Origin of the sequence: Brevundimonas sp. DC300-4 (assembly GCF_049897365.1) — a bacterium.
Taxonomy (GTDB): domain Bacteria; phylum Pseudomonadota; class Alphaproteobacteria; order Caulobacterales; family Caulobacteraceae; genus Brevundimonas.
The window spans coordinates 1-111579 of record NZ_JAFCWC010000008.1 but is presented as its reverse complement, the minus strand read 5'-3'; the positions used below and the strand labels follow the sequence as shown (position 1 = coordinate 111579).

Below are 111579 nucleotides of genomic sequence, written 5' to 3'. Positions count from 1 at the left end.
GGCGTCTATGTCGATCGCCTGTTCGTCGGCACGTTCGAAAAGCGCATCGAACAGCGCACCATCCGCCAGCATGCGGACGCCTGACATGACCGCCCAACGCGCCGACCGCGGCGCGGCCTATATGGCGACCCTCGATCCGGGCCTCGAGGGCGCCCTGCGCAAGGGCATGGCCCCGATCGCTCCAGACTTCGCCGACATGATGGTGGAGTTCGGCTATGGCGAGATGATGAGCCGCCCCGGCCTCGATCCGAAGAGCCGCCAGATGGTCACGCTTGGCGCCCTGGCCGCGCTCGGCCACCCCGTCGATCAGCTGAAGGGCCACATCAACGGCGCACTCTCGGTCGGCGTGACGCCGCAGGAGATCGTCGAGGCCCTGATGCAGGTCGCGATCTACGCCGGCTTCCCCTCGGCCACCAACGCCCTTCGCGTCGCCAAACGCGTCTTCGCCGACCGGGGCGTCAGCCCCCTGCCCCAAACCCTTTCCGGAGACTCCTGACATGCCCCGCACCCGCGAACAGCTCGCCGAACGCGCCGCCCAGGAACTGCAGGACGGTTTCTATGTGAACCTGGGGATCGGCATCCCGACCCTGGTCGCCAACTACATTCCGGCCGGCATGGAGGTCACCCTCCAGTCCGAGAACGGCATGCTCGGCATGGGGCCCTTCCCCTATGACGAGGACGTCGACGCCGACCTGATCAACGCGGGCAAGCAGACGATCACCGAGATCCGCGAGAGCGCCTATTTCTCCTCGGCCGACAGCTTCGCCATGATCCGTGGCGGCCACATCAACCTGTCCATCCTGGGCGCCATGGAGGTGGCCGAGAACGGCGACATCGCCAACTGGATGATCCCGGGCAAGCTGGTGAAGGGCATGGGCGGCGCCATGGACCTGGTCGCGGGCGTGAAGCGCGTCGTGGTCGTCATGGAACACGCCAACAAGCACGGCCAGTCCAAGGTTCTGAAGGCCTGCTCCCTGCCGCTGACCGGCACAGGGGTGGTCAGCCGCATTATCACTGACCTCGCTGTCTTCGACGTGAAGCCGGACGGCGCGGGCCTCGAACTGATCGAACTGGCCAACGGCGTGACCCTCGAGGAAGTCGCCGCCAGGACCGAGGCGACCTACACGGTTTCCCAATCCCTGAAAGCTGCGGCATAGTTACTCCGCGATCGGCACGAAGAGGCCGCGACGGAGGGTGATATGGATATTGCGGGGTCGATCAGTCCGCCGGGCGGCGCGCCAAGGCCGGATCCCGAACGCGTGGCCACGCTGCGCTACACCATCGTCGACGAGCCCGAGACCTGCGCCGCCTTCGGCGAGAACGCCCGCGCCGCGCTCGCCTCGCTGAACGACCGCGCCCTGGCCGAAACACGCAGCGGCGACCTCGGCGAATGCCTGCTTCTGCTGGATCAGGTCCGCGGCCATGTCGCCGGCCTCGATCCCGCCCGTCTGGAGCCGCGCAGCGGCCTCGCAGGACTGTTCGACAGTCGAGGCAAGCGGTTGAAGGTCTTCCGCGCCGCCTGGGACTCCGCCGCCACCGCCGTGGCCCGGTCCGCCTCCGACCTCGGCGACCGCGCCGGCGCCCTGGCTCGCAAGAGCACGGCGCTGGAGACCCTGTGGTCCGAAACCCGAGACGCCATCGCCGAACTGGACGCCCATATCGCCGCCGCGCGAATCTGGCTGGACAACGAGACTCCGGCGCCCGCCACCGTTGAATCCGCGGCGCCCTTTGCCGAGATCGAGACGTCCCAACCGACGGAAGAGGTCCACGAACAGGTCGAGGCCCAGGCCGACGACGGAACTCCCGCCTCGCCTGTCGAGGACAGGGGCGAACCGGGGCCGGTCGAGACTGTCGACGACCGCGTCGAAATCGCGCCGACCGGGGAAGCGCGAGCGACGGACCCGATTCTTCCGCCGGACGCCGAAGACGCACCCGTCGCCGAAGGCCTCATCGCCGCCGTCGAACCCCTGGAAGACGCACCATCCAAGGCCGGGGTCGTCGCGGAAGCGTCCGCCGAACCTGAGGTGATGATTGCACCGGAGGCGTCTGCGGCCCCCGAAGCCGAGCGACAGACCGAACCCGCCCCGCCGCCCGCGCCCATCGCCTCACTGCCTCATCCGCTGGAAACCAGGCTCGTCGCGCTGGAGGCCATACGCGCCACGGCGATCGATCGCCTGCCTCTGCTGCGCGCGGCCCAGAATGCCGACTGCCGCGCCCCGGCGATGCTCAAACAGGTCTGCGACGGCGTCGAAGCCTGGCGCGCCGACTGGCAAGATGCCCTGGGCCTCGCGGGCAAACGGCCGAAAAAGGTCCGCCCCGACCGCGTGCGGCTGTCGAACGCCTCGTCCGCCCTGACCGGGAGCATCACCGCCGCAGCCCATGAACTCACGGCCGCGCAGGGCCGCCGCGCCGAGCTCGACGCCCGCACGGCGCCCGCCCCGGGCGCCGCACTGGCAGCCTAGTCCGTCGTCGCGTTCGCGTCGGTCCACGCCACGATCTGCGTGTTCACATCCCGCGTCGCCAGGTCATAGGCCTCTACGATGGCCGAGACCCGGTTCTCGCCGGCCGGCTGGCTGACCGTGAAGGTCTGTTCCGACACCACGGTCCGCTCCGGGAAGCGCAGCAGCCGCGCCCGCACCGTGATCATCACCGTCGGCGTCGCCCCGGCGTAGTCATAGCGGGTCTCGAACGCGCGAACGTCGACGTCCAGCAGACGCGTCGTCGGCGTCAGCTCACGCCGGCCGATCAGACGGACCGTCCGCGCCTGGGAACCGAAGCTGGTCTCCAGCGCATCGCTATACAGCATCAGGGCCGGCGAGACCCAGCGTGCGCCGGCGATATAGGCCGCTTCGGATCCGGTGACGCCCAGCAGTCGGTCGCCCTGCGAGGCCTGCGGCATGTCGAGCGCGCGCAGCTTGATCTGCACCGGCGAGGCGACCGGCGTCGCGACCGGGCCCGCCGCGTCACCGAAGCGATACAGCTGCACCGGGTCCGGCGACGACAGAAGCGCGCATCCGGACAGGGAGACGGCGGCGATGGCCGCAAGGGCGAGGGTGCGGATCATGGCTGGACCTCCAGTTCCTGGGACGGCGGCCGTCCGATGAAGTCACGCGGGCTGGAGCGCACGTCGTCCACCAGTCCCTGCAGGGATTCCGTCGCCTCCTGCAGCCCCTGGATCGCCTCCAGCAGCTGCGGTACGCCGGTCGTGGCGAACTCGCCGGCCGGACCCTCGATGGCGTTGGCCGTGCGGTTGATCGAGGCGATGGCCTCGCGCGCATCACCCGTCGCCTGGTTGATGTTCCGGACAGCTTCCGCGCCGTCTTCGTTGACCAGGCGCCGCGCGTCGACGCCCAGGGCGCGGTATTCGGCTATGGCGCCATTGGCGTTCTCCAGCGCCTTCTCAAGGTCCTCGAACATGCCCTTGCGCGCTTCCAGCTCGGTCGACAGCGCCTCGACGTTCTTCAGACTGGTCGAGAAGCTGCGGATATTGTCGTCCGACAGCACCCGGTTGATGCGGTTCAGCGCGTCCACGGTCTGGGCCAGAACAGTGCCGGAGCCCGACAGCAGTTCGGCGATCGGCGACGGCTGCGACTGGATCACCGGCACGACATTGGCCGGATACTGGGTCTTCAACAGGGCGCTGCCGTCCGTACCGGCGGTGATCTGGATATAGTTCAGGCCGGTGATGCCCTGCGGCTCCAGCTGGGCCCGCGAGGTCACCCGCACCGGCGTCGTGCCGTTAAGCCTGACCCGCGCGATGACCTGGTCGCCCTTGTCGGGATCCAGGTTCAGGTCGGTGACCTCCCCGACCCGGATGCCGTTGAAGTGCACCTCGCCGCCCTCCGACAGCCCGCGCACCGGCCCGTAGAAGACGATGTCATAAATATCGTAGTCGTCGTTGAACTGCAGCCGGGCCAGCCAGATGGCGAACACCGCCAGCGCCGCCAGCAGGGCGACGGTGGCTATGCCCACGGCGGCGTAGTGTGCGTCTCGTTCCATCGTCTGTCCCTACGCCGCCTTGGTCGCCGCGCGTCCGCGCGGCCCCAGGAAATATTCCTTGATCCACGGGTGGTCGGATTTCTCCAGCTCCTGCACCGTGGCCTTCTCGATCACCTGTTTATCAGCCAGCACCGCGACCTTGTCGCAGATGGCGTACAGACTATCCAAATCGTGCGTGATCATGAAAACAGTCAGACCCAGATCGTCGGACAACTTGCGGATCAGTTCGTCAAACGCCGCCGCCCCGATCGGATCCAGTCCCGCTGTCGGCTCGTCGAGGAAGATCAATTCGGGATCCATAGACAGGGCGCGGGCCAGACCCACGCGCTTGCGCATTCCGCCCGACAGTTCGGCGGGCTTCTGGTGGTGGCTCTCGGGTTTGAGACCGACCATGGCGATCTTCATCTCGGCCAGTTCGCGAATGGTGTCCTTGGGCAGTTTGGTGTGCTCGACCATCGGCGAGGCGACGTTCTCAAGCACGGTCAGCGAAGAGAACAACGCGCCTTGCTGGAACAGGACGCCGGTGCGTCGCTCGACGTCGGCGCGTTCCGCATCGGTCGCGCCACCGACATCATGGCCGAAAATCTTGATAGAGCCGCCCTCCGGCTCTTTCAGTCCGATGATGGAGTTCAGCAGCACCGTCTTGCCTGTGCCCGACCCGCCGACGACGCCCAGAACCTCGCCGCGCACGACGTCCAGATCGAGGTCGTGGTGAATCACCTGATCGCCGAACTGGCTCAGCAAACCGCGCACTTCGATCAGGGTCTCCGGCGTCTTGACGCCTGACGCGTCGTTTGCCGCGCCTGTTGTCGTCCGGGCCGCCTTCACAGGTTCAGCTCCAGGAAGATCAGGGCGAACACGGCGTCCAGTGCGATGATGGCGAAGATCGCCTGCACAACCGCCGCCGTGACGCGCCGTCCCAGGCTTTCCACGTCCCCGGCGACGGCCATGCCCTGACGGCAACCGATGGCCGCGATGACAACGGCGAAGACGGGGGCCTTGACCAGCCCGACCATCAGGTGCGTCCCCATGTCCGGGTCTTCGCTGACGCGCTGGATGAAGAAGGCGGGGCCGTAGTCAAGCTGACTCCAGACCACCAGCATGCCCCCCAGGAAGCCCGAGACCATCCCGATGAAGGTCAGCAAGGGAACCATGACGAGCATGGCGGCCAGGCGAGGGATGACCAGGGCCTGGAACGGGTTGACCCCCATCACCTGCATCGCGTCCACCTCCTGGCTCATCCGCATCGAGCCGATCTCGGCCGCGAAGGACGAGGAAGAGCGCCCCGCCAGCAGGATGGCGGTGATGAGGACGCCAAGTTCCCGCAGCACGGCTACGGCGACCAGCTGCACGGTAAACACGCCCGCCCCGAACTGGGTCAGCAGATCGGCTCCGAGGAAGGCGATCACCGCCCCGATGAAGAAGTTGGTCACGGCGATGATCGGCAGAGCGTCAAGGCCCGAGCGCTCCGCCTGGCTCACCCAGGCGGGCCAGCGGATGGCGCCTGGATGCCGCAAGGCGAAGCCCGTCGCCCCCATCAATCGACCCAGGAAGGCCATCGACAGCAGAATTTCGGCCGCAGCGTCGTGCACGCCATGGCCGATCTTGGAGAAGATGCGCACCAGGGGCGCCTGTCGTTTCGGGGGTTCGGCGCTCTGCCGCTCCAGGGTCTCGACCATCGCATAGATGCGGCCGGCCTCTGGGCGCGTGTCGAAAGCGTTGGCGGGCATGGCGAAATTCGACGCCTGCACCAGGGCCAGGGCGCCGGCCGTGTCGAACCGGCCCAGTTCGCTCAGATCGACGTGTTCGATGCTGTAGCCGCGCAGACTTTCCCCGAGGCGGATCGCGGCCTGGTTGAGCCCCATGGTCGTCCAGTCGCCCGTGAGCTTCAGCACGGTCGCGTCGCCCCTGGCGTCCTCGATGTGGAAATCGGCCGTCCTCATACGCCCACCCTTAGACGAGACCGAGCGAATCGCCCATGCCCGAAAGCCGTGTCGAAACCGTATGAAAGACGGGCCGTCTTCCTTGGGCAACAGCCGTTACGCGAAGGCTACAGAAGATCGCGCACCGCCTTGAGATCACGCACGAACAGAGCCCGCTCGCGCCCCTTGGACTCCGCTTCGGGAAGGCGCAGCAGGTAGGAGGGATGGACCGTGATCATCGCCGTCGATCCATCGGACAGGGATAGCCGCTGGCCCCGCTCCCGGGTCACCGCGACGGGCCGACCCAGCACGCCAAGCGCCGCCGTACCGCCCAGCGCCAGGGTCACCTTCGGCCGCACCAGCCGCCGCTCCTGATTCAGCCACCAACGACAGGCGGAGACCTCGCTGGTTGTCGGCGTCCTGTGCAGCCGCCGCTTTCCGCGCGGCTCGTGCTTGAAGTGTTTCACCGCGTTGGTGACATAGACCTCCGCCCGGTCGATCCCCGCCTCCTCCAGCGCCGCATTCAGCACGTCACCCGCCGGCCCTGCGAAAGGCCGCCCGACCAGGTCCTCCTGATCGCCCGGTTGCTCGCCCACGATCATCAACCGCGCCTTCTTCGGTCCCTCGCCGCACACGCCTTGCGTCGCATCACTATAGAGGGGGCATCGGCGGCAGGCCTGCACGCCGTGCCGCAGCTCTTCCAGATCGGACGCGACGAAACCCTCCTCATACGATCCATCGCGCACGGATCGGGCGATGGCTTTGGCGAGGCGTGCGTTGGGCTCGGTGTGCGGACTGGCGACCATGACTTCGGTTCGAGCGTGTGACGCGGCGACCAGTTCCGCGATCAGCGATGCCTCCGGCAGGTTCTTCCAGTACCGTTTGGGCATCTCGCCCTGCATCGTCCGGACCTTCAGCCGGGCCGGATTGAAGGTCGAGACGTAGTAGGTCTTCCAGAACTCCTCGATCTCGTCCTCCTGCGGCGCGTCGGCCGCATTCGCAGGCGGCCCGAAGGACAATTCACCCCCGCTGATCTCCGCGGACGCGGGGACCCAGAAACAGGATCCGTCCGGCGTCAGGATCGACCATCGCATCGTCGTGAACCGCCGCACGAAGAAGCCCGAAGTCTTTTCCAGCACCCGATGCGCCGGCTCGAACCAGGCGACGAACACTTCTCCTGCGTCGTCCTCGACCGATCGAAACCGGACAAAGGCCTTCATCTTGTGCGATGCCCTGGAAACGTTCTTCGCCCGCTCCATCGCGTCTGCGACATCGCGATCCGACACGACCTTCATCAGATCCGGCTCGTCCCTGAGCCGCCACAGCAACCGGTACAGCAGATCGAACCGGTCGGTGGACCGGTGCAGGATCACCTCCTGCGCCACGTCCACGAAGGCTTTGGGCACGGTGAACGGCCCTTCAATCCGTGCATCGCCCTTCCCTTCCAGTGCACCTCGGCGAAGGTCGGGGTCCAGATCATAGACGTCGCTCGTTCCCGCTCGGCTCAGGGTCCTTGCGTCAGGCGAAATTCCCGTGTGGGCAACGGGATCCCGGCCTTCGCCGGGATGCGCGGCGATGACAGTATCAAACAGCGAGCCTGTCCCTTCCGCCCCCGCCACTACGAACCGCACAGCCGCCGGCTCCGCCCCGGCCAGCCGGAACGCCCGTGCAGCCTTCCGCCACCCGTCGAAATCCGTCTCGTGCGCGAGTTCAGCGATCGGCATCAGAACAGGCTCAACTGCTCGGCCTTCGGCCCCCCGACCAGCCGTTGCCGCAGATCGACCGCATCCGTAAGCCCGCCCGGGGTCCAGTCCAGCGCCGTGATAAACGGCCGCACCTTGTCGATACCCCGGCACAGCCGCGCGATGTCCTCCAGCCTCAGCGTGCGATAGCGGCGCACCGAGATCATCCGGTCGACCGACTTCACCCCCAGCCCCGGCACCCGCAGCAGCATCTCGCGGGGCGCGGTGTTCACATCGACCGGAAACTGCGCCCTCTGGTTCAGCGCCCAGGCCAGCTTCGGATCGATCGCCAGATCCAGCATCCCGTCCGTGGACGCCTCGCCGATCTCGGGCGCCGAGAAGCCGTAGAACCGCATCAGCCAATCCGCCTGATACAGCCGGTGCTCCCGCATCAGCGGCGGCTTCGACAGCGGCAGGGCCGAGCTCGAATCCGGGATCGGGGAGAAGGCCGAGTAATAGACTCGTTTCAGACCGTAGCCGCCGTAGAGCGACGCCGACCGGTCGAGAATTTCCGTGTCCGGCGCCCCGTCCGCCCCTACGATCAGCTGGGTCGACTGCCCCGCCGGCGCGAATTTCGGCGGCCTCGTGCGGTCCTTCTTCTGCGGTCGGGCGGCCTCGACCTTGAGCCGGACGTTGGCCATGGCCTGTTTGATGACGCTGACGTCCTTCTGGGGCGCGAACCGGCCCATGGCCTCGTCGCGCGGCAGTTCGATGTTGGCCGACAACCGGTCTGCATAGAGACCGGCCTCCTCGACCAACTTGGGATCCGCCTCGGGGATCAGCTTCAGATGGATATAGCCGCGGAAGTCGTGCTCCTCGCGGAGCTTCTTGGCGACCAACACCAGCTGTTCCATCGTGTAGTCGCCGGACTGGATAATGCCGGACGACAGGAACAGGCCCTCGATATAATTCCGGCGGTAGAAGTTGAGCGTCAGCTCGACCACCTCATCGACGCTGAACCGCGCCCGCTGGACGTTCGAGGAGACGCGGTTGATGCAGTAGACGCAGTCGTAGATGCAGAAGTTGGTCAGCAGGATCTTGAGCAGGGAAACGCAACGCCCGTCCGGCGTATAGGCGTGGCAGATCCCCATGCCCTCGGTCGAGCCGATGCCCTTGCCGCCCCGGCTGTCGCGCTTCGACGTGCCCGACGACGAACATGAGGCGTCGTATTTGGCCGCGTCGGCCAGCACCGACAACTTCTTCCTGAGATCCAGCTGCGCCATCGTTCATGGTATGTTCCTTTTCAGGAACGACGTCCAGCGTGACCGTTCTTCTGTCCGGAAGGAGGCTTATCTCAGGTAATTCAACAGCGAGACTTCGCTGAGTTGTGCCACGACCTGAGCCGACGCCTGCACGGCGATCTGCGACAGCTGCAACTCCGTCACGGCCTTCAGCGGATCGACGTCGGTACGGCTCGACACCAGCTTCTCCAGCGACAACTGCTGCGCCTCGTGGCTGGTAGTGATCTGTTCCATGCGCTTCTGCAGCGAACCGTTGCGCGCCCCGGTGTCGATAGTCGCGGTCGAGGCCGCGTCCAGCCGTTTCATTTGTGCGGTCAGGAAGGTCTTCTGCGCATCGGTCGGCTTGCCGGTCAGCGGCCCGGTGGCCGGGTTGTCATTGTAGGCCTTGATGTCACGGAAGATCTCGAAGATGTGGCTCTGGGTGACGCCGTCGGCCTCGATGAATTTGAAGCCATCGGCGAGGTAGCCTGTCTCGACCGAGGTGTTCTCGGCGATCCGCGACACCGCCTTGATCTGGTCGTTGGCGAGGGTCGCGGCCACGCTCGGCGCGGCTGCCAGTTCGCTCAGAGTCGCCACCGTCACGGGCTGGTTGGTGGTATTGGCCCCGGCGAACAGATAGCCGCCCTGATGGCGATAGTTCAGGCCGTTGGACACCGACTGGAACTGGCCCTCCAGGCCCAGCATCAATGTCGCCGACGAGTCCGAAGCCAGGACGCTGGCGATCGCCTCGCGCGCGGAGCCCAGAGCATCGGCGATCTGGTTGAGCGCCAGGTCCTGGGCGTCCAGCCGCGCCGTCACAGCCTCACCCGTGTTGAGGAAACCCTGCACGCGGGACTCCGCGCCCTTCAGCGCCGTCAGCGTCTCCGAACTGCGGCCGTAGCCGGTCAGGTCAGTCGCATTCTTGCGGGTCGAGACCCGCTCTCCAGCGTCGGTCTGGGCCTGCTGCGCCTGCATCAGGTTCAGCAGCGCCGACTGATAGTTTCCGGTTGTCGAAACGCGGCTCATCAGATCATCCCCAGCAGAGTATCGTACATTTCACTGGCCGCCTGAATCAACCGGGCGGAGGCGTTGAAGGCCTGCTGATAGGTGGTCATCAGCACCAGCTCTTCATCCAGGTTCACGCCTTCATAGTTGGCCTGGCGCGCATCGGCCTCGGTGGCCAAGGCCTGGGCGCTCGCCTGTCGTGTCTTGGCCGCCTGGGCCCGCCCGCCGATCTCGCCGGACAATTCTGACGCATAGCGCGACACGGACAGGTTGCCGCCGGGACTGTCCCCGGCCGCCGAGAACCTCGCCGTCCTCTGGCCCGCATCGGCCAGCGTCAGCGCGCCGCGTCCATCACCGGAGCTCAGCGCCGCCGTCCCGACCGACGCGGCCAGGTTCAGTTGGGCCAGCGCCAGTTTCGACGGGCTCTGCTGGATGTCGGTGCGCACCTTGAATCCGTCCGCGCGCGACGCCCGCACCCCGCCGCCCAGGCCGAACAGCTCGGTGGCCGAAACGCCCGAGGGGATCTGGACCGTGGTGTCTTCCAGCACGCTCATGCGCGGCGCCGGATCGCCCAGCGGCGTGAACTTCATCTCGCCGTTCGCATCCAGCGCAAAGCTGCCGTAGCGGCCGACGCCGGTCACGGTGCTGTTCAGGGCGGTCAGCATGTCGCCCACCGTCCCGCCGGCCGGGATCGCCACCTGGATGTCGCGGATCCTGGCCCCGCTCTGGCCGGTAAAGCGGAAGCTCAACGTCTCGCCGGCGGTGAACCCGTGCGCCGACGTGGCGGTCATGCCCAGGTCATACAGCGGGGGCCGCTCGCTGGAGATCAGGTCGTTCATCCCGAAATAGTGGGAGAAGCCGCGCCCGGCCTTGGCGCCGGGTGTCGCCGTGCTGTCGGCGATGGCGACGCCGTTCGATCCCGTCGCGGCGATGCTCAGGCTGCCCCCGACGAAGCTGGCCGTCGCCGCGCCGCCCAGGGCGGTGTTCACGTCGGTCAGGAAGTTCGCCATCGGCGTGACTGCCCCGCCGTTGATGCTGACTCCGGTTCCCGAGAAGACCAGATCGACGCGGGTAGTGATCGCACCGGTCGTGGGGTTCACCACCGCGATCGTCGTCCCGCCGGTGAAGCCGGTCAGGGCGGTGGTCAGGTCCTGTCCCACGTTCTTCCCGGTCAGGGTCGTGGGCGGCGGCACCGCGGAGTTGGCGTTGTGCGCCCGGTTCAGTTCATCGACGACGTGGGTGACCAGTTCGGCCAGCCGCTCCGCCGCCTGCGGCGCGTCGACGTCGCGTAGTTCCAGCAATCCCTTGATCTCGCCGCTCTTCAGCCCGTCGGCGAAGGCGCGCTTGGTCCCGCCCGGCTCGGTGACCCAGATCTCGTTGAAGCCGGTCTCGGCGTTGACCGTGCCCGCGCGATTGTACTGCAGCGTCGCCGCGCCCGCTCCGGCCAGCAGGATGCCGGCGCCTGTCCGGATCGACACCCCGCCGACCGATCGCTGCGACACCTGCACGTCCATCAGACTGGACAGCTCATCGACCAGCCGGGCCTGCTGAGTCTGCGCCCCCGAGGCGTCGCCGTTCAGCACCGTGGCCTTGGCGATATCGACGTTCAGCGTCTCGATCTGCTGGAGCAGGCTGTTGGCCTTCTCGATGGCGCTCTGGATCCGGCCGTCCGCGTCCTCGCGCACGGCCTGTATCTGGCCGGAGATACGGCCAGCCTCGTCGAGGATCGCCTGGGTCCTGAACAGGGCGTCCTGACGGCGGGGGCCCGACACGGCATCCTCGCCGGCCACGGCGAAGGCCGCGAAGATGTCGTCGATCTGGGAGAAGAAGCCCGTATCCCCGCCCGGGTCGCCGAACAGCGACTGGATACGGTCGTACAGTTCGTAACGCACGCCCTGGCGGCTGGCCTCGGCCCCTGCGCTGAGCGACGCGGCCTGCAGGAACCGGTCGGTGGCAATGCGCACGCGCGCCACCTCGACGCCGGAGCCGACGCCCTGGGTCGTCAGCGACACCTGGTCAGCGATCTTGCGGACATATCCGGGCGTGTTGACGTTGGAGACGTTGTCCGAGACCACGCGCAACTGCGTCTGGGCCGTCTGCAGCCCCGAGTTGGCGATGTTCAGGATGGTGCTCAGGCTCATCCGATTAACCCTTCGCCCGGCAAGCCCTGCCCGGCAGGCTGCGCGTCTTGCCCAGCCGTGCGCGTATACGGCGAGAGCAACACCTTGTTTTTCTTGAACATCACTGAACGCGACTGGACCATGGTGATTCAGATCGCAAACGGCGGGCCACACACGGAACAGGGTGGCGCTCACCCGGAAAGGTCTTGGAAGGGCGCCGGGCAAAAAGCGACGTCTGCGCGGCAAAAAAGGTCGCTGACGCCCACCACATCAGCCGGGCCGCCCGCAGCAATTATCGATTAAAAACAGTTGGATGATATCGAACGCGACGCTTGGCCCGACCCTTGCGACGGCCCATCCGAATGTTCCGGCGCAGCAGGCGCCCTTGTCCTCCAGTCGTGAATTGCCTGCCGCCGCATGTCCGCGCCCAGCCTCGCCATTCCTGCCGCGCCCGCCGTGGGCCACGCCGCTCCAAAGCGCGGCGCAGCGACGCCTGACGCCGACTTCGCGGCCATCCTGGACGAGTCCGCCCCGCCAGAGGCGCCCGCCAGAACACCCGCCGCCACCGGGTGGAAGCGCGATGCGGAAGCTGCCCCCGCCGAAGATGCGTTTGTCGAGGTCGCTCCGGAAACCTTGGCCGATGCCGCTCCCGTCAAGAACGATCTCATCGTCGCCGCCTCCGTCCCCCTGATCGTCGCCGCAGTCCCGGTCATCGTCGAGGCCGCCACGATGGAAGCCGCCCCGACCGCTGTTGCCCCTGCGGCGGAGGCGCCCGCGCCATCCGACGATCTCGTCCTTCCTCCGCCCATGGCGACGGGCCAGCCCGACGCAGCGGTCGCAACGGCGCCGATGGCCGACGACAACGCCCCTGCCCCGGTGCCTGCGCCCGCGCCCGCGCCCGCGCCGACAGATCAGACCCGCTCAGGGACCGAAACGGCGCCCGCCGTCAAAGCCGAGGCTCCCAGCCCCGCGCCTGCTTCAGTGCCGGCGCCGGCGCCGGCCGACATGCCCGATCTCGCGGCTCTCCAGGCGGAACAGACCAAGGGTTCGGCCCAGAACCCTTCAGCCGCCCCGGTGGCGAAGTCGGCCGCCGCTCCCGTCGCAGCTACTGTGGCGGCGCCGCGCCCGGCGAAACCCGCCGCCGACGTTGCGGTCTCCGCCGAAGCCGCTCCCGCGGACGCCGCCGAGGACGCCGCCGCCCTGGCCGCGCCGCTCGAGGCTCCGGCCGCCCCGGTCGACGCGCCTCGCACCCGCGACGTGATTGATCGGGTCCAGGCGACCCGCCCTGAGGGTCGGAGCGGCGCTTTCGCCGATCCTGATGTGTCGCCCCAGGCGGACGGCCCCGACGCCGCGAGCCCCAAGGCTTCGACCCCGACCGCCTCGGCCCGTCTCGACCCTGCTGTTGCCGCCCCCCCCGCCTCTCTCGTCCTGACCGGCGCCGATGAGGGAGTCTCGGCCCCGCTCGCCGCGGCCGCCCAGCCGACGGAAGCCCGCCCCGCCCAAACCGTCGTGTCCCTGGCCCTCTCCACCCTTTCCCGCGCCACCATCGAAACCACGGCCCAGATCGCCGCCCAGATCGTGCGCAAGCTGGAAGGCCGCTCGACCCGTTTCGAAATGGCCCTGACGCCGGAGGGTCTCGGCCAGGTCGACGTCAGCCTCGACATCGATGCGGACGGCAAACTCATCGCCCGGATGGCCTTCGACAATCCGTTGGCCGCCACCGAGCTGCGCGGCCGGGCCGATGAGCTGCGTCGCCAGCTCCAGGACGCGGGCTTCACCGTCGCTGACGACGCCCTGTCCTTCGCCGAGCGCGACGCCTCCGCCGGCCAGCAGGGCGGCTCGGCCTTCGACCGCCGGCCCGATCCCCGCAACGCCCGCGCCTTCGGCGCCGCCTCGCGGCTGGAGGCGGACGCCGACCGCCTGCTGACGCCGGGCCGCTGGATCCCTCTCACCCTGACGCCCGACCGCGTCGATATGAAGGTCTGACCCCATGGTCGACGCAATCACCGCCAACGAGGCCGTCAGCCGCACCGGAACCAGCCGCGCCAGCCTGGTCTCGAACTTCGAGACCTTCCTGCAGCTGCTGACCGCCCAGCTGAAGAACCAGGACCCGCTTTCGCCGCTCGATTCCAACGAGTTCACCGCCCAGCTGACCCAGATGACCGGTGTCGAGCAGCAACTGCTCACCAACGACCTGCTGACCAGCCTCCTGGACGCCCAGCAGGGCGGCGGCCTGGGCACAGCCTCCAACTACATCGGCAAGGACGCCACGGCGGCCTGGGGCGTCACCAAGCTGGACGAAGGCTCGGCCAACTGGTCCTACGAACTCGGCGCCGCGGCCTCCGAAGCCACGCTCCAGGTGCTGGACTCGAGCGGCAAGGTCGTCTGGACCGGCCCCGCCCCGGATCGCACCACCGGGACCCACGATTTCGTCTGGAACGGCAAGACCACCGCCGGCGGTCAACTGCCCGACGGCGGCGTTTATTCGCTGAAGGTCACTGCCAAGAACGGGACGAACACCATCGAGTCCCAGGTCCTGACCCGCGGCCGCGTCACCGGCGTCGAGATGTATGACGGCGTCCCCTACCTGACCATCGGCAACTCGATCGTGCCTGTCTCGAGCGTCTTCGGACTGCAGGACCACGTCGCCGCCGCCGAAGCCTCTGCCGCCAGCGCCGACGACGACGAGAAAAGCCTCGCCGCCCGCATCGCCGATGCCCTGAACCCCCTCAAGTTGCTTTCCTAAGGAGCCCACGTCGTGAGCATCAACTCAGCCCTTCTGGCCGGCGTGTCCGGTCTGACCGCCAACTCCGCCGCCCTCGCCGCCATCTCGCAGAACATCGCGAACGTGAACACCGTCGGCTACAAGCGGACCAGCGTCGACTTCTCGACCGTCGTCAACGCCCAGAACCAGGGCGCAGGCTACTCTGCAGGCGGCATCCTGGGCACGACCCGCAACTACATCTCCCAGGCCGGTCAGCTTCAGCGCACGACCTCCTCGACCGATCTCGGCATCGCCGGCCAGGGCTTCTTCGTAGCGACGGAGAAGGCCGAGGGCCTGGACGCCGGCGACGCCCGCCTGTTCACCCGCGCGGGCGCGTTCCGGGTCGACGAGTTCGGTTATCTGAAGAACACCGCCGGCCTCTACCTCCAGGGCTGGCCGGTGGACTCCGAGGGCGGCATCGCCCGCGACCCGTCGGACCTGAACAAGCTGAAGTCGATCAACGTCGGCTCGGTCGGCGGCACGGCCGAGGCCACGACCCGCGCCCAGCTCAATGCCAACCTGCAGTCCAGCCAGGCCGTGTCACCTGACATCGCCACCTACAACCTGGCGACCAACTCGATGTCCATGTACGATGCAGAGGCCGGCACGGGCTTCAAGCCCGACTTCCAGATCACGATCCCCGCTTCGGATTCCAAGGGCGGCCAGCGCTCGATCGCCTACTCCTTCATCAAGACCGCCAACCCGAACGAATGGCGCGCGGAAGTCCATGTCATCCCGGCCAGCGACGTCGAGAACGGCTCCACGCCATCCAACGGCATCCTGAAGGCCGGGCTGGTCTTGTTCACCCAGGACGGCCGCCTCGACGTCGACGGCATGAAGGCGGCGGAAATCGCGACGCCAGGCACCATGCTGTTCGCCGATCCGTCCGTCGCCTCCATCACCCTCGGCGCCTCCGACCCTGCGACGGTAGGCACCGCCGTTGCGCCCCAGTGGCGCGACTCCCTCGGCATCGACGACCAGACCATCACCTTCGATCTCTCCGCCTCGGCGGGCGGCCTGACCCAGTACGACTCGGATTCGATCGTCCAGGCCGTGACCACCAACGGCACGGCCTTCGGCAACCTGTCGAACATCGAGATCGACGACGAAGGCTATATCACCGCCATCTTCGACAACGGCGTCACCCGCCGTGTCGCCCAGGTCGCCCTGGCCACCTTCACCAGCGCCGACAGCCTGGCCGTCGCCAACGCCAATGCCTACCGGGTCAGCCAGGGCTCCGGCACCTACAACCTCAAGGCCCCCGGCACCGGCGGCGCAGGTCTGATCGGAGCCTCCCAGCTGGAAGCGTCCACGGTCGATCTGTCACTGGAGTTTACCGGCCTGATCACCACCCAGCGCGCCTACTCCGCCTCGTCCAAGATCATCACCACCGCAGATGAGATGTTGGCCGAACTTATCAGCATCAAACGCTGATCTTCAGGTAACGCGGCGTTCAGCTAGATGAAGATTTACTCAACAAGCGGCCGAAACGGCGTTCCGGGAGAGGATGGATTTTATCCATTCCTTCACCACGACGCTAAACGCGGCCTTAGCGGCGCCTCGCTATCTTCACGATCAATTGGTGGTGGTGAATGAGGCAAAAGCCCATGTTGCAAGAGCGACGCGTGAACAAGCAAGGCGAGCAGTATGTCGTCGGTCCGACGGGCACCCCCCTGACGATGCGTGACCTGCCGCCCGAGAATACCGACCGCTGGGTCATCCGTCGCAAGGCGGAAGTCGTGGCGGCCGTGCGCGGCGGGCTGCTCAGCCTGGACGACGCGCTTCTCCGCTATCGTCTGACGGCCGAGGAGTTCCTCGCCTGGCAAAAGGCGATCGACAAATGGGGTATGCAGGGCCTGCGCACGACGCGGATCCAGAACTACCGCTCCTGAAGGTTTCCTCCCGAGACGACGACAACGGCCGCGCCCGGCGACGGGGGCGGCCGTTGCCGTTTGGGGGATCGGCCTCGAAATCGTCCCCCATCCTGTCTATATGCGCGCTATGACTTTGGCTGAGCCAATCTGCGCGATCCCCGACATCGCCCCCCTTTCGTCTCCGGCCGAGCTGGACGCGGCGGTCGAGAGCGCACGGCTGGCCGTCGGCCTGCCGGTCGGCTCACGCATTGTGGCGGCCATGTCCGGAGGCGTGGACTCTACCGTCGTCGCGGCATTGCTGCACAAGGCCGGCTATGACGTCGTCGGCGTCACCCTCCAACTCTACGACCACGGCGCGGCGCTGAAGAAGAAGGGCGCCTGCTGCGCGGGTCAGGACATCCACGACGCCCGTCTGGCCGCCGAGATGCTGGGCATTCCCCACTATGTCCTCGACTACGAGAGCCGCTTCCGCGACGCCGTCATCGACCAGTTCGCCGACGACTATCTGCAGGGCCGCACGCCGGTCCCCTGCATCCGCTGCAATCAGACGGTCAAGTTCCGCGACCTGCTCGACGTCGCCCGCGACCTCGGCGCCGCCGCCATGGCGACCGGCCACTATGTCGGGCGAGCCGTCGCCGCCGATGGCCAGACCCAGATGCGCAAGGCCATCGACCCCTCGCGCGACCAGTCCTATTTCCTGTTCGCCACCACGCGCGACCAGCTCGACTATCTGCGCTTCCCGCTCGCCGGTCTGGAAAAGCCCGCCGTGCGCGGCGTCGCCCAGTCGCTGGGCCTCAAGATCGCCTCCAAGCCCGACAGCCAGGACATCTGTTTCGTCCCGTCCGGCGACTATCGCACCCTGATCGACCGCCTGCGCCCCCAAGGGCGCGAGGCCGGAGAGATCGTGCACATGGACGGCCGCGTTCTTGGAAATCACGCGGGCATCACCGACTACACCATCGGCCAGCGCCGCGGCCTGAACGTCGCCGTGGGCGAGCCCCTGTTCGTGACGAAGCTGGACCCCGAGAACCGCCGCGTCATCGTCGGCCCGCGCGAGGCCCTGCTGACCGCCTCCCTGACGCTCGACGAGACCAACTGGCTGGGCGACCACGCCTCGATCGAAGCGGCAGCCGAAGCCCATGCGCCGGTCCTCGCCCGTGTCCGCTCGACCCGCCCGCCCTCGCCCGCCCGCCTGACGCTTCGGGACGGGGCGATCTCGATCGTCTTCGAGACCGGCGAAGAAGGCGTCGCCCCCGGCCAGGCCTGCGCCCTCTACGACCCCGCCGACCCGGACCGCCTGCTGGGCGGAGGCTTCATCGCCAGCACCACGGCCTGTGGTGTCTGACGAACTCCACACTCGAGCGGGCCTGCCCGAGCCGTACCGCTACCTCCTCGCCGACCTCCCCCGCGACCGCTGGCACGGCCATGAGGTCGCGGCCATGGCCCGGTTCTGGCTGCAGATGCACTCCGGCTTCCGCCGCGAGGCCGCGGCTATGGACGCCCTGACCGGCCAGTGGCGCTCGGGCGCTCTCGCCCTGCCCGACCTGCACCGCCGGCTGATCCCGACCCTGCAGTCGTTCCTCCAGCACCTCGACGGCCACCACAACATCGAGACCCACCACTATTTCCCGACCATGCGTCAGGTGGAGCCCCGCATCGGCGCCGGCATCGACCTGCTGGACCGCGACCACGACGTCATCCACGGCCATCTGGAGACCCTGTTCCAGACCGGCCTCGCCTTTCATCAAGGCGTCAGCGGCCATGCGCCCACGGCAAGCGACGCCGCCTCCCGCCTCGCCGACGCCCTCGACAAGGCCGGTCCGTCGCTGTCCCGCCACCTCGAGGACGAGGAGGACATCGTCATCCCCCTGATCACCCGCCACGCGGATCACTTCAAAGGCTGAAGCCTAGGTCGGCGACATCGGCCCGCGCATGGCCCGCCCGCCGTCGTGCGACCGTTCCGCCAGCACATAGCCATGCTCGGCCATCATGGCCGGCTGGTCCGCCACCTTCGTCGTCATGAAGGCCATGGCCACATCGTTCAGCCGGGCCAGCGGCGTGTCCCGCTCGACCCGTCCCAGCCAGCCCGCCAGCTTCGGCCAGCGCCCGGCATCGACCTCGAGCCCGACCACCCGCGCGTTCAGGAAGGCCGGCGCCAGGCTGAAGTCCGCCAGTCCGGCCGTCGCGCCGAACAGAAAGCCGGTCCCGGGCGTCACGCTCTCCAGATAATCGAACGTCTCCGGGATCTCGACCGTCTTCGCCTTCTCGACCGCATCCCGATCGATCTCTTCCTTCAGGATGCGCGGCTTGATCGCCAGCTGGAAGAACAGCTTCCAGCCCAGCACGTCGAACAGCCGGGTGTCGGCGTATTCCTCGATCCAGCGCGCCCTCGCCCGGTCCTTCGGATCGGTCGGCAGCACCGACGGCGTGGGCCGGGTGTCCTCGATATACTGGGCGATGATACTGCTGTCGCACAGCGTCAGATCGCCCTCGATCCACACCGGGATGCGCCGCAAGGGGCTGATCTTCGAGAAGCGCTCGTCGCCCCGGAACGGGGTGATCGGATCGATGGCGACCTCGATCCCCTTCACCGCGCAGATCGCCAGGATCTTGCGCACATAGGGCGAGACCGGATTGCCGATCAGGGTGACCGCCGGCTGGCTCACGCCGCCTCTTCCGCCGCCGTATCCCTGGGCATGACCTCCCCGACCGTCGGACAATTCTCGACGCGGGTCAGCTTGATGTCGCGCCGGTTCACCAGCTCGCCGCAGCAGCTGCAGGCCAGGCGGGGCTGCAGGGAGTGGCCACAGGTCGCGTGGATCATGTCGAACCCCGCAGTCTCCTCGCCATAGACATGCTTTGCCCCCCAGCCGTGCAGGGTGACCAGCACGTCGGACAGATCCTTGCCCTTGGCGGTCAGGACGTACTCGTTCCTCGGCGGCCGCTCCGAATACAGCCGCGGCTCGAGCACCCCGTGCTGCACCAGCGTCTTCAGCCGCGCTGCCAGGACGTTGCGGGCCACGCCCAGCCGCTCCTGCCACTGTTCGAACCGTTTCACGCCCTGAAACGCGTCGCGGATGACCAGCAGCGTCCACGGATCGCCGATGACTTCGAGCGTCGCGGCGATCGAGCAGCTCTGGCGAGAATAGTCGGCTGTGCGTCCCATGACACGAAGGTGACGTCGCGTCAGCGGTTTGGCAAGAGGGTTGCCAAAAGGAACGCAGTAAGTCAGTCTTGTTTGGCTACGGACGCGGCGAGCAGGCCTCGCGGCATTCCTGCATTCCTGAACTGTGCGGGCGGCGACCTGTTTGCCGCCCGCCTTCTTTTCACCGTGGACCCCGGCCTTCGCCGGGGTGCACGGAGGGAGATGGAAAGACCGACGATGCCTGAACAGACGATCACGGAAGCCCTGACCCTCGCGCCCGGCGACGACGGCGCGCTCAGCGCCGACCTCCACGGCGACTTTTCCAACGGCCGGCTCAATGCCCCGCCGGAGACCGGCTTCCCGTTCGGCGGCCTGATCGCGGCCTTGTGCGCCTCCGCAATGCAGCAGGGCCTCGGCATCACCGCCCCCCTGCGCAGCCTGTCGGTCCAGTACATGACCCCGGCCCGGTTCGGTCAGCCGATCCACTTCACGCCCCGGCTGCTGCGCGGCGGCCGCAGCGCCGCCTTCGCCCAGGTCGACGTCACCCAGAGGGACAGGGAGGGCCAGGACCGCCTGACCAACCACGCCAGCGCCACCTTCGGCGACGACGTCCCCGGTGCGGCCCTGACACCGCTGGCCGCCCTGCCTCCGCTGGGCGCGCTCCAGACTGGCCGCGACCTCGAAGGCCCGATGGCCCGGCGCTTCTCCCAGCACGTCGACTATCGCTTCGAGACCGGCCCCCACATCCTCCAGCCGGTCCCCGGCCGCCCCGTCATCGAGCGCTGCTGGATGAAGATCCGCGACGGCGGCCCGCTCGACGTCATCGGCCTCTGCTACCTGCTGGACGCGCTGTATCCGCCGGTCTGGACCGCCATCGACAAGCCGCTGGGCATGGCCACGGTCGACCTCCGCTACGATATCCTCACCGACCCGACGCCCGGGCACTGCCCCGACGGCTGGGCCTTCTTCGAGTTCCGCATGCTCGACTTCGGCTCCGGCTGGACCGTCGACGAAGCCACCGTCTGGGCCGCCGACGGCACGCCCCTGGCGCTGGCGCGACAACGCAGGAAGCTGGCGCCGGTCCGGCCTCCACGCCCCTGACCCTCTCCCTCCGGGAGAGGGAGAACACTCATACCCATCAACGGATCCCCGGAATCCGCCCTTCAAATCAAGGCCCGGCTCTGTTTAAAGCCTTTATCGCAGGCGCCCCTCAAAACCGTGCGACACTGCCACCGATCTTTGACATCGCCACTCGCACACCGCCCCCGATGTAGACTCTGTCGACTCTATCGACTCCATTTTTGGAGTCGCACGACCCGACCGCTTCGGACGCTTCGGACGCTTCGGACGGTGTTTTGCAGTCCGCCCCGCCGTCTTCCCAAGGCCACACCCCCGCTCTAAGACGCGCCTCCCCTTACCGAGACCCGCCCTTGCCCTTCCCGTTCGAGATTTCCGCCACCGAAGGCCGCGCCCGCACCGGCGTCCTGAAGACCCCGCGCGGCGACATCCGCACCCCCGCCTTCATGCCGGTCGGCACCGCCGCCACGGTCAAGGCGATGACCGTCGAACAGGTCAAGGCGACCGGCGCCGACATCATCCTGGGCAACACCTACCACCTGATGCTGCGCCCCGGCCCCGAGCGGATGGAGCGGCTCGGGGGCCTCCACAAATTCATGGGCTGGGACAAGCCGATCCTGACCGACTCTGGCGGCTTCCAGGTCATGTCCCTGGCCGGCATCTCGAAGGTCAAGGAAGAGGCCGTCACCTTCGCCAGCCACATCGACGGCTCCAAACACATCCTGTCGCCCGAACGCTCGATCGAGATTCAGGCCGACCGCATCGGCGCCGATATCTCGATGCAGCTCGACCAGTGCGTCGCCTGGCCGGCCGAGAAGCCCGCCGCAAAAGCCGCCATGGAACTCAGCATCCGCTGGGGCGCCCGCTCGAAGGCCGCCTTCGGCACGCGCGAGACCCAGGCCCTGTTCGGCATCCAGCAGGGTTCCACCTTCGAGGACCTGCGCCGCCAGTCGTCGGACCAGCTCCGGGAGATCGGCTTCGACGGCTACGCCATCGGCGGCCTCGCGGTCGGCGAAGGCCACACGGCCATGTGCGAGGTCCTCGACTACGCGCCCGACATGCTGCCCGCCGACCGACCCCGCTATCTGATGGGCGTCGGCAAGCCGATCGACCTGGTCGAGGCTGTGTATCGCGGCGTCGATATGTTCGACTGCGTCCTGCCCACACGCGCCGGCCGCCACGGCCAGGCCTGGACCTGGGACGGCCCCATGAACCTCAAGAACGCCCGCTTCGCCGAGGACCAGGATCCGCTCGACCCGACCATCGACGGCCCGTCCTCGCAGTATTCGAAGGCTTATTTGCACCACCTGATCCGGGCCGACGAAATCCTCGGCAAGATCCTGCTCTCCTGGCACAACATCGCCTTCTTCCAGGCCCTGACCGCCTCCATGCGCGACGCCATCCAGCACGGCCGCTTCGAACAGTTCCGCCGCGACTTCCACACCCGCCACACGTCGAACTGACATGCGGATCGAGAAGTCAGGCTTCCACGCCTACAGCACCTACCTTGAGGAACCGCCCCGCCCGGACGGCAACGAGACCGCGCTGCATCGGCACGTCATCATCATTGGCGGCGACAAATATTCGTTCTTCGCCCACTGGTCCGGCAAGTTCGCTCACAAGGGCGAGCGCATCTCCTTCGACTGGGACTGGGACCGCACCGGCGAGTTCCGCAACATCGACAAGCCGTCGTTCGAAGCCTTCTCGAAGGATGGCGCGGTCCAGATCAGAGGAGATCGTACCGACAAGCGCCGGCCCGGCCGCTAGCTACCGTTGCGACCGCCCCGTCGGCCGGAACCAGGCGGGCGAAGCCGGCGGCGAACAGTCAGCCCGCATGCCCAGCCCTTTCAGGAAGGCCCGCCTCAGCCGCCCGGCCTCGACCGCGTCCTGAACCATCTTCGACCGCGCCTGGGCCCCCGTCAGCTGCCGCACCCAGCTGCGGTACGGAATGAAGTCCGTCGTCGCGTCCCGGATCGCGTCCAACATTGCCTCGGCGAGCGCGTCCTGGGTCCGTTCATTCAGGGTCGGACTGTCGGGCGCCGCCGGCTCGTCCCGATCGGGGCCCAAAGCCTCGTCCAGCCTCGCCACCTCGGCGCCGATGGTTGTGCACTGGTTCAGATTGCGCCGGTCATACGGATTGGCCTGGGCCTGCAGCAGCGCGGTCGGGATCTGGTCCCGACGAACGTTCAGGTCGACCAGCGGCGACGTCACCGCATCGCCGAAACCGGCCCCCACCTGCCGCGCGGTCGAACAGCCGCCCAGCAGGGCCAGAACCGAAATAGAGAGGAGGACGCGACGCAACGGCACCAAAACCTAGCCCGCGTTCAACGGCCGGATCGACTCGGCCGTGAACGGCTGGATCTCGCTGCCGAAATTGACCCACAGTACGGTCGTCGGATCGCCGTCCTCCACATAGAAGACGCGATCGCCCGACATCTGCTCGCCCAGATCCCCGCAGGGCGGATCCATCGGCTCGCTGTTGCCGTCGCCGGAGGAGAAGGCCTCCCACCGGGCCATGATCGGCTCGGGCGGAACGAGGTGGTAGATACCCTCGGCCACGCCGTCATAGGTCGGGCGCGCCAGCACGCACTGGGCCGTGTGCGGCCCCGGCGACTTGGTCCGGATCTCGGCCAGGACGGCGTCGATCGGCGCGTCGGCGGCCTTCTTGAACACGATAATCGTCGGGCTGCGCGCAGTCTGGCCGTCATAGGTCCCCTCCAACGCGAAGCCCGGCAGGCTGGCGTCATGAACCATGTGCGTATTGCCGGCCTGCGGACAGGCATAGCTCCAGACCGACAGCCCGGAGCCCTGGGTCTCGCCCCAGGTGCAGTTGACGAAGGTCTCCTGCATCATCTGACTGGGCTGCGGCGCAGCGGTCTGGGCAGGAGCCCGAACGGCGTCGGCCTTGCCTTCGGTCTGGTTGCAGGCCGTCAGCCCGATAAGCGCGACCGAAGCCGCCATGATCCCGATGTTCCGCATGTCCGTCCTCCCCGAATGGTGCCGCACCATACCGGCGACCCGCACGAAGTCCACGCGGCCGGCCGGTCGATCATGAAAGCAAGGAGAACACTTGTGGCTCAAGCAGCAAGCGACCGCATCGCCAGCGGGAGCCACCAACAAAAGATAAGATGGTACGCCCTCTCGGGCTCGAACCGAGGACCCTCTGATTAAAAGTCAGATGCTCTAACCAACTGAGCTAAGGGCGCGCACCGAAATCCGAAACGGCTTGGTCGTTTCGCGGTTGCGCCTTCTGGTTCATCGAACCCGCCGGGTCAAGGCCTCACCTCGACCAAACTGACGACCGCAGCTAGCAAGGCCTCCATGAAACCTCTTTCCGGCGTACGCATCATCGAGTTCGACGGCTTGGGTCCCGTGACCTTCGCCGGCATGGTCCTGGCCGATATGGGGGCCGATGTGCTGCGCCTCAGCCGCGCTGACGGGGCCGGCGTCTTCGGCGATGTCGGAAACGCCGTCATGCACCGGGCAAGGACCGCCGTGCCCGTCGACCTCAAGTCGCCCACCGACCGCGACCGCGTCCTCGACCTGATCGCGAGCGCCGACGCCGTGATCGAGGGCTTCCGCCCCGGCGTGCTGGAACGACTCGGTCTTGGGCCGGAGGACTGCGCCGCCCGCAATCCGAAGCTCGTCTTCGGCAGGGTCACGGGCTGGGGCCAGACGGGTCCGCTAGCCCAGACCGTCGGCCACGACATCAACTACATCGGTCTGACCGGCGCGCTGCACGCCATGGGCGAGGCGGGTCGCCCGCCCGTCCCGCCGCTGAACCTCGTCGGCGACTACGGCGGCGGCGCCATGCTGCTTGTGACAGGCGTGCTCGCCGCCATCATCGAGGCGCGGACCACCGGCAAGGGCCGCGTCGTCGACGCCGCCATGACCGACGGCACGGCTCTGCTGTCCGCCCTGTTCTTCGCCATGACAGCGAGCGGCCACTGGTCCGGCGAGCGCGGCGCCAATCTGCTGGACGGCGCCGCGCCCTTCTATCGCTGCTACGCCTGCGCCGACGGCAGGTTCGTCGCGGTTGGAGCGCTGGAGCCTCGCTTCTACGCCGCCTTGCTCGCCGGACTGGATCTCGAGGCCGCCGATGCGCCTCAGTTCCCGGTCAGCGGCTGGCCGTCGCTGGAAGCCAGGTTCACGGAACTGTTCGCGGACCGGACCCGCGACGAGTGGGCCGCCCATTTCGAGGGAACCGAAGCCTGCGTCACGCCAGTGCTGACCTTCGCAGAGGCCGCCGACCATCCGCACAATCACGCTCGAGAAACCCTCGCCGGCTCTCCGCTCCAGCCCTCGCCGGCCCCCCGTTTCGATGGCCGGGTGGCGCCGATTGAGCCGTCGGCATCGCTTTCCTTGACTGAAGCCCTCTCTCGCTGGGCCTAGGCGACCTGTGCGTTCGTTTCTTCAACCGACCCGGCGCAGGCCTCCGCCAGGGTCGCGGCCAGCAGTACCGGATCGATCGGCTTGGTCAGGAAGGCATAGACCCCCGTCGCGTCCCAGGCGGTGCGATGATCGTCCATGGCGTTGGCGGTCAGGGCGATCAGCGGCGTGCTGCGGTTCAGCCCCCCGGCCCGAATCTGGGCCGTGGCCTCCAGGCCGTCCATGACCGGCATCTGCATGTCCATCAGGATGGCATCAAACCGCTGGGTCTTCGCGGCCTCCACCGCCTCGGCCCCGTTCTCGACCAGCAGGATGGTGCAACCGTGCGGCTCCAGCAGCAGGGACAGGATACGCCGGTTCACTGCGTGATCGTCGGCGGCAAGGATGACCTTGCCCTGCAACCCCGCCTGTTCGGCCACCCGACGGCGCGCCTCGGTCGCCGGCTTGGCCACAGCCTCCATCGGCAGGCTCAGTACGAAGGTCGAGCCCTCGCCTTCGACGCTCTCGGCGGCAAGGCTCCCGCCCATGATCTCGGCCAGCCGGCGGCTGATCGCCAGTCCGAGGCCGGTGCCGCCGTATTTGCGCGTCGTGCCCGCGTCGACCTGCTCGAAACTATCGAAGATGCGCGCCAGGCGGTCCGCCGGAATACCGACGCCGGTATCGGTCACCGCAATGATCAGATGATTGTCCTTCGCCCGCCAGTCGACCGCGACGGTGATCGCGCCGTCGTCCGTGAACTTCACCGCGTTGGACAGAAGGTTGAACAGCATCTGCTGCAGGCGCAGCGGATCGGTCCGGACACAGTCGGGCACATCAGGCTCGATCTCGATCTTCAGCCGCACTCCGTTGGCCTCGGCCTTGGGGCCCCAGAGCCGGCCCAGCGAGCCCAGCTTCTCGCGCAGGTCCATCACCGAGGATTCGAGCGTCATCTTGCCCGCCTCAATTTTGGACAGGTCGAGCACGTCATTCAACAGGCCGACCAGCACGTCGCCGGCGTCCAGCAGCATCGACACATGCTCACGCTGTTCCCGGTCCAGCCGCGTCCGGCGCAGCAGATTGGCGGCCGAGATGACCGCGTTCATGGGGGTACGAATCTCATGGCTGATGACGGCCAGGAAGTCGGACTTGGCGGCGCTGGCGACCTCGGCCTTCTGGCGTTCCAGCCGCGCCTCCGCGTTCGCGGTCTGCAGGGCCGTCGTGGTCATCGAGCTCTGCCGCACGGCGACAACAAGATGCATCATGTACAGAACGCCGCCCAAGGCGATCAGCATCTCCTGCGGCTTGCCGTCGACGATGGCGCCGACGATGGGCATGCCGAGAAAATAGAGGCTGTGCGGGATGACCGCCGCGAACAGCAGCGGCCGCACGTGATGCATATGCAGGCTGACGTGCAGCAGGCCCCCGGCCACCTGAACAATGGCGAACAGTCGTCCCGCATCGCCGCCAGCAACCCACAGATACGCCGCGATGCCGGAATAGACGATCACATTGACGGAGGCGGTGGCGCAAAGCGCGATCTTGTAACCAGACGAGGGCACGATCTCCGGCCGTTTGCGCAGCGGCCGGAATACGGCCCAGTCGAGCCATTGCGTCGCCACCACCGCCCCGAACCACACGGCCGGCCAGAAGGTATGGGTCATGAACCACGTGGTTACGGCGATGAACGCCGCCAGACCGATCCGCGTCCTCAGTTCGCGGAACCGCACCTGGGCGATCATGGCATAGCCGTTCGCCGTCATTCTTGAACCCTCTCCCGTTCGGTAGAGTGTCGCGGCAATAGAAGAATGATTGGTTGCCAGAACACCGTTGATCCAGCGTGACCGGCAACGTGGGACGAGTTATGGAACAGGGCTGTTCACGGCGCGTTCCGACGCCGCACTCCGGGGGAGATTTGAAATGAAGCGTTTGATGTTGCTCGTGGCTCTCGGGGCCGCCGGTCTGGCCGTCGCTGGCTGCGAAGACCCCGCGTCCCAGCAGGCCGAGACCGCTCCGCCGCCCATTGAAGCGCCCCTCGCGCCGTCGGCGACCGACCAGGGCGTCCCTGCTGCGGACACCACCGCGCCCACAGACGCTCCACCCACAAACTCGACCCTGCCGCCCGAGCAGCGCTCTTCGGAAGAGACGGTTCAGCCCGAGAGCGAAACCCTGTTCTATTGATCGGCCGCAAGGTCATCCCGATTCGCTGATTGAGGGGGGCCTCAGGCGAGCCTGGTCCAGTTCGGACCATGTCGCCGATCAGGGTAGTATATTGACGTCGAGGTCCTCTCCCTTCCGCAGCATCACCTCCGCGTTCCTCGCGGCGGCCTTCGGCTTGGGCGCCATAGGCGTCGCGAATACCGCCTCGGCCGATCCACGCGCCCAGATCCGCGGCGACCTCGACGCCGAGTTGCGCACGGCCATGACCCGCGCGATCGGCGAGGCCGACGGTCCTCCCACCAACGGTTTCGACGCCCGAAGGCGTGCTCGCGCCGCGATGGCCTCAGTTGAGGCTCTGCTGCGATCCGAAGGCTACTACCAGCCCACGCTGGCGGACATCGTCGAGGGAGAGGACAATCCGATCGCGATCGTCGAGATCACGCCGGGCCCGCGTTTCGTCCTCGCCGCCCCGACCATTCAGTGGATCACGCCCGAGCCTGCGCCCGAGGTCATACGCACGGCCCAGGCCGAGATCGCGCTCGAGCCCGGAGATCCGGGTCGCGCTGCTGACATCATCGCCGGCGAAGGCCGGATCATCGCCAGGCTGGCGCGCGAAGGCTATCCCGATGCCGTGACACAACCGCGTCGCGTCGTCGTCGATCACGCCGCCCTCACCGTCGCACCGACCTTCAACATCAACTCCGGCCCCCTGGTTCGCCTCGACGGCGTGCGGGTGGAGACGCGCGGCCCGACAAATCCCGCCTGGGTCATGGGCCTCGCGCCGTGGAACGAGGATCAGCGTTACGACCCCGAATTGGTGGCGGAACTGGAGCGGCGGCTGCTGGAGACCGGCGTCTACGACGGAGTCGCGGTGGCCCTGACACCGGCAGACCAAACCAACCCGGCGGGCAACCGGCCCATCGTCGTCACACTCACCGACCGGCCGCGCCGCATCCTGGAGGCCGGCGCGACCTTCTCGACCGCCGACGGTTCAGGTGTGAACGGACTCTGGACCTGGTACAATCGCTTCGGCCGCGCCGACACCCTGCGGTTCGAAGCGCGTCTCGCCACGATCGACAGCCGCATCGGCGCCGACCTCAGCCTGCCCCACTGGCGCACGCCGGGCGAAACCCTGGCCCTATCCGCCGCCATAGTGAACGAGGACACCGACGCCTATCGCCGGACCGCCGCCGTCGTGTCCGCCGACCTTCGCCAGCGCATCGGCAAGATCTCGTACTACAGCTACGGCGTCGGTCTGGACGCCGGTCGATACAACGAGAACCGCTTCGATCCGATCACCCGGGCGCCCGTCAGCTTCGACCGTGATCTGGCAATCCTGACCGCCAGGGGCAGCGCCTATATCGATCAATCGAACGACCCGCTGAACCCCACCACCGGCTGGCGCATGACGCTGAATGTCCAGCCGACGGCGGTGGCGGGTGAGGACACCGTCCTGTTCCTGCGCACCGAGGCCCAGACCACCGCCTACATGCCGGTCCAGGACAACGGCCGCACCGTCCTGGCCGGCCGCTTGCGACTGGGTTCGATCCTCGGCGGCGATGAACTCAGCGTCCCGTCGGACCGGCTGTTCTATTCCGGCGGCGGGGGATCGGTGCGCGGCTACGGATACCAGGGCGTCGGACCGCGCCTGCCCGACAACACGCCGCGCGGGGGTCTTTCGCTGTTCGAGGTTTCGGCCGAGGTCCGGCACGACGTGGGCAAGGGTTTCGGCGTCGTCGGCTTCGTGGATGCCGGGGCGATCGGCTTTGCCGAGACGCCAGACTTCTCCGACCTGCGCTACGCCGTGGGCATCGGCGCCCGCTACAACCTGTCCTTCGGCCCGATCCGCGCCGACATCGCCTTCCCGCTCGACAAACGCGAGGGAGACGCAGGCTTCCAGGTCTACGTCAGTATCGGCCAGGCATTTTGACCGAGCTCGTTCCCGACACGCCCGAAGCGCCGGAAACGCCGGCCAAGGCCGAAAAGCGCCGTCGTACCCGGATTCAGGCCATCGCCTTTTTCGGCGGCTTCGCGCTCATGGGCCTGCTGGCCCTGACCCTGATCCTGGCCTTCGGCGGCCGGATGTATCTGGTCTCCGGCCCGGGGCGCGATCTGGTCACCAGCTTCGTCGCCGGCAAGAAGATCAGCCGCTACGGCCGCATCAATGTCGAGGGTCTCCAGGGCGATCTGTTCGACGATTTCACCCTCGCCCGCGTCACCATCACTGATGAAAAGGGCGTCTGGCTGGAGGCGCGCGACGTCCGCGTGGACTGGAGCTATTGGCCCTTGGTCACCCGGCGGTTCCACGCCTCGGACATCACCGCCCGGTCGATCCGTCTGATCCGCCGGCCGGAGCTCGATCCGCCGGACGGCAAGCCGCCCCGGCCCATGCCGATCAGCATCGACATCGACCGGTTCACGGCCGACGTCGAACTCCTTGAAGGCTTCTCCCAGGAGTATGGTCGCTGGCGCCTGACCGGCGACGCCCGCGTCCCGCGCACGGGTGACAAGACGGCGACCGTCAGCGCCTACAGCCTGAACCGGCCGGGCGACTTCCTGCGTGTTGCAGCCACCGTCGGCGCCAGGCCCGAGAATCTGCGCCTGAACCTTCGCGCCAGCGAAGCGCAAGGTGGTCCGCTGGCCGGATCGCTGGGCTATTCGCCCGACCAGCCCTTTTTCGCCTCGGCCCTCGTCAACGGCGACATCGTCAACGCCACGGTACGCACCGGCGACTTCACACCGCTGACCATTCGGGGACGCTATGGCCCCGAGGGCTCGCGCATCTCGGGGTATTTCGATTTCAGCGGGTCCGATCTGCTAGCGCCCTTCGTCGAACGCATCGGTCGCACCGCCCGCTTCGGCTTCGCCGCCATCCCCGACGCGACCCGGGAGAACGTCCAGGGCATGGCCTGGCGCCTGACCTCCGAAAACCTGCAGTCCAGCGCCCAGGGCATGATCCATCTCGACGGCCGCAGCGCGCCGGATGGCGTGGCCCTGACGGTCTCGACCGGGTCGGTCACCCGGCTCGTCGGCACGACCAGCGGCGGGGCGGCGACCTGGTCCGGCGTCTTCACCGGGGACGCCGAGCGCTGGGTGCTGAACGGCGACGTCCGCCTGGCGAATGCCTCTCTGGCCAGCTATGCGGCGCAGGCCATTGCGGGCCCGCTCGACATCTCTGCGGATAACGGCCGCATCGGCCTGACGGGCGATCTCGCCGTGGCCGGGGGACGCAGCGAGGGTATCGTCGGCGCGCTTCTGGGGGCCGCGCCTCGCCTGTCCTTCGAGGCCTCGCGCCTCGCCGACGGGGCCATCCTGCTTCAGAAGGTCGACGTGCGCGGTCAGGCCCTGACCGTGACCGGCTCGGGCGGGCGCGGCCTGACGGGCGGCCTTGGCTTCCAAGGCCGGGCCGATGTCACCGATGTCAGCCGCATCCGAACCGGAGCGCGCGGAACCTTCGGCGGGCCGATCCAGGCAACCTCGGCCCGCAGCGGCGCGCCATGGGTCCTGACCTTTGACGGTCGCGGCGGCCGTCTCGCCACCGGCATGGCCGAACTGGATCGACTGCTCGGCGCGACGCCGCGTCTGCAACTCGCCGGGAGCCTCGACGACGGCCGTATCGCCGTCGAACGGGGCCTCCTGACCGGCGCTGCCGGCACGGCCTCGGCGCGCGGTCTGATCGAGCCCCAGGGCCGTCTGCGTCTGGCCCTGAACTGGAACGCCCGCGGCCCCTTCGGTGTCGGCCCCCTCGCTATCGACGGAGCCATGACCGGCGCCGGCGCCTTGACCGGCACCCTGGCGCAGCCGCGCGTGGACCTGACCGCCGCCTTCGGCAGTATCGCGGCCGGCCCGCTGACCCTGACCCACGCCGACCTGATCCTGAGTTTCCGCAAGGGCGCGGACGCTTCCGACGGCAATATCATCATGACGGCGGGATCGAACTACGGCCCCGCCCGGGCGGCCGGGAACTTCTTCCTCGGCGGAAATCGCATCCGCCTGACCGAGGTCGACCTGAATGCCGGAGGGATAACCGCCCAGGGGTCTGTCGCCCTCGCCAACAATACGCCGTCCAGCGCCGACCTGACTTTTACAGCTCGTCCCGGAGCCTTCCTGGCCTCCGGGAGGGCGGACGGTCGCATCCGTCTGAGCGAAGGCGCAGGCGGGGAAACCGCTATCCTCGACGTCGCCGGCTCCAATGTCCGTCTGGCCGGTTCGACCTATGTCATCCGCACGTTCGAGCTGGACGGCCGCGGCACGCTCGAACGCCTGCCCTTCACCCTGAAGGCCGATGTCGGCGGCGATACGCCCGTCTCCTTTGACGGCACGGGCGTCTATTCGCGGCGGGGCGAGGCCCAGAGCATCACCCTGAGCGGCGGTGGCAAGGTTCGCGAAATCGCCTTCTCCACCCGGAGCCCCGCCGTCATCGCCCTGGCCGGTGACGGTCGTGTCGCCCGTCTCGATCTGTCGGTGGGCGGCGGCGTCCTGATGGGCGAAATCCGCCAGGACTCGGACGCCGTCGTCATCCAGGCGGATCTGACCAGCGTCGAGCTGGGTTCCATCGCGCCCGATCTGCGAGGCCGCGTTACGGGCCGTGTTTCCCTGCGCGGCGCCGGCGACGACCTGTCGGGATCCGCCAACGTCAACCTGGCCCAGCTCCGCAGCGTCGATGCGCCCCGGGGCCTGTCGGTCGACGGCTCGATCAATGCGACCCTGGTCAACGACGCGCTCAGAATCCAGGCCAGTGCAGCCGGGACCGACGCCGTGCGCGCCACCGCAGACATCACCCTGCCGGTCGAGGCGTCGGCCGCGCCGTTGCGCCTGGCCATCGTCCGCACCCGTTCGATGTCGGGCGAGGTCGAGGTCCACGGTCAGATCCAGCCGATCTGGGACGTGTTCTTCGGCGGCGAACGCACCCTGGCCGGTCAGGTCGACGGCAACGCGACCCTGGGCGGCACCCTGGCGGCGCCCCTGATCAACGGGCGGCTGAACCTGCGGGACGGCCGCTTCCGCGACAACGGCGTGGGCCTGACGCTGGACGACGTCACCCTGGCCAGCCGGTTCGACGATGCGACAGCCCTGATCCAGACCTTCACCGCCACCGACGGCTCGGGCGGCACGGTGTCTGGCGGCGGCCGGATCGGTTTGCGCGAGGGTTCGGGTTCGAACTTCGAACTGGCGCTGACCCGTTTCCGCATCATCGACAACGATATCGCCGAGGCCCGCGCCTCGGGTCCTCTGACCGTGGTCCGCGCCGCCGACGGCAACATCCAGCTGGCGGGCGCGATCGGCATCGACGAGGCCCGGATCGAGGCCAATCCGCCGGGCTCCAACGGCATCGTCGGCATGGACGTCGTCGAGATCAACCGCCCCGGCGGCGATCCCGTAGAGACCGACGACGACGGTCCCAGCCGGGGTCCCCAGATCGGCCTCGACATCCGGTTGCGTTCGCGCGGCGACGTCCAGGTCGCGGGCAGGGGGTTGAACGTCCTGCTCAATGTCGACGCCCGTGTACGGGGCACGGTGGCCCAGCCTGTTCTGAGCGGCAACGCCACCATCGTGCGCGGCGACTACGAGTTCGCGGGCAAGCGATTCGTCTTCGACGATCGGGGCTCCATCGCCCTGTCCACCGACCCGGCCCGCATCCGGCTGAACCTGTCGGCGGTGCGTGAGGATCCCGCACTGACCGCGACCATCCGCGTCACCGGGACGGCGGCGCGACCGGAGATCCTGCTGACTTCCACACCGGCTCTGCCCCAGGACGAGATCCTGTCCCAGGTGCTGTTCGGACGTTCGGCGTCGCAGCTGTCGCCGTTCGAGGCGGCCCAGCTGGCGGCGGGGGTGGCCTCGCTGGCAGGTGGCGGCGGCTTCGATGTGATCGGAAACCTGCGCGAACTGGCCGGGCTGGACCGGCTGTCGTTCGGCGGCGAGGCCTCGGCCCTGACCGTCGCGGGCGGCCGCTACATCACCGACAACGTCTATCTGGAAATCATCGGCGGCGGCGAAGGCGGGGCGGCGGTCAATGTCGAATGGCAGGTGCGCAGAAACATCGCCATCAGCTCCCAGTTCGGCGGACAGGGCGACGCGACCCTGTCCATCCGCTGGCGACGCCAGTCCCGCGTCCCCGGAACCGGAGCGCAGGACCGACGGCCCAACAGTTCAGCGGACCCGGATTAGCGCGACTGCTCCATCTGGATCCGGTCCAGCTGCTTGATGCCCTTCAGGCCCGTGACGTGCAGGATGAACTGGACGACCATGACGACGACCGACAAGGCGATCTGCCACATCGGGGTAGCGGGCACGTTCGGCATGGAGGCGGACAACAGGGGCGCCGCGAGGCTCATGGCGATGCCCAGGGCGATCAGGACCATGAACAGGACGGCGATGAATTTGCCCGGATTGCGCCACTGAACGACGCCGAGGATCAGCTGGATCACAATCATTCCGCCAGCCATCCAGAGCCCGGCCTGAAGCGACGCATCGGCCATCGCCGCAGCAGCGGGATCGCCCTGTGACGCGGTCGCGAGCGCATCGCTCATCGCCGCCGGATTGGCCAGCGTCCAGGCCAGGCTGATCACGCCGACCACGACGCCGATGAAGATCGAGATCGCACTGGCCTTGGCCCCGCGTTCGGCATCGGCCTCGGTCGTCATCGGGCTCGAGGGATTCATCGCCTTTAGCCAGTTGCTCATGTGTCTTTCCTCCAAAATGACAAGCACGTTTTACATGATGGCCGCAGAGGGCGCAATATTGTTCGGCCTTCTCCCTCCCCCTCGGGGGAGGGAGAAGGCTGGACGTGAGTCATCGTTCTTCCGCTGTGAACGGGTCGGGGAAGTCGACGGAGCCCGGGCGGTCGCCCGGAACCGATATGGCCCCCTGCTTTCGCGTTACGGGGACCGGATGAGAATTTTCGGCTCGCGCCGGGGCTCCGTCGCGACCGGTTCACGCGAGCGGCCGGTGACGGGCTTCGTGCAGCCTGCCGGGGTAGTGTCTGTTCGACCCCCGGACCTTTGCGCCGCTTAAACCCAGTCCGACCTAAGCCCACGACGGGCGGAGGGTGTCAGGTCCCTCCGGGCTCCACGGTTTGTCACCCCGCAGACAGTCCTGCATCCGCGCCGGTTCGTGCCTCCACGGATCCAGGTCGTCGCCGGATCAGGGTCCTCGGCCGCGCGCAGCGATGCAGTTTCCCGCTCGATCGCGCCCCCTCGCACGTCCGGCTCCTGGGCCCAGGACGCCTTCCCCTCGCGACGGGACGGGAGAAGTGTACGCCCGGTTCGGAGGGCGCCTGCGATAAAGGCTCTAAAAAGTTCCGGCCATTGAAATCGTTGGGCGATTCCGGGCGTCCGTTGATGGGTATGGGGCCCTTCCGCCGGAGAGAGGGAAGTGAGCGCCTTCACCTTTCTGTCCGCCCCGTCTAAAGACCCACCATGCGGATTCTCCCACAGGATCAGGCCGCCCTCGACCTGGTCGGGCGGGGCGAGGCCGATCTGATCGATCGCGCGGTTCGATGGGCGAACGTCAACTCCGGCAGCGATCACGCCGAGGGGCTGAACGTCACCCTGGCCCTGCTGGAAACCGAGACGGCCCGCCTGCCCGCCGAAATCGCGCGCATCGCGACCCAGGGCTTCTCCACCATCGGCGACGACGGGTCCGTGCGGCCTCAGTCCCGTGCCGATGCGTTGAAACTCACCGCGCGGCCCGAGGCGCCGATCCAGGTCGTCCTGACCGGCCACTACGACACCGTCTATCCGGCCGACAGCGCCTTCCAGAGCGTCATCACACGTCCTGACGGCGCCCTGAACGGTCCCGGGATCGCCGACATGAAGGGTGGCATCTCCGTCATGCTGGGCGCGCTGGCGGCGTTCGAGACCCATCCGGAGCGGGATCGCGTCGGCTGGACCGTCCTGCTGTCCCCCGACGAGGAGATCGGCTCCCCCGCATCGGCGCCGCTGCTGGCCGAGCTCGGCGCGCGCGGGCACGTCGGCATGACCTATGAGCCGGCGCTGGCCGACGGGACCCTGGCGGGGGCGCGCAAGGGCAGCGGCAACTTCCACCTGATCGTCACCGGCAAGGCGGCCCATGCCGGACGCGCCTTCCATGAGGGCGCCAATGCGGTGGCCGGCGCCGCGGTGATCGCTGCGGCCCTGCATGGGCTGAACGGACGACGTGAAGGGGTGACGGTCAATGTGGCGCGCATCTCCGGCGGCGGGGCGCTGAACGTCGTGGCCGACAACGCCGTGGTGCGGTTCAACGTCCGGGTTCCTGATGCGCAGGCCGCCGCCTGGGTCACGGACGCGATCGGGGAGATCGTTGAGACGCCGCCGTTCGAGGGGCTGATGCTGGATCTGCACGGCGGGATGACGCGGGCGCCCAAGCCGATGGATACAGCCCAGACCGCCCTGTTCGAGGCGGTGCGCGAGACTGGCGCCCTGCTGGGTCAGGCCATCGCCTGGTCGCCGTCGGGCGGGGTATGCGAGGGCAACAACCTGCATGCGGCCGGCCTGCCCAATATCGACACGCTCGGGGTGCGCGGCGGGCTGATCCATTCGTCCGAAGAGTTCGCCTGGCCCGATAGTTTCGTCGAGCGGGCCCGGCTGTCGACCCTGATGCTGTGCAAGATCGCCTCGGGCGAGATCGACGCGGTGAAGCTCAAGGCGCTGCGTCTGGAGACGATGTGATGAGGCCATTCGCACTCAATCCTCCCCCGTCGGGGGAGGGGAACCGCGTCTTCGCGGTGGAGGGGGCAAACCCCGGACACCGAGCTCGCTGTGAGCCCCCTCCCCCCCAGCGCAAGCGCGCTGCGGTCCCCCTCCGCCGTCGTGGGAGGATTTAAGATGCTCGTTGTCCGCCCCGCCGGTCCCGGCGACCTTGATCATCTGCTGGAGCTCGCCATCCTGTCCGGGCCCGGCTTCACCAGCCTGCCCGAGGACCCGGACCAGTTGTCGGACCGGCTGGACGTCAGCCGCGACAGTTTCACCGGCGCCATTCCCGTGCCGGACCGCTGGTTCACCCTGATGATGGAGGAGACCGACACCGGCGACGTCGACGGCATCGCCAGCGTCAAGGCGACCGTGGGCATGAAGCGGCCCTTCTTCTCGTTCCGCATCGCCAACAACCCGGTCCAGTCGCCGTCGCTGGGCATCCGGATGGATCACCAGACCCTGACCCTGGTCAACGAGTGCTCGGGCTGGACCGAGGTCGGGTCGCTGTTCCTGAAGGCGGATCGGCGCAAGGGCGGCGCGGGGCGATTGCTGAGCCAGTCGCGCTACATGCTGATCGGGGCGCAGCCGGAGCTGTTCGCCGAGACGGTGCTGGCCGAACTGCGCGGGGTGTTCACGCCGGACGGCGCCTGTCCGTTCTGGGACCATGTGGCGCACAAATTCTTCCCCATGCCGTTCGACCAGGCGGACATGATGACCGGGTCAACGGACAAACAGTTCATCCTCGACCTCGCGCCGCGCCATCCGATCTATATCGACCTGCTGCCCGAGCCGGCGCGGGCCGTCATCGGCAAGGTGCATCCGCAAGGGGTGGCGGCCATGGCCCTGCTGGAGAGCGAAGGGTTCCGGCCGAACGGGCTGGTGGACATCTTCGACGCCGGGCCGACGGTGACCTGTCCGCGCGACCATATTCGAACAGTGAGGGATGCGCGGCGGCTGTCGGTCGTGGTGTCGGAGGAGTTCGACGCCGAGCTGCCGGCCCTGGTCTCGACGGACAGCGTGGAGGCCTTCCGGGCCGTGCGGGCCCGCGCGGCGATCGAGGGCGAGACGGTACGGGTGACGGCCGAGACCGCAGGCGCGCTGAGGGTGCGGGCGGGTGACATCGTGCGAGTGAAATCATGACCCCTCTCCTCCCGTGCATCCCCGCGAAGGCGGGGACCCAGGAATTTGGGCGCTCTGACCTCGCCGGGACCCGCGGACCGAAATCCGAGGCGCCGTGCCTCACAAAAGAACTGGGTCCCCGCCTTCGCGGGGATGATCGGATTTAAAAGATGAGCGACGGCAAACTCTATCTGAACGGCGCCTGGACCGAGGGCGCGGGCGACGGCTTCGCCTCCTTCGATCCGGCGAAGGAGGCGCGGGTCTGGCGCGGGAACGAGGCATCGGGGGCGCAGGTCGGGGCCGCCGTCGAGGCGGCGCGCGCGGCCTTCCCGGACTGGGCCGATCGGCCGCGCGACGAGCGGATCGCCGCGATGAAACGCTATCAGGCGGCGTTAAAGGCGCGGGCGCCGGGCTTAGCCGAGGCCATCAGCCGCGAGACGGGCAAGGCGCTGTGGGAGACGACGGCCGAGCTGGGGTCGATGGCGGGCAAGGTGGATCTCTCGATCCGCGCCTATGACGAGCGGACCGGCGAGCGGACATCCGAGACGGCGTTCGGGGCGGCGACGCTGAGGCATCGGCCACACGGGGTGGCGGCGGTTTTAGGGCCGTTCAACTTCCCCGGCCACCTGCCGAACGGCCATATCGTGCCGGCGCTGCTGGCCGGCGACACAGTGGTGTTCAAGCCGTCGGAGGAGACGCCGCACACGGGCCAGCTGATGGCCGAATGCCTGGAAGAGGCAGACCTGCCGAAGGGGGTGTTCAACCTGGTGCAGGGCGGGCGCGAGGTCGGATCGGCCTTGCTGGACCAGCCGATCGACGCGCTGATGTTCACCGGCTCGGGCGCGGCGGGCGCGCATTTCCGGCGCAAGTTCGCCGACGATCCGCATGTGATCCTGGCGCTGGAACTGGGCGGCAACAACCCGCTGGTGGTCTGGGATGCGGCGGACGCGGAGGCCGTGGCCGGCGTCGTGGTGCAGTCGGCCTTCGTGACGACGGGACAGCGGTGTTCCTGCGCGCGGCGGCTGATCGTGCCGGAGGGGCCGGCAGGAGACGCCATCATCGAGGCGGTAAACGCCCTGGTCGAACGGCTGATCTTCGCGCCATGGGACTCGACGCCGGAACCCTATGCCGGACCGCTGATCTCGCAGCGCGCGGCCGAACAGGCCCTGGCGGCGCTGCAGCAACGCATCGACTCCGGCGCCCGCGTGATCCGCGCGTCCGGCCCGGTCGACAACCTGCCCGGCGCCTTCGTCCGGCCCGCGATCATCGATGTCACCGGCGTCGACGTCCCGGACGAGGAGATGTTCGCCCCCTTCTTGTCCATCACCCGCGTGGCCTCGTTCGAGGACGCCATCGCCGCCGCCAATGCGACCCGTTACGGACTGTCGGCGGGTCTGGTGTCGGACGATCCGGCCCACTGGGACCGGTTCATCCGGCGCATCCGGGCGGGGGTCGTCAACTTCAACCGGCCAACGACGGGCGCGGCGGGCGACATGCCCTTCGGTGGTCTGGGCGCGAGCGGCAACCACCGGCCGAGTGCGTATTATGCGGCCGACTACTGCGCCTATCCGGTCGCCAGCTTCGAGGCCGGAGCGGTGAAGAACATCGAGGGCGAGATCCGGGGACTGCGATGACCACCGCCGTCGAAGCCAATGCCGACGGTCTGATCGGGCCGACACACTCCTATGCCGGTCTCAGCCCCGGCAACCTCGCTTCGAGTCTGAACGGGGGCCAGGGGTCGAACCCGCGCGCCGCCGTCCTGCAGGGGCTTGAGAAGATGAAACGGCTCGCCGACCTCGGCCTGCCGCAGTTCGTGCTGCCGCCGCATGAGCGGCCGGACATTCCGTTCCTGCGGTCTCTCGGTTTCAGCGGGTCGGACGCGAGGGTGCTGGAGCAGGCCTGGAAGGAGGCGCCGACGTTCGCCGCCGCCGCCTGTTCGGCCTCGCCGATGTGGGCCGCCAACGCCGCGACGGTGACGCCCAGCGCGGACTCTGCCGACGGGCGGGTGCATTTCACGCCGGCCAATCTGCACACCAACCTGCACCGCTCGCTGGAGCATGCCCAGACGAAACGGGCGTTGGAGGCCCTGTTCCCCGACCCTGCCCGTTTCGCCGTCCACGACGCCCTGCACCCCGTCGCCCATCTCGCGGACGAGGGCGCGGCCAACCATGTCCGCCTGTGCGCCGGGCACGGGGAGCCGGGGGTCAACCTGCTGGTCTGGGGGCGGGACGCCTTCGCGCACTGGGACGGGCCCTGGCCTGCTCGCCAGACGCGGCAGGCGTCCGAAGCCATCACCCGTCGGCATGGCGCGCACGGCGTGGTCCTGGCCCAGCAGTCGCGGGCGGCCATCGCGGGCGGGACCTTCCACAATGACGTCGTCTGCGTCGGGGCGCTGGAGACGCTGTTCCATCACGAGCTGGCGTTCGAGGACACGGCAGGAACCCACGCCGCCGTCCGCGCGGCGGCGACCGGGTTCGATCCGATCTTCGTGGAGGTATCCTCGGCCGACCTGCCGCTGGCTGACGCTATCTCGAGCTATCTGTTCAACTCGATGCTGGTCTCGCTGCCGGGCGAGAGCCGGCTGACGCTGATCTGTCCGACGGAGACGCGGGACAACCCGCGCGCCCATGCGGTGGCGCAGGGGCTGGTGGCGTCGAACGGTCCGATCGGGCGGGTCGAGTATGTCGATGTGCGCCAATCGATGCGGAACGGCGGCGGCCCCGCGTGCCTGCGCCTCCGCGTCGTGTTGACCGAGGCCGAGATTGACGCCGTCCATGGTCCGATGCGGATGAACGACGACCTGTTCGGCGTTCTGACAGGCTGGGCGACGCGTCACTATCGCGACCGGCTGGCGCCCGCCGATCTGGCCGATCCGGCGCTGCTCACCGAGACGCGTGAAGCGCTCGACAGTCTAACGGCGATCCTCGATTTTGGAGACGCCTTCTACGCGTTCCAGCGGACCTGACCGATGTCGGAGTCGAGCCACCGGATCGCCACCGAGGCCGATATCCCGGCCCTGGTCGGCCTGATGGACCTCGCCATCTCGGGACCGCTGGCCGCCTTCCTGACGGCCGATCAGATCGCGGCCAGCCGGGTGCTGATGGGGCTGGACAGCCAGATCATCGCGGACCGGACCTATTTCATCGTCGAGGTCGACGGCGTGCCGGCCGGCTGCGGCGGCTGGAGCCGAAGGATCACCACCTATGGCGGAGACCATACGCCGGGGCGGGTTCCCGCGCCGCTGACGACCGGCGTCGACGCGGCCCGGGTCCGGGCCATGTACACCCACCCCGACTTCCTGCGCCGGGGCATCGGACGGATGATCCTGGACCTGTGCGAGGCGGCGGCGCGGGCCGAGGGCTACGACCGGGTCGAGCTGGTGGCGACGATGGGCGGGGAGCCGCTGTATCTGTCCGCAGGCTATCGCGAGATCGAGCGGTTCGAGGATGATCGCGGCGGGGCGCCCGTGCCGCTGGTCAGGATGGGCAAATCCCTGAAGGATGGCGCCGCCGACTTCGAGGGAAAATGATCTTGCGCCAATTCGCCTTCGCCTGCGCAATCCTGAGCCTGGTCATCCTCGCGGTGGCCGCGATCTCGGCCGGGTTCGCCTATCCGGGCTACGACCATCTGCGCCAGTACATCAGCGAACTGGGCGCGACCGGCGCGAGTACGGGGCCAGGCGTCAGCTATGCCTTCATCGCCTCAGGCGTCCTTCTGGCCGCCTTCTGGCTGATGTGCATTCCGCTTTTTCCACGTAGCCCGCTGGCTATGATCGGCTTCGGCCTGAGCGCGCTGAACGGTCTCGGCCTGATGTTCGGCGGAGTTTTTCCCTGCGATTTCCAATGCTCGCTGGCGAGCCCGAGCCCGGCCGCCGTCCTGCATGAGGTGCTGGGAGGCATCGGCTATCTGTGCGGTCTGGCTGGACTGGGCCTGGTCGGGCTGGCGGCGAAGTCCTGGCCCCGAGGGCGCGACCTGTTCCATCTCGCCATCGTCTGCGGGGCGCCCGCCGCCGGCGCCATCTGGCTGATCCACCCCGGATTCGAATTCTTCGGCGGAGCCCAGCGGGTTCTCGAGATCGCGCTTGCCGCCTGGACGGTCGGCGTCGCCCTGGCCGTCCGTCGGCCCATGGAAACAGTCGCATGATGCAGGTTCATATGACGTCCGCCCGCCGCCTGAGAAACATCGTGGGCGGCTCGGCCGGCAATCTGGTCGAATGGTTCGACTGGTTCGCCTACGCGGCCTTCACCGTCTATTTCGCCCCGGTCTTCTTCCCGAAGGGCGAGCCGACCGCCCAGTTGCTAAGCACCGCCGCCATCTTCGCCGTCGGCTTCCTGATGCGCCCCGTGGGGGCCTGGGTCATGGGCGTCTATGCCGATCGCAAGGGACGCAAGGCCGGCCTGACCCTGTCGGTCAGCCTGATGTGCGCGGGCTCGCTGCTGATCGCCTGCACCCCCGGCTATGCCACCATCGGTCTGGCCGCCCCTGCCCTGCTGCTGTTCGCCCGCATGATGCAGGGCCTCAGCGTCGGCGGCGAATACGGCTCCAGCGCCACCTATCTGTCCGAGATGGCCACGGCGAAGCATCGCGGCTTCTGGTCCAGCTTCCAGTATGTGACCCTGATCTCCGGCCAGCTGCTGGCCCTGATGCTGCTGATCCTGCTGCAGCGGACCCTGGGCGAAGCGGCCCTGTCGGACTGGGCCTGGCGCATCCCCTTCTTCGTCGGGGCGGGGCTGGCGGTCGTGGTCTTCTGGCTGCGTCGGGGCCTGGACGAGACCCGCGCCTTCGAGGATCCGGTGACCCGCGCCGCGCCCAAATCCAGCGCGCTGGAGCTGGTGCTGCGCCATCCGAAGGAGGCGCTGATCGTCATCGGCCTGACCGCCGGGGGGACCCTCGCCTTCTATACCTACACCACCTATCTGCAGAAATTCCTGACCAACACCTCAGGCTTCTCCAAGGCCCAGGCGACCGAGATCAGCGCTGCGGCACTGTTCCTGTTCATGCTGCTGCAGCCCGCCGTCGGGGCCCTGTCAGACCGGATTGGCAGGAAGCCCGTCATGATCACCTTCGGCATACTGGGGGTGTTCTGCACCGTGCCGATCATGAGCGCCCTGGCGGTCACGACCAACGCCCTCACCGCCTTCGCCCTGTCCCTGTCGGCGCTAGTGATCGTGTCTGGCTATACCGCCATCAATGCCGTGGTGAAGGCCGAGCTGTTCCCCGCCCACATCCGCGCGCTGGGCGTCGCCCTGCCCTACGCCCTCGCCAATACCGTGTTCGGCGGCACGGCCGAGTACGGCGCCCTGTGGTTCAAGCTGGACGGCCGCGAGAGCCTGTATTTCTGGTACGTCACCGGGATGATCGGCGTGTCTCTGATCACCTATGTCCTGATGCGCGACACGAAGGCGAAGAGTTTGATCGTGGAGGGCTGAGCCCTCCCCGCTGGGGCAACGGGCGACGGAGCGCGGGCCTCCAGGTCCGCTCTTTGCCGGCGTTGAAGAGCGGACCTGGAGGCCCGCGCACCAAGACGGCGTGTCAGGCGGCTGGAGGCGCCACGACAGCGGACGCAGCAGCGGCAGGCGGAGGGGTCGCCTCCTCGCCCTCGGCCAGATAGACCACGCGGCACTCGCCATCGATGGTGGTGTAGCGCCCGTTGGCGGCGTCGACGAAGGCGATGCGGCCGCCGTCGTTATACTCGACCTTGCCGGTCGATCGGCCGGAGAAGGTCTCTGTCCCATAGGTCCAGCAGGTGATGTCGGCGGCCTGGTCGCTCCAGGTCGCGGCGTTGCGGGCGCGTCTGGATTCGGTGCAGGCAGTGGCCGCGACGGCGAGACCGGCGATGAGAAGGATGGTCGTCGTGCGCATCATGCCGCGAATCTCCCGCCCTTGTGGGCATAGGCTTGGGTGCCACGGGTGATCACCCGATCATAGGGCTGGATCGCCTCGATGCCGATCTCGGACGCGCCCTTCAGACGATCATAGATGGGGCCGAAATCCTCCAGCGTCGCGTCGTTCAGGGCCTCGATCGAGGGGATGACGAAATAGACCTGCTGGAAATCGTCGATGCGGTAGTCGGTCCGCATAATCCGCTCCAGATCGAAGGCGATGCGGTTCGGCGACGGATCCTCGAGCGCGAAGACGCTTTCGGAGGCCGACGAGACGATGCCGGCGCCGTAGATGCGCAGGCCCTGCCCCTCGTCCATCAGGCCGAACTCGACCGTGTACCAGTAGAGGCGGGCGAGGTTCTTGAGCATACCCAGCGACTGGGCCCGCTGGCCGCCCTTGCCGTAGGCCTGCATGTAGTCGGCGAAATCCGGGTCGGTCAGCATCGGGACGTGGCCAAATACGTCGTGGAAGATGTCCGGTTCCTGGAGATAGTCCAACTGGTCGGGTTTGCGGATGAACTGGCCCGACGGGAAGCGGCGGTTGGCCAGGTGGTCGAAGAAGACCTCGTCGGGCACCAGGCCGGGCACGCAGACGACCGTCCAGCCGGTCAGAGCCTTCAACTTTGGATTCATCAGGGCGAAGTCGGGAATGCCGCCGGTGTTCAGGTCCAGCGCTGTCAGCCCCTTCAGGAAGACCTCCGAGGCGCGGCCCGGCAGAATCTTCATCTGGCGGGCATACAGGGTGTCCCAGGTGTGATGCTCGACCTGGGTATAGGCGCGCCAGTTCTGGGAGATCGTCCAGTCCGCCGCCGCGCCTTCGGGCGGAGTTTGAAAGACATGTTCGAAATCAGCCATCACGCGCTCCTTGAACCGGCAGTCTAGAACTCCGGCGACCAAGAGCCAACGGCCGGATCCGCCCGATCAATGAATCGGCTGAGCCCGCGGGGCGATGCGACCGCTGTCGTCCATCGTGAACCAGTGGGCCTGATCCGCGGCAGACAGGGGCGTCACGTCGGGATCATGCTCAAGCACGTTCTCGGCGGCATAGACCAGGAAGCCGGAATCCATACCCATGGCCAGAATGCGATAGAAGGGCTGATCGCGCTGGTCCGGGCCGGGTTCGCCGGCCGGTCCCGCATAGACAGCGTCAACGTCGACGACCACGCCGCGAAACGATTCCTCGCGGTGACGCACGATCTGGCCGAGGCCGAATTTGGCGGTGAGGGATTGGGTCATCCTGCACGGATACGACCCCGAGCCTGAGCGGGATGCCGGTCGTCCTGTTCATCTTGCTGTCAGATAGGCTTGGCGCGGACCGTTCGGCGCGGCTAGGTTCACCGGGACGGGCGCCCGGTTCGGCTGCGCCTACATGAAAGTTCGGCCCATGCCGGAACCCAACGGCGCGCCGCGAAGGCGCGACGAGCGGTCCCGGGTCCAAGGGGCGTCCATGCGAGATTCGTCGGGTCGCGACGGTCCCGTGTTCGGCGCCCTCGATCTGGGGACCAACAATTGTCGCCTGCTGATCGCGCGTCCGGCGCGGGCGGGCTTCCGCGTGGTCGACAGTTTCAGCCGTATCGTGAGGCTGGGCGAAGGTCTGTCGCGCACCGGCCGGCTCGACGAGGCGGCGATGGACCGTGCCTATGACGCCCTGGCCCTGTGCGCCGAGCGGGTTGTTCGACGCGGTGTGGACTCCGCCCGGCTCAACGCTGTCGCCACCCAGGCCTGTCGGCAGGCCGAGAACGGCCAGGAGTTCATTGATCGCGTCCGTCGCGGCACCGGGCTGAAACTCCGCATCATCGATCCCGTCGAAGAGGCCCGCCTGTCGGTCGAGGGGTGCATCAATCTGTTCGATCCCAAGGCCGAGGCGGTGCTGGTGATCGATGTCGGCGGGGGCTCGACGGAACTCTCCTGGCTGAGGAAGTCAGGCGCGGAGATGAAGACCGTGGCCTGGATGTCGGCGCCGCTGGGGGTCGTGACCCTCGCCGAGCGGCACCCGGAACCGGCCGGAGCGGGTGCGGCCTGGTACGAGGCCATGGTCGGAGACATGAGCGCGGCGCTGTCCGCCGGATCGTTCGACGACGCCGAGTTCCGCAGGCTGTTCGCCACCGGTCAGGGGCATCTGGTCGGGACATCGGGGGCGATCACCAGCCTGGCGGGGATTCATCTGAACCTGCGGCGTTATCAGCGGGACCGGGTCGACGGGCTGTGGATGACGCGGGCCGAGTGCGATGCCGCGGCAGAGAAACTGAAGGCCCTGGGGCCGAAGGGTCGGGCGGCCGAGGCCTGCATCGGGCCGGACCGCGCCGATCTGGTGCTGGCAGGGGCCGCGATCCTGGATGCGGTGCAGCGCGCCTGGCCCAGCGAGCGGGTCAGGGTCGCGGACCGGGGGCTGCGCGAGGGCATGCTGCTGCAGCAGATGCGCGAGGCCCGCAAACCCCAGCGCCGACGTCGCGGCCGGGGGCGAGGCGGTCAGACCGCTGGAGCGGCCGCGCCCGAGACCTGAACCGGCAGGACAATGTCGCAGATCGAGAAGTCCGCGCCTCGCGCCGTCCGCACCCCGTCGGCCAAAGTCCGGAAGGCGGCCGAGGCCGTGTCCAGCACCTGAACCACCGGCCGGTCCGCCTCGGGCAGGTCCGAGGCGATGCGCACGCGGATCATCCGGTCGGGATCGGCGGTGACCGCGCCGTTGTCGCCGTCGCCGACCTTGATGGCCCGAACCACGTCGAGGCCCGACACCACCGTCCCCCAGACCGTGTAACGCTTGTCCAGCGCCGGATAGGGCTGGCGCATCAGGAAGAACTGGCTGTTGGCGCTGTCGATGGCATCATCGCGCGCCATGCCCGCGACACCCGGGCAATAGGCGCCCCAGGCATGGACCTTGCCGTCGGCGGTCGTGGCCATCAGGGAGGTCGGCTGTGTCTGGATCGGCAGGCTGTGCAGGAAGCCCAGCATGGCGCCGGCCGGTGAGGCGACCGGGGTGAACGGCGCCTCCGGACCCCGGCGGAAGGTGAACTCGGCCTTGATGTCCGGGTAGGGACTCTGGCCCTCGCCATTGCCCAGCGGGTCGCCCGTCTGGGCCATGAAGCCGTCGATGACGCGATGGAAGGTGATGCCATCGAAGAAGGCGCGGCGGGTCAGGAGCCGCATCCGCTCGACATGCAGGGGCGCGGCCTCGGGCGCGAGTTCGACCAGGATCCGGCCCCGGTTGGTGTCGATGATCATCAGGTTGTCGGCCGGGACGGTGCGCCAGTCGGCGGCCCCGGGGGCGGCCGGAGCCGGAGGCGGGGGCGTCACAGCCTCCTGCGCCCGGGCGACGGGCGCGCCCGCCAGAACAAGACCGATCGCCAGAGCCGCCAACCGCATCGTCATTCCCCTGAAACCTCCGCCACAGGCTGCACGTCGCAGACCGTGAACTGTGAACCACGCGCGGCGCGAACCTCGGCCACATGCGCCTGGAAGGCCGCCGACCGGGCGTCGAGCACGCGCACGACCGGACGCTCGCCTTCGGGCAGGGCGGCGGCGGTCCGCACATGGGTCATCGTGTCCGGATTGTCGGTCACGGCGCCGTCGGCGCTCTCCGGACCGGCCTTCAGAGCGCTGACGACCTCAAGCCCCGACACGATGCGCCCGAATGCGGTGTAGTTTCCGTTCAGGACCGGGTTGGTCGCCATCATCAGATAGAACTGGCTGTTGGCGCTGTCGGGCGCGCCGGAGCGGGCCATGCCGGCGACGCCGGTGCAGAACAGGCCGCCCGCGTCGACCTTGAAGTCCGCCGTCACCATCATCTGGGCGTCAGGCTGGGTCACCACCGGCAAGGAGCCGACCAGGCCGACGATGCCGGTCGGAGCGCCGCCCTCGATCGGGGCGAACCGGGCGTCGCGGCCACGGCGGAAGGTGAACTCTGCGGCGATGTCGGGCAATTCCGAGCCGCCGGCTCCGGTTCCCAGCGGGTCACCCGTCTGGGCCATGAAACCGGTGATGACGCGGTGGAACTTCAGGCCGTCGTAGAAGCCCTGGTCCGCCAGGGTGCGGATGCGCTTGGCGTGCCGCGGCGTGGCGCGCGGCTCCAGCTCGACCAGGATTCGACCCTTCGAGGTATCGATGACGAGCAGGTTCTCAGGCGCGATGGTGCGCCAGTCGCTTGCCGCAGGGACCGGGGCGGCAGTCGCGGGTGCGGTCTGAGACGTGGCTGCGGCGGGTGCGAGGACCGACAGGGCGGCGGCGAGGACGAAAGGCGTGATCTTCAAGGCGTTATCCTGAGCGATTCTAGCGTTTGACGCGGTCGCGCACGGCGGCGGCGACGGCGGGGCTGACGAAGCTGTCGATGTTTCCGTCCAGCCGGGCGATTTCCTTAACCAGTCGGGAGGCGATGGCTTGGTGGCGAGGATCGGCCATCAGGAACACGGTCTCGATGTCGTCATTGAGGCGCTGATTCATGGCCGTCATCTGGAACTCGTACTCGAAGTCGGCGACGGCGCGCAGGCCGCGCACGATGACGTTGGCGTCCAGCTTCTCGGCGAAATGCATCAGCAGGGTCGAGAACGGCAGGACTTCGATCTCGGCCCCGAGGCGGGCGACCTCGGCGCGGACCATCTCGACGCGTTCGGCGGTCGTGAACAACGGCCCCTTGTCGTCGTTCTCGGCGACGCCGATGACCAGTTTGTCGACCAGCTTCACAGCCCGGCCGATGATGTCCATGTGGCCGTTGGTGACGGGGTCGAAGGTCCCCGGGTAAAGCCCGATCCGCATGCTGTTTTCTCCCCGCCGGCTGGTGTGATTAGCAGGCGGAGCGGGCCGGGCCTAGATCGGCTGAGGCGTGTTCGACGACCAGGCGCGTGCGAGCCTGTCGATCCGCTCCGGCGCGGCGCCGAAGACATGGTCGCCGATGGCCGTGATCGGACAGGCGGGGGTGGCGCTGTTGCACAGGAAGGCGGCGTCGAAGGCGGCGAGGTCGATGAGGTGGACGGGCGCGTGTCGCTCGGTCAGGCCGACAGCGGCGAGGCCGCGGGAAAGCAGGGCCTGGGCGATGCCTTCGAGCATGGGCGCCTGGGGCCAGACCACCGTGTCGCCGGTCAGGAAGCCGATGTTCCACAGACTGCCTTCGGAGATCAGGCCGTCTGCGTCGGTGAACAGGGCGTCGTCGAAGCCCGCCTCGCGCGCCACCCGCCGGGCATGGATCAGGGGGAAGGTCGCCGTGTGCTTCAGATGGGCCGTGTCGCGGACATAGGTTTGGGGCTGGACGAGGACGCTATCGGCCAGCGGTGGCGGGGGCGGTGCGATGACGGTCATCACCTTGGGCAGGACCCGGTCGGACGGCAGGCGGGCCCGGATGTAAGGCGAGAACAGGCTGACCCGCAGCCAGGCGTCGCGGCGATCGCCAAGGGCCAGACCCATGAGGTCGCGGAGGCGGTCCTCGCCGACCGGTTCACCGAAGAGTTCGATCGCGGAGGCGTCGAGGCGGGCGAGGTGCAGCTCAAGGCCGCGCACGCCGGCGTCCTCGATGCGGAAGGATGTGTAGGCGCCGTAGTTCACGATGGCGAGGTAGCGGAGGTCGGCCTCGGTCGGGGGAAGGCCGTCGATGAGGAAGTCGGTCATCGAACCCTCTCCCGGTGGGAGAGGGCTTGAGGCTCGCAGAGCGGAGCGATGCGTAAGCCGCAAGGGTGAGGGTCGGGTTCGTACCAGGGAGGCGCGGCCCTCACCCTTTCGCGCAAGGACGACGGCTTCGCCGCCGTGCGCTCAAGCCCTCTCCCAACGGGAGAGGGATCAACCTTCGCCGCCCTCATCGGTGTCGACCTCGGGTTCGTCGCCGCCGCTGTCGGCCAGACGTTCGACGGACACGACCTTCTCGCCTTCCGCCGTGCGGAAGATGGTCACGCCCTGGCTGGAGCGGCCGACGATGCGGACCTGACCCACGCGGGTGCGGATCATCTGGCCGTTGGAGGTGACCAGCAGCAGGTCGTCGGTGTCCTCGACCGGGAAGGCGGCGGCGAGTCGGGCGCCGGCGCGACCGCCCAGACCGTGGGCCGTCAGACCCTGCCCGCCCCGACCGGTGCGGCGGTACTCATAGGCCGAGGAGCGCTTGCCGAAGCCCGTCTCGGTGACCGTGAGGATGAATTGTTCGGCCGCGCCCAGTTCGGCGATGCGTTCGACCGACAGGGCCGCGTCTCCCGAGCCCTCGGCCTCGTCATCCGCCTCGACCACGGCGGTGTCGTCCTCGCCGTCGGTAGCGCGACGCATGGCGTTGGCGTGCTTCACGTAGGCCGTCCGCTCGTCCGGCGTCGCATCGACACGCCCGAGGACGGCCATGGAGATGACGGCGTCGTCGCCCTGGAGGCGGACCCCGCGCACGCCGGTCGAATCGCGGCCCTTGAAGACACGAACGTCGTCGGCCTTGAAGCGGATGGCGCGGCCCAGTGCGGTGGTCAGCAGCACGTCGTCCTCGGCAGTACAGAGGGCAACGCCGACCATGTGGTCGCCGTCTTCCAGCTTCATCGCGATCTTGCCGGCGCGGTTGACCGTGGCGAAGTCCGACAGCTTGTTGCGGCGCACGTCGCCCGAGCGGGTGGCGAACATCATGTCGTAGTCGCCCCAGGTCGTCTCGTCCTCGGGCAACGGCAGGACGTTCATGATCGAATCGCCCGGCTCGATCGGCAGCAGGTTGACGAAGGCCTTGCCGCGCGAGGTCGGGGCGCCCAGCGGCAGGCGCCAGACCTTCAGCTTGTAGGCCTTGCCGTTGGTGGCGAAGAACAGGACCGGTGTGTGGGTGGAGGCCGAGAAGACGCCGGTGATGGCGTCCTCGTCCTTCATCGTCATGCCGGACTTGCCCTTGCCGCCGCGATGCTGGGTCCGATAGGCGTTCAGGGCGACGCGCTTGACGTAGCCGCCGTGGGTGACGGTGACGACCATGTCCTCGCGCGGGATCAGGTCCTCGTCTTCCAGTTCGAAGTCGCCTTCGCCGATGGTTGTGCGACGGGGCACGGCGAACTCATCGCGCACTTTCAGAAGATCCTCGCGGATGATGGCGATGATGTTCTTGCGGTCAGACAGGATCGTCAGGTGGCCCTGGATGGTGTCGGCCAGGCCGCGCGCCTCGGCGAAGATGTCGTCGCGGCCGAGGCCGGTCAGGCGGCTGAGCGTCAGGCCCAGGATGGCGCGGGCCTGTTCGTCAGTCAGCTTCAGGCTGCCGCCGTCGATCAGGACGGAGCGTGGATCGGCGATCAGCTCGACGAGGGCGATCATGTCACCGACAGGCCAGGCCTTGGCCTGCAGCCGCTCACGCGCTTCGGCGGGATCGGCCGAGGAACGGATGATGTGGATGACCTCGTCGATGTTGGCGACGGCGACGGCCAGACCGACCAGGACGTGGCCCCGGTCCCGGGCCTTGGCCAGCTCGAACTTGACGCGGCGGACCACGACCTCTTCGCGGAAGTCGAGGAAGACCTCGAGCATCTTGCGCAGGCCCATCTGCTCCGGGCGGCCGTGGTTCAGGGCCAGCATATTGACGCCGAACGACGACTGCATGGCCGTATAGCGCCACAGTTGGTTCAGGATCACGTCGCCCGAAGCGTCGCGCTTCAGCTCAATGACAATCCGCATGCCCTGGCGGTCCGATTCGTCGCGGACGTCGGAGATGCCTTCGAGGCGCTTCTCGCGGACCATTTCGGCGATGCGTTCGATCAGGGTCTGTTTGTTGACCTGGAACGGGAGTTCGGTGACCACGATGGCCTCGCGGTCCTTGCGGATGGTCTCCACCGAGGCGACGCCGCGCACGATGACCGAGCCGCGACCTTCACGCAGGGCGTTGCGGGGCGCGGTCCGGCCAAGGATCTCGCCACCGGTGGGGAAGTCGGGGCCCGGCACGATGTCCAGCAGGGCGTCGTCGGAGATGTCGGGGTCGTCCAGCAGGGCCACGGCCGCATCGACGATCTCGCCCAGATTATGCGGCGGGATGTTGGTCGCCATGCCGACGGCGATGCCGCCCGCACCGTTGACCAGCAGGTTCGGGATCCGCGCAGGCAGGACGACGGGCTCCAGCTCCTTCTCGTCGTAGTTCGGCTGGAAATCGACGGTGTCCTTGTCGATGTCGGCCAGAAGCGCACTGGCGGCCGGGGCCATACGGGCCTCGGTGTATCGCATCGATGCGGGCATATCGCCGTCGACCGAACCGAAATTGCCCTGGCCGTCGATCAGCATCAGCCCCATCGAGAAAGGCTGGGCCATGCGCACCAGGGCCATATAGACCGAGGCGTCGCCGTGCGGGTGGAACCGGCCGAGCACGTCGCCGACGACGCGGGCGCATTTCGAATAGCTGCGCTCGGGCGTCATGTTCAGGTCATGCATCGAGTAGAGGATACGACGGTGAACCGGCTTCAGGCCGTCACGGGCGTCCGGCAGCGCGCGGCTGACGATCACGCTCATGGCGTAGTCGAGGTAGGAGCGTTTCAGCTCGTCCTCGATCGAGATGATGGAAATGTCCGAGCCGCCCGAACCGGCTGGCGGTGCGGCGTTTTCGTAGCTGTCGTCGGTCAAGGATTTTAGGCTTTAGATGGCCGGAATCGGAACGTGATCCGCTATGATGATTTCTAGCACCCGTGGGCCCGCGAGGCAAAATTTCGCAGGCTTTTTCACAGGTGCCCTGCCTATCCGTGAAAGGACCAAATCCATGCGCTCCGCAGCCCTCGCCCTCGCCCTCCTCGCCGCCCCGCTGGGAGCCTGCGTCAGCGTCACCGCCAACGACTACGGCGATCACACGATGATGCGGGCGACGCCGGGCGACTTCGGCGAGGCGACCCTCGTGAACGTCTCCGGCGCGCGAATCGGCCGGGCCGTGCTGACGCAGGGCGCGACGGGCCTGCTGATCCGGATCGAGGCGACCGGCCTGACGCCGGGCTGGCACGGGGTGCATATCCATGCCGTCGGCGAATGCGCCGCGCCCTTCACCTCGGCCGGAGCCCATGTGAACCACGGCGAGCCCAAGGCGCCGCACGGCCTGTTGAACGCAGAAGGACCCGATGACGGGGATCTGCCCAACATCTTCGCCGCGCCCGATGGCTCGGTCTCGGCGGAGCTGTTCACCAGTCGCGCCCGGATCGCCGATGAAGGCCCGGGTCAGTGGCTGTGGGACGCGGACGGTTCGGCCATCGTCATCCACGCCAATGTCGATGACCATGTCAGCCAGCCGATCGGCGGAGCCGGCGACCGGGTGGCCTGTGGCGTGATGGCGGCGGGCTAGAGCCTGATCGTTCAAGACGGAAGCGCTTCGTGCTTCTGTCGAAGCTTGAACCAGGCTCTCGCTTACATCTGGAGCGGGATTCACGGCATCAGCGGAATCGCGAAGCGATTCCTCCTGAGCCGATCCTGCTCTAGGTGTCGAAGCTATAGAGGTTGTTCACCCGAGGGGGTGCTGAGAAGCTGGGGTTAGCCAGCCAGCCTTTAGCGGAGCCTCTCGGATGAACATTCACAAGAATGCCCGGCTGACGCCGGCGGGTCGAGCCTTGCTGACGGAACGGATCGAGACGGGTTGGCGAGCGGACGCGGCGGCCCAGGCGGCGGGCGTGTCGGTTCGCACGGCCCGCAAATGGCTGAAGCGCTCTCGTCAGGGGGCGGGCCATGCGGATCGCAGCTCGGCTCCTGGCCATTGCCCGCACCGGGCACCGCAAACGCAGGTCGCCGAGATCGAGCGGCTCAGACGCGAGCGGATGACCGGCCCCCGGATCGCGAGGACGCTGGGCATGGCCCGTTCGACGGTCGGAGCGGTGTTGCGTCGGCTGGGCCTGGGCCGGCTGTCATCGCTGGAAGCGAAGCCGCCGATCGTCCGCTACGAACGCGCTCGGCCCGGAGAGATGATCCACCTCGACATCAAGAAGCTGGGTCGCTTCGAGCGTGAGGGCCATCGCGCCACGGGCGACCGCCGGGCGGGGCGATCCCGAAAGGCAGGCTGGGACTTCCTGCACGTCTGCGTCGATGACGCCTCGCGCTTGGCCTACACTGAGCTGCTGCCCAGCGAGCGAAAGGAAGACACGACCGACTTCCTCCAGCGCGCACTCGACTGGCTGAACCGCCACGGCGTCGCCGTGGAACGGGTCATGACCGACAACGGATCGGCTTATCGCTCCGGGCTCTTCGCCGAGGCCCTGCGACAGGCCGGAGCCCGCCACGTCAGAACCCGGCCCTACACGCCCCGCACCAACGGCAAGGCCGAACGCTTCATCCAGACCACCCTGCGCGAATGGGCCTACGCCAGACCCTATGCCTCGTCCGACGAACGCGCCGCCGCCATCAAGCCCTGGACCGACGACTACAACCTCAACCGACCCCACTCTGGCATCAAGGGCATCACTCCGTGGCAACGGGTGAACAACCTTCTTGGAAACGACATCTAGGCCTTCGCCGCGCCTGCTCGCAGGCCCCGCTCCGCGAGGGCGACGACAGCCACGCCGGCCATGGTCAGGGCGGCGCCGGTGAGGATCTGCGGCGTCAGCACATCGCCCAGCAGGCCCCAGCCGATGGCGATCGAGACCACGGGGGTGGCGAGGAAATAGGGCGTCACCCGTCCGGCTTCGCGTTTCTGAACCAGCCAGAACACCATACTGGTGGCAAAGACCGACGAGATGACCCCGGCCCACAGCATGCAGACCCAGATCAGCGGGGTCGCGGCCCGGACAGCCTCGACCTGACCGGTCTCGAACATGGCTGAGCCGAACGCGAGGGTCGGCAGGGCGACAAAGGCGAGCAGCCCCTGCATCTTCAGCGGCGGGATCGAGGTGGTCCGGCGCGCGATCACGGTCGTAATCCCCCAGAAGGCCGCTGCAGCGATGATCACCAGGATGGCGGGCCAGTCATGCAGGGCATGGGGATCGGCCGACATCCAGGCGACGCCGATGAGCGACACGACCATCCCGATCAGAGCGGCGATCGACAGCCGCTCGCCCAGCAGCAGGAAGGCGAACAGGGCCGTAAAGGGGATCCAGAGCTGGGACGCGACCGCGACCGGGCTGACGTCTTCGGCCAGGGAGAAGCTTAGATAGAGCAGGCCATAGTGCAGGGGTCCGCCGAGGATGACGATCAGGACCAGGCTCTTCCAGTTGGGAAAGGGCGGACGCACGAAGGGGATCAGGCACAGGGCGGCGATGGAGAAGCGAATGGCTCCGGTCAGCAGCGGTGGCAGCACCTCGGTCGCCACCTTGGCGGCGGCATTGTTGGCCCCCCAGATCACCACGATGGCAGCGATCGCGCCGATCTCCATCAGGGACAGCGGACTGTGGGGCTTGTCGGGAGTTACGGGCACGGACGGCCTATCGCATGCCCGAACAAAAACGTCGGCTCACAATGCATGAGCCGACGTTTCGATTGCGATGGACCGGTCTGTTTAGAACGGGATGTCGTCGTTGAGGTCGTAGCTTTCCTTCGGGCCGGAGGGCTTGTTGGCGCCGCCGGTGGAGAAGCCCGAGGAATAGTCGTCATCGTTCGAGCGACCGCCCGAACCCTGACCGCCGCCTTGCGAAGCCCCGCCGCCGTCACGGCCGCCCAGCATGGTCAGCTGGCCGTTGAAGCGGCCGATGATGATTTCGGTGGTGTATTTCTCGACGCCGTCCTTGTCGGTCCACTTGCGCGTTTGGAGCGAGCCTTCGACATAGACGGTCGAGCCCTTTTTCACATAGTTTTCAACGACCTTGACGATGTTGTCGTTGAAGACCGAAACACGGTGCCATTCGGTCTTTTCCTTGCGCTCGCCCGATGACTTGTCACGCCAGGTCTCGGAGGTGGCCAGGGAGAAGTTGGCGATGCGGTCGCCGTTAGGCATGGAACGGATTTCCGGATCGCGACCCAGATTGCCGATGAGGATGACCTTGTTGACGCTTCCCGCCATGATGAAATTCTTTCTCTGATCGCTCCGGCGCGACTGTGCGACCGGGCTGAAAATCCTGGTCCCGCGAGGCGCGCCCGCGAAACCGTTAACACGTGTTCCGAGTTTGTTCTACTGTCCCGGGAACGAGGGCGGGGCGCGTTCCTCGACCACGACGCCCAGTTCGGTGACGCCCCGCTCGATGGCGCCCGGCACCGCCAGGCGGCCGTCGCCGGTCCGCGCCAGGGCGAAGAACCGCGCCCCCTCCAGCGTCCGCGCGAACGAGACCCCCCGACGGTCGACGAAGATGAACTGGCCCTGATAGGCGCCGGTGACCTCCTCGCGCGTGCTGCCCAGGCCGCGGAAACGCAGACGCATTTCCTCCAGCCGGGCGGCGCACATCTCGATCTGGACCTGGTCACGCGCGACGACGTTGAAGACCGGCTCGCCCTCAGACTGCTCAACCGCATAGCAGACGCCGGTATCGGTCGGGGCCTTCACCGCCTGGGCGCAGCCCGCAAGGACCGGGATCGCCAGGAGCGATGCGATCAGGGTGGGGCGGATCATCAGTTCAGGCTCGGGAACTGGCAGCTGCGATCCTGGTCGGCCAGGATGCGGAAGCGCGTGTTGTCATTGGACTGCTCGACGCGCCGGGGCACCAGACGCAGGGTCAGATTGCCGTGGCGGCCGTACTGGGCGTCGCCAGGGCGGACGCAGGTTCCTGCGTACAGGGCCTGGACGCACTGGTTCAGGCTCATCTGGCCCAGCTCACGCCAGTCCGAGCCGGTGAAGCGCAGGCAGGGTGCTCCGGACGCGCGCTCCACGCGCGGCTGGGGCTGCAGCTGGGGCTGCGGCTTTTCGGGAAGGGTCGTGTCGTAGGGATCGACGACGCCGCTGCCGGCTGTCGCCGTCGTGTCGGGCAGGGCTGGCGGCGGGGAGAAGGACGCCGTCGGGGCGGCGGCGAGGGCGCCCGTCTCGTCGAGACCCACATCCAGGGCGTCCGTGGCCAAGCCGTTGCGTCGGGCGCAGTCGGAAAGGGTCGCCATTCCGATGAACTGGCCATCGACGAAGCAGCGCAACGCTCGTGTCGGCTCCAGGGAAGGCGCATCGCCGACATTGACCGTCAGCCCGCCGGGGCCTTCGGTTTCCGGCGCTTTCGGCGCGGCCGGTTCACGGCTTCCGCCGAACACCAGGGCCAGCACCACGGCCGCCAGGACGGCGAGGCCCACACCGATGGCGATGATGACGCGATTGTCGTTGGGCAGTTGCATGAAGCGGAGCTCGCTGGGCGTCGGGCCTTGAAGGCCTCAATAACCCCGCCCCGCCCCGGGGCGTCAACTGCGAAGCGAAAACGGCGCCCGCTTATCCGGTCAGCCGGGCGAGCGCAGCCCGATAGTTGGCGAGCTGATTGGTCAGATAGGCCGGGACGGGGCCGGACGCCGAAGCGGTCGCGTCCTGGGGCGCCAGTCCGCGATAGGCGTCGCGGATGACCTTGAGCGCGCCCTGAAGCTTTTCGCCGGCCGCAGTGATCGCAGCCGCGTTGTTCAGGGTCAGGTTGCCGGGCAGGTCCAGGCCGAACGTCTTCACACTGGTGTCGGCCGCGGCCAGCCCGACATAGCCCGCCGACAGGCCGAGCCCCATCAGGGCGTCCCTGCCCGTCTCGCCTGCGGTCAGGATCGCGCCGGTCTTGCCGTCCTTGGCCATGATTGACAGGCGCTGGACGCCGCCGGTGGTGGTCGTGGTCTCGCCGTCCTTGCCGGTGACCGCGCCGCCTTCGGAGGCGACAGTGACCTTCAGCTTGCCGCCGGACGCCACGCTGATCTTGCGGGCCAGAGTCGCCAGGGTATCCTTGGCGTCGATGGTCACAGCCTGGGCCCGGCCGCCGTTGGCGGGCGTGATATAGAAGCGGTCGCCGACCCGCAGGGAGGTGGCGTCGGTCAGTTTTTTGGAATCGCTCTGGTCGATCTCGCCCTGCGGCAGGCCCAGACGGTCCAGGACGCTGGCCCCGCCGGACGCGACAGCGAGGGTCATCGGCTTGGCCTGGTCGCCGTCTCCGGACCAGGTGCGGGTGTATTCGACCGCGCCGGTCAAGGGGTCGAGCCGGGTCAGATAGGCCTTGGTCGGGTCCGTGTCCTTTGCGGCGGGATCGCGGTCGGCGATGCCCGTGATCCAGACCTTCCCGTCATGGACCTTCACGTCGGCGGCCGTGTCGTCGCCCGCGTCGCCGTACCAGCTTAGCCGATCGGTCCCTGCGGCCGTCAGGTCGGTCGAGATGGCGGCGACGAAGACGTCCTTGCCGCCCGAATGGGCCGTGGTCGTGGTCCCGGCAGCGAGACCGCTGTCGCGGCTGGTCCCGGTCAGGATGACCTTCCCGTTGCCGACGGCGATGCCGGCGATCTCGCCCGAAATGGCGCCGAGGTCGCGCGTCGAGGCCAGGGTCGGCACGCCCGCAGTGTCCAGGGTGAAGCGGCGCACGACCGCGTGGCCGTCCTCGACGCCGGCGGTGTAGAGGTTGGAGCCGTCGATGGTCATCGCATCGACGCTGTCGTCGCCGCCGGTGCCGAACTGGCTCTGGCCGATCGCCTTGGAGACGATGCCCGCTGTCGGATAGGGCTCGCCCGCCTTGAAGGCCTGGACATAGCCATCCCAGCCGCCAACCGAGACGGATCCGGGAATGGCCGATTTCGACCGCCCGCCGATATAGACCAGGCCGTCGCCGCCGAAAGAGACGCTGGTCGCCTCATCGGCCGCGCGGGCACCGCGACGCTGGGTCCACTGCTCCTCGCCGTCCTTGTTGAACACGGTGACGAAGCTGTCGGCGACGTTGGCGACATCTCCGGTCTTGCCCGCGTCCGTGCTGGAAGTGTTCAGCGAGCCCGTGACGGAGCCCGCGACAGCGACATCGCCGTTGTCGTCGATGGCGATGGCATAGCCGCTGGCGGTCGAGGCGGCCCCCAGGGTGCGGGTCGCGACCAGCCGTCCAGCCGAATCGTACTTCATCAGGGCGACGTCCTGAACGCCCTTGATCGGCTGGCTCGTCCCGCCGGAGGTGACGTCGCCGACGATCCAAAGCGAGCCGTCCGGCCCGACCGCGCTGGCGCGGACGGCGGTGACGCCCTCGGGCATCTTCTCCTGGGATATGCGGCCATCGACCCATTGGGTCTCGCCGACGTTGCCGCCGGCGGGCTGGGCCGCCGTGCCGCCGTCGCTCTGGAACTTCAGGATCTGGTTGATGGTGGTGGCTGGGACGGTCGTCTTGGTGGTAGATACGCCGTTGACCGTTGTGGTCACGGTCGTGGCCGGGGCGCCGGCGGACTGGACGACATAGACGGCGTCCGATGTCTCGGAGGCGGTGAAGCCGACGGTCTCGGTCGAGGTCCCGCGGATCGCGAGCGCCCACCTGTCGGGGCCCGCCGGCAGGGTCACGGGCTTTCCGGCGACCTGGATGACCTTGGGCTCCGCCTTGATCTGGTCGCGGCCGATGCGGGTCTGGAAGCCGGCGGCCTCCAGCTTGCCATTGATGAAGCTCGTGACAGAGTCCATCGTCCGGGGCGTCGAACCCATATCGGACAGATCGATCGGCACGGCCGTGGTCTGGGTCGAAAGCCCGACCGGCACCTTGATGGTGATGTTGAACCTGGTGTCGCCCTCGAAAGCCTTCACCGGCGTGTCCAGCGCGCCTTCGTGGATCGGGCCGGTGATCGAGTTGGAGCTGTCACGAGGGACGCCGGCGGTCGTCTTGGAGGTCGAGGACGACGTACCCTGCACCATGCGGAGCGCGTCGAATTCGGCCTTGCCGAGGTAGGAGCCGATTTCGGCGAGGCCCGAGGCGAATCGTTTCTGGGTCAGGGCCAGGTCGGTGGTGCTCAGGCCCTTGACCGAGGCGCGATTGGCCAGGGCGTTGAGCGACTCCAGCCCCTGATAGAGGGCGAACAGCTTCCTGTAGTCGGCCGAGGCGCCCTTCACGTCGAGCTGGGCGGCGTCCTCGTTGACGAAGGCGCGGCCGCCGAGCGCGGCGCGAACCAGGGCGTCCGGCTTGGGCGCGGTCGCCTGGGCCGAGGTGCTCCACGGCGCGGTCGGCTGGGCTTTCTTCGTGACAAGATTGGTCAGCGCAGCCGAGGACGCGGGGTCATACGAACCGCCGAACAGAACCATCAGATAGCTGTTGTTGATCGCCACTCGATCCTCCGCGGAGGACGGTACGCGAGCGGGCTCAATGCGAGATTAACGTCCGACCAGGGAACGATGGAATGCGAATCGTGTTCTGATCTCGTCGGACAGGAGTGAGATCATGATCTTCCCGAAGTCGCTAATCCAGAACCTGCTGGCCCTGTACGGGTTCGGAGACCGCTCGCATCCGCCGCGCCGCCGCCCTGGTCCTGTGGTGATCGGGCACACCCCGGGCCCTGGCCGATTCTGATCCTTACTGGAACAGGGACAGAATGATCTGCGGCGCCTGGTTGGCGATCGACAGGGCCTGAGCTCCGAGTTGCTGCTGCACCTGCAACGCCTGCAAGCGCGCGCTTTCCTTGGCTAGGTCTGCGTCCACAAGATTACCGATGCCCGATTCGATCGTGTCGGCGAGCTTCGAGACGAAGGTGTTGTGCGCCGAGATCTGTTTGGCCTGGGCTCCCAGGTCGCCAAGCGCAGAGTTCAGCTTGCTTATCGAAGTGTCCAGCTTGCTGAGAGCCGTGGTCGCGCCGGTGATTGTCAACAGGCTGTCAGCCAGACCAAGCGTCAGAATGGATCCGCTGAGGGTCAGGTTCTTGCCCGACAGGGTCACGAACGAGGACGCGTCGGCGTTGGCGAGGAACTTCAGTCCGTTGGTCAGGGAGCCGTTCAGGACGTTGCCGCCGTCGAACTCAGCGTTCTCCACGGCCGACTTGATGGCGCGGAGCAAAGCCTGGAAGTCGGCGTTCAGCAGTTCGCGGGACTGGGTCTTGAGCGAGGCGTCCTTGGCCGCGACGACCTTCTCTTTCAGCTGGTTCAGCAGGTCGGAGATCGATTCGCCCGCCGACATGGCGACGTCGGCGATGGAGGTGGCGCGGTCCAGGCTCTGCTTCACGGCGGACAGGGCGCCGAGGTCGGCGCGCTGGCCCTGGGCGATGGCCCAGATTGCAGCGTTGTCCTTGGCTCCCTGGATTTTCAGCCCGGTGGAGACGCGATTCTGGACCCCGGTCAGGTTGTCGTTGGTGCGGGACAGGTTCTGCAGCGCGACGGCGGCGGCGGCATTGGTGTGAACGCTGTTCGTCATAGGTCTTCTAGCCCCGGGTTGTTCGCCGGGAGGCTAGGTCAGTAACAGTCACCGTATGGTTAACGCCTGTAAACCACGACGATTAACCGCGGCGGGCGATCCCGCGCGGTCTGGAGGGTTGGGCCGGCGTCTGAAAAATCAGGCGCTGGTGTCGATCAGGCCCCCGGCGGTGTAGCCTCCGCTTTCGGCCATTCGCAAAACCTGCTCTCGCGGGAACTGGCGGATGACCTCACCGGTGGTGCTGTCCAGCGTCTTGTAGATGAAGGTTCCGTGGGTGGGCCCTTCCTCGATGATCAGACGATACCGGGCGGCCTCTTCGGCCTTCTGTTCGGCGCGGTCCTGGTCGAAGTCGTTGCTCGTGGTCGCGGCCCCGGTGGCTGCGATGACGGGCAAAGCGGCGGCGCCTATCCTCTTTGCATTGGTGTCCATGGCTCCTCACGCCGGGTCTTCCGGCGTCCCTTGGGGAACGGTCGGGCGGAACCGAAGTCCCGCCCTTCCATTGGCTTATCGGAACAGGCCGAGCAGGATCGAGGTCGAGGAGTTGGCGATCGACAGAGCCTGCACACCCAGCTGTTGCTTGGTTTGCAGCGACTGCAGTCGCGCGCTTTCCTTGGCCAGATCCGCATCGACCAGGTTGCCAACCCCGGATTCCAGAGCGTCGGAGAGCTTGGCGACGAACGTGTTGTGCGTATCGAGCGCCTTAGCGCCGGTGCCCAGGCGAGCCAGGGAGGCCGACACGTTGTCGATCGAAGCGTTGACGGCCGTCAGAGCGGTGGTCGCCAGGGTGGAGGTGCCGATGGTCGTCGTAGCCGCGACGGTCACGTTGGCGCCGCCCAGCGACAGGTTTTCACCCGCCACCTTGATGGTGGAGCCGGCCGTGTTCGAGAGGGCCTTGAAGCCATTGGTGCCGGTCGAGTTGTCCAGCAGGTTCACGCCGTTGAACTTGGCGTTCGAGACCACCGTGGTGATCTGGTCGCGGATGGACTTGAAGTCTTCGTTCAAGGCCTTGCGCGAGGCCGTGGACAGCGACTTGTCAGTCGCGGACAGGGCCTTTTCTTTCAACTGGATCAGCAGGTCGGAAACCGATTCACCAGCCGCCACAGCGACATCCACGGCGGATGAGCCGCGATCCAAGCTGGTCTTGACGGCGGTGAGGGCGTTGATTTCCGAGCGCTGGCCCTGGGCGATGGCCCAGACGGCGCCGTTGTCCTTGGCCGAGTTGACCTTCTTGCCGGTGTTGATCCGGCTCTGGACGGTATCCAGTTCCCTGTTCGTAGATTGCAGGTTTTGAAGGGCGGTTAGGGCGCCCGAGTTCGTGTTCACGCTGTTCAGCGCCATGACGAAAGTCCTTGTTTCAAGGTGTTCGACCGTCATTTTGACCGTCGAGAGCATTTTGCTCAGCAACATCAGAAGCAATCGGCACGCCAGACGTCGCAATTTCGACAAACGGCCAATGCGTTGAAATAACTACGGTACTTTGCCTTAACCACGCTTCGCGCCCGGCAGGTTTTGCCGGTTTGCCGGCCGGACGGTAGGAAATGCCGGGCGCCCGGCAGGTTTTGCCGGGCGTTTCGTCCGGACGACGCGAAAACACCCTGACGAAACGGACGAAACGGACGACGTCAGGGACGCTTCGCCGCCTCTCCCGCCCGTCGCTCGGACAGCAAGGTGTCGACCGCCAGTCGCCGCGCGACGTCGCAGTCCGCGATCTGCCAGCCCCGGGTCATATAGCCGGCCTCCAGGTCACCCAGGGTCGGGGCGGCGGGAAGACGATGCAACCCGCAGGGCCGGCTCGCCATCGCCGGCAGGGAGAGGCGCGGCGGGGCAACCGACGAGATCGGGCGCGATCCGGCACAGCTCGCGGTCATGGTCGCGCAGGCGATCAGCGCGATCGGCAGGCAACGGAAGGGAAGAGTCATCGGCGGTTCTCGCAGTCTGGATGGATCGGGCGGTGGCGCGTTCCAGCGTCACGGCGGACTGGACGGCGGCGTCGAGGCGGGCGACCTGGTCGGCCTGACCCTCGGCCTCGGCGGTTCGGGCGGCGGCCTGCTGTGCGGCGGCGGCGACCGAGGCCTCGGCGCGGCTGAGCCGTCGCCGGTCGAGGTCGAACGGATCCCAGCGGAAGCCGAGACCGCCGAAGACGCCGAGGGCCAGCCAGCCCATCGGCGCCAGGGTCCGCAGGACCGGGGACAGGCCGATCACGGAAACACCCGCCGGTCGAGCTCGAAATGCGGGCCGTCGCGCAGGCGCGGCCAGTCGCCGCCCCAGACCAGGACCACACCCTTGATCTTCGCCGCCGTCTTGATGGCCTCGGCGATGCGCGGATAGAGGGGCCAGTCCCAGCGGATCGCACCCTCGACCATGGCGGCGACATCGACCGCGTGGCAGGTGATGTGCCGCGAATTCAGGGTGCGGCTGGCTCCGGCGCGGACCAGACACGCCTGCAGGGCCGGTGTCCTCAGACCTTCGGTGACCATAAAGTCGACCGGCGTGATCAGGATCGCCGCCTCGATGACGCCGACGAGGGCGGGATGGACGCCCCTCATCCGCGTGCGCGAGCGTTCGGACAGACGGAAGCTCATTTCGGGGCTCCGAGACGCAGGCGCAGATTGACCAGCAGGGCGACCAGTTGCTGGGCCGTCGGCGCGACCAGATAGAGGATCAGGGTCAGGGCCAGCAGCGACATGAGGCCCGAGGCCACCGCCGGGAGGGCGTGGGGTTCGGTCCGGTCGATGACGGCGGACAGCGACCGCCACAGGGCTAAGCTGGCCGCGAAGACATAGAGCCGGCGCCACAGCCATCTCGCCTCGGCCAGAGGTGGGGATGGAGGCCCGGATGGGGGCTGGGGGTCGTTATCAATCATTGTCGGGCCCCTCATCGGAGGCAGGATGGATCCTGGACCAGTCAGGTCCACAGACGGCGCGGCTCTCGTCGCGGGACAGGCGGCGGGGCGCCTCCAGCGCATCAAAATCCAGCAGAGGGTCGATACCGTCGAAGAAGGGATCGGCGTCGGGAGGCGGCATCGGCCTCATCCCTGAATCAGGATCACGACGACACCGCCCGAACCGGCGCCGCCCGCACCACCGGAGCTGACGCCCGCGCCGCCGCCTCCCCCGCCCGCGCCAAAGCCGCCCGCCACGCCGCCCGCCGGACCTGCGCCGGAGGTCATCGCGCCCGCGCCGCCGCCGCCGCCGCCGGCCACCGCGATGCTCGAGGCCGGCGCCGATCCGCTCGAACCGGCCGTCGAAACGCCGCCCGCGCCCCCGGAGGCGGGACAGGCGAGAACACCACCCGCGCCGCCAGGACCACCGGCTCGCGCCACGCCGCCCGCATCGAGTCCGCCGCCGCCTCCGCCGCCGCCTGGAGACCCCGGACTCTCGAGACTGCGACCCGTCTCGGCCGTGGCGATGGCCGAGGCCGCGCCGCCGGGGTTGCCGCCGTGGATGCCGGAGCCGGCCGCGCCCGCGGCGCCGCCCGCCGCGCCGCTCGCGCCGGGCTGGCCGCCGCGCGCGGTCAGGAGGGTGACGCCCGAGGCGGTGATGAGGGTGTCGCCGCCGGTTGCGCCGGACGCGCCGCCCGCGCCGAGGGTCACGGTCAGGTGGCCGGGCAGGTCCTCGACGCGCCAGACCGCCCGGGACAGGCCGCCCCCGCCGCCCCCTCCCCCGCCCTGACGCACGCCGCTCGCGCCCGAGGCTCCCGCACCGCCTCCGCCCCCGCCTCCGAGCGCCGTGACGATCAGCAGCCGGGCCCAGTCGGGCGCGACGAAGTCGCCGCCGGCTGTGAGGCGCACCGTCTCGGCCCGCGTGGCGCCGTAGGAGAACCAGACGCGGGCGTCGTCCTTGTCGATGCGCAGGGCCTCGCGCCAGGTCCCGCCGTCAGGGCTGACCTTCAGGCGCAGGTCGTCGTCGCCGATCAGGCCGAGTTCGGCGCGTCCGCCGTAGCCGCTCTGGAACAGCAGCGAGAGAACGTCGGCAGCGCCCGCCTTGTTGAAGGTGAAACGCAGGTCGCCGTCGCCACCGTCACCTGTCGACAGGGCCGTCCAAAGCGCCTTGTTCAGCCTGGCCGCGAAGGGATTTTCGGCGTCGGCCGTGGTGTTGAGGCCGAACCGGGTCAGGCCCTGCAGACGGACCGGAAACGGGGTCCAGCCGTCGTCGCCGCGCACGACGAGGGCGCCCTCGTCCAGCACGACGGCCAGCGTCCCGACCGGCGCGGGCACGCGGGTCCAGCCGCCCAGTTCGGCGCGGGCGAGATCGCCTTCCGACCACCCCGACCAGACGGCGCCGGTCGGGGTCGCGGGCAGGATGTAGAGGGCGCCGTCGTCCGGGTCGGGGGGCTGGGCCACGACGGTGCGGCTGACCACAGCCGTCTGGGCCAGAACGTCCAGTCGGGTCAGGGCCTCGTTGAGCGTGACATGTTTCTGCAGCTGACCGGCCGCCAGATAGGGCAGGTCCAGTCGCGCGCTGTGGTTCGAAGCCATTTCGATCTCCGTTGGAATGCGGAGATCAGTGTGCGGGCGCCCCGGAGGCCCGCGCGTTGAAAGGCTCTAAAAAGAGCCGGCCGTTGAATTTATTGGGGTCCTGGGTCGATCCGTTGATGGGTATCGCCGGAAAGCGGATTGCGGGGAGACCATGGAAGGGCTGGGAGGCCTCCCCGCTGACCGGATCGCGGCTGTCAGGACCCACGACGCCGCACGAGGCGGCGGCGCAACGGCCCGGTCCCGAACAACTACGGACGGCTCGCCGAGCCGGATGCGGTCTAAAGGGACTGAAGCTCGCCGGTGGCGACCACCGGGCCATCCGGCTTGTCGGCGGCGGGGGTGTGACCCGGCGCCTCCATCGAGATGGCGACGGCGACCGCCTGACCCGCAGTGGAGGCCAGGACGTCGGTCAGATGGTGATGCGAGGCGGCCGAGCCGTCGATAGCGCCGATCAGCTGGACCCCGGCCTCGCCCGGCCTGACCAGCCAAAGGTGCGGCACGGCGCTGACTCCAGCCATCGCGTCCGTGGGAGCGATGAATAGATTTCCGGTCGCGCTATCGTAGGCCAGGGCCACGACAGGAGTCCCGCCATCGGTCATGGCGATGGTGGCGACGCGGGTCACGCCGCCGGTCGGCACCGTGTGCACGATGGGCGCGGGGGTCGGACGCGTAGCCAGCAGGGCGACAGCAACGAGGCTGGCGGCCAGCAGACCGGTCGAGCCCACGGCCCAAGTCCTCCAGAAGCCGGCGCGGTTGTCGTTCGCAGCGACCGGGGCGATGCCCGCCTCGACGCGGGGCCAGACTCGGGCTGATGGCTGGACGGGTGGAATCTCAGCGATAAACCCGGCCAGATGCTCGTTCCAGACCTCGACCTCGGCAGCGAAGGCGGGATCGGAGGCCTCGCGGGCACGGGCGGCGCGCTCTTCGTCGGGCGACAAAACGCGCAGGGCCAGCTCACCGGCCAGGGCGTCGACGGCGCCGGGCTCGTCAGAAGGGAGGTCGGTCATGATTCGAGGCAGCTCCTCAGCCTGAACAGTCCCCGCCGGATCCAGCTCTTCATCGTACCCAGCGGCACGTTCTCGCGGATCGCCAGGGCGTCATAGGTAACCCCCTCCATGAAGGCAGTGCGGATGACGCCGCGAACCCTGTCCTCCAGCGTGTTGAGACAGACGTTCAGCCGGTTCACCTCATCCGTCGTCTCGATCACGTCCGAGGCCAGGGGGGCGGCGTCGGCCAGGTCGTGGGCGTCCTCGACCGGGGCGGTGCGGCGCATCGGCGCGGCCGACCTCAGACGGTCGATCGACCGGTTGCGCGCGATGGTCACCAGCCAGGTGATCGGGCTCGCGCGCGCGGGGTCGAAGGTCGAGGCCTTCCTCCAGACGGTGAGATAGGTGTCCTGCAAAACGTCCTCGGCCAATTGGCGGTCACCCAAGATACGCAGGCACACGCCCAATAGCTTCGCGGAGGTCGCTTCATAGACGATCCTGAAGGCGGCCCGGTCGCCGTGGCCCGCGTTGCCGAGGGCCACGGCCAGTTCGTCTCGCGTCAACATGGGGGTCATTCAGCGGGTCCGGCCAGTCTCGATGGCCGGAATAGGGATGGCCCCGATCGATCCGTCAAGCGAAACAGCCGCTTCAGTCGTGCAGATAGACGACACGCCGTTTTTTCGGATCGGCCTTCATCGTGGCGACGTGCCGATCGTGCTCGCCGGATGCCCGCGCGTCGCGCTCATTCGCCTCGACCCAGTGGGTGCTCTCGATGTCCTTCTGCAGCGCCTTGGCCGCCATCAGGTGGCCGGGGAAGAAGAAGTCGACCACATTGCCGGCCACCGGCACAGCCCCGGTGCCGACGTCGAGACCCAGGTAACCCGCCATCCGGGCGATGGTGTAAGGCGTGGCCCTGGCGCGCACGGCCTGGGTGAACAACCAGCCGGCGGCCCCGACGCTGTAGAGCGTGCCGACGACCGGGATCCAGGTCAGCAGACCGTCCATGCCGATGCCGAAGGGGCCGAAGCCAACGGCCCGGTCGGAGAGCTTCTTGACGCCCTCGACATTGGACCAGATCTTCTCGATATCCCCGATCGACCGCTTCGCCATGTTCGCCCTCCCAAGCGACTGGTCAACGCACCACATCGACCCGCGTTCACCAAGGATAGCAAGTCTTAGTGACTGACAGAGCCTCGCATGCGCGATTGTTCGCGGCCGGTGTCGTGGGGCTGGCGCTTCTGGCTCCGCTGGGGATCGCGCTGGCGGGCCTGAGCGGGATCGGTCACCGGTGGGTCGACATTCTCGCGCAGTTCACCGGGCCGGCGCTCGTCGCGGCGGCGGCGGGGCTGGTCGCAGCGGCGCTTTTGCGATCGTGGACCCTAATCGCGGCGGCGGTGGTCGTCTGCGCCGTCGTGCTGGCGGCCGGATCGAGCCAATGGGCGCCGCCGCGCGGAGACCCCGAGGCGGGCTCGCCGGACTTCACCCTCTACTCCGCCAATCTCCAGGCCCGGAATACGGATGTGGACGCGATAGCGACCTCAATCGCCGCGGCCGATGCGGACGTCGTCGTCCTCGTCGAGTTCGGGGATGCGCCGGCAGCGGAGATCGACAGGGTGCTGGCGCGATACCCCTATCGGGCCGTCAACGGCCGCATCGACCGGCCAGGCGGCGCCGCCCGGTCGGTGATCGCTTCGCGGCGGCCGTTGCACGACATCCGGCTTCGCATTCCAGCCCTGTTCGTTGTGGGGGCACGGGTGGAGACCGATCTGGGCCCGGTCACGGTCGCGGGCGTGCACATGACGCGGCCATGGCCCTATCAGATCCAGTGGGAGCAGATTCGCCAGGCCGAGGGACTGTCGGACTGGGCGAGGTCGGTCGACGGCCCGGTGATCGCGGCCGGGGATTTCAACAGCGTCTCCAGCGCCCGGATCGGCCGGATCATCAAGGGCAACGGCGCGTTGATCCCCGCGCCGGGTTGGCCGGGGACCTGGCCGACGAAGCTGCCAGACGCCGCCGGCATGACAATCGACCAGGTCTATCGCTCGCCCGATCTGGCCCTGGTGGAGCGGCGGCTGGGCCTGCCCACGGGATCGGACCACCGACCGGTCATAACCCGCTTCAAAAGGGCCGCTTCGCCAGCCGAGTGAGCCGCGCCTGATGGCCGTCGGCGGGGAAGTCGTCGGCGATCCATTCGGCCTCGAAGGCCTTCAGGATGAGGCCATGCCCGGGGCCGGGCTCAAAGCCCATTTTCGCTAGGTCGCGGCCGCCGACCGGCAGGCGGGGGACAGGCCAGCGTTCGATAAGCGCCAACGCCGGGGCGGTATCGGCCTGCGGCTGAAGCCCGCCGCCGCGCCGGATTCGGTCGCTGACGGCCTCCTTGCCGAGGCGATAGATCAGCGCCCGCAGCTCACGCTCTCCGGTCGTCGGATCGAGCGGTCCCCCGGCTGCGGCCGCAAGGCGCCTCTCGATCGCCCTGGGCAGACGCAGGCCGCGCGCGATGTCCGCCGCAGCGGCCGGGTCATCCGGCAGCAGGGCCGACAGCCGCAGGACCGGATCGTCGCTGGCGGCGCTCAACGCATCGAAGGCCCCGAGCCCGGACACCGCAGGAAACAGCCGCTCCAGCACCCCGGCGTCGCGCATCGCATGGATGGCCGCGCGCGGATCGGGCGCGGCCAGCAGCTTCATCAGTTCCTTCGACACCCGCTCGGCGGACAGCCGCGTCAGCCCTGAGGCGTGGGCGGCGCAGGCGGCGAGGCCCTCGGCGTCAGGGTCCGAACCACCATACCAGGCGAAGAAGCGGAAGAAGCGCAGGATGCGGAGATAGTCCTCCTCGATCCGCGTGTTCGGGTCGCCGACGAAGACGACGCGTCCGGCGAGCGCATCCTCCACCCCCTGCCCTGTCGGGTCGAAGATGGCGCCGGTGCGATCGGCATAGAGGGCGTTCAGGCGGAAGTCGCGGCGCGCTGCGTCCTCGGCCCAATCGTCGGTGAAGGCCACAACGGCGCGGCGACCGTCGGTCTCAACGTCGCACCGCAGGCTGGTGATTTCGTAGGGCTTCCTCTCCGAGACGGCGGTGACCGTGCCGTGGGCGATGCCTGTGGGAACGACCTTGATCCCGGCCGCCTTCAGCGCCGCCATCGACTCCTCGGGCTTCAGCCGGGTGGCGACATCGAAGTCGTCCACGGGCCGTCCGACGAGGGCGTTCCGAACCGAACCGCCGACGAAACGGGCGCTGTCGGGGCCGCCCGCTGCCTCCAGCGCGTCGAAGACGGCGGCGGTCGCGGAACTCGTCAGCCAGTCCTGGCCCTCCAGCCGGGTCACGCGGCGTCCTCGGCGGCCGATTCGGGGAGGTTTACCTCGTCGCCATAGAGGCGCGCGCGCAGGCCGCGGATAATGCCGGCGGTCGCGCCCCAGATGTACTGCTCGTTCCAGGTCATCGCCCAGAACCACCGTTTGACGCCCTCGGGCGCCTCAAGATGGTCGCGGCTGTGGTTGGCCGGGTCCATGAGGAAGTCCCAGGGGGTCTGGAAGATTTCCGCCACCTCGTCAGGCGAAGCCTTCAAGGGCGGCAGGTGCGCGACCCAGCCGACGACGGGCGTGACCAGATAGCCGGTGCCGGTCTCGTAAGGGTCGGACAGACCCAGCACGGTGACAGCGGCAGGGTCGAGATCGACCTCCTCCCGCGCCTCGCGCAGGGCGGCGTCGACCGCCGTCTCTCCGGGGTCGAGCCGACCGCCGGGAAAGGCGACCTGGCCGGTGTGTCTGGCCAGGCTGTCGGCACGACGGGTCAGCAGAACGCGCGCGCCCGCGGGATCGGCGACGATCGGGATCAGGACGGCGGCGGGCTTCAGCGGACCGGGCGTCCAGCGCGGCGCGCCAGGGTTCAGGTCGAAGTCCGAGCGGATGGCGCGCGTCTCCGCCCGCCAGTCGCCGACCGGCACCAGCCGCTCGACCAACCGATCTTTCAGGGTCCGATGGCTCATGCCACGCCCGCTCCCGGCGGACCGAGCGGGAACCAGACTCCGCCGGACCGGACGGCGAGGCGGCCATCCCTGACCTCGGCCATCTCGACCAGATCGTAGAAGACGGTGCGTGCGATGCGGGCCTCGAGGTCGGCGCGGACATGGACGCGGGGCGCGGGTTCTCCGGTCACGGGATCGGTCTCGACGGTGATCGGGTGGTCGGGCCCGGCGCGCGTCTCGTCGCCGACATCGGTGGTGAAGACCAGGTCGTCGCCGTCGCGGGTCATGGTCACCGCGCGGAACGGCAGGTCCTCGACCTCGATCCGCATCTTCTCGAGAGGGGTGACGAGGTGATAGCCGTCGGAGTCGCGCCTCAGCACCGTCGAGAACAGCTGCACCAGTTCGGCGCGGCCGATCGGCGAACCCTCATGCATCCAGACGCCGTCTGCGCGGATGACGATGTCGATGTCGCCGCCATGGGCCGGATGCCAAAGATGCACCGGCGGCAGGCCACGACCCGGCGCCTGTCTGGCGGCGGCCGTTATTCCGGCGAGACCCTGGGATGGTTCGGAAGCGCTCATTCATTTCACCGTGCACCCCGGCGAAGGCCGGGGTCCAGATGGAAAACTCCTGCGGGGCCGATGCGGTTCGACCATAGCTCCACCTGCCTTTCGTCATCCTCCGGCGCAGCGAAGCGGAGACCCGGGGACCCAGCGGCGCGCGAGAGCGCGAACCTGCCACGCACAGGCATGTTTCCGACTCCGTGCCTGAACAGATCGCCTTCGGCGCCGCTAGGTCCCCCGGTCTGCGGCGCGAAGGCGCGCCTTGCCGGAGGATGACGAAAGCAGAAAGTCAGGCCGCAAGCGCCAACCCGGAAGGCGCGGCGCTGGTAATCGGCAACCACATCACACGCTGTGGATCGGCGGGCCCGGGCAGGCGCACGTCCGGCGCGGGCTGGAAGCCGAAGCGCGAGAAATAGGGCGGGTCGCCGACCAGCAGCACGCCGGCCACGCCCCGGGCCTGCGCCTCGCCGAGGCAGGCGCCGACCAGATCCGCGCCTATCCCCCCGCGCCGCGTATCCTGAGCCACCGCGATCGGCCCGAGGAAGAGGGCGTCCAGCCCATCCACCGTGATCGACCACAGTCGCACCCAGCCGATCATCCGGCCATTCTCGCGCGCCACGAAGGCGGCCGCGATACTGGCGGATTCACGAATGCGCTCCGCCGTCTTGGCGAAACGGCCGGGGCCGAAGGCGACCAGCACCAGCGCCTCCGCCTCTTCGCGGTCGGCGGGCGTCTCGGAGGCGATCCGGAAACTGTTCGAGAGGACGGGCGCGGCGCTCATGGCGCGGGCGCTTAGGGGCAATGGGGGGCAGGATCAAGGCACCCCGTTCTTTCGTCATCCTCCGGCGAAGCGAAGCGGAGCCCGGGGGACCCAGCGGCGCGCGGGAGCGCGAAACTGCCGCGCGCATCGCTGCTTCCGACATCCTGCCTGAACAGATCGCCTTCGGCGCCGCTGGGTCCCCCGGTCAGCGCCGCAAGAGCGGCTTGCCGGAGGATGACGAAGGGATGGGAAGCGGGATTGCCTACGAAAACACCGGCGCCCGCTTCTGGGTGAAGGCCATGAAGGCCTCCATGGCCTCAGGGCTGGACATCTGGGAGCCGAAGGCCTCGCCCTCGCGCTGCATCAGGGTCCAAAGGGCCTCGGCGTCGCGCATGAGGCGTTTGGTCTTGCGAAGCGAATTGGGCGCGCGGGCGACGAGTTTGGCGGCCAGGCCGTCGGCGACGGCGTCGACCTCGGACGCGGGGACGGCGCGGCTGGCAAGGCCCCAGGCCAGCGCCGTCCGCCCGTCGATCGGCTCGCCCAGGGCGAAAATCTCGAACGCGCGTTGATGGCCGATGGCCAGCGGCAGGAGCAGGGACGACCCCGCCTCGGGCGCCAGGGCCAGGTTGATGAAGGGCGCGGACAGAAGCGCGTCCTCGGCCACGACGACCATGTCGCAATGGAGCAGAAGGGTCAGGCCGATACCCACGGCGCGACCGCGCACCGCCGCGACCACTGGCTTGTCCATCTCGGCCAGGGCCTTGAGAAACTGGAAGACGGGCGCATCGACGACCTGCCCGCCGCCGCCCTGGGCCCCGATGGCGATGAAGTCGGCGATGTCGTTGCCGGCGGAGAAGCTGTCGCCCTCGGCCTTGAACAGCAGGACGCGGACGGCGTCGTCGGTGCGGGCGCGGTTCGTCGCTTCGGCCAGCAGGGCGTACATCGCCTGGGTGATGGCGTTCTTCTTCTCCGCGCGGGCGAAGGTGACGGTCAGGACGCCGTTCGACAGGTCAACGCTGACGGGGGGGCGGATGGGGTCGCTCATGCGGCGGTCTCCGTTTCGGTGAGGCTCCACCAGTCCACGCCGTCGGCGTCGCGTTCGCGGCGCACGCGGCCCTGACCGGCCAGATAGTTGAGGTGGGCGATGGCCTCGCCCGTGGCCATGCCCAGAATGCCGTCGCCGACCGGGCGGGCGAACAGGGAGGCGAAGACATCGACGGCCCGTTTCGGCTCGCGCAGCGTCCGCTCCAGCCGTTTCAACGCTACGGCGTGACCCCGCTTCAACGCCTCGATGCGCGGCAGCACGCCCGTGAAGGGCTCGCCGTGGCCAGGCAGGACGAGCAGATCAGCCGGCAGGAGATCGCCGAGCCGGTCCAGCGAGGTCATCCAGTCATCCAACGGATCGGCCAGGGGCTCGGTCGGCCAGACGGAGATGTTCGACGAGATTCGCGGCAGGATCTGGTCACCCGAGATGAAGACGTCATCCGACTTGCGCCACAGACAGGCGTGCTCGGGGCTGTGACCGTTGCCGATCACGATGGTCCAGTCCTCGCCGCCGATCGACAGGACCTCGCCCTCCCGGATCCGCTGATAGCCGGCCGGCATGGCCGTCATGCCCTTGGCGAACATGCCGTAGGACTGGCGGTAGCGCTCGATCTGCGGCTCGTTCCAGCCGCCGGCGCGCCAGAAGATCGCGCCCGCCTCTGGCGCCGTACCGGTGTCGGCGAACAGCATCCGGCCGGTGACATATTCCAGCTGGGTCATCAGCAGGGGCGCGTCGAACCGCTCGCACAGCCAGCCGGCCAGGCCGATATGGTCCGGGTGCATATGGGTGCAGATGACCCGGGTGATCGGCTTGCCCGCCAGCGGCCCGGTCAGCGCCGCCTCCCAGCCCGCGATGGAGTCCGGTGTTCCGATGCCGGCGTCGACGACGGCCCAGCCCTCGCCGTCCTCGATCGCATAGACGTTGATGTGATTGAGCTGCATCGGCAGCGGCAGGCGCAGCCACAGCACGCCGGGCGCCGCCTGAATCGCCTCGCCGGGCGCCGGAGGGGCGCCGAGCGGATAGGTCAGGCCGCGCAAGCCATCGCCGCCGGTCTCGGCCTCGCCTTCGCTCGTGATCACGCCGTCCGCCAAGTCAGTCTCCAATCGCAACGGGCCGACCATAGGCCGGGGAGGATACGCGCGTCCAGCGCCCGGTCTTGACCTCATCACGACGGCTCGCCAAGGCTTCAGAACAAGTTTCAAGGAGAGTATCCGTGTTCATGAAAACCCTGGCGGCCATCAGCGGCGCCGCGATGATGGCGATGGCGCTCGTTTCGCCTGCCTCGGCCCAGGAGCCGAACAATACGGGCTCGGGCTACGGAGCGGCCAACTCCGATACGACGCCAACAGCTCCGGCGGCCCGTGTGACTCCGACCCGGACGCCGCGCCAGGAACGCCAGCGGGCCCCGGCCCCGCCGACACCGGAAGAAAATATCGCGGCCGCCCAGGCGATCGCCACATCGGCGTCGGTCGCCTGCCAGGTCAGCCAGGCCAATTTCCTCGGTCTCGCCCCGGACGGCGCCAAATCCTACGAGGCCGTCTGCGCCACCGGCCCCGGCTATATTCTGATGGCCTCTGCCCCGCCCCTGGCCGTCGACTGCGTCCTGCTGGCCGGCCAGGCCCAGATCGACCGCGCCCGTGACCCGCTCGCCGATGTGGGCACCCAGTGCGCCATCCCCCAGAACCTCGACGTCCTCCGCGTCATCTCGGCCTATGCGAGCGAGGCCGGCATCGCCTGTGCCGTCGACCAGGCCGCCTCTATCGGCAAGTCGAGTGAAGGCAATCTGATCTATGAGGTCGGCTGCAACGGCGTCGACGGCTACTGGCTGGAAAAGGTCGGCACGGACTGGAAGGCCTCGGAATGCGCGATCGTCACCACCCAGAACGCGGTCTGCCGCTACTCCACCGCTGCGGAACTGGTCGCGACGTTCAAGACGCGTCTGGCCGGCAGTGAGGCCGCGTCCTGCGACCCGACCGAGGGCCGCTACATGGGCGCGAACGCCAACGGCGCCTTCTGGGAAGCCAAATGCGGCGCCGGCAACGGTGTGATCGTGCGTTTCGACCCGCAGTACGCCGTTCAGCAGGTCTACCCCTGCGAGACCGCCCAGCGGATCGGCGGCGGCTGCCGTCTGACCGTCGTGCCCGAAGCTCCGGCCGCTCCCCCGGCGACCCAGCCCTAGAGGCCAGCGCTGGAGTCCGCCCCTCTGGCGTGTTCGTCTTGACCTCGTCCCGATGGCCCGCCAAGGCTGTCGGGACAGTTCAGGGAGATCGCCGTGTTCATGAAAACCTTGGCCGCCATCGGCGGCGCTGCACTGATGATCGTGGCGATCGCATCGCCCGCCTCGGCCCAGGACCCGAACGACAGGGGCACCGGCTTCGGCACCGCTCCGACCGAGCCGGTCATCACGGCGCCGACCGCGCGTGTGACGCCGACGCGCACGCCGCGTCGGCAACAGGAGCAGGAAGCCCCGGCCGCCCCGACTCCCGAAGAGACTGCCGCTGCCGCCCAGCAGATCGCCACCGCCGCCGGCGTCGCCTGCCAGGTGACCCAGGCCAGCCTGCTCGGTCTGACCGCGGAACAGGCGACGACCTATGAAGCGGCCTGCGCCACCGGTCCGGGCTACATCCTGATCAGCTCGGCCCCGCCCCAGGCCGTGGACTGCGTCCTGCTGGCCGGACAGGCCGAGATCGACCGCGCCCGCGACCCGCTCGTCGACGTCGGCACCCAGTGCATCCTGCCCCAGAACCTCGACGTCTTGCGGGTCGTTGCAGCCTATGCGCGCGAGGCCGGCATCGCCTGCTCCGTCGATCAGGGCGCATCGATCGGCAAGTCGAGCGAGGGCAATCTGATCTACGAGATCGGCTGCAACGGCTCGGACGGCTACTGGATCGAGAAGGCCTCGACCGGCTGGACGACGACGGAATGCTCTGTGATCTCGACACAGAACGCGACGTGCCGCTACACCACGCCCGCCGAAGCGGTCGCCACCTTGAAGAGGCGCCTGGGCGGTAGTGAGGCTGCAGCCTGCGACGTGGCCGAGGGCCGCTACATGGGGGCCAATGCCAACGGCGCCTTCTATGAAGCCAAATGCGCCGCCGGCAACGGCGTCATTGTCCGCTTCAACCCGGACTTCGCCGTGCAGCAAGTCTACCCCTGCGAGACCGCCCAGCGGATCGGCGGCGGCTGCCGTCTGACCGTCGTGCCTGAAGCTCCGGCCGCGGCCGATCCGGCGACGGAACAGTAGCCAGAGGTCCGACCCGACGGGCACGCTGCTCGCCGGGTCGGTTTCTGGCATAGAATGCTTGACCGACCCGCTCGGTCCGCTCCACGCTCGTTCTGTCGATCAGGAGCCGTGACCGTGTTCAAATATTCCCACATTGCAGCCTTCGGAGCGGTCCTTGCGGTCGCGCTGTCGGCGATGCCCGCCCTTCCCGCCGCCGCCCAGGACACGGGCGCCCAGGGCATGCCGCAGGATCCGGGCGCCACGCCTGCTCCCGAGGGCGCGAACCGGGCGCCTCCGCCGCTGGCGACCTCCGGCCCCGCCGCCGCAGCAGCCGCGCAGCGCATCGCCAATGCCGCCGGAACGGCCTGCCAGGTCGTCGAGGCCAATGTGATCGGCCAGACCTCCAACCAGCAGCGCATCACCTACGAGGCCGCCTGCGCCGCCGGACCGGGTTATATCTTCGTCAACTCCCTCCCGCCCGAGGCTCGCGATTGCGTCCTGCTGGCCGGGCAGGCGGAGGCGGATCGCGCCGCCAATCCCAACGCCGACGTGGGCGCCCAGTGCGTGATCCCCCGCAATACCGAGATCGCCCGCGTTGTCGGCGCCTATGCCACCGAGGCAGGAATCGCCTGCACCGTCGACCAAGGCGCCTCGATCGGCCGCACCAGCGACAACACCCTGATCTACGAGGTTGGCTGCGATGGCCTGGACGGCTACCGGATCGAGAAGGCCGCAGCGGGCTGGACCAGAACCGAATGCGCGGTCATCGCGACCCAGAACTCGACTTGCCGCTTCTCGACCGCCGAGGAACAGGCCGCGACGCTGAAGGCGCGACTGGCGGGCAGCGAGGCCTCGGCCTGCGATGTTGTGCAGGCCCGTTACATCGGGGCCAGCGCGGGCGACACCCTGTACGAGGCCCGGTGCGGCGCCGGGAACGGAATCATCGTGCGCTTCACTCCCGAGCACGTCGTGCGTCAGGTCTTCCTCTGCGAGGCCGCCCAGCGGATCGCCGGCGGCTGCCGCCTGACTACGGTCGCAGCGGCGCCGGCCGCTTAACAGAGCCGACGTTCCGGCGCTTGCTCGGTGAGGCGACGCCGCTTAGCGTCCCGGCGATGCGCATCGCCACCTGGAACGTGAACTCGGTCAACGCCCGCCTGCCCACCGTGCTCGCATGGCTGGAGGCGGCCCAGCCTGACGTGGTCTGCTTCCAGGAGATCAAGACCGTCGACGACAAGTTCCCCAGGGAGCCGTTCGAGAGCCTGGGCTACAATGTCGAGGTCCACGGCCAGAAATCCTACAACGGCGTCGCCCTGCTTTCGAAATACCCGGTCTCGGACGTGCGGCGCGGCCTTCCCGGCCAGGACCTGCTGACAGAGGATGCAGAAGATCAGGCCCGATACATCGAGGCCGTGATCGAGGCGCCCCGCCCCGTCCGTGTCGGCGGGATCTACCTGCCCAACGGCAATCCGATCGGGACGGAGAAGTTCGATTTCAAGATGCGCTGGATGGCGCGGCTGAACGCCCATGCCCGGGACCTGCTGGCGCAGGAAGAGGCCTTCACCCTGTGCGGCGATTACAATGTCATTCCCCTGCCCGAGGACGCCAAGACCCCGTCCGCCTGGGTCAATGACGCCCTGTTCCAGCCGGAGAGCCGCGCCGCCTTTCGGGCGCTGAAGGGGCTGGGCCTCTATGAAGCCGGGGAGTTGGGTCGCCAGCCGCCGGGGACCTACACCTTCTGGGATTATCAGGCCGGCGCCTGGCAGAGGGACCACGGCATCCGCATCGACTTCCACCTGCTGTCACCGCAGGCCGCCGACCGGTTCGTCGGTGTCGAGACGCATCGCGACGCCCGCGACATGGACAAGCCGTCGGACCACGTGCCGGTCGTGATCGAACTGGCTGACTGAGATGGGCGAGGCCCTGCGCGTCATCCTGCTGGTGTCGCTGGCCGCCGCCGCCCTGACCACAGCCGCCCTGACGCTGAACTGGTGGATGGAGCCTGAGCGCCGGCTGCGTCGGGCCATGCTGAAATCCCTGGGCGCCGTGGCCGAGGCCGAGGCCATCTCGGCGCACGAAGGTCGCGCCGCCGGGCTGGACTTCGAGGGCGGCCAGATCGCCGTGCTGTGGGATCGCGGGGCCCACGGGCTGGTCTACAGTTTCGACGAAGTCGAGGGCGGCGAGGTCATCGTCGACGGCCATGTCGTGGCGCGCGTCCGACGCGGCGAAGCGCGCAAGGCACTGGACATCATGGCCCCGGACGCGGAGTTGGTGACCCTGCGGCTCCTGTTCGCCGACGCCCGCTATCCGGAGTTCGAATTGGCCCTGTGGAACGCCATGGCGCCGGGCCACGCCGGGTCGCCGCCCGAGGCGATGCGGCTGGGGCGCCGCTGGCTGTCGCACCTCGAGGCGCTGCTGAAGGGGTGAATGCGGTCTCCTCCCCATGCGCGCTTGCGCATGGAGAGGTGGCGGCGAGCTCCTGCAAGCTGACGGAGGGGTTCTTCGTGCACGCGAAAACACCCCTACCGTCGTCGGGCCGTATTCGGCCCTTCCTCCACTCTGCTGCGCTCCGAGCCACCTCCCATCGCTGCGCGACAGGGAGGAGACAAACGGCGCCATTGCCGCCTCGGCGGGAGGAAGGGTAGAAGCGCCCACCTCTGTATCGCCTGCTGCTTTTTAAGGAGCCCGCCGTGGCCCGCCTGTTCGACGCCTATGTCATAGCCGACTGGACTGCCGCCGAAGGCAAGAAGCTGGGCGAGAACTCGGTCTGGATCGGCGTGGCCAAGCGCGACGTGCGCTTCCGCCTCTATACCGAGACCCACAACGTCGCGACGCGCGCCGAGGGCGAGGCGCTGCTGAAATCCATCCTGGCCGATCATCGCAAGCGCGGTGATCGGGTGTTCGTCGGCTTCGACTTCTCGCTGGGCTATCCTGTCGGCACGGCCGCGCGCCTGAAGCTGGCCGAGACTCCGGCGTGGTCGGCGATGTGGAAATTCATCGCCTCGAACGTCGTCGACAAGGACGACAACATCAACAACCGCTACCAGGTCGCCGCCAAGATGAACCGGCTGATGACTGACGAGGCCTGGCCTCTGTGGGGCGCCCCGGCGAAACAGGCGCAGCGCTGGCTGACCACGACCAAGCCGCCGCAAGGCTCAGGCGACATCCCCGAATACAGGGCGACCGAGAACGCCGTGCGCAAGGGCAAGCTGCAGCCCAAGTCGAACTGGCAGATGCATGGCGCGGGGGCCGTCGGCGGCCAGACCCTGGTCGGCATTCCGATGGTGCGCCGTCTGCTGGAAAGCCTGGGCGCATCGGGCGCCGTCTGGCCTCTGGGCACGGGCTGGCGCGCGCTGGACGCCGCGGACGTCGAACCCCTGTCGGTCCTGGTCGCCGAGGTCTGGCCCTCGATGTGGCCGACCACCGCCGCCGAGGGGGAGTTCAAGGACCAGGCCCAGGTCCGCACCACGGCCGAGGCCTTCGCCCTGATGGACGAGCGCGGCGAACTGTCGACCGCCTTCGGTCCGAAGAAGGGAACCGACGAGTCCCTGATCGCCCAGGTCGAAGGCGAAGAAGGCTGGATCCTGGGGGTCTGAAGACACCGATCGGCCGGCTCAGGTCTTTGGACCCACGGCCAGGCTTGAGGGACTGTGATCCACGACAGTCTTTCGAGATGGGGAGAACAGACCATGCGTATGATGATCCTTGCAATGGCCTGTACGGCGGGGCTTGTCCTGTCCGCCTGTGGCAAGGCAGAGGGCTCGGTGGACGCGCCGGGCGCCGACGCCGCCAAGCCCAAGGCCGCGTCAGCGGAGGGACCGGCCGCCCCGCCTGCCCAAACCCCTCCCGTGACACAACGTGCCGCCTATACGCCTGTCCCGATCTCCGCCGAAGACCAACCCGGCCGCGCCCGACAGGTCCGCTGTCAGGTCGGCAGCGCGCCGGAGACCGACTGCACCTTCACCTCCCTGTTCGGCGACGGAAGCTTCCAGCTGGATGGGCCCGACATCGCCTACCGCATGGTGATCTCTGACGGAGAGGGCGGCTTGTTCGCGGTCTTCGGCCCCGAGGACCGCGTGCCCGTCGGCGGAACCTATCGCCGTGACGCGCGCGACGGCGCCTGCTGGATCGCCAACGAAAGCACGCCCGCCCGCTCTCCGATCTGTGCGCGCTAGAGGTCAGTGGGGGGACGAACGCCGCCTCAACGTCAGTGAAACACTGTCAGGGAATGGGGCGCCGTCCGCGACGGCCCGCCCCTGCGCGATTGCATGGCGAAGGCCACAGCGGTCCGCACGGAGTCGTCATCGGTGGGCTTGCCCATCACCCCGAAGGTCCCGGGCACGCCATCCCGGACCATTTCCGGGTTCGCCGTGAGGTAGAGCACCGTAATGCCGGCGCCCTGCCCGATCTCCCGGCCCAAATCGACGCCGGTCGGTCCGTCGGACAGATGGATGTCCACCAGCGCCAGCTCGATACCGCCGGCCAGGACCAGCCGCCGGGCGGCCGAGACGTTCGCGGCCATGCCGACCACCGTATAGTCCAGGTCTTCCAGAACGTCGCGAAGCTGGGACGCGATCAGGATCTCGTCCTCGATGATCAGGATCCGGCCCTTCATGCGACCGCCATGGCGGCGCGGCGCGGCTGAAGCGCCGATCGCGGAACATCGACCGTGACCTTCAGGCCCTCGCCGGCCCAGTCGAGATCGAGCCTGCCCGCCAGCTGTCCCTCGACCGACATGGCCAGAAGCGTCGACCCAAACCCGGGTATCAGGGGCGGCCCGTCAAGCTCGGGCCCACCATGCTCCGCCCAGACCAGGATCATGCGGTCGCCGCGGTGAGACAGGGTCAGGTCAACCCGGCCGTCGGGCTGCGAAAGGGCGCCGTATTTGGCGGCGTTGGTCGCCAGTTCGTGGAACAGCAGGGCGACCGGGGTGGCCGCCTGATCGTCGAAAATGGTATCGTCGCCAGTCACGTGAACGCGGGGAACGCCATCCTCTCCGTCGTAGGCCTTGAACAGATCCAGCAGGAAGGCGGCCAGGGTCGTACCGGCGATTCCGGGACGAGACTCCTCGCTGTGGGGCCGGACGAATTCGTGCGCCCGGGCCAGGGCGCCGATCCGGTTGCGGGCCGACCTGGCGAAGTCCTTGGCGTCCGGATGGTGGCGGGCCGACAGTGAGAGCAGGGCCGAGATCACCGCAAAGATGTTCTTGATCCGGTGGCTCAGTTCCTGGCTCAGCAGCGCCTTGGCCTGCTCCAGCCGTTTGATGTCCTCGATGTCGGTGCCTGTTCCGAACCAGCGGGTCACGGTCCCTGCCGAGTTGCGGATCGGCATGGCCCGACCCAGGGTCCAGCGATAGCCGTCCGCATGGTGCTTCAGCCGGTATTCGACCTCATACGGCTCCCCGGTCGCCAACGAGGCTTGCCACGCCGCGAGCGCCCGATCGCGGCATTCGGGGTGAATCTGGGCGCTCCAGGCGTCGGTGTCGCTGGGCGTCGCAGTCTGGCCGGTGAAGTCGAACCAGCGCGCATTGAAATAGTCGTGATAGCCGTCCGCCCCTGCCGACCAGACCATCTGGGGCATGCTGTCGGCGATCGCCTGGAAGCGCGCCTCGCTCTCCGCCAGCTTTTCCGAGGCCTGAAGCGCAACCTCGACCGCGGCTTCCGCCTGCTCGTCACTGAGCCGGCGCGCGGTCAGGGCCCGCCGTCGCTCCATCAGCGCCATCACCTGGGTCGCCAGAACCTCCAGCGTCATATGCTGGGTCTCGGTCAGACCGTCGGGACGAGCCTTGGTATCCACGACGCAGAGCATGCCCAGGGTCATCCCCTGGTCGTCGATCAGGGGCGCCCCGGCATAGAACCGGTAGTTGGCCGGGCCAGTGACCAGCGGATGGTCGATATAGACGGGGTCGATCGACGCGTCCCGGACGACATAGACGCCGTCGTGCTGCATCGCGTGCTGGCAGAAGGAATCCAGTTCCGGCCCCGTCTCGTCAGCCATGCCGATTCGCGCCTTGAACCAGAGCCGCTCGCCGAGAGCCAGGCTGACAAGGGCGACGGGAGTTTCGCAGATGCGAGCCGCCAGCCGCGTGACGTCGTCGAAGGCGCGTTCAGGGTCGGTGTCCAGGATGTCGTAGGAACGGAGCACACGGAGGCGCTCGGCCTCAATACCGGCCTGGCCGGGCGCTTCTAGCTCGATTGTCAAAGTTCGATCCCCTGGCGCTCAGGGCGCTGGAGGATGAAACATCCCCGGGGGCGAACCCGTCGCAAAGGTGAAGGTTCCATCGGTCAGGAAAGTTAATTCCGTTGCCGCTCAGCGCCCGAACGGAATGCTCAGGCCGTCAGCGTCGGGGGCGTGACGAACGGGTGATCAACGCCATGGCTCGTCAGCCGATCAGGGAGCGGGCGGCGGCACGGGCTTCTTCGGTGACGATGGCCCCCGACAGCATGCGGGCGATCTCTTCCCGGCGGGCCGTCTCGTCGAGGGCGTCGACCGTGGTGGTGGTGACCCCGGCGGCGTCGGCCTTGCGCACCTTCCAGTGGGCGTGGCCACGGGCTGCGACCTGGGGGCTGTGGGTGACGACCAGGACCTGGGCGCCGTTAGAGAGGCGTTTCAGGCGCTGGCCCACGGCCTCGGCCACCGCGCCGCCGACGCCCTGATCGACCTCGTCGAAGATCATGACCGGCTGGCGCTGGTCCTCGCGGCCCGCGAGCGCGGCCTTCATGGCGAGGGCGAAGCGGGCCAGTTCGCCGCCCGAGGCGATGGCGTCCAGCGGGCCGAAGGGGGTGCCGGCGTTGGTGGCGATCTCGAACCGGGCGGTCTCGACGCCGAGCGGGCCGCGACGGCCTTCGGCGACAGGCTCCAGGGCGACGCGGAAGCGGGCGCGGTCCAGTTTCAACGGGCCAAGCTCTTCCGTCACCGCTTTCGAGAGCCGGTCGGCGGCGGCCTCGCGGCCCGAGCTCAGCAGGCTGGCGGTGACGTCATAGGTCTCGCGGGCCGCAGCGGCATCGCGGGCGGCATTGGTGATGGCCTCAGCCCCATCCTCGATCAGGCGCAGTTGTTCGCGCAGCGAGATGCGCAGGGCCGGCAGGGAATGGACGGTGGTGTTCAGCTTCCTGGCGGCGGCGCGCAGGGCGAACAGCCGCTCCTCGGCCTTGTCGAGTCGGCCAGGTTCGAAATCGAAGGCGTTGGCGGCGGCGTCGACCTCGGCGATGGCCTCGGCGGCCTCGACCATGGTGCGGTCGATGGCTTCGGCGGCGCTGGTCAGGCGCACCAGAACGGGGTGATCGGCCTCGACGCCCGCCTGGGTCGCGCGCTGGCGCGCATGTTCGACGGCGCGCAGGGCGGCGGACAGTTTCTGGCTCAGCTTGTCGCCGCCGAGGTTGGCGCGGGCGTCGGCCAGATCGGCCACCGCTTTCTCCGCTGCACCCAGCACGGCGCGCTCACCGGCCAGTTCAGTCTCCTCATCCTCGCGCGGATCGAGCGCGTCGAGGTCGGCGAGGTTCAGGGTTATCTCTTCCGCCCGCGAGGCCGCGTCGGCGGCGGCGGCGCGCAGGCCTTCCAGCTTCGCCTCGGCCGCCTTCAGCCTGTCGGACGCGGCGGCCACCCCGCCGAGCTGGGGCGCCAGACCGCCATAGGCATCCAGCAGCCCGCGATGGGTCTTCCAGTCAAGCAGGCCCACGGTCTCATGCTGGCCGTGCACCTCGACCAGACGGGCGCCGATCTCGCGCAGGGCGGCCACCCCGGCCGGCTGGTCATTGACCCAGGCCCGGCTGCGACCGTCGGCGGACAGGACGCGACGCAGGATCAGCGCTTCGCCCGGGGTCACGTCGAAGCCCTTCTCCCGGATCAGTTCGATCAGGTCCTCATCGTCGGGCGCGGTGAAGACGGCGGTGGCCACGGCCTGTTTGGCGCCGGAGCGAACAAGGCCCGCCTCCCCTCGCCCGCCGAGCGCCAGGCCCAGGGCGTCGAGGATGATCGACTTGCCGGCCCCGGTCTCGCCGGTCAGCACAGTCAGGCCCTCGTCGACCTCAAGATCGAGGACGTCGACCAGCACCACGTCGCGGATCGAAAGACTGGTCAGCATGGGGTGCGATTCGGCATCCGCGACAGTGTAGACCAGAACAGGCGGGGAACGGTCAGCCCGGAATGATCCGGCGCAGCCAGCTCTCGCGCTCGCCGGTCGGGGCCGTCTCAGGTTGGCGGCCGTCCTCGGTCAGCAGAGCATAGGCCTCGGCATACCAGGGGCTGCCCGGGTAGTTGAAGCCGAGCACCGAACCGTTGCGCTCCGCCTCATCCTTCAGGCCCAGCGTCAGATAGACCTCGACCAGACGATACAGGGCTTCCGGCGTATGCGAGGTGCGCTGGAAGGCCTCGTTGTCGATGACGGCCTTGTAGCGGCCGATGGCGGCCAGCGGCTGGTTGGCGCGCTGGTAGTAGCGGCCGATGTTCATTTCCTTGCCGGCCAGCTGATCGTTGACCATGTCGATCTTCACGGTCGCGTCGGTGGCGTAGGACGAGTTGGGGTAGCGGCGGGCGACGTCGCGAAGACCGGCCAGCGCCTGTTCGGCCTGACCCTGGTCACGGCCCACGTCCACGATCTGCTCGAAGTGGCAGGTGGCGCGCATGTAGAAGGCGTAGGCGGCCGACGGGCTGCCCGGGAACAGCTGGATAAAGCGGTCCGAGGCGGCGATCGATTCCTCGTAATTGCCGTTCTGGTAGTAGGCGTAGATCTGCATCAGGATCGCGCGGCGCGACCATTCCGAATACGGGTGCTGACGCTCGACTTCCTGGAAGTAATCCACGGCGTCGGCCCAGCGGTGACGCTGAAGCCGCTCGTAGCCGGTGTTGTAGAGCAGTTCGACGGGCCGCTCCTCATAGGCCAGGCGCGGGCGATTCTGACCGCCGTTGCACGCCGCGACGGTCAGCGTGGCGACAGTCGCCAGCAGCAACACGCCGCCCCGGCGCAGAACGGACGAAGACCGGAAGGAAATCGGCAACTTGGAACCTCATCACACGCCGCCCGGACGACGCCAGAGGCTCGTCGGGTATCAAGATCGCGTTCTCTAACATCGGCGTTCGCAACGCGCCATGCGCCGGGTAAGGGCAATCACGGCTTGATACGGGCCGACGCGCTGCTAAAGAGCGCGCAAGACGGAACAGACGTCATTGGCGTTTCGATGACGGCGAAAGGATGACCGGATGAAGCTGCTCGCTGGCAACTCGAACCGGTCCCTTGCCCAGGCCATAGCCGACCACCTCGACATGCCCCTGACCAAGGCCCAGGTGAAACGGTTCGCCGACAACGAGGTCTTCGCGGTCATCGAGGAAAACGTGCGCGGCGAGGATGTCTTCGTCATCCAGTCGACCTCTTATCCGGCCAACGACAACCTGATGGAGCTGCTGATCTGCATCGACGCCCTGGTGCGGGCCTCGGCGCGGCGGATCACGGCGGTCATGCCGTATTTCGGCTATGCGCGTCAGGACCGGAAGACCGGCGGCCGCACGCCGATCTCGGCCAAGCTGGTCGCCAACATGATTACCCGCGCCGGCGCCGACCGGGTCCTGACCATGGACCTGCACGCCGGCCAGATTCAGGGCTTCTTCGACATCCCGACCGACAATCTGGTCGCCACCCCCGTGCTCGCCCAGGACATCAGGGATCGCTACACGCGCGGCAATCTGATGATCGTCTCGCCCGATGTCGGCGGCGTGGTGCGCGCCCGGTCGCTGGCCGAACGTCTCAACGTCGACCTGGCCATCGTCGACAAGCGCCGTCCCAAGGCGGGCGAGAGCGAGGTCATGAACATCATCGGCGACGTCGCGGGACGCGAGTGCATCCTGTTCGACGACATTGTCGATTCGGGCGGCACCCTGGTCAACGCCGCCAAGGCCCTGATCGCGGCCGGGGCGACGAACGTTTCCGCCTATATCAGCCACGGCGTCCTGTCGGGCCCGGCCGTTCAGCGCGTCACCGACGGCCCGCTGAAGGAGCTGGTGATCACCGATTCGATCGAGCAGCCGCACGAGGTGCTGTCCTGCTCCAAGATCCGCACCGTCCCGGTCGCTCCCCTGATGGGCGAGGCCATCCGCCGGATCGCGAACGAGGAATCGGTCTCCAAACTCTTCGACTGATCACGAAAAAGTCGGCCGCCATGCCTCAAAACGGCCGGACTGGGCGTTTCAGTCGGAACACGCTTTCGGGGATTTTCCATGCGCCTTTCCTTCCGTAGCCAGGGCCCGACCCTGGCCGCCCTCGCCGTCACAAGTCTTCTGGCCGCATGCGGCCCCAGCCGCGCCGAGCTGCAGGCCGAGGAAATGCGCGTCGCGGCCATCGAGGCCGCCGCGATCACCGCCCGCCTGCCGCCGCCTGTCGCCCTGAACGACAGCGTGGCCCAGTCCGCGGCCGTCTATCTGACCTTCACCCGCGACATGGCGACGATCCAGGGCGGCTTCGCCAGCCCCGACGCGGTTGAGGCGGCGCTGCGGCGCGGTGCGTCCTACGATGCCAACCAGATCTCGCGCGGCCTGGTCGCCTATGCCTCCATCCTTGCGCTGCAGTCGCCGGAGTTCGTCTCGGGCGTCCGCCAGGCCGGGGCCGAACCGACCGTTCGCCGCCAGATCATCGACCGCATCGTCGCCAATCCCGAGTACGCCTCGACCCTGCCCGGAGCCGAGGCCGCGGCCAGCCTGGTCATGTCGGTGCTGGAGGCGGACGTAATCGCCCTGAGCGCGGCGGCCGATTCGGTCGAGAGCGACGCCTACAACATCCAGTACACCGGCGATCAGCGTCACAGTTGGGGGCGCGCCACGCCGCCGGATCGCGAGGGCCGGCTGCAGGCGGTCAAGGACCTGTCCCGCACCATCCAGCCCTCCGCCTCGGAGGCTGCGCGGCTCCATGCCGCCTCGAACAGCGGTTCTGGCCTGGGGGTGACCGCCGGACGCACGCGGCGAGCGCCCTATGCCCCGTCGGTGACCAACGCCATCGCCATGGCCGCCCTCGCCGCCCTGGGAGCCGCAGGGGACAACGCCCGCGCCAACACCGAAGCCCTGCAATACGACCGCGCCAGCCAAGACTGCCTGGCCAGTTCCAAGCTGAACCTGTTCCAGTGTCTGGCCGCCTCGCGTCCGACCTATGAGGACATGTTCTGCCTCGGCCGCCATGTGATCCGGGACCTGTCGACCTGTGCGCGCGGCGCCGCCTTGCCGGCCGCGATCATCACTGTCGGCAACCCGACCCAGAGCGGCGGATCCGTACGCTCACCCGCGATCACGCCGGAACCGCTGCAACCCGCGCCCCCGATCGAACCGAGCATCTCCCCGCTTCCGCTCCAGGCCCCGCCCCGGCCATCGACCGCGCCTCGACCGACCCCGGTCGCGCCCCCGGCCGGGCAGACCGCGACCCAGCGGCTGAACGCCGGTCCCAACGGCTGAGATTCGCCGTCCGGCGCCGGAGAGTTGAACGGCAGAGGCCCGGATTAACGTTCGGAAAACCTTGGCGAAGGCTTATAAGCCGACATCGTCACGGCGCCGGGAGAGCGCCGCTATATCCTTGTGGGGAAAATCATCATGCGCCTGGCCCTTCCGCGTCGCGGCCTCGCCATCGCCGCTGCCGTCGCAGCCGCCATCCTGGCCTCGTGCAGCACGCCCGAGCCGATCGTTCCTCCGGCCCCGCCTCCGCCCCCGCCCCCGCCGCCGCCGCCGGTGACACTCAACGAGGGTGTGGCTCAGGCCGCCTCCATCTATGTCACCTTCATCCGCGACGTCGGCACGATCCAGGCCGGCTTCCCCGACGCGGAGTCGATCCAGGCCGCCATGCGCAAGGGCGCGGCCTACGACCCCGCAACCCTGTCGCGCGGCATGATCGCCTATGCGTCGATCCTGGCCCTGCAGTCGCCGGAGTTTGTTGCTGGCGTCCGCACCTACGCCAACGACCCGCAGCAGCGCGCCGACGTCATCGCCAACCTCATCCGCGATCCGGCCTATGCCGCCGGCCTGCCGGGCGCGGACGTGGCCGCCGGCCTGATCATCTCGACCCTGGGCCAGGACATCGCCGCCCTGACCACCGTCGCCGACGCCGTCGAGCAGGACGCCTACACGATCCAGGAGCGCAACGACCCGCGTCGCCGCTGGGCCGTGACCCCGATTCCGAATCGCGAGGTGCGTCTGGAGACGGCCAAGACCATCTCGGCCGGTCAGATGCTGCCCTCGGCGGAAGAATCCGCACGCCTCTTCACCGCCGCCAACAACGGAACCGGCCTGAACCTGCCCGGAGCCACTCACGCCCCGCCCTACACCCCGGCCGTGGTCAATGCCCTGGCCATCGCGGCCCTGGCCGCCATGGGCGCGGCGGGTGACGACGCCCGCGCCAACACCGAAGCCCTGTCGATCGAGACCAACGCCCAGTTCTGCCTGGATATGTCCAAGCTGAACCTGTTCCAGTGCCTAGCCGCCTCGCGCCCTAGCTACGAGGACATGTTCTGCGTCGGTCGCCATATCGTGCGCGATCTGGCGACCTGCACCACGGCGGCGACCATCCCCGTCCCTGCGGACCCGGCGATCGCCACCGCGGGCGTGACGCCGGTGGCTGTCGAGGCGACCACGGCGTCGCTTTCCGCACCCGCGCCGGCCGCCAACTGATCTCCACACCCAAGGCCAGTTGCACACGCGGGCTCTTGCGTGTAATGACCCGCGCTCTTGAATTCGAGGGTCCATGACCCCGCCGCGCGGGCAGCTTTGGTCTGCGCAGGCGTTTTTTGTTGTTGAGGCGAGCCAGATGGCCGAGATCATTCTGAACGTGGATGTCCGCGAGAACACCGGCACCGGCGGTGCGCGCGCCGCGCGTCGCGCAGGTGCCGTTCCGGGCATCCTGTACGGCGGCGACAAGGCCCCCGTCGCCATCTCGGTCAACGAGAAGGATTTCCGCAAGAACCTGTACACCGGCAAGCTGCTGGGCCACCTGGTCACGCTGAAATACGGCGAAGAGACCCAGTCGGTCATCGCCAAGGACGTGCAGTTCGACCCCGTGTCGGACCGTCCGCTGCACTTCGACCTGATGCGCGTCGACGAGAACGCGACCATCAAGATCGAGGTCCAGATCCAATTCATTAACGAAGACCAGTGCAAGGCCTTCCGCCAGGGCGGTTCGCTCGAGATCGTCCGTCACTCGGTCGAGATCATGGTCGCCGCCAACCACATCCCGGAAGACCTGGTCGTCGACCTGGCCGACCACAAGCTGGGCGACATCATCCGCTGGTCGGACGTCAAGGTCCCCTCGGACGTCAAGCCGACCATCACCGACCGTGACTTCGTGATCGCCTCGATCAAGACCTCGTCGGCCGCCATCTCGGCCGCCCACGACGAAGAGACCATCGCCGAGGAACAGGCCGCCGCCGCCGAGGCTGCTGCGGTCGACGTTCCCGCCACGGAACAGGGCGACGAAGCCGCTGCGGAAGACGGCGAGAAGTCGGAAGGCTGATCGACCGATCCACTCCTTCGGAAACGGCCCCTCCGGCGACGGACGGGGCCGTTTTCATTTCCGGATAGCGCCATGCTCATCATCGCCGGCCTGGGCAATCCGGGCGCCAAATACGAGAAGAACCGCCACAACATCGGCTTCATGGCCGTTGATGCGATCGGCTCGCGGTGGCGGTTCGGCGCCCCGCGCGCCAAGTTCCAGTCAGTGATCTCCGAGGGTGAGGTCGAGGGTCAGAAGATCCTGCTGATGAAGCCCCAGACCTTCATGAACAACTCGGGCAACGCCGTCGGCGAGGCCGCGCGTTTCTACAAAATCCCCCCTGCGGGCATCATCGTCTTCCACGACGAGATCGACCTGGCCCCAGGCCGGTTTCGCATGAAGACCGGCGGCGGGGCGGCAGGCCAGAATGGCGTGCGCAGCCTGATCAGCCAGCTCGGCCCCGACTTCCGCCGCGCCCGCATGGGCATCGGCCATCCCGGCGATCCGCAACTGGTCATGCCTCACGTCCTGGGCGACTTCCACAAGGCGGAGCAACCGTGGCTGGAGGCCCTGCTGAACGCCTGCGCCGACGCGTTGCCGTTCGCGGTCAAGGGCGAGGACGAACGCTATCAGGGCGAGGTCCTGCGCCTGGCCCCCGCGCCCAAGTTCAGCCCCCGCCAAGCGGCGCAGGCGGCGAAGGGCGAGTAATTCTCCTCTCCCTTGCTGCGGCCAGTTCGGCGTCGGCGCCATCGTCATGTCGTGAAGGCGCCGCCCCGGGGGTCGTCTGGCCGCTCCGGTCGCTCCGCCCGGCGCCCGCGCAAATATCGCGGCTCTGACCATCGTCCTGCCGCTCGCGATCCTGTATCCCCTGACCGGGCCCAGCCTTGTCGTCGCCGGGGCAATTGATCGGCTCGTTTCAATGTTGAACCGCACGCGTTTGATCGTCTCGTGAAAGCACCGGAAACCCATGAAGCGCATTCTCGCCCTGCTGCCATTGCTGGCCCTCGCTGCCTGCGGCAACTCCGACAACACCACCGTCGATGCCGAGGGGAATACGATCACGCCGATCGTGGTCGCCGACGCGGTCTGCCGGCCGACGCCGACGGGACGTCAGGTGACCGCCTGCTATCTGAACCTCGTCGCCGCCTCCGATGATCGGCTTGTGTCGATCGACAGCCGCGCCGCCGCCCTGGTGCAGATCCACCAGACGTCGATGGAGGGCGGCATGGGGATGATGCGGCCCATCGAGGGCGGCGTGCCCCTCGCCGCCGGGGAGCCCGTGGCATTCAGCCCGGGCGCGAACCACATCATGCTGAGCGGCGTGCGTGAGCCTCTGGCGACCGGCGACACGGTCGAACTGACCCTGACGTTCGAGCACGCGCCCAAACTGGTGGTCGCCGCCACCGTCGGTCAACCGACCGAAGCCAATGCGGGCGCTCCGGCGGCCTGATCGGGAATGAGACTGCGAGCCTGACAAACGGGTCCGAACCCGTTAAAGGCTCGCCCTTCATTCAAAGTCCGAAAGCCCCATGGCCCTCAAAGTCGCGATCGTCGGCCTGCCCAACGTCGGCAAGTCCACCCTGTTCAACGCCCTGACCAAGACGGCGGCGGCCCAGGCCGCCAACTATCCGTTCTGCACCATCGAGCCGAACACCGGCGACGTGGCGGTGCCGGAGCCGCGTCTGGACGCCCTGGCGGAGATTGCCGGGTCGAAAGAGGTCATCCCCTCGCGCATCACCTTCGTGGACATCGCCGGCCTGGTGCGCGGCGCGTCCAAGGGCGAAGGCCTGGGCAACCAGTTCCTCGCCAATATCCGCGACTGCGACGCCGTGGCCTTTGTCTCCCGCTGCTTCGTCGATGACGACATCACCCACGTCGAGAACCGCATCGACCCGATCAGTGACCTCGACATCATCGAGACCGAGCTGATGCTGGCCGACCTCGAAAGCCTCGAGAAGCGGGTCGTCAACGTCGAGAAGAAGGCCAAGGGCGGCGACAAGGACGCGGCCCAGACCCTGCGCCTGATCAACATGGCCCTGACCCCGCTGCGCGCCGGCAAGCCCGCCCGCACGGTCAAGGTCGACAAGGAGGACGAGAAGGCCTGGCACATGCTCCAGCTGCTGACCTCGCTTCCGGCCCTGTACGTCTCGAATGTCGATGAGGGTTCGGCCGACAAGGGCAACGCGCTGTCCGACCTGGTCGCCAAACGCGCCGCCGAGGACAATGCGAACTCGGTCGTCATCTCGGCCAAGATCGATTCCGAACTGGCCGTTCTCGGCGCCGCCGAACAGGCCGAGTTCCTAGAAGGCCTCGGACTGGCCGAGCCCGGCCTGAACCGCCTGATCCGCGAGGCCTATTCTCTGCTGGGCCTTCAGTCCTACTTCACGGTGGGCCCCAAGGAGGCCCGCGCCTGGACCATCCACATCGGCGACACCGCGCCCCAAGCGGCCGGCGTCATCCACACCGATTTCGAGAAGGGCTTCATCCGCGCCGAGACGATCGCCTTCGAGGACTATGTCGCCCTGCGCGGCGAGGCGAAGGCGCGCGAGGCCGGCAAGCTGCGCGCGGAGGGCAAGTCCTATGTCGTCAAGGACGGCGACGTGATGAACTTCCTGTTCAACTGACGTATCAAGGCACGACGGGTTGCGTCGTGGCTGTGTCCTCCAGCGTCGTGCATTTCTTCAGCGTCACCGGCTCTCCCGCCCGGTCGAGATAGCTCAGCCGCATGACGTCCTGTGTCACCTGGAACCGGACCCGCTCCGACCGCGCCGTGCCCTCGGAGATGCAGGCGAGGGTCGCGACATAACCGTCGGCGACCTCGTCGACCGCTGCGATCATGCAGCTGTTCTCATAGCCCTCGAACCGGGTCGCGGTGATCTGGATCGGCCGGCGCTCGCCGTGGGGAGCCGCGCACCAGCTGACGTCCGCCGCCCAGCGGCCGACGAAACTGGCCGCACCCCGGCCGGGCAGCATCGAGGTCTGGCCTCGCGCCGGCGGCGCGGACGGGTCCTCGACGGTGATCGCTGCGGCGGGTTCAGTCGGCGGATTGACCGGGCCATTGTCTCCGCAGCCTCCCAAACCAAGAACAAGGATCGCTGGGGCGAGGGTCCGCAGAAACAGGGTCATGGCCCATCAACGCCCGGGCCATGGTCAAGGTTCAGGGCCGTCGTCCCCGGATCAAGTCCGGGGACGACGGGGTTCGGCCTATTGCCGCGCCGCGTCGCTGGCGGCCCGGCGGGCGCCAAACTCCGAGGTCGGCTTCCAGGTCGGCCATTCGTCACCGTTGGCCAGTTGCAGCCCCAGCCTGTAAAGCAGGGTCAGGTTCTCGACCGCGGATCGCAGATCCCAGTCCGCCGACCATTCGTCGGAGGGCTTGTGATAGTCGGCGCCGAACTTGGCGTCCCAGGCCGCCTGACCGGCTTCGACACCGCCCTCGTCCCAGTCGACGCCGTGCCAGGTCATCAGGGCGGGCACGCCCATGCGGACGAACGGGAAGTGGTCCGAGCGGGTGTAGAAACCCTGCTCCGGCTGACGGTCGTCAGTGATCACACGACCCTCCGCCGCCGCCAGCACCGCCAGATCGTCCTCTAGCGAGTTCTGGCCCTTGCCGAAGATGGCGACGTCGCGGGTCGGGCCCGAGAGCGGCAGCATGTCGATGTTGATGTCGGCAACGGTCGTCTCCAGCGGATAGACCGGGTTGGCGGCGTAGCCATAGGAACCGAGCAGGCCCATCTCCTCGGCCGCCATATGGGCGAAGACGATGGTGCGTTCCGGCTGCGGGGCCGCCTTGATCTGGCGGGCCATCTCCAGGATGCCGATGGTGCCCGACGCGTTGTCCCAGGCGCCGTTGTAGATGTTGTCCTCGGTGGTCGAGACCGGGCTGATGTGGTCCGCGCCGACGCCGACGTGATCCCAGTGTGCCGAATAGATGATGGTCTCGTCCGGATGGGTCGTGCCCGGGATCTTGGCCAGCAGGTTGTGGGTGACCAGGGTGTCGATGGTCTCTTCCTGCGCGACCGACAGGGTGACCCCGGTCAGGGGAACGGCCTTGAAGTGGCCGCTCTCGACATCAGCCATCGCCGCCATGTCCAGGCCGGCGGCGGTCGCCCAGGCCAGACCGACGTCGTGGTTGATCGCGCCGGAGAACTCCAGATCCGCCGCGCCCGGCGTCAGGGTGCGCTGGCGGCCGGCGAATTGGGCGCCGCGCAGCCAGCCGGCATCGGTCGCCGGGACCGTGGCCAGACTGATGACGCCGACGGCGCCGCGCGCAAAGGCCTCGTCGGCCTTGTAGGCGCCGCTGTTATAGGCGGTCGGATAGACGCCGTTGAACCGCTCTGCGACCTCGGCGGAGTTGGGTTCGCCGGCCATGACGATGACGACCTTGCCGCGCACGTCGATGTCGCCGTAGTCGTTCCAGTTCCGCTCGGGCGCATTGATGCCATAGCCGACGAACACCAGGCCGGCGTTCTCGATCGACGCCTTGCCGTCATTGGTCGCCGCACGCAGCGTGATGTCGGTCCCGACGGTCATCGGATGGACAGTGCCGTCCGGCCCGGTCCAGCTGGCCGAGGCGGCGCCCGCGACGGGCGTAAAGCGCTTCAGCACAACGTCCTGCAGCCACTGACCGTTCGGCCCGCCGGGCTCCAGACCCATTGCCTCGTACTGGGCCTGCAGCCAGGCCAGGGTCATGCGCTCGCCCTCGGTGCCCGGGTAACGGCCCTGGAAATCGTCGGCGGAGATGTGGCGGATACCCTCGGAAATCCGTTCGGCCGAGAAGTCCTGGGCCGAAGCCAGTCCCGCCGACAGAACCAGGGCCATCGCGGCCGCACCACCGAACAATCCACGCAACATCAGGGCTCTCCTCGCCATTTCGGCGCGGACATTAGGGCGGGCTGTGGGGAGAGGGGCATTACGGTTTCGTCATGTGACGACGGTCGTTTCCTCCCTGTTCGCCGCTTGGCGAATGGGGAGGTGGATGCGAGGCCTTGCGAGCAGACGGAGGGGGCCTTGGTGCGCTAAGACAGAACCCCTCCGTCCCTCCGCTCCGCTCCGGGCCACCTCCCCATGCGCCAGAGCGCACGGGGAGGAGACAGGTCTTAGCGCCGCTCGTCGGCCGTCGCCGCCCGTGCGGGTCCGAACTCCGAGCCTTCCTTCCACCGCGGCCAGTCGCGGCTGTTGGCCAACGCCTGCCCCAGCGACCAGTAGACCTGAAGATCCTGGATCTGGCCGGAATAGTCCCAGTCGGCGGACCACTCGTCATCGGCCTGGTGATAGCGGTTGGCCCCATAGGCCTGACGCGCGGCCTGGCGTTCGGCGATCGGCTCCTCGATGAAGTCTCCGGTCGAGGCGCCGTAGGCCATTGGCACGCCGCGCTTGGCCAGCGGGAAGTGATCGGACCGGAAATAGACGCCGGACGCCGGATTGCTGTCCGGCCGGACCTCACGATCCTGGGCTTGCACGAAGCCGGTGATCTGCTCATCGAGGCTCGACTGTCCATAGCCGACGACGTTGAAGGCCTCGGTGCGACCATAGACGTTGGCCGAGTCCATGTTCACGCCGCCGACGGTCGTGGCCAGCGGATAGATCGGGTTGGCGGCATAGTATTCCGAACCCAGCAGACCGCTCTCCTCGGCGGTGAAGCCGATGAAGACGATCGACCGTTCCGGCCGCTCGCCCGCCGCATAGACGCGCGCCAGTTCGATCAGCCCGGCGATGCCGGAAGCATTGTCGACCGCACCGTTGAAGATCGCATCGCCGTTCGCGTCAGGGGTCCCCACGCCGATGTGATCCCAGTGGCCGGTGTAGAGGAAAGTCTCGTCCGGATGGGTCGACCCCTCCAGGCGACCGATGATGTTGTGCGTCTCGATCCGCTGCGAGGCGACGTCGAACATCACGTCCATCCCGGCGCCCTCGAGCGTCACCGGCTGGAAGTCGCGGCTGCGCGCCTGCACCTTCAGAGCCTCGAAATCGAGGCCGGCGTGTTGGAACAGCTCTACGGCGACATCGCGCTGGATCCAGCTTTCCATCGGGACACGCTCGTCGGCATTCTCGCGCACGATGTCGAAGTTCGGCCCGGTCCAGCTGTTGCGCACCGTGGTCCAGCCGTAGGAGGCTGGATCGGTCTCGTGGACGATGATGACGCCCGCCGCCCCCTGACGCGCCGCCTCTTCGTACTTGTAGGTCCAGCGCCCGTAGTAGGTCATGGCCCGGCCGCCGAAGGTGTTCAGCGCCGGCTCCTCAAAGTCCGCGTCGTTGACGAGGACGACCAGGATCTTGCCCCGCATGTCCTGGCCCTTGAAATCGTCCCAGTCCCGCTCCGGAGCCTTGACGCCATAGCCCACGAAGACCAGCGGCGCGTCCATCAGCATGACATGGTCCTCGCCCGGACGCCGGCTGGAGATGACGATCTGTTCGCCCTGGGCCAGGGGCAGGGTCCAGTCGCCCACGGTCAGGCGGGCCTGGATGTTCGAGGCGGAGAAGCGGTTCAGCGCCACGGCCTGCGTCCAGCCGCCATTGTCGCCGCCGGGCTGCAGACCTGCCGCCTCGAACTGCCCGGAGACGTAGTCGATGACCTTCTGTTCCGCCGGGGTGGCAATGCCGCGTCCCTCGAAGTCGTCGGCCGACAGGATGCGGATGTGTTCGGACAACCGTGCCCCGTCGAACCGGGGTTCCTGGGCGAAAGCGACGGCGGCCAGGGACAGACCGGCGAGAAGCGAGGCGACGGCGGTGAACGAACGCATGGCGAACCCTTGGACAACTGATCGGTCCGCGACGTTAGGAGGCGGTGGCCTCGCTGTCGATCACGACGGCCCGCAACGAAGTCGCAATACGGTTACTCCGTTGGTGCAACTGCCCCGGCGCCCGGCCAGTCGCCGTCGCCGATGCGGCGAAGGTCCATCTCGATATAGGGCAGCGGGGCCTGGCCCTCGCGGACGTAGTGGCCGACTTCGTGCCAGCGGCCATCCTTGATCGTGGCGACATACTGGATCGTCGCGCCGGGTCCGGCCGGGGTCTGCCAGCGGAAGCCGTCTTCGGTCGCCTCAAAGGGGTAGTCGCCCTGATAGCCCTGGGCATAGGTGTGGAAGGTGTAGGCCTGCGCCCGCTCATCCCAGCCGATGATCGCGAAGGCATTGAACTGGGTCGTGCCGTCGGCCGCGTACCCGCGTCCCTCGACCACGCGGATCGAGCCGCCCAGATGGGTTCCGACCCGTTCCGTCTGGGTCAGGGTCATGCTCCCGCCGGGGCCGCCGATCGCCGCCGTGCCGCGCCACTCCCCGTCCATGAAAGCCAGCCGCGCCATGGCGTCGCGCTGGGCCTGGCTGCCTGCCGGATTCTGTTGCTGCGCCAGCCCGGCCGACGGAACGGCGAGAGACAGGGCGAGTACGGCGAGCGGAGCCGCGAACGATCGGAGGATAGGCATGAGAGGTTTCCCGAGCTGCTTTGTATTTCAAAGCACTTTTCTTACGTCCCGTCAACTCACGAAAAAGCCCGCCGGGCTGACCCGGCGGGCTGATGTCTTCGACCGTGGTCTGAAAGGATCGCTAGTGTGCGACGCCCTTCCAGATGCGGCGATAGCTGGCGTAGGTGATGCCGGCGAAGATGGCGAGGAAGGCGAGGACGCCCATGCCCGACTGTTTCCGCTCCGTCGCCCTGGGGTCCGAGGACCAGGCGATGAAGGCCGCGACGTCCTTGGCCATCTGGTCGACCGTCGCCTCGGTGCCGTCGTCAAAGGTAACCTGGCCATCGGCCAGCGGCGCGGGCATGGCGATGAAGCCGCCGGCCGGGACCTGTTCCGGATCACCGTCCCAGAACGGGGTCATGTCGCCCGCCATGTACGGATTGTAGTGCTGGGTCGCCGTGATCCGCAGTCCGGCCGGCGGGTCTGCGTAGCCCGAAAGCAGCGAATAGATATAGTCGGCGCCGCCGTGACGGGCCTTGGCCATGACCGACAGGTCGGGCGGGGCCGCACCGCCGTTCGCGGCGGCCGCGGCCGTGCGGTTGGGATAGGGGTTCGGGAATTTGTCGGCCGGGGTGGCGGGACGCATCATCGCCTCGCCGGTCTCGGTGTCGATGTCCGCGACCTCGATCTCGGCGGCCAGGGCCCGGACGAACCGGTTGGCGGCCGGGTTCTCGGCGTGCGGGTCATAGAAGGGACCGCCCTTCTCACCCAGATTGCGGAAATGCATCAGGTCCATCGAGTGGCAGGCCGAGCAGACCTCGCGATAGACCTTGTAGCCGCGCTGCAGCTGCCCCTGGTCGAACGTGCCGAACGGCCCGTCGAAGGTGAAGCCGCCCGAACGCGGGTGATGGGCGCCGCCCTCGGCAAGAGCGGGAGACGCTGCACCGACCACCGCCAGAGCAGCGACCGACAGGGCCAGTTTGCGAATATCCATGGTGACTTTCTTGGCGGACATCGCGATCAGCCCTTCTTTTCGGCGTCGGCGGGAACGGCGCCGCTCATAGCGAACGGCCCCGACAGGACCGGCTCGGAGATCGACGCGGGGATCTTCAGCGGCGTCTCCTTCAGGCCCACGAAGGGCATGATGACGAAGAAGAAGGCGAAGTAGTAGAGCGTAGCCAGGCGGGTCAGCCACAGGTAGCTGTTCAGCTGGCCGTCGATCAGGGTGAAGCTCGGCATGCCGGGAACCACCTGAGCGTCCGGCAGCTGGGCGCCGCACCAGCCCAGGATCAGGCCGACCACCACGAAGATCAGGAAGAAGATCTTCATCGTCGGGCGATAGCGCATCGACCGCACCTTGGAGGTGTCCAGCCACGGGAGGATGAACAGCACGCCGATCGAGCCGAACATGGCGACCACGCCCCCGAACTTGTCAGGAATGGCCCGCAGGATCGCGTAGAACGGCAGCATGTACCACTCGGGCACGATGTGCGCCGGCGTCTGCAGCGGGTTGGCCGGAATGTAGTTGTCGGCGTGGCCCAGGGCATTCGGCATGAAGAAGACGAACACCGCGAACATCATCAGGAACACCAGCAGGGCGAAGCCGTCCTTGACCGTATAGTAGGGGTGGAACGGGATCGTGTCCTTGGCCTCGCGCTCCTTGGGGATCAGGATCCCGACCGGGTTGTTCTGGCCGGCCGTGTGCAGGGCCCACAGGTGCAGCACCACGACGCCGAAGATCACGAACGGCAGCAGGTAGTGCAGCGAGAAGAAGCGGTTCAGCGTCGCATTGTCGATGGCCGGGCCGCCGCGCAGCCAGATCAGGACCGGTTCGCCGATCATCGGGATGGCCCCGATCAGATTGGTGATGACCTCCGCGCCCCAGTAGGACATCTGGCCCCACGGCAGGACGTAGCCCAGGAAGGCCGTGGCGATCATCAGGAAGAAGATCACGCAGCCGAGGATCCAGATCATCTCCCGCGGCGCCTTGTACGAGCCGTAGTAGAGGCCGCGAAGCATGTGGATGTACACGGCCACGAAGAACATCGACGCGCCGTTGGCGTGGACGTAGCGGATCAGCCAGCCGCCGTTGACGTCGCGCATGATCCGCTCGACCGAGGCGAAGGCCATCGCCGTGTTCGGCTGGTAGTGCATGGCCAGGAAGATGCCGGTGGCGATCTGCGTGACCAGGCAGATCGTCAGGATCGCGCCGAAGGTGTACCAGTAGTTCAGGTTCTTCGGCGTCGGCAGCGACAGGTAGTCGGCGCCGAAGCGCACGATCGGAAGCCGGGTGTCGAGCCACTTCTCGATGCCGGTCTTGGGAACGTAGGTGGATTCGTGTCCGCTCATCTTGTCCGCTCTCAGCCGATCCGAATGGTGGAGCCGGCGGTGAATTCGTAGTTGGGCACCACCAGGTTCTTCGGCGCCGGACCCTTACGGATGCGACCCGATGCGTCATAATGCGAACCGTGGCAGGGGCAGAACCAGCCGCCGTAATCGCCCGAGCCGAAGGTCGGGATGCAGCCCAGGTGCGTGCAGGACCCGATCACGATCAGCATCGGCTCATGGCCGACCTTGGTGCGTTCCTGGTCGGTCTGCCGTTCCTTCAGGTCGGAGGCGTCGTTGTCGGCGATCACGCGCGTCAGCTCGGCGGCGGTGCGGTTGCGCACGAACACCGGCTTGCCCTGCCAGGTGATGACGATCTGCATCCCCTCGGCCACCTTGGAGGTGTCGAACTCGACAGTCGAAAGCGCCAGGGTGTCGGCGGCCGGGTTCATGGAGTTGACCAGCGGCCACACCATCATCACGCCCGCGCCGACGGCTGCGGCGCCGGCCGCGATATGGATGAAGTCCCGGCGGGTGGCGTCACCTTCGGGATGCTCGTTCGTCACGACCGATTCGGCCACGTCTCACCTCTGTAAAACTCGCATCGCGGTCCGTGGGAAGACGGCCCGCTATCGAGGGAATGTTCTTAGCGCGATGAAAGGGTTTAGACTCGGTCAGGCTTTGCGGCTTGTCGCCGCAAGTGGCTGTGGTTACTTGAGAACCACTCGCAGTACTGACCGCGACAAGACCCCTGCCCGCGCGTATGGAGGGCATTAGAATGCGTCTCGCCCTTTTTCAACCAGCCATTCCCCAGAACGTGGGCGCCTGTATCAGGCTGTCGGCGTGTTTCGGGATCGAGCTGCACATAATCGAGCCCACGGGCTTCCAGTTCGACGACCGGGCCATGAAGCGCGCGGCGCTGGACTATGGCCCCCTGTCGCACATGACGCGCCATGCCGACTGGGACGCCTTCCAGGCTGCGCGCGGTCCGGGGCGGCTGATCCTGTTCACCACCCGGGGCGCCACGCCACTGACCGCCTTCGTCTTCCGGCCCGACGACACCCTGCTGTTCGGCTCCGAGAGCTCGGGCGCGCCCGACTTCGTCCACACGGCCGCAGACGCCCGCATCTTCATCCCCATTCGTCCCGAGGCGCGCTCGCTGAATCTGTCGGTCAGCGCAGGGGTAGGCCTGTTCGAGGCCCTGAGACAGACCACCGCCTGACGTGCCACTGTCCCGGCCCAACGGGAACGACGACCATGGGTCTCTTCGACATCTTCACCGGCGGCTCCAGGCCGAGCGGCCCTCGCGCCGGTCCCGCCGGTCCCGCCGGTCCCGCCGGTCCCGCCGAGCTCCGCGAGGCCCTGCTGGCCGTCAATAGGGACGGCGCACCCTGGCAGGTCCGCGACGGCGCCAGGGAGAAGGTCGACCTGGTCGCCGAATGGAAGATCGTCGACGCCGCCTGGTACGAGATCTTCGCCAAGGCCGGGGTCAAGCGCGTCTTCAAGATCCTGATGAAGTTCGACGAGACGTCGGGCCAGGTCCGTTCGGTCGATCATGAATTCGACGTCGAATGGCGCGCGGGCGTCCCTTCCCTGAGCGACCTCTCCGTCGTCGGCGGCCAAGCCAGGATCAGCGGTTTCCGCGGTCAGTCGCGGGAGATGAGCACCGAGACGGTCTGGGCCTTCCGCGAGGAGGACCTCAGCTGGGGCAAGATCTACAGCTACAACTTCAACACCGGTGAGATGAAGAAGCCCCTGGAAGCCGCCGCAAAGGCCGCCGGCTGGGGCTGGCGCGGCGTCGCCTTCGGCAAGCTCTAGCGAATCACTCTGGCGCGCCCGCCGTCGCGATGACCGCCAGGCTCGGCCGCTCGCCGGACCTGGACGACGCCACCGTCTCGACCGCCCGCATCACCCGGAGCACGTTCTCTCCCGCCAGTTTGCGGAGGTCGCCCTCCGACCAGCCGGCCGCCATCAGGGCTGCAAGAATGCGCGGATAGGCGTCCACGCCCTGGACCTCTTCGGGCAGGCTGGTGACCCCGTCGAAGTCGCCGCCCAGGCCGACGTGATCGATACCGGCAACGTCGCGCACATGCTGGATGTGGGCGATGACGTCGGCGAGGCCCGCTGTCGGTTGCGGGTGGGCCGCGTCCCAGGCCGCCATGCCCGCCGTCACCGTTCCTGGGTCTCCCGGATTGAGCGTCAGCAGCCGCGCCGCCGCCGCCGCCCGGTCGGCGTTCCAGCTCCGGACCGCCTCCGAGATGAACCCGGGCACGAAGGTCACCATCACCACCCCGCCGTCGTCCGCCATGGCGCGCAGCACGCTGTCGGGCACATTGCGGGGATGGGCCGTCACCGCCCGCGCGGAGGAGTGGGAAAAGATCACCGGCGCCTCCGACACTCGCATGGCGTCGATCATCGTCTCCTCCGAGACGTGGCTCAGGTCGACCATCATGCCGATACGGTTCATCTCGCGCAACACGTCTTCGCCGAAGGGCGACAGCCCGCCCCATTTCGGCGCGTCGGTGGCGCTGTCGGCCCAGGTCGTTGTCTTCGAGTGGGTCAGGGTGATGTAGCGCGCGCCCGCCTGATGGAATTCGCGCAACAGGCCCAGCGAATCGTCGATCGAATAACCGCCCTCCATACCGATCAGGCTGGCGATCTTGCCAGCGGCATGGATGCGCTCGACGTCGTCGGCGGTCGTCGCCAGTTCGAACACGTCGGGATGGGCGGCAACGATGCGCCGGACCGTGTCGATCTGTTCGAACGTCTCGCGCGCCGCCTCGGTCGGCGTCAGGGTCGCCGGCACATAGACCGACCAGAACTGGCCGCCGACGCCCCCGGCCCTCAGGCGCGGGATGTCGGTGTGGAGCGCTGTCGAGGCATCGAGGTTGGTCGCCAGATCGACGGCGTGCGGGTCGTTTCCATAGGTCTCACGCAGGGCCCAGGGCAGGTCGTTGTGGCCGTCGACCAGCGGTGTGGTCCGCAGAATTTCGCGCACCCGCGCCTCTCCGTTCTGAGCCGCTGCGGGAACGGCCAACGCCAGCATGGACGCGGCGAGCAGGCAGGAACGGATCATGGCGACCTCCGGAAAACAATGACGGGCGGAGACAGGCAGACGCCGGGCACCAAAAGCAAAGCGGTTATCGGTCGCCCAGGCTGAGCCGTCCGATCAGGACCGCCGCGCGCTGCGACTGGCGCACCAGACTGTCGAGATCGATCGACTCGCCCACGGCATGGGCGCCCGACCCGGCCGTGCCGAGCCCGCCCAGCGTATCCACGTCTGCGGCGACGAAGCCCGAATCCGCCGCCCCGCGCTTGGCCGGGTCAAAGGGCGCCATCTCGGGCAGGCCGAGGTCGCGGTTGACCGCGTTCAGCCGCTCCAGCAGGGCGGTATTGCCCGGCGTTGGCGCCATCGGCGGATAGCCGTCCTCGGCGAAGACGAGCTCGGCTGTCGTCTTCGCCAGGTGATCATCGACGATCCCCGCCATCCGGTCGCGGACCCGGGCGTCCTGTTCCGGCGTCAGGGTGCGCAGGTCCCCGCGCGCGATCGCCGTCTCCGCCACGATATTGGTCTTGCCCGAGGCCTGGACGCGGAAGCCGGCCGCATCGATCTCCGCCGGCGTCCCGCCGGCGATGACGCCCACATTGTAGGTCAGGTTGGGCTCCGGCAATTCGCGCCGGAAGTTGTCGAGGATGCGCGCCATCTCATAGATCGCGCCATAACCCAGAGTGTCGCCGAACACGCCGCTGGAGTGGCCGGTCCGGCCGCCGGTGGTCAGGGTCCAGCTGGACGAGCTGCGCCGGGCGATCGTGCCGAACTCCTCGCCGTTCTCGATCGCCAGTCCCTCGAATTCCAGCGCATAGTCCGCGACCTGACCCGCCGCGATCAGGTCCCGCCGCGCCACCGCCAACGGCGAACCGGGCCGCTCTTCATCACCGGTCAGGACGATGGTGATGTTCGATCCCTGCAGCGTACCCGCCGCCTGCATCGCGCGCAGGGCTGCGATGATCACGACCACCCCGCCCTTGTCGTCGCCGACGCCGGGACCGGTCGCCTGCGAGCCGTCCCTCACGAAGCGCTGGAACGGACTCTCCGGCTCGAACACCGTGTCCAGATGGCCGATCAGCAGGATGTTGCGCCCGCCGCCGTCATGGGTCGCGATCAGATGCCCGGCGCGGCCGGTCTCGGCCATATCGATCCAGCGCACCTCGAAGCCGAGCGGATCGAGTTCGGCGCGGATCATCTCGCCTACCGCTGTCACACCCGCCAGGTTCAGCGTGCCCGAGTTCACGTTCACCATCCGCTCCAGCAGATGGATGTGCCGGTCGTGCTCGGCGACCACGGTGGACATGATCGTCCGCTCGGCCTCGGGCGTCTGCGCCATGACGGGCGGGGCGAGGGCGAAAACCATTAGGGCGGACAGGATCAGACGCATGGGCGACCTCGCTATGAAGCGGCGACCGTGGCCGAGGCCGCCCTGCGAGTAAAGGCAGCTAGCGGTCACTCCTCGCCGGAACGGGCAGCGCGCCGGGCTGGATCGAGGGTGAGCGGGCCGGAGCCTGCGCCTGCTCGCGGCAGCCGCGCCCGATATGCAGACCGTTCAGATAGTACCAGCGGCTCTGCACAGCCACCTGTTCGGCTTCGTCACGATCGCGGGCCGGCTGACGCACTGCATCCACCCCGGCGATGGCGAGGCCGCCGCCGGGTACGAGCATCGCGGCGCCCGACCGTGCGATGCCCCCGAGCGAACTCAGCCAGCCGCCCTGCGGCGTCGCGTCGCCCATGGCCTGGCCGAGCTGCGCCGCCTCGTCGCTGATCCCGGCGCATGACAGTCTCTCGTCGGTCTCCCGGAACACGCCCGTCTCCTGGGCCCCCGCGTCCTGCGCCAGGGCGGCGCCCGCCGAGAGCAGGGTGATCGTCAGGGTCGGGATCAACAGGGATCGCATTAAAAATTCTCCAAACAGCCCATCGTCCAAACGGCTGCGGACCTGCGCGGTTCATTCCCGGCCCACGTGACCTCGCGCGCGAGACGTGATTGAACGCCGCTCATGAGCCAGTTCCCCCTCCCCGACACCGATCCGCTGGACCTCAAGAAGGTCGAAACCCGCGCCTGGTTCGAGGCCCTGCGCGACCGCATTCACGCCGGGTTCGAGGCGCTGGAAGAGGCGGCCCCCGCCGACCTCTTCCCCGGCGATCCTGGTCGGTTCGTGCGCACGCCGTGGTCGCGGGACGCCGGCGGCGGCGGGGTCATGGGCATGATGCACGGCCGCCTGTTCGAGAAGGTCGGGGTCCACGTCTCCACCGTCCACGGCGAGTTCCCCGCCGACTATGCGAAGACCGTCCCCGGTGCTGATGCCGACCCCCGCTTTTTCGCCACCGGCATCAGCCTGATCTGTCATCCCGTCAGCCCGCGCATCCCCGCCGTGCACATGAACACCCGCTTCATCGCCACGACAAAAAGCTGGTTCGGCGGCGGCGGCGACCTGACCCCCGTGCTCGACGTGGATCGTCGCCAGGACGCGCCAGACACGGTCGCCTTCCACGCCGCGATGAAGGCGGCCTGCGATGCCCACGACCCGACCTGGCATGGGAAGTTCAAGGCCTGGTGCGACGACTATTTCTTCCTTCCGCACCGGAACGAGCCGCGCGGCACGGGCGGCATCTTCTACGACCACCATGACTCGGGCGACTACGCGAAGGACTTCGCCTTCACCCGCGATGTTGGTGAGGCGTTCCTGGAGACCTACGCCGCCATCGTCGAGCGTCGCATGGCGGAGGCCTGGACGTCCGGGGAGCGCGAGGAACAGCTGGTCCGTCGCGGCCGCTACGTCGAGTTCAACCTGCTTTACGACCGCGGCACGATGTTCGGCCTCAAGACCGGCGGCAACGTCGAGTCGATCCTCAGCTCGATGCCGCCGGTGGTGAAATGGCCTTGACGGGCGAGCGCTAAATTCCGCTGCCCTCGCCCTCGACCGGCGGCGGGGTCAACATCAGGAAGGCGCGGATCCAGGCCGTCAGCACCGCCCGGTCGTTGGTCTTCGCCAGACTAGCCAGGGCCTTGTCCGCCAGGGCGTCCGCGATGCGATGGCCGCGCCGGCTTTCGACCAGGGCGGCGGCGTAGTCCGGCTGGAACTCGGGATGACACTGGAACGACATGGCGTCATCCCAGGCCAGTCCTGCGAACGGCGTGAACTCGCTCGCCGCGATCACCCGCGCGTCGGCGGGCGGCACCAGCACCTGGTCCTGGTGCGACACCGGGATGGCGATGGAGGCCGCACGCGGAAACATCCACGGCTCCTCGCCCACCACCGCATAGCGATGCAGGCCGACGCCCCAGCCCTTGTCCGATTTCTCGACCCGACCGCCGAAGGCGTGGGCCATGACCTGATGCCCGAAGCAGATGCCGACCAGCCGCGTCCGACCCCGCGCCGCACGCAGCCAGTCGACCAGGGGCGCGATCCACGGCAGGTCGTCATAGACCCCCGCCGCCGATCCGGTGACGATCGCACCCTGAAACTCGCCCGGGTCTCCAGGCAACCGCCCCGCCTGGACGTCGAACCGCACGGTCGCCACACCCTCGCCCAGCAGGGCCCGGAACCGCGCCGGGTAGTCGTCGAACACATCCTTCAGCGCCTCGGGAGGCTTGCCGGTTTCCAGGATCGCGATGGGTTTCATGACCCCATAGGGACTGCTCTGCCATGGCGGGACAAGGGCAAAGGCGCTACAGCGCGGCCTATGACCGATGCCGCCGCGCACTCCGACGCCGATACCGTCCCGGTCGTGCTGATCAACGTGTTCAAGGTCCAGCCTGATCGACAGGACGATCTGCTAGAGATGCTGGCCGAATTGACGCGGGCCCAGGTCGGCCTGCCCGGCTTCGTCTCGGCGACCCTGCATCGCGGCCTGAACGGCAAGACTGTCGTCAATCAGGCCGTCTGGCGCTCGGTCGAGGACTGGAAGGCGATGACGCGCACCGCCGCCGTCTCCGTCGCCATGCTGCCCATCATGGCCATCGCCACGTTCGAGCCGAACCTCTACGAGGCCGGCGAAGTCATCGAATAGGGCTGCGTCCGCATCTGACGCAGCGGCATGAGACCCGCCACGGCTGTCGGTCTTTGACATTGCCATCTGGCCTCGACGTTCCGGACGCTTCGGACGGAGTTTTGGAGTCCGGTCAGGCTCGCCAGACCTCCGCCTTCGCCCCCGCATTGCCCAGCGCCCCGGCCACCCAGCCGCAGATCTCCGCCGCCGCCACATCCGCACCCTCCGGCGGATTGACCACCACCATGGCGCAGCCGTTCATCTTCATCGGGTTGATCAGCGGCCTCAGCCGCGCCTCGGCCACCAGGGTCGACGCATCTGTCCCCGACGCCAGCCGCCTCAGGAAACCGTCGAAGGTCTCCATATCCTTTAGTGGCGTCCAGATCGCCACCATGGCCGTCGGGTCCGCCTTCACGATCGCCGCCGCCGTATCCGCCGCGCGCAGGTAGTCGTCCGGCCGCTCGAACGGCGGGTCGATCAGCACCAGCGATCCGCCCGCCTGCCGCGCCTCGGCCAAGACCAGATCATAGCCGTCCCCGATCTCGCCCCGCGCGTTCGGGAAACCGGAGAGGCTCTCGCGGAGCACCCCGGCCACCGCCTCGTGCAGTTCGAACCCGACATAGGCGTCGGCCGGGTTCAGGCTTCGCGCCACCAGCACCGGCGACCCGGGATAGAAGCGCACCCCACCGCCGGGGTTCAGCGCCGCGATCTCCGCCACCAGCGCCTCGATCAACGGGGGTCGGTCCGCCGCCGCCATCAGTCGCTCGACCCCGGCCTCGGCCTCGCGTGACCGGGTCGCGTCGCCCGTGAGATCATAGAGCCCCGCCCCGGCATGGGTGTCCAGCACGACCACCGGCCCCGTCGCCTGCCGCGTCTTCAGCAGCCACAAGACGAGGGCGTGCTTGAACAGGTCGGCGAAGTTCCCTGCGTGGAAGCTGTGGCGATAGTTCATGCCTTTCCGTCTCCTTCACACCGCTCCGGGTCAAGAGGAACCGGACGGTCACAGGCGACGTTCGCCGTTCCTGATCCGGAGCCCGAATGATGCCTGACGGCGGCCACACCTTTATCGCCGAGCGCGAAGTCCCCGAGGGACTGACCTACTGCAGCGACACGCATCCGGGCCTGACCCGAGTGAAATCGGGCGCCGGTTTCTCCATCCGCGACGCCGACGGCAAGGCGATCAGGGACGCCAGGGTGCTGAACCGTATCCGTATGCTGGCCATCCCGCCGGCCTGGACCGACGTCTGGATCTGCCCGCGCGCCACAGGCCACATCCAGGCCACCGGTCGCGATGTGAAGGACCGCAAACAGTATCGCTACCATGACGACTGGATCACCCACCGCTCCGGGAACAAGTTCGACAAGCTGCCCGCCTTCGCCCGCGCCCTGCCGAAACTGCGCGCTCGCGTCGAGCACGACCTCGGCGCGCGTGGCGCCCGTCGCGAAAAGGTTCTGGCCACCGCAGTCCGCCTGCTGGAGATCACCTTGATCCGCGTCGGCAACAAGGAATACGCACGCACCAACCGCAGCTACGGCCTGACCACGTTGAACAAGCGTCATCTGGAGATGGACGGCGCCGCTCTCAGCTTTGCCTTCCGGGGCAAGAGCGGCGTGGATCACAAGGTCAGCGTCCGCGACCGGCGCCTGGCCGCCGTGGTCCGGTCCCTGCGTGACCTGCCGGGCCAGCAGTTGTTCAAGTACAGGACCGCCGAAGGCGACCTCTGTCCGATCACCTCCGACGACGTGAACGGCTACATCCGTGACGCCATGGGCGAGCAGTTCTCGGCCAAGGACTTCCGCACCTGGGCCGGCACCGTCTCCGCCGCCCGAGTTCTGCGCGACCTGGAGGCGCCGACCTCGCCCACCGACGCGAAGCGGAAGATCACGGTCTGCGTGAAGGCGGTGGCCGGCTTGCTGGGCAACACCCCGACGGTCTGTCGCAGTTCCTACGTCCACCCGGCGGTGTTCGGGCTTTACGAGAGCGGCCGCATCGCCGACGTCCTCCCGGGCTCTGAGACCAAGGGTTTCGAGGCCGCCCTGATCAAGGCGCTGAAGGCCTAGGCCCGGGCCCAGAACCCGAGCGTCGGCTGGGCGACCGGAAACCCCGCTTCCGCCACCCGCGCCAGGATCAGCGTGCGGAAGGCGTCCGCAAGCTCGTCACCGCGCAGCAGCCTCAGCGATTTGATGATCCGGGTGATCCGCAAATGGTTGTGGTCGCTGGCGGTCAGCCAGTGCCCGTTGCGATAGTAGAATATCGCCAGCCGGTCCGTCGCTGCGGCCAGCGCGGCCTGGGCCGAGATGGACTCGCGGATCGCCTCGATGTCCTCGTCCGTGAGCATGGGTGCGTTGGGCTGGGCGCCAGACCGCTCCCGCAAGGGGAACAGCCACTGGACGAAGTCATGCACCTGCTCGACCGCGGCGTCGTCGAAGCTGATGACCTCGAAGACATCCCGCCCCGCGCCGTCGGTTCCCTCGCCCGTCAGGAAGGCGACGATCGGGGTCAGGCCGCACCCCTCATGCAGCCTTGTCCCAATCGAGGATGACCTTGCCCGACTGGCCCGACCTCATCGCGTCGAAGCCTTCGCGGTAGTCGGCATAGGACAGCCGGTGGGTGATCAGGGGTTCGAGGTCGAGGCCGGCCTTCAGCAGGCCCAGCATCTTGCGCCAGGTCGTGAACATCTCGCGCCCGTAGACGCCCTTGATCGTCAGAGCCTTCAGGATGATGGCGCCCCAGTCGGTCTCCATCGGCTTTGACGGAATGCCCAGCAGGGCCATGCCGCCGCCCATGATCAGTGTGTCGACACACTGTTTGAAGGCGATCGGGCTGCCCGACATCTCCAGCGCTACGTCGAAGCCGACCTTCAGGCCGAGCTCCTTCATGACGTCGCGCAAATCCTCCTTCGTGGTGTTCACCGTCCGCACGCCCGGCGCGACCTTCTGGGCCAGCTCGAGCCGGAAGTCGTTGATATCGGTCAGGACCACGGTCCGCGCGCCGGCGTGTCGCGCCACCGCTGCCGCCATCATCCCGATCGGCCCCGCGCCGGTGACCAGCACGTCCTCGCCGAGAAGGTCGAACTGCTGGGCTGTGTGCACGGCGTTGCCGAACGGGTCCAGCATGGCGGCGACCTCATAGGACACCTCGTCAGGCAGCTCGATCACATTGAAGGCCGGGGCCACAACGAACTCGGCGAAGGCGCCCTGGCGGTTCACGCCGATGCCGCGCGTGTGCGGATCCAGGTGGAAGTGGCCGGCCCGCGCCGCCTCCGAGTTGAGGTCGATGACGTGCCCCTCGGCCGAGACGCGCTGGCCGATCTTCAGTGGCCGGTTCACGTCGGAGCCGATGGCGACGATCTCGCCGGAGAACTCATGGCCGGTGATCATCGGCGTCGGCACGTTCTTCTGGGACCACTCGTCCCAGTTCCAGATGTGGATGTCGGTGCCGCAGACGGCCGTGCGGTGCACGCGGATCAGCACATCCTCGGGTCCCGCCACAGGGATAGGCGCATCGATCAGCTCAAGGCCGACCTCGGGCCGCATCTTGGCCAGGGCCTTCATGGTATCCGTCATTTGATCACTCCCAATTCCTTGCCGGCCGTCGTGAACGACGCGACCGCTTGATCGATATGTTCGAAGGTGTGCGCCGCCGACATCTGCGTCCGGATGCGCGCCGCGCCGCGGGGCACCACCGGGAACGAGAAGCCGATGACATAGACGCCGAGCTCCAGCATTCGCGCCGCCATCGTCTGGGCCAGTTTGGCGTCGCCCAGCATGACCGGAACGATCGGATGCTCGCCGGGCAGAAGGTCGAAGCCGGCCTCGGCCATCGCGCCCCGGAAGCGGGCGGCGTTGGCGGTCAGTTGAGCGCGCAGTTTGTCGCCCTCTTCCCCCTGAGCGATGCGGATCGCTTCCAGCGACGCGCCGCAGATCGAGGGCGCCAGGGCGTTGGAGAACAGATACGGCCGGGCCCGCTGCTTCAGCAGCTGGACCACAGCCGAGGTGGCGCAGATGAAGCCGCCCATCGCTCCCCCCAGAGCCTTGCCGAAGGTGCCGGTGACGAAGTCGACCTTGACCCCGTGGTGGGCGTAGGATCCCCGCCCCTGAGGACCCAGGAAGCCGGTCGCGTGGCAGTCGTCGACCATGATCAGAGCGCCATACTGGTCGGCCAGCGCCCGGATCTGGTCCAGCTTTGCGATATAGCCGTCCATAGAGAAGGCGCCGTCGGTGGCGATGATGATGTCGCGCACGCCGTCGGCCCGCGCCTGTTTCAGCTGGGCCTCCAGATCGGCCATGTCGGAGGTCGCGAACCGGTAGCGTCTGGCCTTGCACAGCCGCACCCCGTCGATGATCGAGGCATGGTTCAGGGCGTCCGAGACGATGGCGTCCTCTGCCCCGAACAGGGGCTCGAACAGGCCGCCATTGGCGTCAAAGGCGGCGGCGAAAAGGATCGAGTCCTCAAAGCCGAGATAGTCTGCGATGGCCCGTTCCAGCTGTTTGTGGATATCGAGCGTGCCGCAGATGAACCGCACCGAGGCCGTGCCCGCGCCGCGCGATTCGGACGCCGCATTGGCGGCCGCGACGACCCGGTCGTCGCCGCCGAGACCGAGGTAGTTGTTGGCGCAGAAGTTGAGGACCTTGCGGCCCGCGACCTGGATCACCGGTCCCTGGCGCGATTCGATCACCCGCTCGGGCTTGGTCAGCCCCTGGGCGTCGATGTCGGAAAGCTCGGCCGCGACGCGGTCGTGAAAGCCTGTGGTTTGCATGGCGGGTGGCTACGCCCTTTCGCGATTGGATTCCAGCACTGCGACCCTCATGGCTCCACAGGGGGACCCGATCCGGACTCCAAAACACAGTCCGAAGCGTCCAAAGCGTTCGGATCGTCCGGAAGGTCGCAGATGACGATGGCGCGATTGCAGACGAATGTATTATGCGCCCGCTTTTCAGGGCGGTTGACATAAACCTTCAGGGACAGGCGGCGCGCTGATTTCGCACGGAAAATCGGGGTGTGCGTTGATGGGTATCAGGTCACCGAAGCCGCTCGCACGGGCTCGGGCGCCGGACCGGGCTCGACGTCCGCACGGAAGGGATTCACCCGAATGCGTCCGCCGCAGGGGGTGAAGGCCAGCGGAATCGCCAGGGCGGCCGCATCGCCCGGGATCAGCACCCGCACCCGCGCCGCCGACGGACAGACGCGTTCGCCATTGCCCTCGTTGGGCACGACGTTCCAGGCGATATCGAAGAAAGCCTTGCCGCCGACGGCAAGGTTCACCGGCGTCGCCGTCTGCGGGTTCTGGTCCGAGCGCACAGTGGTGAGGACGCGTCCCTGCGGGTCCAGCAGGCTGACCGCCGGGTAGCCCGAGATGCTGCACGGCGCGGTCCCGGCATTGGTGACGCCGAAGACGTTGACCCGGTTGCCGGCGCCCGCGTCGGCCGTTTCGCTGTTCAGACGCAACTGGGCCGCGCGGCAGGGCATCGAGGCGGGCAGAACGCCGCCCGGCGCGGGCTGAGGCGTGATCGGCGCGCCGGGAACCGGCAGGGCCGGATTGGCCGAGGGACGGCTGCACCGCTCCAGCACGGCCACGCCGACATCCTCGTTGGGGCCAAGACGGCTCAGGGTCGCGCTCTCCGAGCCTTCGCGGGTGGCGATCCACCATTCCAGGCCGGAGCCGGAATAGCGGGCGCCGCTCCCCGACGGCACGAGGCGCAGCGCATAGGTCTGCCCCTTGTAGGCGATGCTCGCCGTGGCCGTGTCCAGATACTGGACCGACACCGTCTGTCCGCTCTCGCAGGCGTATCCTATGGCCGGCGTGGTCGGAGCGGGCGGGGCGACGGGCGGCGTCTGGTTGATGACCTCGGGCGGCGTCTCGCCCTCGCGCGTGCAGGCGGAAACGGACATCGCGCCGATGACGGCGGCGACGAGAAGGCGGTGCAGGCTCATGACGATCCCCGATCAATGCTCAAGGTTAACGCCGTTCGCTGTGAATAGCTCCCGCCGCCTTGGCGTGACGCGCTCGACGCCGTTAGTGTCCCGGGCAGGAGCCCCCATGACCGACCCCGACCTGTATCCCGTCCCTGCCGACTGGGCGGAACGCGCCCATATGGACGCCGCCGCCTACGAGGCCGCGCGGCTCGCGGCGCGCGAGACGCCGGACGCCTGGTGG

Annotated in this window: 111 protein-coding genes and 1 tRNA gene (1 of these 112 only partly in view); 47 read left to right on the top strand and 65 right to left on the bottom strand. The window is 68.0% G+C overall.

What is annotated here, in order from left to right; translation table 11 throughout:
- The 4 genes in view from ACP7AZ_RS13205 to ACP7AZ_RS13190 are tightly spaced (at most 42 nt apart) and all read left to right on the top strand, a layout consistent with a single transcriptional unit that may run on beyond the window.
- A protein-coding gene (locus ACP7AZ_RS13205; protein ID WP_426039098.1) for a CoA transferase subunit A crosses the window boundary here: on the top strand, window positions 1-84 show its end. The gene continues 621 nt to the left of window position 1, outside the view; only the last 84 of its 705 coding nucleotides appear in the window; the start codon falls outside the window, past its left edge; it ends in the stop codon at window positions 82-84.
- A gap of 1 nt (window position 85) precedes the next feature.
- On the top strand, window positions 86-496 hold the full coding sequence (locus ACP7AZ_RS13200) for a carboxymuconolactone decarboxylase family protein (RefSeq protein ID WP_426039097.1): 411 nt from the start codon (window positions 86-88) through the stop codon (window positions 494-496).
- A gap of 1 nt (window position 497) precedes the next feature.
- Window positions 498-1157 (top strand): 3-oxoacid CoA-transferase subunit B, encoded by a 660-nt coding sequence (locus tag ACP7AZ_RS13195; RefSeq protein ID WP_426039096.1) that lies wholly within the window; start codon window positions 498-500, stop codon window positions 1155-1157.
- A 42-nt stretch (window positions 1158-1199) separates the two neighbouring features.
- Window positions 1200-2462 carry a toxic anion resistance protein gene (locus tag ACP7AZ_RS13190; RefSeq protein WP_426039095.1) on the top strand — a complete coding sequence of 421 codons (1263 nt, stop codon included), beginning with the start codon at window positions 1200-1202 and terminating at the stop codon, window positions 2460-2462.
- Here the strand turns inward: ACP7AZ_RS13190 and ACP7AZ_RS13185 are convergent.
- The 8 genes from ACP7AZ_RS13185 to flgK form a co-directional block, all read right to left on the bottom strand.
- Window positions 2459-3064, bottom strand: coding sequence for an ABC-type transport auxiliary lipoprotein family protein (locus ACP7AZ_RS13185; protein WP_426039094.1), 606 nt, complete (start codon window positions 3062-3064; stop codon window positions 2459-2461). The two genes, ACP7AZ_RS13190 and ACP7AZ_RS13185, sit on opposite strands and share 4 nt — an antisense overlap.
- Complete coding sequence (locus ACP7AZ_RS13180; protein ID WP_426039093.1) at window positions 3061-3999, bottom strand: MlaD family protein; 939 nt, start codon at window positions 3997-3999, stop codon at window positions 3061-3063. The genes ACP7AZ_RS13185 and ACP7AZ_RS13180 overlap by 4 nt, the downstream gene beginning before the upstream one ends.
- A gap of 9 nt (window positions 4000-4008) precedes the next feature.
- Window positions 4009-4827 carry an ABC transporter ATP-binding protein gene (locus tag ACP7AZ_RS13175; RefSeq protein ID WP_426039092.1) on the bottom strand — a complete coding sequence of 273 codons (819 nt, stop codon included), beginning with the start codon at window positions 4825-4827 and terminating at the stop codon, window positions 4009-4011.
- Complete coding sequence (locus ACP7AZ_RS13170) at window positions 4824-5942, bottom strand: MlaE family ABC transporter permease (RefSeq protein ID WP_426039091.1); 1119 nt, start codon at window positions 5940-5942, stop codon at window positions 4824-4826. The genes ACP7AZ_RS13175 and ACP7AZ_RS13170 overlap by 4 nt, the downstream gene beginning before the upstream one ends.
- A 107-nt stretch (window positions 5943-6049) precedes the next feature.
- Window positions 6050-7645 (bottom strand): UdgX family uracil-DNA binding protein, encoded by a 1596-nt coding sequence (locus ACP7AZ_RS13165; RefSeq protein WP_426039090.1) that lies wholly within the window; start codon window positions 7643-7645, stop codon window positions 6050-6052.
- Window positions 7645-8886, bottom strand: a complete 1242-nt coding sequence (locus ACP7AZ_RS13160) for a putative DNA modification/repair radical SAM protein (RefSeq protein WP_426039089.1) — start codon at window positions 8884-8886, stop codon at window positions 7645-7647. Before ACP7AZ_RS13160 ends, ACP7AZ_RS13165 begins: the two co-directional genes overlap by 1 nt.
- Window positions 8887-8952: 66 nt before the next feature.
- Window positions 8953-9909 (bottom strand): flagellin, encoded by a 957-nt coding sequence (locus ACP7AZ_RS13155; RefSeq protein WP_426039088.1) that lies wholly within the window; start codon window positions 9907-9909, stop codon window positions 8953-8955.
- Entirely contained in the window at window positions 9909-12029 is a 2121-nt protein-coding gene (flgK, locus tag ACP7AZ_RS13150; protein WP_426039087.1) for a flagellar hook-associated protein FlgK, read from the bottom strand. The genes ACP7AZ_RS13155 and flgK overlap by 1 nt, the downstream gene beginning before the upstream one ends.
- Before the next feature lie 396 nt (window positions 12030-12425).
- On the opposite strand from flgK, the gene ACP7AZ_RS13145 reads away from it, so the two are divergent.
- The 6 genes from ACP7AZ_RS13145 to ACP7AZ_RS13120 all read left to right on the top strand — a co-directional run bounded on the left by ACP7AZ_RS13145 (window position 12426) and on the right by ACP7AZ_RS13120 (window position 18550).
- Window positions 12426-13994 carry a flagellar hook-length control protein FliK gene (locus tag ACP7AZ_RS13145; RefSeq protein ID WP_426039086.1) on the top strand — a complete coding sequence of 523 codons (1569 nt, stop codon included), beginning with the start codon at window positions 12426-12428 and terminating at the stop codon, window positions 13992-13994.
- A 4-nt stretch (window positions 13995-13998) separates the two neighbouring features.
- Entirely contained in the window at window positions 13999-14754 is a 756-nt protein-coding gene (locus ACP7AZ_RS13140) for a flagellar hook assembly protein FlgD (RefSeq protein WP_426039085.1), read from the top strand.
- Between the two features lie 12 nt (window positions 14755-14766).
- Complete coding sequence (locus ACP7AZ_RS13135; RefSeq protein ID WP_426039084.1) at window positions 14767-16206, top strand: flagellar hook-basal body complex protein; 1440 nt, start codon at window positions 14767-14769, stop codon at window positions 16204-16206.
- A gap of 173 nt (window positions 16207-16379) precedes the next feature.
- Window positions 16380-16664 (top strand): DUF1153 domain-containing protein, encoded by a 285-nt coding sequence (locus ACP7AZ_RS13130; RefSeq protein ID WP_271085516.1) that lies wholly within the window; start codon window positions 16380-16382, stop codon window positions 16662-16664.
- 109 nt (window positions 16665-16773) lie between these two features.
- Window positions 16774-17991 carry a tRNA 2-thiouridine(34) synthase MnmA gene (gene mnmA / locus ACP7AZ_RS13125; protein ID WP_426039083.1) on the top strand — a complete coding sequence of 406 codons (1218 nt, stop codon included), beginning with the start codon at window positions 16774-16776 and terminating at the stop codon, window positions 17989-17991.
- On the top strand, window positions 17984-18550 hold the full coding sequence (locus tag ACP7AZ_RS13120; protein WP_426039082.1) for a hemerythrin domain-containing protein: 567 nt from the start codon (window positions 17984-17986) through the stop codon (window positions 18548-18550). The genes mnmA and ACP7AZ_RS13120 overlap by 8 nt, the downstream gene beginning before the upstream one ends.
- 3 nt (window positions 18551-18553) lie before the next feature.
- On the opposite strand, the gene ACP7AZ_RS13115 is transcribed toward ACP7AZ_RS13120, so the two are convergent.
- Window positions 18554-19312, bottom strand: coding sequence for a glutathione S-transferase family protein (locus ACP7AZ_RS13115; protein ID WP_426039081.1), 759 nt, complete (start codon window positions 19310-19312; stop codon window positions 18554-18556).
- Window positions 19309-19812, bottom strand: a complete 504-nt coding sequence (locus ACP7AZ_RS13110) for a winged helix-turn-helix transcriptional regulator (RefSeq protein WP_426039080.1) — start codon at window positions 19810-19812, stop codon at window positions 19309-19311. The genes ACP7AZ_RS13115 and ACP7AZ_RS13110 overlap by 4 nt, the downstream gene beginning before the upstream one ends.
- Window positions 19813-20028: 216 nt before the next feature.
- Between ACP7AZ_RS13110 and ACP7AZ_RS13105 the strand changes: the two genes are divergently transcribed.
- The 3 genes from ACP7AZ_RS13105 (at window position 20029) to ACP7AZ_RS13095 (ending at window position 22635) form a co-directional block, all read left to right on the top strand.
- Window positions 20029-20892: an acyl-CoA thioesterase gene (locus tag ACP7AZ_RS13105; protein ID WP_426039079.1), complete on the top strand. Its 864-nt coding sequence runs from the start codon at window positions 20029-20031 to the stop codon at window positions 20890-20892.
- A gap of 329 nt (window positions 20893-21221) precedes the next feature.
- Window positions 21222-22331, top strand: a complete 1110-nt coding sequence (gene tgt, locus ACP7AZ_RS13100; protein WP_426039078.1) for a tRNA guanosine(34) transglycosylase Tgt — start codon at window positions 21222-21224, stop codon at window positions 22329-22331.
- Window position 22332: 1 nt separating this feature from the next.
- The gene (locus tag ACP7AZ_RS13095) at window positions 22333-22635 is read left to right on the top strand and encodes a hypothetical protein (protein ID WP_426039077.1); all 303 of its coding nucleotides are present in this window, start codon (window positions 22333-22335) and stop codon (window positions 22633-22635) included.
- On the opposite strand, the gene ACP7AZ_RS13090 is transcribed toward ACP7AZ_RS13095, so the two are convergent.
- The 3 genes from ACP7AZ_RS13090 to ACP7AZ_RS13080 form a co-directional block, all read right to left on the bottom strand.
- Window positions 22636-23169 carry a hypothetical protein gene (locus ACP7AZ_RS13090; RefSeq protein ID WP_426039076.1) on the bottom strand — a complete coding sequence of 178 codons (534 nt, stop codon included), beginning with the start codon at window positions 23167-23169 and terminating at the stop codon, window positions 22636-22638.
- 12 nt (window positions 23170-23181) lie between these two features.
- Window positions 23182-23847 carry a hypothetical protein gene (locus ACP7AZ_RS13085; protein WP_426039075.1) on the bottom strand — a complete coding sequence of 222 codons (666 nt, stop codon included), beginning with the start codon at window positions 23845-23847 and terminating at the stop codon, window positions 23182-23184.
- 150 nt (window positions 23848-23997) lie between these two features.
- A tRNA-Lys gene (locus ACP7AZ_RS13080) sits at window positions 23998-24074 on the bottom strand.
- A 115-nt stretch (window positions 24075-24189) separates the two neighbouring features.
- Between ACP7AZ_RS13080 and ACP7AZ_RS13075 the strand changes: the two genes are divergently transcribed.
- Complete coding sequence (locus tag ACP7AZ_RS13075) at window positions 24190-25260, top strand: CaiB/BaiF CoA transferase family protein (protein WP_426039074.1); 1071 nt, start codon at window positions 24190-24192, stop codon at window positions 25258-25260.
- Here the strand turns inward: ACP7AZ_RS13075 and ACP7AZ_RS13070 are convergent.
- On the bottom strand, window positions 25257-26996 hold the full coding sequence (locus ACP7AZ_RS13070) for an ATP-binding protein (protein ID WP_426039073.1): 1740 nt from the start codon (window positions 26994-26996) through the stop codon (window positions 25257-25259). The genes ACP7AZ_RS13075 and ACP7AZ_RS13070 overlap by 4 nt on opposite strands.
- Window positions 26997-27153: 157 nt before the next feature.
- Between ACP7AZ_RS13070 and ACP7AZ_RS13065 the strand changes: the two genes are divergently transcribed.
- The 3 genes from ACP7AZ_RS13065 to ACP7AZ_RS13055 all read left to right on the top strand — a co-directional run bounded on the left by ACP7AZ_RS13065 (window position 27154) and on the right by ACP7AZ_RS13055 (window position 33564).
- Window positions 27154-27414, top strand: a complete 261-nt coding sequence (locus tag ACP7AZ_RS13065; protein WP_426039072.1) for a hypothetical protein — start codon at window positions 27154-27156, stop codon at window positions 27412-27414.
- A 91-nt stretch (window positions 27415-27505) separates the two neighbouring features.
- The gene (locus tag ACP7AZ_RS13060; RefSeq protein WP_426039071.1) at window positions 27506-29323 is read left to right on the top strand and encodes an autotransporter assembly complex protein TamA; all 1818 of its coding nucleotides are present in this window, start codon (window positions 27506-27508) and stop codon (window positions 29321-29323) included.
- Window positions 29320-33564 (top strand): translocation/assembly module TamB domain-containing protein, encoded by a 4245-nt coding sequence (locus ACP7AZ_RS13055; RefSeq protein ID WP_426039070.1) that lies wholly within the window; start codon window positions 29320-29322, stop codon window positions 33562-33564. The genes ACP7AZ_RS13060 and ACP7AZ_RS13055 overlap by 4 nt, the downstream gene beginning before the upstream one ends.
- Here ACP7AZ_RS13055 and ACP7AZ_RS13050 read toward each other — a convergent pair.
- Window positions 33561-34079: a hypothetical protein gene (locus tag ACP7AZ_RS13050; protein WP_426039069.1), complete on the bottom strand. Its 519-nt coding sequence runs from the start codon at window positions 34077-34079 to the stop codon at window positions 33561-33563. The genes ACP7AZ_RS13055 and ACP7AZ_RS13050 overlap by 4 nt on opposite strands.
- A 735-nt stretch (window positions 34080-34814) precedes the next feature.
- On the opposite strand from ACP7AZ_RS13050, the gene ACP7AZ_RS13045 reads away from it, so the two are divergent.
- From ACP7AZ_RS13045 to ACP7AZ_RS13015, 7 genes are all read left to right on the top strand, one after another.
- Window positions 34815-36065 (top strand): hydrolase, encoded by a 1251-nt coding sequence (locus tag ACP7AZ_RS13045; protein WP_426039068.1) that lies wholly within the window; start codon window positions 34815-34817, stop codon window positions 36063-36065.
- Window positions 36066-36221: 156 nt separating this feature from the next.
- Window positions 36222-37229, top strand: a complete 1008-nt coding sequence (locus ACP7AZ_RS13040) for an arginine N-succinyltransferase (RefSeq protein ID WP_426039067.1) — start codon at window positions 36222-36224, stop codon at window positions 37227-37229.
- Between the two features lie 149 nt (window positions 37230-37378).
- Complete coding sequence (gene astD, locus ACP7AZ_RS13035) at window positions 37379-38842, top strand: succinylglutamate-semialdehyde dehydrogenase (RefSeq protein WP_426039066.1); 1464 nt, start codon at window positions 37379-37381, stop codon at window positions 38840-38842.
- Window positions 38839-40173, top strand: a complete 1335-nt coding sequence (gene astB / locus ACP7AZ_RS13030; RefSeq protein ID WP_426039065.1) for an N-succinylarginine dihydrolase — start codon at window positions 38839-38841, stop codon at window positions 40171-40173. Before astD ends, astB begins: the two co-directional genes overlap by 4 nt.
- 3 nt (window positions 40174-40176) lie before the next feature.
- Window positions 40177-40737: a GNAT family N-acetyltransferase gene (locus ACP7AZ_RS13025; RefSeq protein ID WP_426039064.1), complete on the top strand. Its 561-nt coding sequence runs from the start codon at window positions 40177-40179 to the stop codon at window positions 40735-40737.
- 2 nt (window positions 40738-40739) lie between these two features.
- Complete coding sequence (locus ACP7AZ_RS13020; RefSeq protein WP_426039063.1) at window positions 40740-41351, top strand: DUF998 domain-containing protein; 612 nt, start codon at window positions 40740-40742, stop codon at window positions 41349-41351.
- Window positions 41348-42637 (top strand): MFS transporter, encoded by a 1290-nt coding sequence (locus tag ACP7AZ_RS13015; RefSeq protein WP_426039062.1) that lies wholly within the window; start codon window positions 41348-41350, stop codon window positions 42635-42637. The genes ACP7AZ_RS13020 and ACP7AZ_RS13015 overlap by 4 nt, the downstream gene beginning before the upstream one ends.
- 103 nt (window positions 42638-42740) lie before the next feature.
- Here the strand turns inward: ACP7AZ_RS13015 and ACP7AZ_RS13010 are convergent, their stop codons facing one another.
- The 3 genes from ACP7AZ_RS13010 to hspQ form a co-directional block, all read right to left on the bottom strand.
- Window positions 42741-43073, bottom strand: a complete 333-nt coding sequence (locus ACP7AZ_RS13010; RefSeq protein ID WP_426039061.1) for a hypothetical protein — start codon at window positions 43071-43073, stop codon at window positions 42741-42743.
- Window positions 43070-43945 carry a phenylalanine 4-monooxygenase gene (phhA, locus tag ACP7AZ_RS13005; RefSeq protein WP_426039060.1) on the bottom strand — a complete coding sequence of 292 codons (876 nt, stop codon included), beginning with the start codon at window positions 43943-43945 and terminating at the stop codon, window positions 43070-43072. The genes ACP7AZ_RS13010 and phhA overlap by 4 nt, the downstream gene beginning before the upstream one ends.
- 66 nt (window positions 43946-44011) lie before the next feature.
- Window positions 44012-44326 carry a heat shock protein HspQ gene (gene hspQ / locus ACP7AZ_RS13000; protein WP_426039059.1) on the bottom strand — a complete coding sequence of 105 codons (315 nt, stop codon included), beginning with the start codon at window positions 44324-44326 and terminating at the stop codon, window positions 44012-44014.
- Window positions 44327-44474: 148 nt separating this feature from the next.
- Here hspQ and ACP7AZ_RS12995 point away from each other — a divergent pair, with 148 nt between their 5' ends.
- On the top strand, window positions 44475-45593 hold the full coding sequence (locus tag ACP7AZ_RS12995) for a Ppx/GppA phosphatase family protein (protein WP_426039058.1): 1119 nt from the start codon (window positions 44475-44477) through the stop codon (window positions 45591-45593).
- Here the strand turns inward: ACP7AZ_RS12995 and ACP7AZ_RS12990 are convergent.
- The 5 genes from ACP7AZ_RS12990 to gyrA all read right to left on the bottom strand — a co-directional run bounded on the left by ACP7AZ_RS12990 (window position 45560) and on the right by gyrA (window position 51619).
- Window positions 45560-46459, bottom strand: coding sequence for a peptidylprolyl isomerase (locus tag ACP7AZ_RS12990; protein WP_426039057.1), 900 nt, complete (start codon window positions 46457-46459; stop codon window positions 45560-45562). The two genes, ACP7AZ_RS12995 and ACP7AZ_RS12990, sit on opposite strands and share 34 nt — an antisense overlap.
- Window positions 46456-47337, bottom strand: coding sequence for a peptidylprolyl isomerase (locus tag ACP7AZ_RS12985; protein ID WP_426039056.1), 882 nt, complete (start codon window positions 47335-47337; stop codon window positions 46456-46458). Before ACP7AZ_RS12985 ends, ACP7AZ_RS12990 begins: the two co-directional genes overlap by 4 nt.
- Before the next feature lie 19 nt (window positions 47338-47356).
- Entirely contained in the window at window positions 47357-47839 is a 483-nt protein-coding gene (coaD, locus tag ACP7AZ_RS12980) for a pantetheine-phosphate adenylyltransferase (protein WP_426039055.1), read from the bottom strand.
- A gap of 51 nt (window positions 47840-47890) precedes the next feature.
- A complete protein-coding gene (locus tag ACP7AZ_RS12975; protein WP_426039054.1) occupies window positions 47891-48685 on the bottom strand; it encodes an aminotransferase class IV in 795 nt (264 codons plus the stop codon).
- A 168-nt stretch (window positions 48686-48853) separates the two neighbouring features.
- The gene (gene gyrA, locus ACP7AZ_RS12970) at window positions 48854-51619 is read right to left on the bottom strand and encodes a DNA gyrase subunit A (protein WP_426039053.1); all 2766 of its coding nucleotides are present in this window, start codon (window positions 51617-51619) and stop codon (window positions 48854-48856) included.
- 133 nt (window positions 51620-51752) lie between these two features.
- On the opposite strand from gyrA, the gene ACP7AZ_RS12965 reads away from it, so the two are divergent.
- Window positions 51753-52322 carry a superoxide dismutase family protein gene (locus ACP7AZ_RS12965; protein WP_426039052.1) on the top strand — a complete coding sequence of 190 codons (570 nt, stop codon included), beginning with the start codon at window positions 51753-51755 and terminating at the stop codon, window positions 52320-52322.
- 217 nt (window positions 52323-52539) lie between these two features.
- Window positions 52540-53472 carry an IS481 family transposase gene (locus ACP7AZ_RS12960; protein WP_426039051.1) on the top strand — a complete coding sequence of 311 codons (933 nt, stop codon included), beginning with the start codon at window positions 52540-52542 and terminating at the stop codon, window positions 53470-53472.
- Here ACP7AZ_RS12960 and ACP7AZ_RS12955 read toward each other — a convergent pair.
- From ACP7AZ_RS12955 to ACP7AZ_RS12880, 16 genes are all read right to left on the bottom strand, one after another.
- Window positions 53469-54377 (bottom strand): DMT family transporter, encoded by a 909-nt coding sequence (locus tag ACP7AZ_RS12955; RefSeq protein ID WP_426039050.1) that lies wholly within the window; start codon window positions 54375-54377, stop codon window positions 53469-53471. The genes ACP7AZ_RS12960 and ACP7AZ_RS12955 overlap by 4 nt on opposite strands.
- Before the next feature lie 81 nt (window positions 54378-54458).
- The gene (gene ssb / locus ACP7AZ_RS12950) at window positions 54459-54959 is read right to left on the bottom strand and encodes a single-stranded DNA-binding protein (protein WP_303697072.1); all 501 of its coding nucleotides are present in this window, start codon (window positions 54957-54959) and stop codon (window positions 54459-54461) included.
- A 108-nt stretch (window positions 54960-55067) separates the two neighbouring features.
- Window positions 55068-55502, bottom strand: coding sequence for a hypothetical protein (locus tag ACP7AZ_RS12945; RefSeq protein WP_426039049.1), 435 nt, complete (start codon window positions 55500-55502; stop codon window positions 55068-55070).
- Window positions 55502-56206 carry a hypothetical protein gene (locus ACP7AZ_RS12940; protein ID WP_426039048.1) on the bottom strand — a complete coding sequence of 235 codons (705 nt, stop codon included), beginning with the start codon at window positions 56204-56206 and terminating at the stop codon, window positions 55502-55504. The genes ACP7AZ_RS12945 and ACP7AZ_RS12940 overlap by 1 nt, the downstream gene beginning before the upstream one ends.
- 91 nt (window positions 56207-56297) lie before the next feature.
- Window positions 56298-59114, bottom strand: coding sequence for a transcriptional regulator (locus ACP7AZ_RS12935; protein ID WP_426039047.1), 2817 nt, complete (start codon window positions 59112-59114; stop codon window positions 56298-56300).
- 244 nt (window positions 59115-59358) lie between these two features.
- Entirely contained in the window at window positions 59359-60189 is an 831-nt protein-coding gene (locus tag ACP7AZ_RS12930; RefSeq protein ID WP_426039046.1) for a flagellin, read from the bottom strand.
- 138 nt (window positions 60190-60327) lie between these two features.
- Complete coding sequence (locus ACP7AZ_RS12925; protein ID WP_426039045.1) at window positions 60328-60618, bottom strand: flagellar protein FlaG; 291 nt, start codon at window positions 60616-60618, stop codon at window positions 60328-60330.
- A gap of 75 nt (window positions 60619-60693) precedes the next feature.
- On the bottom strand, window positions 60694-61527 hold the full coding sequence (locus ACP7AZ_RS12920; RefSeq protein WP_426039044.1) for a flagellin: 834 nt from the start codon (window positions 61525-61527) through the stop codon (window positions 60694-60696).
- 405 nt (window positions 61528-61932) lie between these two features.
- Window positions 61933-62391 (bottom strand): hypothetical protein, encoded by a 459-nt coding sequence (locus ACP7AZ_RS12915; RefSeq protein ID WP_426039043.1) that lies wholly within the window; start codon window positions 62389-62391, stop codon window positions 61933-61935.
- On the bottom strand, window positions 62388-62771 hold the full coding sequence (locus ACP7AZ_RS12910; protein ID WP_426039042.1) for a M15 family metallopeptidase: 384 nt from the start codon (window positions 62769-62771) through the stop codon (window positions 62388-62390). Before ACP7AZ_RS12910 ends, ACP7AZ_RS12915 begins: the two co-directional genes overlap by 4 nt.
- Complete coding sequence (locus ACP7AZ_RS12905; RefSeq protein ID WP_426039041.1) at window positions 62768-63052, bottom strand: hypothetical protein; 285 nt, start codon at window positions 63050-63052, stop codon at window positions 62768-62770. The genes ACP7AZ_RS12910 and ACP7AZ_RS12905 overlap by 4 nt, the downstream gene beginning before the upstream one ends.
- Entirely contained in the window at window positions 63045-63212 is a 168-nt protein-coding gene (locus tag ACP7AZ_RS12900) for a hypothetical protein (RefSeq protein WP_426039040.1), read from the bottom strand. Before ACP7AZ_RS12900 ends, ACP7AZ_RS12905 begins: the two co-directional genes overlap by 8 nt.
- 5 nt (window positions 63213-63217) lie before the next feature.
- A complete protein-coding gene (locus ACP7AZ_RS12895) occupies window positions 63218-64666 on the bottom strand; it encodes a DUF2793 domain-containing protein (protein WP_426039039.1) in 1449 nt (482 codons plus the stop codon).
- 278 nt (window positions 64667-64944) lie between these two features.
- Window positions 64945-65673 carry an anti-sigma factor gene (locus ACP7AZ_RS12890; RefSeq protein ID WP_426039038.1) on the bottom strand — a complete coding sequence of 243 codons (729 nt, stop codon included), beginning with the start codon at window positions 65671-65673 and terminating at the stop codon, window positions 64945-64947.
- Window positions 65670-66227 (bottom strand): sigma-70 family RNA polymerase sigma factor, encoded by a 558-nt coding sequence (locus tag ACP7AZ_RS12885; RefSeq protein ID WP_426039037.1) that lies wholly within the window; start codon window positions 66225-66227, stop codon window positions 65670-65672. The genes ACP7AZ_RS12890 and ACP7AZ_RS12885 overlap by 4 nt, the downstream gene beginning before the upstream one ends.
- Before the next feature lie 73 nt (window positions 66228-66300).
- A complete protein-coding gene (locus ACP7AZ_RS12880) occupies window positions 66301-66762 on the bottom strand; it encodes a DUF4112 domain-containing protein (RefSeq protein ID WP_426039036.1) in 462 nt (153 codons plus the stop codon).
- A 68-nt stretch (window positions 66763-66830) separates the two neighbouring features.
- Between ACP7AZ_RS12880 and ACP7AZ_RS12875 the strand changes: the two genes are divergently transcribed.
- A complete protein-coding gene (locus ACP7AZ_RS12875; RefSeq protein WP_426039035.1) occupies window positions 66831-67799 on the top strand; it encodes an endonuclease/exonuclease/phosphatase family protein in 969 nt (322 codons plus the stop codon).
- On the opposite strand, the gene ACP7AZ_RS12870 is transcribed toward ACP7AZ_RS12875, so the two are convergent.
- From ACP7AZ_RS12870 to ACP7AZ_RS12845, 6 genes are all read right to left on the bottom strand, one after another.
- A complete protein-coding gene (locus tag ACP7AZ_RS12870) occupies window positions 67771-68973 on the bottom strand; it encodes a CCA tRNA nucleotidyltransferase (RefSeq protein WP_426039034.1) in 1203 nt (400 codons plus the stop codon). The genes ACP7AZ_RS12875 and ACP7AZ_RS12870 overlap by 29 nt on opposite strands.
- Window positions 68970-69635 carry a CoA pyrophosphatase gene (locus tag ACP7AZ_RS12865; protein ID WP_426039033.1) on the bottom strand — a complete coding sequence of 222 codons (666 nt, stop codon included), beginning with the start codon at window positions 69633-69635 and terminating at the stop codon, window positions 68970-68972. Before ACP7AZ_RS12865 ends, ACP7AZ_RS12870 begins: the two co-directional genes overlap by 4 nt.
- On the bottom strand, window positions 69632-70195 hold the full coding sequence (locus ACP7AZ_RS12860) for a DUF1285 domain-containing protein (protein ID WP_426039032.1): 564 nt from the start codon (window positions 70193-70195) through the stop codon (window positions 69632-69634). The genes ACP7AZ_RS12865 and ACP7AZ_RS12860 overlap by 4 nt, the downstream gene beginning before the upstream one ends.
- A 271-nt stretch (window positions 70196-70466) precedes the next feature.
- Complete coding sequence (locus tag ACP7AZ_RS12855; protein WP_426039031.1) at window positions 70467-70958, bottom strand: GNAT family N-acetyltransferase; 492 nt, start codon at window positions 70956-70958, stop codon at window positions 70467-70469.
- Window positions 70959-71199: 241 nt separating this feature from the next.
- The gene (locus tag ACP7AZ_RS12850; protein ID WP_426039030.1) at window positions 71200-71982 is read right to left on the bottom strand and encodes an enoyl-CoA hydratase; all 783 of its coding nucleotides are present in this window, start codon (window positions 71980-71982) and stop codon (window positions 71200-71202) included.
- On the bottom strand, window positions 71979-73073 hold the full coding sequence (locus ACP7AZ_RS12845) for an MBL fold metallo-hydrolase (protein WP_426039029.1): 1095 nt from the start codon (window positions 73071-73073) through the stop codon (window positions 71979-71981). The genes ACP7AZ_RS12850 and ACP7AZ_RS12845 overlap by 4 nt, the downstream gene beginning before the upstream one ends.
- Window positions 73074-73201: 128 nt before the next feature.
- Between ACP7AZ_RS12845 and ACP7AZ_RS12840 the strand changes: the two genes are divergently transcribed.
- The 7 genes from ACP7AZ_RS12840 (at window position 73202) to ACP7AZ_RS12810 (ending at window position 79377) form a co-directional block, all read left to right on the top strand.
- Entirely contained in the window at window positions 73202-74161 is a 960-nt protein-coding gene (locus ACP7AZ_RS12840) for a hypothetical protein (RefSeq protein WP_426039120.1), read from the top strand.
- A gap of 99 nt (window positions 74162-74260) precedes the next feature.
- Entirely contained in the window at window positions 74261-75226 is a 966-nt protein-coding gene (locus ACP7AZ_RS12835) for a hypothetical protein (RefSeq protein ID WP_426039119.1), read from the top strand.
- 114 nt (window positions 75227-75340) lie between these two features.
- Complete coding sequence (locus ACP7AZ_RS12830) at window positions 75341-76261, top strand: hypothetical protein (protein ID WP_426039028.1); 921 nt, start codon at window positions 75341-75343, stop codon at window positions 76259-76261.
- A 56-nt stretch (window positions 76262-76317) separates the two neighbouring features.
- On the top strand, window positions 76318-77112 hold the full coding sequence (xth, locus tag ACP7AZ_RS12825; RefSeq protein WP_426039027.1) for an exodeoxyribonuclease III: 795 nt from the start codon (window positions 76318-76320) through the stop codon (window positions 77110-77112).
- A 1-nt stretch (window position 77113) separates the two neighbouring features.
- Window positions 77114-77629 (top strand): hypothetical protein, encoded by a 516-nt coding sequence (locus tag ACP7AZ_RS12820; protein WP_426039026.1) that lies wholly within the window; start codon window positions 77114-77116, stop codon window positions 77627-77629.
- Between the two features lie 263 nt (window positions 77630-77892).
- Complete coding sequence (locus tag ACP7AZ_RS12815) at window positions 77893-78798, top strand: cobalamin biosynthesis protein CbiG (protein WP_426039025.1); 906 nt, start codon at window positions 77893-77895, stop codon at window positions 78796-78798.
- A gap of 93 nt (window positions 78799-78891) precedes the next feature.
- Window positions 78892-79377, top strand: a complete 486-nt coding sequence (locus ACP7AZ_RS12810; protein WP_426039024.1) for a hypothetical protein — start codon at window positions 78892-78894, stop codon at window positions 79375-79377.
- Between the two features lie 32 nt (window positions 79378-79409).
- Here the strand turns inward: ACP7AZ_RS12810 and ACP7AZ_RS12805 are convergent, their stop codons facing one another.
- From ACP7AZ_RS12805 to ACP7AZ_RS12790, 4 genes are all read right to left on the bottom strand, one after another.
- Window positions 79410-79817 carry a response regulator gene (locus tag ACP7AZ_RS12805; protein ID WP_426039023.1) on the bottom strand — a complete coding sequence of 136 codons (408 nt, stop codon included), beginning with the start codon at window positions 79815-79817 and terminating at the stop codon, window positions 79410-79412.
- Window positions 79814-81403 (bottom strand): sensor histidine kinase, encoded by a 1590-nt coding sequence (locus tag ACP7AZ_RS12800; protein ID WP_426039022.1) that lies wholly within the window; start codon window positions 81401-81403, stop codon window positions 79814-79816. The genes ACP7AZ_RS12805 and ACP7AZ_RS12800 overlap by 4 nt, the downstream gene beginning before the upstream one ends.
- 181 nt (window positions 81404-81584) lie before the next feature.
- On the bottom strand, window positions 81585-83285 hold the full coding sequence (gene recN / locus ACP7AZ_RS12795) for a DNA repair protein RecN (protein WP_426039021.1): 1701 nt from the start codon (window positions 83283-83285) through the stop codon (window positions 81585-81587).
- Window positions 83286-83337: 52 nt separating this feature from the next.
- The gene (locus tag ACP7AZ_RS12790) at window positions 83338-84198 is read right to left on the bottom strand and encodes an outer membrane protein assembly factor BamD (protein WP_426039020.1); all 861 of its coding nucleotides are present in this window, start codon (window positions 84196-84198) and stop codon (window positions 83338-83340) included.
- 202 nt (window positions 84199-84400) lie between these two features.
- On the opposite strand from ACP7AZ_RS12790, the gene ACP7AZ_RS12785 reads away from it, so the two are divergent.
- The 7 genes from ACP7AZ_RS12785 to ychF all read left to right on the top strand — a co-directional run bounded on the left by ACP7AZ_RS12785 (window position 84401) and on the right by ychF (window position 91279).
- Entirely contained in the window at window positions 84401-85333 is a 933-nt protein-coding gene (locus ACP7AZ_RS12785; RefSeq protein ID WP_426039019.1) for a ribose-phosphate pyrophosphokinase, read from the top strand.
- 78 nt (window positions 85334-85411) lie between these two features.
- Window positions 85412-86632 (top strand): hypothetical protein, encoded by a 1221-nt coding sequence (locus ACP7AZ_RS12780; RefSeq protein WP_426039018.1) that lies wholly within the window; start codon window positions 85412-85414, stop codon window positions 86630-86632.
- 135 nt (window positions 86633-86767) lie between these two features.
- Window positions 86768-87838 carry a hypothetical protein gene (locus ACP7AZ_RS12775; RefSeq protein WP_426039017.1) on the top strand — a complete coding sequence of 357 codons (1071 nt, stop codon included), beginning with the start codon at window positions 86768-86770 and terminating at the stop codon, window positions 87836-87838.
- Window positions 87839-87974: 136 nt separating this feature from the next.
- Window positions 87975-88676, top strand: a complete 702-nt coding sequence (locus ACP7AZ_RS12770) for a 50S ribosomal protein L25/general stress protein Ctc (protein WP_426039016.1) — start codon at window positions 87975-87977, stop codon at window positions 88674-88676.
- A 72-nt stretch (window positions 88677-88748) separates the two neighbouring features.
- On the top strand, window positions 88749-89363 hold the full coding sequence (gene pth / locus ACP7AZ_RS12765; protein WP_426039015.1) for an aminoacyl-tRNA hydrolase: 615 nt from the start codon (window positions 88749-88751) through the stop codon (window positions 89361-89363).
- Between the two features lie 259 nt (window positions 89364-89622).
- Window positions 89623-90105, top strand: a complete 483-nt coding sequence (locus ACP7AZ_RS12760) for a copper chaperone PCu(A)C (RefSeq protein WP_426039014.1) — start codon at window positions 89623-89625, stop codon at window positions 90103-90105.
- Window positions 90106-90184: 79 nt separating this feature from the next.
- Entirely contained in the window at window positions 90185-91279 is a 1095-nt protein-coding gene (ychF, locus tag ACP7AZ_RS12755; RefSeq protein WP_426039013.1) for a redox-regulated ATPase YchF, read from the top strand.
- A 4-nt stretch (window positions 91280-91283) separates the two neighbouring features.
- On the opposite strand, the gene ACP7AZ_RS12750 is transcribed toward ychF, so the two are convergent.
- From ACP7AZ_RS12750 to petA, 7 genes are all read right to left on the bottom strand, one after another.
- A complete protein-coding gene (locus tag ACP7AZ_RS12750) occupies window positions 91284-91781 on the bottom strand; it encodes a hypothetical protein (protein WP_426039012.1) in 498 nt (165 codons plus the stop codon).
- A gap of 78 nt (window positions 91782-91859) precedes the next feature.
- A complete protein-coding gene (locus ACP7AZ_RS12745) occupies window positions 91860-93506 on the bottom strand; it encodes a M28 family peptidase (protein ID WP_426039011.1) in 1647 nt (548 codons plus the stop codon).
- Window positions 93507-93751: 245 nt separating this feature from the next.
- Window positions 93752-95395, bottom strand: coding sequence for a M28 family metallopeptidase (locus ACP7AZ_RS12740; RefSeq protein ID WP_426039010.1), 1644 nt, complete (start codon window positions 95393-95395; stop codon window positions 93752-93754).
- Window positions 95396-95487: 92 nt separating this feature from the next.
- Complete coding sequence (locus ACP7AZ_RS12735) at window positions 95488-96075, bottom strand: DUF1579 domain-containing protein (RefSeq protein WP_426039009.1); 588 nt, start codon at window positions 96073-96075, stop codon at window positions 95488-95490.
- Window positions 96076-96196: 121 nt separating this feature from the next.
- On the bottom strand, window positions 96197-97069 hold the full coding sequence (locus ACP7AZ_RS12730; RefSeq protein ID WP_426039008.1) for a cytochrome c1: 873 nt from the start codon (window positions 97067-97069) through the stop codon (window positions 96197-96199).
- 5 nt (window positions 97070-97074) lie between these two features.
- Entirely contained in the window at window positions 97075-98403 is a 1329-nt protein-coding gene (locus tag ACP7AZ_RS12725; RefSeq protein ID WP_426039007.1) for a cytochrome b, read from the bottom strand.
- 11 nt (window positions 98404-98414) lie between these two features.
- Window positions 98415-98960 carry a ubiquinol-cytochrome c reductase iron-sulfur subunit gene (gene petA, locus ACP7AZ_RS12720; protein ID WP_303696942.1) on the bottom strand — a complete coding sequence of 182 codons (546 nt, stop codon included), beginning with the start codon at window positions 98958-98960 and terminating at the stop codon, window positions 98415-98417.
- Window positions 98961-99157: 197 nt separating this feature from the next.
- On the opposite strand from petA, the gene ACP7AZ_RS12715 reads away from it, so the two are divergent.
- Window positions 99158-99601: a tRNA (cytidine(34)-2'-O)-methyltransferase gene (locus ACP7AZ_RS12715; protein WP_426039006.1), complete on the top strand. Its 444-nt coding sequence runs from the start codon at window positions 99158-99160 to the stop codon at window positions 99599-99601.
- 35 nt (window positions 99602-99636) lie between these two features.
- Complete coding sequence (locus ACP7AZ_RS12710) at window positions 99637-100197, top strand: hypothetical protein (protein ID WP_426039005.1); 561 nt, start codon at window positions 99637-99639, stop codon at window positions 100195-100197.
- A gap of 4 nt (window positions 100198-100201) precedes the next feature.
- On the opposite strand, the gene ACP7AZ_RS12705 is transcribed toward ACP7AZ_RS12710, so the two are convergent.
- The 3 genes from ACP7AZ_RS12705 to ACP7AZ_RS12695 form a co-directional block, all read right to left on the bottom strand.
- Window positions 100202-101455: a dipeptidase gene (locus ACP7AZ_RS12705; protein ID WP_426039004.1), complete on the bottom strand. Its 1254-nt coding sequence runs from the start codon at window positions 101453-101455 to the stop codon at window positions 100202-100204.
- A 64-nt stretch (window positions 101456-101519) separates the two neighbouring features.
- Entirely contained in the window at window positions 101520-102815 is a 1296-nt protein-coding gene (locus ACP7AZ_RS12700; RefSeq protein WP_426039003.1) for a M20/M25/M40 family metallo-hydrolase, read from the bottom strand.
- A 58-nt stretch (window positions 102816-102873) separates the two neighbouring features.
- On the bottom strand, window positions 102874-103326 hold the full coding sequence (locus ACP7AZ_RS12695; protein ID WP_426039002.1) for a hypothetical protein: 453 nt from the start codon (window positions 103324-103326) through the stop codon (window positions 102874-102876).
- A gap of 102 nt (window positions 103327-103428) precedes the next feature.
- Between ACP7AZ_RS12695 and hemF the strand changes: the two genes are divergently transcribed.
- On the top strand, window positions 103429-104316 hold the full coding sequence (gene hemF, locus ACP7AZ_RS12690) for an oxygen-dependent coproporphyrinogen oxidase (RefSeq protein WP_426039001.1): 888 nt from the start codon (window positions 103429-103431) through the stop codon (window positions 104314-104316).
- A gap of 10 nt (window positions 104317-104326) precedes the next feature.
- Here the strand turns inward: hemF and ACP7AZ_RS12685 are convergent, their stop codons facing one another.
- Window positions 104327-105055: a type 1 glutamine amidotransferase gene (locus ACP7AZ_RS12685; RefSeq protein WP_426039000.1), complete on the bottom strand. Its 729-nt coding sequence runs from the start codon at window positions 105053-105055 to the stop codon at window positions 104327-104329.
- Between the two features lie 60 nt (window positions 105056-105115).
- Here ACP7AZ_RS12685 and ACP7AZ_RS12680 point away from each other — a divergent pair, with 60 nt between their 5' ends.
- Window positions 105116-105442, top strand: coding sequence for an antibiotic biosynthesis monooxygenase family protein (locus tag ACP7AZ_RS12680; protein ID WP_426038999.1), 327 nt, complete (start codon window positions 105116-105118; stop codon window positions 105440-105442).
- 112 nt (window positions 105443-105554) lie between these two features.
- On the opposite strand, the gene rlmJ is transcribed toward ACP7AZ_RS12680, so the two are convergent.
- Window positions 105555-106373: a 23S rRNA (adenine(2030)-N(6))-methyltransferase RlmJ gene (rlmJ, locus tag ACP7AZ_RS12675; protein ID WP_426038998.1), complete on the bottom strand. Its 819-nt coding sequence runs from the start codon at window positions 106371-106373 to the stop codon at window positions 105555-105557.
- An 89-nt stretch (window positions 106374-106462) separates the two neighbouring features.
- Here rlmJ and ACP7AZ_RS12670 point away from each other — a divergent pair, with 89 nt between their 5' ends.
- Window positions 106463-107482: a DNA topoisomerase IB gene (locus tag ACP7AZ_RS12670; protein ID WP_426039118.1), complete on the top strand. Its 1020-nt coding sequence runs from the start codon at window positions 106463-106465 to the stop codon at window positions 107480-107482.
- Here ACP7AZ_RS12670 and ACP7AZ_RS12665 read toward each other — a convergent pair.
- The 4 genes from ACP7AZ_RS12665 to ACP7AZ_RS12650 form a co-directional block, all read right to left on the bottom strand.
- Entirely contained in the window at window positions 107479-107856 is a 378-nt protein-coding gene (locus ACP7AZ_RS12665) for an opioid growth factor receptor-related protein (protein WP_426039117.1), read from the bottom strand. The two genes, ACP7AZ_RS12670 and ACP7AZ_RS12665, sit on opposite strands and share 4 nt — an antisense overlap.
- 79 nt (window positions 107857-107935) lie before the next feature.
- Entirely contained in the window at window positions 107936-108988 is a 1053-nt protein-coding gene (gene tdh, locus ACP7AZ_RS12660; RefSeq protein ID WP_426038997.1) for an L-threonine 3-dehydrogenase, read from the bottom strand.
- Entirely contained in the window at window positions 108985-110181 is a 1197-nt protein-coding gene (locus tag ACP7AZ_RS12655; RefSeq protein ID WP_426038996.1) for a glycine C-acetyltransferase, read from the bottom strand. The genes tdh and ACP7AZ_RS12655 overlap by 4 nt, the downstream gene beginning before the upstream one ends.
- A gap of 257 nt (window positions 110182-110438) precedes the next feature.
- Window positions 110439-111356: a DUF4232 domain-containing protein gene (locus tag ACP7AZ_RS12650; protein WP_426038995.1), complete on the bottom strand. Its 918-nt coding sequence runs from the start codon at window positions 111354-111356 to the stop codon at window positions 110439-110441.
- Between the last annotated feature and the right edge of the window lie 223 nt (window positions 111357-111579).

Coding starts and splice junctions, on each gene's coding strand:
- ACP7AZ_RS12995 (WP_426039058.1), top strand. CDS start 44,475: ATGCCGGAACCCAACGGCGCGCCGCGAAGGCGCGACGAGCGGTCCCGG.
- ACP7AZ_RS13170 (WP_426039091.1), bottom strand. CDS start 5,942: ATGAGGACGGCCGATTTCCACATCGAGGACGCCAGGGGCGACGCGACC.
- ACP7AZ_RS12775 (WP_426039017.1), top strand. CDS start 86,768: ATGCGCCTGGCCCTTCCGCGTCGCGGCCTCGCCATCGCCGCTGCCGTC.
- ACP7AZ_RS13185 (WP_426039094.1), bottom strand. CDS start 3,064: ATGATCCGCACCCTCGCCCTTGCGGCCATCGCCGCCGTCTCCCTGTCC.
- ACP7AZ_RS12725 (WP_426039007.1), bottom strand. CDS start 98,403: ATGAGCGGACACGAATCCACCTACGTTCCCAAGACCGGCATCGAGAAG.
- ACP7AZ_RS12655 (WP_426038996.1), bottom strand. CDS start 110,181: ATGCAAACCACAGGCTTTCACGACCGCGTCGCGGCCGAGCTTTCCGAC.
- ACP7AZ_RS13190 (WP_426039095.1), top strand. CDS start 1,200: ATGGATATTGCGGGGTCGATCAGTCCGCCGGGCGGCGCGCCAAGGCCG.
- ACP7AZ_RS12840 (WP_426039120.1), top strand. CDS start 73,202: ATGAAAACCCTGGCGGCCATCAGCGGCGCCGCGATGATGGCGATGGCG.
- ACP7AZ_RS12750 (WP_426039012.1), bottom strand. CDS start 91,781: ATGACCCTGTTTCTGCGGACCCTCGCCCCAGCGATCCTTGTTCTTGGT.
- ACP7AZ_RS12735 (WP_426039009.1), bottom strand. CDS start 96,075: ATGCCTATCCTCCGATCGTTCGCGGCTCCGCTCGCCGTACTCGCCCTG.
- ACP7AZ_RS12860 (WP_426039032.1), bottom strand. CDS start 70,195: ATGAGCGCTTCCGAACCATCCCAGGGTCTCGCCGGAATAACGGCCGCC.
- ACP7AZ_RS12850 (WP_426039030.1), bottom strand. CDS start 71,982: ATGAGCGACCCCATCCGCCCCCCCGTCAGCGTTGACCTGTCGAACGGC.
- ACP7AZ_RS13200 (WP_426039097.1), top strand. CDS start 86: ATGACCGCCCAACGCGCCGACCGCGGCGCGGCCTATATGGCGACCCTC.
- mnmA (WP_426039083.1), top strand. CDS start 16,774: ATGACTTTGGCTGAGCCAATCTGCGCGATCCCCGACATCGCCCCCCTT.
- ACP7AZ_RS13070 (WP_426039073.1), bottom strand. CDS start 26,996: ATGACGGCGAACGGCTATGCCATGATCGCCCAGGTGCGGTTCCGCGAA.
- ACP7AZ_RS12695 (WP_426039002.1), bottom strand. CDS start 103,326: ATGCGATCCCTGTTGATCCCGACCCTGACGATCACCCTGCTCTCGGCG.
- ACP7AZ_RS12990 (WP_426039057.1), bottom strand. CDS start 46,459: ATGACGATGCGGTTGGCGGCTCTGGCGATCGGTCTTGTTCTGGCGGGC.
- ACP7AZ_RS13155 (WP_426039088.1), bottom strand. CDS start 9,909: ATGAGCCGCGTTTCGACAACCGGAAACTATCAGTCGGCGCTGCTGAAC.
- ACP7AZ_RS12715 (WP_426039006.1), top strand. CDS start 99,158: ATGCGTCTCGCCCTTTTTCAACCAGCCATTCCCCAGAACGTGGGCGCC.
- ACP7AZ_RS12685 (WP_426039000.1), bottom strand. CDS start 105,055: ATGAAACCCATCGCGATCCTGGAAACCGGCAAGCCTCCCGAGGCGCTG.
- ACP7AZ_RS13195 (WP_426039096.1), top strand. CDS start 498: ATGCCCCGCACCCGCGAACAGCTCGCCGAACGCGCCGCCCAGGAACTG.
- ACP7AZ_RS13075 (WP_426039074.1), top strand. CDS start 24,190: ATGAAACCTCTTTCCGGCGTACGCATCATCGAGTTCGACGGCTTGGGT.
- ACP7AZ_RS12705 (WP_426039004.1), bottom strand. CDS start 101,455: ATGATCCGTTCCTGCCTGCTCGCCGCGTCCATGCTGGCGTTGGCCGTT.
- ACP7AZ_RS13145 (WP_426039086.1), top strand. CDS start 12,426: ATGTCCGCGCCCAGCCTCGCCATTCCTGCCGCGCCCGCCGTGGGCCAC.
- flgK (WP_426039087.1), bottom strand. CDS start 12,029: ATGAGCCTGAGCACCATCCTGAACATCGCCAACTCGGGGCTGCAGACG.
- ACP7AZ_RS12810 (WP_426039024.1), top strand. CDS start 78,892: ATGCGTATGATGATCCTTGCAATGGCCTGTACGGCGGGGCTTGTCCTG.
- ACP7AZ_RS12885 (WP_426039037.1), bottom strand. CDS start 66,227: ATGACCCCCATGTTGACGCGAGACGAACTGGCCGTGGCCCTCGGCAAC.
- ACP7AZ_RS12940 (WP_426039048.1), bottom strand. CDS start 56,206: ATGCAACTGCCCAACGACAATCGCGTCATCATCGCCATCGGTGTGGGC.
- ACP7AZ_RS12945 (WP_426039049.1), bottom strand. CDS start 55,502: ATGATCCGCCCCACCCTGATCGCATCGCTCCTGGCGATCCCGGTCCTT.
- ACP7AZ_RS12965 (WP_426039052.1), top strand. CDS start 51,753: ATGCGCTCCGCAGCCCTCGCCCTCGCCCTCCTCGCCGCCCCGCTGGGA.
- ACP7AZ_RS12740 (WP_426039010.1), bottom strand. CDS start 95,395: ATGCGTTCGTTCACCGCCGTCGCCTCGCTTCTCGCCGGTCTGTCCCTG.
- ACP7AZ_RS12680 (WP_426038999.1), top strand. CDS start 105,116: ATGACCGATGCCGCCGCGCACTCCGACGCCGATACCGTCCCGGTCGTG.
- ychF (WP_426039013.1), top strand. CDS start 90,185: ATGGCCCTCAAAGTCGCGATCGTCGGCCTGCCCAACGTCGGCAAGTCC.
- ACP7AZ_RS12960 (WP_426039051.1), top strand. CDS start 52,540: ATGAACATTCACAAGAATGCCCGGCTGACGCCGGCGGGTCGAGCCTTG.
- hemF (WP_426039001.1), top strand. CDS start 103,429: ATGAGCCAGTTCCCCCTCCCCGACACCGATCCGCTGGACCTCAAGAAG.
- ACP7AZ_RS12700 (WP_426039003.1), bottom strand. CDS start 102,815: ATGCGTCTGATCCTGTCCGCCCTAATGGTTTTCGCCCTCGCCCCGCCC.
- phhA (WP_426039060.1), bottom strand. CDS start 43,945: ATGGCTGATTTCGAACATGTCTTTCAAACTCCGCCCGAAGGCGCGGCG.
- coaD (WP_426039055.1), bottom strand. CDS start 47,839: ATGCGGATCGGGCTTTACCCGGGGACCTTCGACCCCGTCACCAACGGC.
- ACP7AZ_RS13025 (WP_426039064.1), top strand. CDS start 40,177: ATGTCGGAGTCGAGCCACCGGATCGCCACCGAGGCCGATATCCCGGCC.
- ACP7AZ_RS13110 (WP_426039080.1), bottom strand. CDS start 19,812: ATGGGACGCACAGCCGACTATTCTCGCCAGAGCTGCTCGATCGCCGCG.
- ACP7AZ_RS12910 (WP_426039042.1), bottom strand. CDS start 62,771: ATGAGCTTCCGTCTGTCCGAACGCTCGCGCACGCGGATGAGGGGCGTC.
- ACP7AZ_RS13065 (WP_426039072.1), top strand. CDS start 27,154: ATGAAGCGTTTGATGTTGCTCGTGGCTCTCGGGGCCGCCGGTCTGGCC.
- ACP7AZ_RS13095 (WP_426039077.1), top strand. CDS start 22,333: ATGCGGATCGAGAAGTCAGGCTTCCACGCCTACAGCACCTACCTTGAG.
- ACP7AZ_RS13160 (WP_426039089.1), bottom strand. CDS start 8,886: ATGGCGCAGCTGGATCTCAGGAAGAAGTTGTCGGTGCTGGCCGACGCG.
- ACP7AZ_RS12730 (WP_426039008.1), bottom strand. CDS start 97,069: ATGTCCGCCAAGAAAGTCACCATGGATATTCGCAAACTGGCCCTGTCG.
- ACP7AZ_RS12780 (WP_426039018.1), top strand. CDS start 85,412: ATGCGCCTTTCCTTCCGTAGCCAGGGCCCGACCCTGGCCGCCCTCGCC.
- pth (WP_426039015.1), top strand. CDS start 88,749: ATGCTCATCATCGCCGGCCTGGGCAATCCGGGCGCCAAATACGAGAAG.
- ACP7AZ_RS12930 (WP_426039046.1), bottom strand. CDS start 60,189: ATGACGAACAGCGTTCACACCAATGCCGCCGCCGCCGTCGCGCTGCAG.
- ACP7AZ_RS12805 (WP_426039023.1), bottom strand. CDS start 79,817: ATGAAGGGCCGGATCCTGATCATCGAGGACGAGATCCTGATCGCGTCC.
- ACP7AZ_RS13040 (WP_426039067.1), top strand. CDS start 36,222: ATGCTCGTTGTCCGCCCCGCCGGTCCCGGCGACCTTGATCATCTGCTG.
- ACP7AZ_RS13180 (WP_426039093.1), bottom strand. CDS start 3,999: ATGGAACGAGACGCACACTACGCCGCCGTGGGCATAGCCACCGTCGCC.
- ACP7AZ_RS12670 (WP_426039118.1), top strand. CDS start 106,463: ATGCCTGACGGCGGCCACACCTTTATCGCCGAGCGCGAAGTCCCCGAG.
- hspQ (WP_426039059.1), bottom strand. CDS start 44,326: ATGACCCAATCCCTCACCGCCAAATTCGGCCTCGGCCAGATCGTGCGT.
- ACP7AZ_RS12835 (WP_426039119.1), top strand. CDS start 74,261: ATGAAAACCTTGGCCGCCATCGGCGGCGCTGCACTGATGATCGTGGCG.
- xth (WP_426039027.1), top strand. CDS start 76,318: ATGCGCATCGCCACCTGGAACGTGAACTCGGTCAACGCCCGCCTGCCC.
- tdh (WP_426038997.1), bottom strand. CDS start 108,988: ATGACGGATACCATGAAGGCCCTGGCCAAGATGCGGCCCGAGGTCGGC.
- ACP7AZ_RS12925 (WP_426039045.1), bottom strand. CDS start 60,618: ATGGACACCAATGCAAAGAGGATAGGCGCCGCCGCTTTGCCCGTCATC.
- recN (WP_426039021.1), bottom strand. CDS start 83,285: ATGCTGACCAGTCTTTCGATCCGCGACGTGGTGCTGGTCGACGTCCTC.
- ACP7AZ_RS12820 (WP_426039026.1), top strand. CDS start 77,114: ATGGGCGAGGCCCTGCGCGTCATCCTGCTGGTGTCGCTGGCCGCCGCC.
- ACP7AZ_RS12905 (WP_426039041.1), bottom strand. CDS start 63,052: ATGATTGATAACGACCCCCAGCCCCCATCCGGGCCTCCATCCCCACCT.
- ACP7AZ_RS12895 (WP_426039039.1), bottom strand. CDS start 64,666: ATGGCTTCGAACCACAGCGCGCGACTGGACCTGCCCTATCTGGCGGCC.
- astD (WP_426039066.1), top strand. CDS start 37,379: ATGAGCGACGGCAAACTCTATCTGAACGGCGCCTGGACCGAGGGCGCG.
- ssb (WP_303697072.1), bottom strand. CDS start 54,959: ATGGCGGGAAGCGTCAACAAGGTCATCCTCATCGGCAATCTGGGTCGC.
- ACP7AZ_RS12710 (WP_426039005.1), top strand. CDS start 99,637: ATGGGTCTCTTCGACATCTTCACCGGCGGCTCCAGGCCGAGCGGCCCT.
- ACP7AZ_RS12855 (WP_426039031.1), bottom strand. CDS start 70,958: ATGAGCGCCGCGCCCGTCCTCTCGAACAGTTTCCGGATCGCCTCCGAG.
- ACP7AZ_RS12770 (WP_426039016.1), top strand. CDS start 87,975: ATGGCCGAGATCATTCTGAACGTGGATGTCCGCGAGAACACCGGCACC.
- ACP7AZ_RS12650 (WP_426038995.1), bottom strand. CDS start 111,356: ATGAGCCTGCACCGCCTTCTCGTCGCCGCCGTCATCGGCGCGATGTCC.
- ACP7AZ_RS13105 (WP_426039079.1), top strand. CDS start 20,029: ATGCCTGAACAGACGATCACGGAAGCCCTGACCCTCGCGCCCGGCGAC.
- ACP7AZ_RS12880 (WP_426039036.1), bottom strand. CDS start 66,762: ATGGCGAAGCGGTCGATCGGGGATATCGAGAAGATCTGGTCCAATGTC.
- ACP7AZ_RS13015 (WP_426039062.1), top strand. CDS start 41,348: ATGATGCAGGTTCATATGACGTCCGCCCGCCGCCTGAGAAACATCGTG.
- ACP7AZ_RS12975 (WP_426039054.1), bottom strand. CDS start 48,685: ATGACCGACTTCCTCATCGACGGCCTTCCCCCGACCGAGGCCGACCTC.
- astB (WP_426039065.1), top strand. CDS start 38,839: ATGACCACCGCCGTCGAAGCCAATGCCGACGGTCTGATCGGGCCGACA.
- ACP7AZ_RS13085 (WP_426039075.1), bottom strand. CDS start 23,847: ATGCGGAACATCGGGATCATGGCGGCTTCGGTCGCGCTTATCGGGCTG.
- ACP7AZ_RS12865 (WP_426039033.1), bottom strand. CDS start 69,635: ATGAGCCATCGGACCCTGAAAGATCGGTTGGTCGAGCGGCTGGTGCCG.
- ACP7AZ_RS12785 (WP_426039019.1), top strand. CDS start 84,401: ATGAAGCTGCTCGCTGGCAACTCGAACCGGTCCCTTGCCCAGGCCATA.
- rlmJ (WP_426038998.1), bottom strand. CDS start 106,373: ATGAACTATCGCCACAGCTTCCACGCAGGGAACTTCGCCGACCTGTTC.
- ACP7AZ_RS12890 (WP_426039038.1), bottom strand. CDS start 65,673: ATGACCGACCTCCCTTCTGACGAGCCCGGCGCCGTCGACGCCCTGGCC.
- ACP7AZ_RS13050 (WP_426039069.1), bottom strand. CDS start 34,079: ATGAGCAACTGGCTAAAGGCGATGAATCCCTCGAGCCCGATGACGACC.
- ACP7AZ_RS12760 (WP_426039014.1), top strand. CDS start 89,623: ATGAAGCGCATTCTCGCCCTGCTGCCATTGCTGGCCCTCGCTGCCTGC.
- ACP7AZ_RS13165 (WP_426039090.1), bottom strand. CDS start 7,645: ATGCCGATCGCTGAACTCGCGCACGAGACGGATTTCGACGGGTGGCGG.
- ACP7AZ_RS12920 (WP_426039044.1), bottom strand. CDS start 61,527: ATGGCGCTGAACAGCGTGAACACGAACTCGGGCGCCCTAACCGCCCTT.
- ACP7AZ_RS12900 (WP_426039040.1), bottom strand. CDS start 63,212: ATGCCGCCTCCCGACGCCGATCCCTTCTTCGACGGTATCGACCCTCTG.
- ACP7AZ_RS13010 (WP_426039061.1), bottom strand. CDS start 43,073: ATGATGCGCACGACGACCATCCTTCTCATCGCCGGTCTCGCCGTCGCG.
- ACP7AZ_RS12745 (WP_426039011.1), bottom strand. CDS start 93,506: ATGTTGCGTGGATTGTTCGGTGGTGCGGCCGCGATGGCCCTGGTTCTG.
- ACP7AZ_RS13045 (WP_426039068.1), top strand. CDS start 34,815: ATGCGGATTCTCCCACAGGATCAGGCCGCCCTCGACCTGGTCGGGCGG.
- ACP7AZ_RS13140 (WP_426039085.1), top strand. CDS start 13,999: ATGGTCGACGCAATCACCGCCAACGAGGCCGTCAGCCGCACCGGAACC.
- ACP7AZ_RS13130 (WP_271085516.1), top strand. CDS start 16,380: ATGTTGCAAGAGCGACGCGTGAACAAGCAAGGCGAGCAGTATGTCGTC.